At 72.4% G+C, this 112,357-nt stretch carries 105 protein-coding genes (2 of these 105 only partly in view); 52 read left to right on the top strand and 53 right to left on the bottom strand.

The window, feature by feature from the left end; genetic code table 11:
• The 4 genes in view from AB0G11_RS04145 to AB0G11_RS04130 are tightly spaced (each overlapping or abutting the next) and all read right to left on the bottom strand, a layout consistent with a single transcriptional unit that may run on beyond the window.
• Positions 1-913, bottom strand: the 5' portion of a protein-coding gene (locus tag AB0G11_RS04145; protein ID WP_219508396.1) for an oligopeptide/dipeptide ABC transporter ATP-binding protein. Its footprint begins 65 nt before the window's first position; the window shows 913 of its 978 coding nt (coding positions 1-913); the start codon lies at positions 911-913; its stop codon lies off the left edge, out of view.
• A complete protein-coding gene (locus AB0G11_RS04140; RefSeq protein ID WP_357583863.1) occupies positions 903-2,780 on the bottom strand; it encodes a dipeptide/oligopeptide/nickel ABC transporter permease/ATP-binding protein in 1,878 nt (625 codons plus the stop codon). Before AB0G11_RS04140 ends, AB0G11_RS04145 begins: the two co-directional genes overlap by 11 nt.
• On the bottom strand, positions 2,773-3,711 hold the full coding sequence (locus AB0G11_RS04135) for an ABC transporter permease (RefSeq protein ID WP_357583861.1): 939 nt from the start codon (positions 3,709-3,711) through the stop codon (positions 2,773-2,775). Before AB0G11_RS04135 ends, AB0G11_RS04140 begins: the two co-directional genes overlap by 8 nt.
• Entirely contained in the window at positions 3,708-5,336 is a 1,629-nt protein-coding gene (locus AB0G11_RS04130) for an ABC transporter substrate-binding protein (RefSeq protein ID WP_357583860.1), read from the bottom strand. Before AB0G11_RS04130 ends, AB0G11_RS04135 begins: the two co-directional genes overlap by 4 nt.
• 102 nt (positions 5,337-5,438) lie before the next feature.
• Between AB0G11_RS04130 and AB0G11_RS04125 the strand changes: the two genes are divergently transcribed.
• Complete coding sequence (locus tag AB0G11_RS04125; RefSeq protein ID WP_219508399.1) at positions 5,439-6,065, top strand: TetR family transcriptional regulator; 627 nt, start codon at positions 5,439-5,441, stop codon at positions 6,063-6,065.
• On the opposite strand, the gene AB0G11_RS04120 is transcribed toward AB0G11_RS04125, so the two are convergent.
• Genes AB0G11_RS04120 through AB0G11_RS04110 form a run of 3 tightly spaced genes read right to left on the bottom strand, consistent with a single transcriptional unit; the run spans position 6,062 to position 9,841 of the window.
• On the bottom strand, positions 6,062-6,976 hold the full coding sequence (locus tag AB0G11_RS04120; RefSeq protein WP_219508400.1) for a rhamnogalacturonan acetylesterase: 915 nt from the start codon (positions 6,974-6,976) through the stop codon (positions 6,062-6,064). The genes AB0G11_RS04125 and AB0G11_RS04120 overlap by 4 nt on opposite strands.
• Before the next feature lie 10 nt (positions 6,977-6,986).
• Complete coding sequence (locus AB0G11_RS04115; protein WP_219508401.1) at positions 6,987-8,474, bottom strand: long-chain fatty acid--CoA ligase; 1,488 nt, start codon at positions 8,472-8,474, stop codon at positions 6,987-6,989.
• Positions 8,471-9,841 (bottom strand): helix-turn-helix domain-containing protein, encoded by a 1,371-nt coding sequence (locus AB0G11_RS04110; RefSeq protein ID WP_246645652.1) that lies wholly within the window; start codon positions 9,839-9,841, stop codon positions 8,471-8,473. Before AB0G11_RS04110 ends, AB0G11_RS04115 begins: the two co-directional genes overlap by 4 nt.
• 191 nt (positions 9,842-10,032) lie before the next feature.
• Between AB0G11_RS04110 and AB0G11_RS04105 the strand changes: the two genes are divergently transcribed.
• The 5 genes from AB0G11_RS04105 to AB0G11_RS04085 are packed head-to-tail and all read left to right on the top strand — an operon-like array spanning position 10,033 to position 14,689.
• On the top strand, positions 10,033-10,791 hold the full coding sequence (locus AB0G11_RS04105) for an ABC transporter ATP-binding protein (RefSeq protein ID WP_357583859.1): 759 nt from the start codon (positions 10,033-10,035) through the stop codon (positions 10,789-10,791).
• The gene (locus AB0G11_RS04100) at positions 10,788-11,498 is read left to right on the top strand and encodes an ABC transporter ATP-binding protein (RefSeq protein ID WP_357583858.1); all 711 of its coding nucleotides are present in this window, start codon (positions 10,788-10,790) and stop codon (positions 11,496-11,498) included. The genes AB0G11_RS04105 and AB0G11_RS04100 overlap by 4 nt, the downstream gene beginning before the upstream one ends.
• A gap of 2 nt (positions 11,499-11,500) precedes the next feature.
• Complete coding sequence (locus tag AB0G11_RS04095; RefSeq protein ID WP_219508404.1) at positions 11,501-12,382, top strand: branched-chain amino acid ABC transporter permease; 882 nt, start codon at positions 11,501-11,503, stop codon at positions 12,380-12,382.
• Positions 12,379-13,398: a branched-chain amino acid ABC transporter permease gene (locus AB0G11_RS04090; RefSeq protein ID WP_357583856.1), complete on the top strand. Its 1,020-nt coding sequence runs from the start codon at positions 12,379-12,381 to the stop codon at positions 13,396-13,398. The genes AB0G11_RS04095 and AB0G11_RS04090 overlap by 4 nt, the downstream gene beginning before the upstream one ends.
• A 4-nt stretch (positions 13,399-13,402) precedes the next feature.
• Positions 13,403-14,689, top strand: coding sequence for an ABC transporter substrate-binding protein (locus tag AB0G11_RS04085; protein WP_357583854.1), 1,287 nt, complete (start codon positions 13,403-13,405; stop codon positions 14,687-14,689).
• Positions 14,690-14,811: 122 nt separating this feature from the next.
• Here the strand turns inward: AB0G11_RS04085 and AB0G11_RS04080 are convergent, their stop codons facing one another.
• Complete coding sequence (locus AB0G11_RS04080) at positions 14,812-15,081, bottom strand: MerR family transcriptional regulator (protein ID WP_219508417.1); 270 nt, start codon at positions 15,079-15,081, stop codon at positions 14,812-14,814.
• Between the two features lie 694 nt (positions 15,082-15,775).
• Between AB0G11_RS04080 and AB0G11_RS04075 the strand changes: the two genes are divergently transcribed.
• The 3 genes from AB0G11_RS04075 to AB0G11_RS04065 all read left to right on the top strand — a co-directional run bounded on the left by AB0G11_RS04075 (position 15,776) and on the right by AB0G11_RS04065 (position 17,866).
• Positions 15,776-16,114 carry a YciI family protein gene (locus AB0G11_RS04075; RefSeq protein ID WP_219508407.1) on the top strand — a complete coding sequence of 113 codons (339 nt, stop codon included), beginning with the start codon at positions 15,776-15,778 and terminating at the stop codon, positions 16,112-16,114.
• A gap of 37 nt (positions 16,115-16,151) precedes the next feature.
• Positions 16,152-17,318, top strand: coding sequence for a sigma-70 family RNA polymerase sigma factor (locus tag AB0G11_RS04070; protein WP_357583852.1), 1,167 nt, complete (start codon positions 16,152-16,154; stop codon positions 17,316-17,318).
• Positions 17,319-17,434: 116 nt separating this feature from the next.
• Positions 17,435-17,866, top strand: a complete 432-nt coding sequence (locus tag AB0G11_RS04065; RefSeq protein WP_219508408.1) for an ester cyclase — start codon at positions 17,435-17,437, stop codon at positions 17,864-17,866.
• Between the two features lie 73 nt (positions 17,867-17,939).
• Here the strand turns inward: AB0G11_RS04065 and AB0G11_RS04060 are convergent, their stop codons facing one another.
• Positions 17,940-19,439 carry a M28 family metallopeptidase gene (locus tag AB0G11_RS04060; protein ID WP_357583850.1) on the bottom strand — a complete coding sequence of 500 codons (1,500 nt, stop codon included), beginning with the start codon at positions 19,437-19,439 and terminating at the stop codon, positions 17,940-17,942.
• A 162-nt stretch (positions 19,440-19,601) separates the two neighbouring features.
• Positions 19,602-21,071 carry an alkaline phosphatase PhoX gene (locus AB0G11_RS04055; RefSeq protein WP_357583848.1) on the bottom strand — a complete coding sequence of 490 codons (1,470 nt, stop codon included), beginning with the start codon at positions 21,069-21,071 and terminating at the stop codon, positions 19,602-19,604.
• A 90-nt stretch (positions 21,072-21,161) separates the two neighbouring features.
• On the opposite strand from AB0G11_RS04055, the gene AB0G11_RS04050 reads away from it, so the two are divergent.
• Entirely contained in the window at positions 21,162-22,820 is a 1,659-nt protein-coding gene (locus tag AB0G11_RS04050) for a DUF4434 domain-containing protein (RefSeq protein ID WP_357583847.1), read from the top strand.
• A gap of 763 nt (positions 22,821-23,583) precedes the next feature.
• On the opposite strand, the gene AB0G11_RS04045 is transcribed toward AB0G11_RS04050, so the two are convergent.
• The 3 genes from AB0G11_RS04045 to AB0G11_RS04035 are packed head-to-tail and all read right to left on the bottom strand — an operon-like array spanning position 23,584 to position 26,221.
• Complete coding sequence (locus tag AB0G11_RS04045) at positions 23,584-24,855, bottom strand: DUF6493 family protein (protein ID WP_357583845.1); 1,272 nt, start codon at positions 24,853-24,855, stop codon at positions 23,584-23,586.
• 33 nt (positions 24,856-24,888) lie between these two features.
• Positions 24,889-25,683: an SDR family oxidoreductase gene (locus AB0G11_RS04040; RefSeq protein ID WP_219505361.1), complete on the bottom strand. Its 795-nt coding sequence runs from the start codon at positions 25,681-25,683 to the stop codon at positions 24,889-24,891.
• Positions 25,684-25,741: 58 nt separating this feature from the next.
• On the bottom strand, positions 25,742-26,221 hold the full coding sequence (locus AB0G11_RS04035) for a GNAT family N-acetyltransferase (RefSeq protein ID WP_219505363.1): 480 nt from the start codon (positions 26,219-26,221) through the stop codon (positions 25,742-25,744).
• A 109-nt stretch (positions 26,222-26,330) separates the two neighbouring features.
• Here AB0G11_RS04035 and AB0G11_RS04030 point away from each other — a divergent pair, with 109 nt between their 5' ends.
• The 3 genes from AB0G11_RS04030 (at position 26,331) to AB0G11_RS04020 (ending at position 30,671) form a co-directional block, all read left to right on the top strand.
• Positions 26,331-27,884, top strand: coding sequence for a trypsin-like peptidase domain-containing protein (locus AB0G11_RS04030; protein ID WP_357583843.1), 1,554 nt, complete (start codon positions 26,331-26,333; stop codon positions 27,882-27,884).
• Between the two features lie 100 nt (positions 27,885-27,984).
• Entirely contained in the window at positions 27,985-29,619 is a 1,635-nt protein-coding gene (locus AB0G11_RS04025) for a hypothetical protein (protein WP_357583841.1), read from the top strand.
• A complete protein-coding gene (locus AB0G11_RS04020; RefSeq protein WP_357583839.1) occupies positions 29,619-30,671 on the top strand; it encodes a hypothetical protein in 1,053 nt (350 codons plus the stop codon). The genes AB0G11_RS04025 and AB0G11_RS04020 overlap by 1 nt, the downstream gene beginning before the upstream one ends.
• Here the strand turns inward: AB0G11_RS04020 and AB0G11_RS04015 are convergent.
• The 4 genes from AB0G11_RS04015 to AB0G11_RS04000 all read right to left on the bottom strand — a co-directional run bounded on the left by AB0G11_RS04015 (position 30,651) and on the right by AB0G11_RS04000 (position 35,081).
• The gene (locus AB0G11_RS04015) at positions 30,651-32,030 is read right to left on the bottom strand and encodes a cellulase family glycosylhydrolase (protein ID WP_357583837.1); all 1,380 of its coding nucleotides are present in this window, start codon (positions 32,028-32,030) and stop codon (positions 30,651-30,653) included. The genes AB0G11_RS04020 and AB0G11_RS04015 overlap by 21 nt on opposite strands.
• A 2-nt stretch (positions 32,031-32,032) precedes the next feature.
• Positions 32,033-32,851, bottom strand: a complete 819-nt coding sequence (locus AB0G11_RS04010; protein WP_219505373.1) for a carbohydrate ABC transporter permease — start codon at positions 32,849-32,851, stop codon at positions 32,033-32,035.
• Positions 32,848-33,729 carry a sugar ABC transporter permease gene (locus AB0G11_RS04005; RefSeq protein ID WP_357583835.1) on the bottom strand — a complete coding sequence of 294 codons (882 nt, stop codon included), beginning with the start codon at positions 33,727-33,729 and terminating at the stop codon, positions 32,848-32,850. The genes AB0G11_RS04010 and AB0G11_RS04005 overlap by 4 nt, the downstream gene beginning before the upstream one ends.
• Before the next feature lie 77 nt (positions 33,730-33,806).
• The gene (locus AB0G11_RS04000; RefSeq protein WP_357583833.1) at positions 33,807-35,081 is read right to left on the bottom strand and encodes an extracellular solute-binding protein; all 1,275 of its coding nucleotides are present in this window, start codon (positions 35,079-35,081) and stop codon (positions 33,807-33,809) included.
• A gap of 166 nt (positions 35,082-35,247) precedes the next feature.
• On the opposite strand from AB0G11_RS04000, the gene AB0G11_RS03995 reads away from it, so the two are divergent.
• On the top strand, positions 35,248-36,255 hold the full coding sequence (locus tag AB0G11_RS03995) for a LacI family DNA-binding transcriptional regulator (protein WP_219505378.1): 1,008 nt from the start codon (positions 35,248-35,250) through the stop codon (positions 36,253-36,255).
• A 35-nt stretch (positions 36,256-36,290) separates the two neighbouring features.
• Positions 36,291-36,800: a DUF6789 family protein gene (locus AB0G11_RS03990; RefSeq protein WP_246644987.1), complete on the top strand. Its 510-nt coding sequence runs from the start codon at positions 36,291-36,293 to the stop codon at positions 36,798-36,800.
• A 2-nt stretch (positions 36,801-36,802) separates the two neighbouring features.
• Here the strand turns inward: AB0G11_RS03990 and AB0G11_RS03985 are convergent, their stop codons facing one another.
• Positions 36,803-37,441: a TetR/AcrR family transcriptional regulator gene (locus AB0G11_RS03985; RefSeq protein WP_219505380.1), complete on the bottom strand. Its 639-nt coding sequence runs from the start codon at positions 37,439-37,441 to the stop codon at positions 36,803-36,805.
• Positions 37,442-37,507: 66 nt separating this feature from the next.
• On the opposite strand from AB0G11_RS03985, the gene AB0G11_RS03980 reads away from it, so the two are divergent.
• The 6 genes from AB0G11_RS03980 (at position 37,508) to AB0G11_RS03955 (ending at position 43,952) form a co-directional block, all read left to right on the top strand.
• On the top strand, positions 37,508-38,161 hold the full coding sequence (locus AB0G11_RS03980) for a hypothetical protein (protein ID WP_219505382.1): 654 nt from the start codon (positions 37,508-37,510) through the stop codon (positions 38,159-38,161).
• 15 nt (positions 38,162-38,176) lie between these two features.
• The gene (locus AB0G11_RS03975; RefSeq protein ID WP_357583831.1) at positions 38,177-38,464 is read left to right on the top strand and encodes an NmrA family NAD(P)-binding protein; all 288 of its coding nucleotides are present in this window, start codon (positions 38,177-38,179) and stop codon (positions 38,462-38,464) included.
• A gap of 113 nt (positions 38,465-38,577) precedes the next feature.
• Positions 38,578-39,735 carry a histidine kinase gene (locus AB0G11_RS03970; protein ID WP_357583830.1) on the top strand — a complete coding sequence of 386 codons (1,158 nt, stop codon included), beginning with the start codon at positions 38,578-38,580 and terminating at the stop codon, positions 39,733-39,735.
• Entirely contained in the window at positions 39,732-40,376 is a 645-nt protein-coding gene (locus AB0G11_RS03965; RefSeq protein WP_219505389.1) for a response regulator transcription factor, read from the top strand. The genes AB0G11_RS03970 and AB0G11_RS03965 overlap by 4 nt, the downstream gene beginning before the upstream one ends.
• A gap of 19 nt (positions 40,377-40,395) precedes the next feature.
• Positions 40,396-40,749: a nucleotide pyrophosphohydrolase gene (locus AB0G11_RS03960; RefSeq protein WP_219505391.1), complete on the top strand. Its 354-nt coding sequence runs from the start codon at positions 40,396-40,398 to the stop codon at positions 40,747-40,749.
• A 38-nt stretch (positions 40,750-40,787) separates the two neighbouring features.
• A complete protein-coding gene (locus AB0G11_RS03955) occupies positions 40,788-43,952 on the top strand; it encodes a BTAD domain-containing putative transcriptional regulator (protein WP_357583828.1) in 3,165 nt (1,054 codons plus the stop codon).
• A gap of 18 nt (positions 43,953-43,970) precedes the next feature.
• Here AB0G11_RS03955 and AB0G11_RS03950 read toward each other — a convergent pair whose 3' ends face one another.
• On the bottom strand, positions 43,971-44,378 hold the full coding sequence (locus AB0G11_RS03950; RefSeq protein WP_246644988.1) for an SRPBCC domain-containing protein: 408 nt from the start codon (positions 44,376-44,378) through the stop codon (positions 43,971-43,973).
• 145 nt (positions 44,379-44,523) lie between these two features.
• Here AB0G11_RS03950 and AB0G11_RS03945 point away from each other — a divergent pair, with 145 nt between their 5' ends.
• Complete coding sequence (locus AB0G11_RS03945) at positions 44,524-45,222, top strand: helix-turn-helix domain-containing protein (RefSeq protein WP_308125762.1); 699 nt, start codon at positions 44,524-44,526, stop codon at positions 45,220-45,222.
• Here AB0G11_RS03945 and AB0G11_RS03940 read toward each other — a convergent pair.
• Both AB0G11_RS03940 and AB0G11_RS03935 read right to left on the bottom strand, forming a co-directional pair.
• On the bottom strand, positions 45,208-45,657 hold the full coding sequence (locus AB0G11_RS03940) for a hypothetical protein (protein WP_219505397.1): 450 nt from the start codon (positions 45,655-45,657) through the stop codon (positions 45,208-45,210). The two genes, AB0G11_RS03945 and AB0G11_RS03940, sit on opposite strands and share 15 nt — an antisense overlap.
• Positions 45,654-46,322, bottom strand: a complete 669-nt coding sequence (locus AB0G11_RS03935) for a 2OG-Fe(II) oxygenase (protein WP_357583826.1) — start codon at positions 46,320-46,322, stop codon at positions 45,654-45,656. Before AB0G11_RS03935 ends, AB0G11_RS03940 begins: the two co-directional genes overlap by 4 nt.
• Positions 46,323-46,419: 97 nt before the next feature.
• Between AB0G11_RS03935 and AB0G11_RS03930 the strand changes: the two genes are divergently transcribed.
• Positions 46,420-47,238, top strand: a complete 819-nt coding sequence (locus AB0G11_RS03930) for a lysophospholipase (RefSeq protein WP_357583824.1) — start codon at positions 46,420-46,422, stop codon at positions 47,236-47,238.
• Here the strand turns inward: AB0G11_RS03930 and AB0G11_RS03925 are convergent.
• Positions 47,224-47,553: a hypothetical protein gene (locus tag AB0G11_RS03925; RefSeq protein ID WP_219505401.1), complete on the bottom strand. Its 330-nt coding sequence runs from the start codon at positions 47,551-47,553 to the stop codon at positions 47,224-47,226. The two genes, AB0G11_RS03930 and AB0G11_RS03925, sit on opposite strands and share 15 nt — an antisense overlap.
• Positions 47,554-47,874: 321 nt before the next feature.
• On the opposite strand from AB0G11_RS03925, the gene AB0G11_RS03920 reads away from it, so the two are divergent.
• Positions 47,875-48,591, top strand: a complete 717-nt coding sequence (locus AB0G11_RS03920; protein WP_357583822.1) for a maleylpyruvate isomerase N-terminal domain-containing protein — start codon at positions 47,875-47,877, stop codon at positions 48,589-48,591.
• Positions 48,592-48,746: 155 nt separating this feature from the next.
• On the opposite strand, the gene AB0G11_RS03915 is transcribed toward AB0G11_RS03920, so the two are convergent.
• The 4 genes from AB0G11_RS03915 to AB0G11_RS03900 all read right to left on the bottom strand — a co-directional run bounded on the left by AB0G11_RS03915 (position 48,747) and on the right by AB0G11_RS03900 (position 53,361).
• A complete protein-coding gene (locus AB0G11_RS03915) occupies positions 48,747-49,883 on the bottom strand; it encodes a methyltransferase domain-containing protein (protein ID WP_357583820.1) in 1,137 nt (378 codons plus the stop codon).
• Positions 49,880-50,011 carry a hypothetical protein gene (locus tag AB0G11_RS03910; protein WP_281427003.1) on the bottom strand — a complete coding sequence of 44 codons (132 nt, stop codon included), beginning with the start codon at positions 50,009-50,011 and terminating at the stop codon, positions 49,880-49,882. Before AB0G11_RS03910 ends, AB0G11_RS03915 begins: the two co-directional genes overlap by 4 nt.
• A gap of 328 nt (positions 50,012-50,339) precedes the next feature.
• Positions 50,340-52,187: a DNA helicase RecQ gene (gene recQ, locus AB0G11_RS03905; protein WP_219505408.1), complete on the bottom strand. Its 1,848-nt coding sequence runs from the start codon at positions 52,185-52,187 to the stop codon at positions 50,340-50,342.
• Between the two features lie 4 nt (positions 52,188-52,191).
• Positions 52,192-53,361, bottom strand: a complete 1,170-nt coding sequence (locus AB0G11_RS03900; RefSeq protein ID WP_357584320.1) for an MFS transporter — start codon at positions 53,359-53,361, stop codon at positions 52,192-52,194.
• 114 nt (positions 53,362-53,475) lie between these two features.
• Here AB0G11_RS03900 and AB0G11_RS03895 point away from each other — a divergent pair, with 114 nt between their 5' ends.
• The 3 genes from AB0G11_RS03895 (at position 53,476) to AB0G11_RS03885 (ending at position 54,819) form a co-directional block, all read left to right on the top strand.
• On the top strand, positions 53,476-54,210 hold the full coding sequence (locus AB0G11_RS03895; protein ID WP_357583818.1) for an SDR family oxidoreductase: 735 nt from the start codon (positions 53,476-53,478) through the stop codon (positions 54,208-54,210).
• A 28-nt stretch (positions 54,211-54,238) separates the two neighbouring features.
• On the top strand, positions 54,239-54,484 hold the full coding sequence (locus tag AB0G11_RS03890) for a type B 50S ribosomal protein L31 (RefSeq protein WP_357584318.1): 246 nt from the start codon (positions 54,239-54,241) through the stop codon (positions 54,482-54,484).
• 74 nt (positions 54,485-54,558) lie between these two features.
• On the top strand, positions 54,559-54,819 hold the full coding sequence (locus AB0G11_RS03885; protein WP_219505412.1) for a DUF3040 domain-containing protein: 261 nt from the start codon (positions 54,559-54,561) through the stop codon (positions 54,817-54,819).
• On the opposite strand, the gene AB0G11_RS03880 is transcribed toward AB0G11_RS03885, so the two are convergent.
• The 3 genes from AB0G11_RS03880 to AB0G11_RS03870 form a co-directional block, all read right to left on the bottom strand.
• Positions 54,790-55,053, bottom strand: coding sequence for a DUF6343 family protein (locus tag AB0G11_RS03880; protein ID WP_357583816.1), 264 nt, complete (start codon positions 55,051-55,053; stop codon positions 54,790-54,792). The two genes, AB0G11_RS03885 and AB0G11_RS03880, sit on opposite strands and share 30 nt — an antisense overlap.
• Before the next feature lie 13 nt (positions 55,054-55,066).
• Complete coding sequence (locus AB0G11_RS03875; protein ID WP_357583814.1) at positions 55,067-55,771, bottom strand: maleylpyruvate isomerase family mycothiol-dependent enzyme; 705 nt, start codon at positions 55,769-55,771, stop codon at positions 55,067-55,069.
• A gap of 107 nt (positions 55,772-55,878) precedes the next feature.
• On the bottom strand, positions 55,879-56,613 hold the full coding sequence (locus AB0G11_RS03870; RefSeq protein WP_219505418.1) for a hypothetical protein: 735 nt from the start codon (positions 56,611-56,613) through the stop codon (positions 55,879-55,881).
• 187 nt (positions 56,614-56,800) lie between these two features.
• Here AB0G11_RS03870 and AB0G11_RS03865 point away from each other — a divergent pair, with 187 nt between their 5' ends.
• Positions 56,801-57,673: a sugar kinase gene (locus AB0G11_RS03865; RefSeq protein ID WP_219505420.1), complete on the top strand. Its 873-nt coding sequence runs from the start codon at positions 56,801-56,803 to the stop codon at positions 57,671-57,673.
• A gap of 15 nt (positions 57,674-57,688) precedes the next feature.
• On the opposite strand, the gene AB0G11_RS03860 is transcribed toward AB0G11_RS03865, so the two are convergent.
• Positions 57,689-60,958, bottom strand: a complete 3,270-nt coding sequence (locus AB0G11_RS03860; RefSeq protein WP_357583812.1) for a discoidin domain-containing protein — start codon at positions 60,956-60,958, stop codon at positions 57,689-57,691.
• Positions 60,959-61,186: 228 nt separating this feature from the next.
• Between AB0G11_RS03860 and AB0G11_RS03855 the strand changes: the two genes are divergently transcribed.
• From AB0G11_RS03855 to AB0G11_RS03830, 6 genes are all read left to right on the top strand, one after another.
• A complete protein-coding gene (locus AB0G11_RS03855; RefSeq protein WP_219505424.1) occupies positions 61,187-62,176 on the top strand; it encodes a LacI family DNA-binding transcriptional regulator in 990 nt (329 codons plus the stop codon).
• Positions 62,177-62,269: 93 nt separating this feature from the next.
• Complete coding sequence (locus tag AB0G11_RS03850) at positions 62,270-63,619, top strand: extracellular solute-binding protein (protein WP_357583810.1); 1,350 nt, start codon at positions 62,270-62,272, stop codon at positions 63,617-63,619.
• Between the two features lie 3 nt (positions 63,620-63,622).
• Entirely contained in the window at positions 63,623-64,489 is an 867-nt protein-coding gene (locus tag AB0G11_RS03845) for a sugar ABC transporter permease (RefSeq protein WP_219505428.1), read from the top strand.
• The gene (locus AB0G11_RS03840; protein WP_219505436.1) at positions 64,486-65,361 is read left to right on the top strand and encodes a carbohydrate ABC transporter permease; all 876 of its coding nucleotides are present in this window, start codon (positions 64,486-64,488) and stop codon (positions 65,359-65,361) included. Before AB0G11_RS03845 ends, AB0G11_RS03840 begins: the two co-directional genes overlap by 4 nt.
• Before the next feature lie 2 nt (positions 65,362-65,363).
• Positions 65,364-66,869 (top strand): glycoside hydrolase family 13 protein, encoded by a 1,506-nt coding sequence (locus tag AB0G11_RS03835; RefSeq protein WP_357583808.1) that lies wholly within the window; start codon positions 65,364-65,366, stop codon positions 66,867-66,869.
• A 41-nt stretch (positions 66,870-66,910) separates the two neighbouring features.
• Positions 66,911-67,441, top strand: a complete 531-nt coding sequence (locus AB0G11_RS03830; protein WP_357583806.1) for a carboxymuconolactone decarboxylase family protein — start codon at positions 66,911-66,913, stop codon at positions 67,439-67,441.
• On the opposite strand, the gene AB0G11_RS03825 is transcribed toward AB0G11_RS03830, so the two are convergent.
• The 7 genes from AB0G11_RS03825 to AB0G11_RS03795 form a co-directional block, all read right to left on the bottom strand.
• Positions 67,438-68,640, bottom strand: a complete 1,203-nt coding sequence (locus AB0G11_RS03825) for a hypothetical protein (RefSeq protein WP_357583804.1) — start codon at positions 68,638-68,640, stop codon at positions 67,438-67,440. The two genes, AB0G11_RS03830 and AB0G11_RS03825, sit on opposite strands and share 4 nt — an antisense overlap.
• Before the next feature lie 99 nt (positions 68,641-68,739).
• Entirely contained in the window at positions 68,740-69,981 is a 1,242-nt protein-coding gene (locus tag AB0G11_RS03820) for a phospholipase D-like domain-containing protein (protein WP_357583802.1), read from the bottom strand.
• A gap of 43 nt (positions 69,982-70,024) precedes the next feature.
• Positions 70,025-71,020 carry a LacI family DNA-binding transcriptional regulator gene (locus AB0G11_RS03815; RefSeq protein WP_219505440.1) on the bottom strand — a complete coding sequence of 332 codons (996 nt, stop codon included), beginning with the start codon at positions 71,018-71,020 and terminating at the stop codon, positions 70,025-70,027.
• Positions 71,021-71,053: 33 nt separating this feature from the next.
• Positions 71,054-72,424: a GH1 family beta-glucosidase gene (locus AB0G11_RS03810; protein WP_357583800.1), complete on the bottom strand. Its 1,371-nt coding sequence runs from the start codon at positions 72,422-72,424 to the stop codon at positions 71,054-71,056.
• Positions 72,421-73,224: a carbohydrate ABC transporter permease gene (locus AB0G11_RS03805; protein WP_357583798.1), complete on the bottom strand. Its 804-nt coding sequence runs from the start codon at positions 73,222-73,224 to the stop codon at positions 72,421-72,423. The genes AB0G11_RS03810 and AB0G11_RS03805 overlap by 4 nt, the downstream gene beginning before the upstream one ends.
• On the bottom strand, positions 73,221-74,183 hold the full coding sequence (locus AB0G11_RS03800) for a sugar ABC transporter permease (protein WP_219505444.1): 963 nt from the start codon (positions 74,181-74,183) through the stop codon (positions 73,221-73,223). The genes AB0G11_RS03805 and AB0G11_RS03800 overlap by 4 nt, the downstream gene beginning before the upstream one ends.
• Complete coding sequence (locus AB0G11_RS03795; protein ID WP_357583796.1) at positions 74,180-75,463, bottom strand: ABC transporter substrate-binding protein; 1,284 nt, start codon at positions 75,461-75,463, stop codon at positions 74,180-74,182. The genes AB0G11_RS03800 and AB0G11_RS03795 overlap by 4 nt, the downstream gene beginning before the upstream one ends.
• 60 nt (positions 75,464-75,523) lie before the next feature.
• On the opposite strand from AB0G11_RS03795, the gene AB0G11_RS03790 reads away from it, so the two are divergent.
• The 5 genes from AB0G11_RS03790 to AB0G11_RS03770 all read left to right on the top strand — a co-directional run bounded on the left by AB0G11_RS03790 (position 75,524) and on the right by AB0G11_RS03770 (position 80,060).
• Positions 75,524-75,742, top strand: coding sequence for a hypothetical protein (locus tag AB0G11_RS03790; RefSeq protein WP_357583794.1), 219 nt, complete (start codon positions 75,524-75,526; stop codon positions 75,740-75,742).
• Between the two features lie 83 nt (positions 75,743-75,825).
• Positions 75,826-76,905, top strand: coding sequence for a ThiF family adenylyltransferase (locus AB0G11_RS03785; RefSeq protein ID WP_219505450.1), 1,080 nt, complete (start codon positions 75,826-75,828; stop codon positions 76,903-76,905).
• A complete protein-coding gene (locus AB0G11_RS03780) occupies positions 76,902-78,059 on the top strand; it encodes a hypothetical protein (protein ID WP_357583792.1) in 1,158 nt (385 codons plus the stop codon). Before AB0G11_RS03785 ends, AB0G11_RS03780 begins: the two co-directional genes overlap by 4 nt.
• A 64-nt stretch (positions 78,060-78,123) precedes the next feature.
• Positions 78,124-79,110, top strand: a complete 987-nt coding sequence (fepB, locus tag AB0G11_RS03775; protein ID WP_219505453.1) for a Fe2+-enterobactin ABC transporter substrate-binding protein — start codon at positions 78,124-78,126, stop codon at positions 79,108-79,110.
• Positions 79,110-80,060: an alpha/beta hydrolase-fold protein gene (locus tag AB0G11_RS03770; RefSeq protein WP_357583790.1), complete on the top strand. Its 951-nt coding sequence runs from the start codon at positions 79,110-79,112 to the stop codon at positions 80,058-80,060. The genes fepB and AB0G11_RS03770 overlap by 1 nt, the downstream gene beginning before the upstream one ends.
• Before the next feature lie 12 nt (positions 80,061-80,072).
• On the opposite strand, the gene AB0G11_RS03765 is transcribed toward AB0G11_RS03770, so the two are convergent.
• Together AB0G11_RS03765 and AB0G11_RS03760 are read right to left on the bottom strand one after the other, a co-directional pair.
• Positions 80,073-81,089 carry an iron chelate uptake ABC transporter family permease subunit gene (locus AB0G11_RS03765; protein WP_308125764.1) on the bottom strand — a complete coding sequence of 339 codons (1,017 nt, stop codon included), beginning with the start codon at positions 81,087-81,089 and terminating at the stop codon, positions 80,073-80,075.
• Positions 81,086-82,012: an iron chelate uptake ABC transporter family permease subunit gene (locus AB0G11_RS03760; RefSeq protein WP_357583788.1), complete on the bottom strand. Its 927-nt coding sequence runs from the start codon at positions 82,010-82,012 to the stop codon at positions 81,086-81,088. Before AB0G11_RS03760 ends, AB0G11_RS03765 begins: the two co-directional genes overlap by 4 nt.
• Before the next feature lie 133 nt (positions 82,013-82,145).
• Between AB0G11_RS03760 and AB0G11_RS03755 the strand changes: the two genes are divergently transcribed.
• The 7 genes from AB0G11_RS03755 to AB0G11_RS03725 are packed head-to-tail and all read left to right on the top strand — an operon-like array spanning position 82,146 to position 90,471.
• Entirely contained in the window at positions 82,146-82,898 is a 753-nt protein-coding gene (locus AB0G11_RS03755; protein ID WP_219505467.1) for a 2,3-dihydro-2,3-dihydroxybenzoate dehydrogenase, read from the top strand.
• An 11-nt stretch (positions 82,899-82,909) separates the two neighbouring features.
• Positions 82,910-83,995 carry an isochorismate synthase gene (locus AB0G11_RS03750; RefSeq protein WP_219505469.1) on the top strand — a complete coding sequence of 362 codons (1,086 nt, stop codon included), beginning with the start codon at positions 82,910-82,912 and terminating at the stop codon, positions 83,993-83,995.
• The gene (locus AB0G11_RS03745; protein WP_357583786.1) at positions 83,982-85,493 is read left to right on the top strand and encodes an AMP-binding protein; all 1,512 of its coding nucleotides are present in this window, start codon (positions 83,982-83,984) and stop codon (positions 85,491-85,493) included. The genes AB0G11_RS03750 and AB0G11_RS03745 overlap by 14 nt, the downstream gene beginning before the upstream one ends.
• A 2-nt stretch (positions 85,494-85,495) precedes the next feature.
• The gene (locus AB0G11_RS03740; protein WP_219505471.1) at positions 85,496-86,110 is read left to right on the top strand and encodes an isochorismatase family protein; all 615 of its coding nucleotides are present in this window, start codon (positions 85,496-85,498) and stop codon (positions 86,108-86,110) included.
• Positions 86,107-86,298, top strand: coding sequence for a phosphopantetheine-binding protein (locus tag AB0G11_RS03735; protein WP_219505472.1), 192 nt, complete (start codon positions 86,107-86,109; stop codon positions 86,296-86,298). The genes AB0G11_RS03740 and AB0G11_RS03735 overlap by 4 nt, the downstream gene beginning before the upstream one ends.
• Positions 86,291-90,196 (top strand): thioester reductase domain-containing protein, encoded by a 3,906-nt coding sequence (locus AB0G11_RS03730; protein WP_357583785.1) that lies wholly within the window; start codon positions 86,291-86,293, stop codon positions 90,194-90,196. Before AB0G11_RS03735 ends, AB0G11_RS03730 begins: the two co-directional genes overlap by 8 nt.
• Positions 90,190-90,471 (top strand): DUF2218 domain-containing protein, encoded by a 282-nt coding sequence (locus AB0G11_RS03725; protein ID WP_219505474.1) that lies wholly within the window; start codon positions 90,190-90,192, stop codon positions 90,469-90,471. The genes AB0G11_RS03730 and AB0G11_RS03725 overlap by 7 nt, the downstream gene beginning before the upstream one ends.
• Before the next feature lie 77 nt (positions 90,472-90,548).
• Here AB0G11_RS03725 and AB0G11_RS03720 read toward each other — a convergent pair whose 3' ends face one another.
• The 7 genes from AB0G11_RS03720 to AB0G11_RS03690 all read right to left on the bottom strand — a co-directional run bounded on the left by AB0G11_RS03720 (position 90,549) and on the right by AB0G11_RS03690 (position 98,372).
• Positions 90,549-92,810 carry a hypothetical protein gene (locus AB0G11_RS03720; protein WP_357583783.1) on the bottom strand — a complete coding sequence of 754 codons (2,262 nt, stop codon included), beginning with the start codon at positions 92,808-92,810 and terminating at the stop codon, positions 90,549-90,551.
• Positions 92,811-92,950: 140 nt separating this feature from the next.
• On the bottom strand, positions 92,951-93,361 hold the full coding sequence (locus tag AB0G11_RS03715; protein WP_219505476.1) for a type II toxin-antitoxin system VapC family toxin: 411 nt from the start codon (positions 93,359-93,361) through the stop codon (positions 92,951-92,953).
• Positions 93,358-93,582, bottom strand: coding sequence for a hypothetical protein (locus AB0G11_RS03710; protein ID WP_219505477.1), 225 nt, complete (start codon positions 93,580-93,582; stop codon positions 93,358-93,360). Before AB0G11_RS03710 ends, AB0G11_RS03715 begins: the two co-directional genes overlap by 4 nt.
• Before the next feature lie 77 nt (positions 93,583-93,659).
• Positions 93,660-94,799 (bottom strand): FAD-dependent oxidoreductase, encoded by a 1,140-nt coding sequence (locus AB0G11_RS03705; protein WP_357583781.1) that lies wholly within the window; start codon positions 94,797-94,799, stop codon positions 93,660-93,662.
• Between the two features lie 45 nt (positions 94,800-94,844).
• Positions 94,845-95,690 carry an RNA polymerase sigma factor SigJ gene (sigJ, locus tag AB0G11_RS03700; protein WP_357583779.1) on the bottom strand — a complete coding sequence of 282 codons (846 nt, stop codon included), beginning with the start codon at positions 95,688-95,690 and terminating at the stop codon, positions 94,845-94,847.
• Positions 95,690-96,577 carry a serine/threonine-protein kinase gene (locus tag AB0G11_RS03695; RefSeq protein ID WP_219505484.1) on the bottom strand — a complete coding sequence of 296 codons (888 nt, stop codon included), beginning with the start codon at positions 96,575-96,577 and terminating at the stop codon, positions 95,690-95,692. The genes sigJ and AB0G11_RS03695 overlap by 1 nt, the downstream gene beginning before the upstream one ends.
• Before the next feature lie 40 nt (positions 96,578-96,617).
• Positions 96,618-98,372, bottom strand: a complete 1,755-nt coding sequence (locus AB0G11_RS03690) for an N-6 DNA methylase (protein ID WP_357583777.1) — start codon at positions 98,370-98,372, stop codon at positions 96,618-96,620.
• Positions 98,373-98,447: 75 nt separating this feature from the next.
• Between AB0G11_RS03690 and AB0G11_RS03685 the strand changes: the two genes are divergently transcribed.
• Together AB0G11_RS03685 and AB0G11_RS03680 are read left to right on the top strand one after the other, a co-directional pair.
• Positions 98,448-99,218 (top strand): protein phosphatase 2C domain-containing protein, encoded by a 771-nt coding sequence (locus tag AB0G11_RS03685; protein WP_219505488.1) that lies wholly within the window; start codon positions 98,448-98,450, stop codon positions 99,216-99,218.
• Positions 99,219-99,458: 240 nt separating this feature from the next.
• Positions 99,459-100,136 carry a CHAP domain-containing protein gene (locus AB0G11_RS03680; RefSeq protein WP_357583775.1) on the top strand — a complete coding sequence of 226 codons (678 nt, stop codon included), beginning with the start codon at positions 99,459-99,461 and terminating at the stop codon, positions 100,134-100,136.
• A 257-nt stretch (positions 100,137-100,393) separates the two neighbouring features.
• Here the strand turns inward: AB0G11_RS03680 and AB0G11_RS03675 are convergent, their stop codons facing one another.
• A complete protein-coding gene (locus tag AB0G11_RS03675) occupies positions 100,394-101,434 on the bottom strand; it encodes a glucose 1-dehydrogenase (protein ID WP_357583773.1) in 1,041 nt (346 codons plus the stop codon).
• 88 nt (positions 101,435-101,522) lie between these two features.
• Here AB0G11_RS03675 and icmF point away from each other — a divergent pair, with 88 nt between their 5' ends.
• From icmF to tpx, 3 genes are all read left to right on the top strand, one after another.
• On the top strand, positions 101,523-104,720 hold the full coding sequence (icmF, locus tag AB0G11_RS03670) for a fused isobutyryl-CoA mutase/GTPase IcmF (protein ID WP_357583771.1): 3,198 nt from the start codon (positions 101,523-101,525) through the stop codon (positions 104,718-104,720).
• Between the two features lie 116 nt (positions 104,721-104,836).
• A complete protein-coding gene (locus tag AB0G11_RS03665) occupies positions 104,837-105,811 on the top strand; it encodes a helix-turn-helix domain-containing protein (RefSeq protein WP_357583769.1) in 975 nt (324 codons plus the stop codon).
• Between the two features lie 51 nt (positions 105,812-105,862).
• Complete coding sequence (gene tpx, locus AB0G11_RS03660; protein WP_219505497.1) at positions 105,863-106,363, top strand: thiol peroxidase; 501 nt, start codon at positions 105,863-105,865, stop codon at positions 106,361-106,363.
• Here tpx and AB0G11_RS03655 read toward each other — a convergent pair.
• Positions 106,333-107,244 carry a TIGR03619 family F420-dependent LLM class oxidoreductase gene (locus AB0G11_RS03655; protein ID WP_357583767.1) on the bottom strand — a complete coding sequence of 304 codons (912 nt, stop codon included), beginning with the start codon at positions 107,242-107,244 and terminating at the stop codon, positions 106,333-106,335. The two genes, tpx and AB0G11_RS03655, sit on opposite strands and share 31 nt — an antisense overlap.
• A 4-nt stretch (positions 107,245-107,248) precedes the next feature.
• On the bottom strand, positions 107,249-108,067 hold the full coding sequence (locus AB0G11_RS03650) for an SAM-dependent methyltransferase (RefSeq protein WP_357583765.1): 819 nt from the start codon (positions 108,065-108,067) through the stop codon (positions 107,249-107,251).
• Between the two features lie 54 nt (positions 108,068-108,121).
• Between AB0G11_RS03650 and AB0G11_RS03645 the strand changes: the two genes are divergently transcribed.
• The gene (locus tag AB0G11_RS03645) at positions 108,122-108,904 is read left to right on the top strand and encodes a helical backbone metal receptor (RefSeq protein ID WP_357583763.1); all 783 of its coding nucleotides are present in this window, start codon (positions 108,122-108,124) and stop codon (positions 108,902-108,904) included.
• Here AB0G11_RS03645 and AB0G11_RS03640 read toward each other — a convergent pair.
• The 4 genes in view from AB0G11_RS03640 to AB0G11_RS03625 are tightly spaced (at most 3 nt apart) and all read right to left on the bottom strand, a layout consistent with a single transcriptional unit that may run on beyond the window.
• Entirely contained in the window at positions 108,869-110,041 is a 1,173-nt protein-coding gene (locus AB0G11_RS03640; protein ID WP_219505504.1) for an ROK family transcriptional regulator, read from the bottom strand. The two genes, AB0G11_RS03645 and AB0G11_RS03640, sit on opposite strands and share 36 nt — an antisense overlap.
• 3 nt (positions 110,042-110,044) lie before the next feature.
• Complete coding sequence (locus AB0G11_RS03635; RefSeq protein WP_308125767.1) at positions 110,045-110,890, bottom strand: carbohydrate ABC transporter permease; 846 nt, start codon at positions 110,888-110,890, stop codon at positions 110,045-110,047.
• A complete protein-coding gene (locus AB0G11_RS03630; protein ID WP_357583761.1) occupies positions 110,877-111,791 on the bottom strand; it encodes a sugar ABC transporter permease in 915 nt (304 codons plus the stop codon). Before AB0G11_RS03630 ends, AB0G11_RS03635 begins: the two co-directional genes overlap by 14 nt.
• Positions 111,788-112,357, bottom strand: the 3' portion of a protein-coding gene (locus tag AB0G11_RS03625) for an extracellular solute-binding protein (protein ID WP_357583759.1). Its footprint extends 795 nt past the window's final position; the window shows 570 of its 1,365 coding nt (coding positions 796-1,365); the start codon falls outside the window, past its right edge; its stop codon occupies positions 111,788-111,790. The genes AB0G11_RS03630 and AB0G11_RS03625 overlap by 4 nt, the downstream gene beginning before the upstream one ends.

Here is a 112,357-nt window from a genome sequence, read left to right as displayed (position 1 = left end):
CCTCCGCGGCGCACCGGGCGGCGGCGCGGGGGCAGCGGGTACGGAAGCGGCAGCCGGTGGGCGGGCTGACCGGCGACGGCGGCTCGCCGGTGATGAGCCGGTCGGCCGGGGGCAGGCCGAGGCCGCCGCCGGGGATGGAGGCGAGCAGCGCCCGCGTGTACGGGTGGGCGGGGCGGGCGACCAGCTCCTCGCTGGGGGCGAGCTCGCACGTCTTGCCCAGGTACATCACCAGGACGCGGTCGCTGACGTTCTTGACCACGGCCAGATCGTGGGCGATGAACACGAGCGTCAGCCCGAAACGGGCCTTGAGGTCCTCCAGCAGGCCGAGGATCTGGGCCTGCACCGACACGTCGAGCGCCGACACCGGCTCGTCGCAGATCACCACCTCGGGCTCCAGCACGAGGGCGCGGGCGATGGAGACGCGCTGGCACTGCCCGCCGGAGAACTCGTGCGGCCGCCGCTCGGCCGCCGTGGCCGGGTCGAGGCCGACGGCCTCCAGGACCTCGTCGACGGCCAGGCCGTCGTGGCCCCACACGCGCGGCCCCTCGGCGACGATGTCGCGGACGCGGCGGCGCGGGTTGAGCGACGAGATCGGGTCCTGGAAGATCATCTGAAGCCGTCGCCGGGTGCGCCGCAGCGCCTCGCCGCGCAGCGTGGTCAGCTCGACGCCGTCCAGCCGCACCGAGCCGGATCGCGGCGGCGGGAGCTGGATGAGCGCCCGCGCGGTGCTCGACTTGCCGCAGCCGGACTCGCCGACGATGCCCAGCGTCTCGCCCCTGGCCAGGTCGAAGCTCACCCCGGACACGGCTCTGACGGTACGGCCGCGCCCGGCGGGGAACTCGACCACCAGGCCGACGGCCTGGAGCAGCACCTCGTCACGCGGGCGCAGGTGCGCCGTCCCGCTACCGGCCATGGCTGTCCGCCCCTTCGCTCTCCGTCATGGTCCTGCCCACCGGGTGCCAGCAGGCATGCAGGTGGCCGCCCTCCGCCACCAGCGGGGGAGCCTGCTCGGCGCACCGGTCGCGGGCGTAGGCGCACCGGGGCCGGAACGCGCAGCCGTCCGGCACGGCGGCCAGGTCGGGCGGCCGGCCGGGGATGACGCGCAGCCGGTGGTGCGCGGGGTCGGTCAGCCGGGGCGCGGCCTGGAGCAGCGCCTCGGTGTACGGCATGCGGGTGCGCTCGAACACGTCGGCCGCGGGCCCGCGTTCGACGACCTTGCCCGCGTACATGACGATGACCTCGTCGGCCCACTGCCGCACCACGGACAGGTCGTGGCTGACGAGCACCACGGCCATGTCGCGCTCCTCGCGCAGCCGGTGGACGAGGCGCAGCACCTGGTCCTGGACGGTGACGTCGAGCGCGGTCGTGGGCTCGTCGGCGAACAGCACGTCGGGCCCGCATGAGAGCGCCATGGCGATGGTGACGCGCTGCCGCATGCCGCCGGAGAGCTGGTGCGGGTAGCGGCCGAGCGTGCGGGCCGGGTCGGGGATGCCGACGGAGGCGAGCAGCCGGGCCGCCTCCTCGCGCGCCTGCCGGCGACTCATGCCCAGGTGGACCCGGAGCGGCTCGGCGACCTGGGCGCCGATCGTGCGCACGGGGTTGAGCGCGGTCATCGGGTCCTGGAAGACGGCGCCCAGCCGGCGGCCGAGCACCTGGCGCATCCGTTCGGGGGTGAACGCGGTCAGCTCGTCGCCCCCCAGGTGGACGTGCCCGCCGCGCGCCACGCCCGCGCCGGGCAGCAGGCCGAGGACGGAGCGGATCAGCATCGACTTGCCGGAGCCGGACTCGCCGACGACGGCCAGCGTCCTGCCGCGTTCGAGCGTGAACGACACCCCGTCCACGGCCTTGACGGGGCCGCGCGGGGTGAGGAAGTGCGTGCGCAGGTCGTCCACCTGGAGCAGCGCGCCGGTGAGCGGCCGGGGCCCGGCGGACGGCAGGGCCGCCGGGGCCTGCCGCGCCGGTTCCAGGCCGCTTGGCCGCACGTCGCCGGCGGCCCGCAGCCGGTCGCCGACCAGGTTGAACGACAGCACGGTCAGGAACATCACGATCGACGGCGCGAGCACGACGTGCGGCGCGGTCTCCATCAGCGCCCGCCCCTCGTTGATCAGCCCGCCCCACGTGGGCGTCGGCGCCTGCACCGACAGGCCGAGGAAGGCCAGGCTGCCCTCCGCGACGACGACCACGGCCATGCCGACGAAGGCGTACGAGGCCGCGGGCACGGCGACGTTGGGCATGATCTCCCGCCACAGGATGCGCCGGTCGCGCACGCCCAGCACCCGGGCGGCGAGCACGAACTCCCGCTCGGCGAACGACAGCGTCGCCCCGCGGATCAGCCGCGTCCACGCGGGCACCCCGAGGACGCCGAGGACGACGAGCACGTTGCGCAGGCTGGCCCCGGCGAAGGCGACCACGGCCAGCGCGAACACCAGCGCCGGGAAGGCCAGCGCCACGTCGTTGACCGCCATGATCACCGCGTCGGCGGCCCGCCTGCGGTACCCGGCCAGCACGCCGAGCGGGGCGCCGATGGCCAGGCCGAGGACGACCGCGCCGATGCCCACGCCGAGCGAGACGCGCGCCCCGTGCACGACCCTGCTGAGCACGTCGCGGCCGAGGCCGTCGGTGCCGAACGGGTGCGCGGCGCTGGGCCCGGCCTGGGGCGGCCCGGCCAGCGTCTCGTCGTAGCGGGCGATGGGCAGCAGGTCGGCCAGCACGGCGGCGGCCAGCACGAGCGCGATCCACGCGACGGCGATCCAGAACCCGGCCCCGAGCCGCCTACGCACGCCGGATCCTCGGGTCCACGGCGGCGTACACGACGTCGACGGCGAAGTTGACCAGCACGTAGCCGACGGAGATCAGCACGACGCCTCCCTGAACGGTCAGGTGGTCGCGGGAGAAGATGGAGTCGACGATGAGCCGCCCGATGCCCGGCAGCCCGAACAGAGTCTCGATGATCACGGTGCCGCCGATGAGCGCGCCCATGTTGAGCCCGACGGCGGTGATCAGCGAGATCGCCGACGGGCGCAGCGCGTGCCGCCACAGGATGCGGCGCGGCGACAGCCCGCGGGCGCGGGCGAGCGTGATGTAGTCCTCCTGGAGGGTGGCGATCAGGTCGGCGCGCAGCAGCCGCGCGTACACGGCGAGCTGCCCGCAGCCGAGCGTGACGGCGGGCAGCAGCACCGAGGTGATGTTCCACCCCAGATCCACCGAGATCGGCGTCCAGCCGGTGGCGGGCACCACCTGCCAGGTGACCGCGAACAGCAGGATGAGCAGCACCCCGAGCACGAACACCGGCGTGGACAGCAGCGCGAAGCTCAGCGCGGTCAGCGCCTGGTCGAGCGCCCTCCCGGCCCGGCGCGCGGCGGCGATGCCCACGGGGACCGCCAGCCCGAGCGCCACGACCTGGGCGGCCACGAGCAGCTCCAGCGTGACCGGCAGCCGCTCGGCCAGCTCGCCCGCGACCGGCGTCCGGGTGATGGGCGAGGTGCCGAAGTCGCCGGTGAGCAGGTCGCCGAGCCAGCCCGCGTAGCGGACGAGCAGCGGCTCGTCCAGGCCGAGTTCCTGCCGGAGCCGCGCGCGGGCCTCCTCGTCCGCGCCGATGCCGAGGATCTGCGTGACCGGGTCGCCGGGCAGCAGCGCGAGCATCACGTAGGACAGGAACGTCACCACGAGCAGCACGATCACGAGCCGGGCCAGCCGGTGCAGGACGATCACCGCGGGCTGACCCAGAGCTGCGTGAACGGGTGGTACGGCACGGGCGAGCCGGTCAGCGGCAGCCCCTTCTCGCCGTCGGGCAGCACCTGCTCGCCGATGCCGCGCACCTTGGTCCTGGCCACGACCGCGCCGGTGTCGAGGTGGTCGACGAACACGAACGGCACCAGCTCGCGCAGCCGCTCCTGGACGGTGGCGTACGCCTGCTTGCGGGCGCTCTGGTCCGGGTTCGTCCGGCCGAGGTCGAACGCCTTGCTGAGCTTGTCGTCCCGCAGCCGGGTGAAGTTCAGCGAGACCTGGCCGACGGGCTTGGAGTACGCCTGGTGCATCCAGATGTACTCGCCGTCGGGGTCGGGGGAGGAGAACTGCACCCATACGGTGGCGGCGTAGTTGCCGGTGACCGCCCGGTTGATGAGGTCGGCCTGGTCGGCCTGCTTGATCGTCACGTCCACGCCGGCCTTGCGCCACATGTCCTGGGCCAGCTCGATGCCCTGCATGGTGTTCGGGTCGGGGGTGGAGATGATCTCGAACGCGATCGGTCCCTTCTCCGCCTCGACCTCCTTGACCAGCGCGGTCGCCTTGGCCAGGTCGTAGGCGGGGTAGGCGCCGCCACCGGCGTACCACGGGGAGTCGCGCGACCACGGCCCGTCGGCCGGCTGGGTGAGCCCGCCGCGCAGCGTCTTGATGATCGTCGCCCGGTCCAGCGCGTGCGCGAGCGCCCGGCGCACCCGCAGGTCGTCGAGCGGGGCGACGGCGGTGTTGAGCAGGAACATGTACTCCGGCACCGCCATGCCCCGGGCCCGATGAACGGTGTAGGCGTCCTTCTGGCCGCCGTACTTGGTGATGTCCTCGTCGCGGGTGGTGCCCATGGCGTCGATGCCGCCCGCTTCCAGGGTCTGCGCCCGGGTCTGGCTGTCGGGCAGGATGCGGAACTCGATCTCGTCCAGGTACGGCAGCCCGTCCCGCCAGTAGTCCGGGTTGCGGGTCACGACCATGCGGCTGTCGGGCACGTACTCCTTGAAGACGAACGCGCCGGTGCCGACGGGTTTTACGCTGGCCGTCCCGGGGTCGCGCAGCGACGCGGGCGGCACGATCATGCCGAGCTGGGCGGCCAGGTAGTAGGGGAAGGCCACCCACGGCTGGTTGAGCTTGACCGTGACCGTCATCGGGTCGGTGAGCTCGAAGGACTCGACGGGCACGAGGACCGCGTTGTTGAGCGGGGAGGCCTTCTGCGCCTCCAGGTTGGCCTTGACGACGTCGCCGGTCAGGGCCAGGCCGTCGTGGAAGGAGATGCCGGGCCGGACCTTGATCGCCCACTCGTCGTAGGTCTCGTTCGGGGTGAGCGATTCGGCGAGGTAGGGCTTCCAGTCGCCGTTCGCGTCAACGGTGACGAGGGGTTCGATGACGGTGCCGACCATGCTGTAGCTCTGCGAGGCGAACTGGTCGGTGACGGGGTTGAGCCCGTTGGCGTCGGCGCTGAGCCCGTAGACCAGCCGGCCGCCTCTCTGGGGGCCTGACGGCGCCTTCGACGACGGGTTTTCCGGCACGGCGACGGGCCGTTGCCCGCTGCACGCGACGAGCAGCAGCGTCGCCAGCGACAGTGCCGCGGGCCCTCTCCAGCGTTTCATCGACGCCTCCTCCCGGTCAGCCCCCGAGAGCAATTTCACCGATAGTACTATCGGTGAAATTCGACACAAGCCCCTTGGCTAGAGTTGTCGCCGGAGGTGCCCGTGACCCACACACCGCTCACCAGGAGCGAGGCCAAGGACCTGACCAGGCGCAGGCTGATCCGGGCGGCGCTGGCGATCCTCGACAAGGAGGGCGAGGCCGGACTGACCACCCTCAAGGTCGCCAAGGCCGCGGGCATCGCCCAGTCCACCTTCTACGTCCACTTCAAGGACAAGCAGGACCTGCTGCGCTCGCTCGGCGACGAGGGCGGCGAACGGCTGCGCCGGTCCATGCGCGAGGTCCGGCGGCAGGCGCGCGAGACCCACGACGCCGAACGGCACCGCGAGGCCTTCCGCATCCCGATCGAGGCCATCTGCCGCCACCCCGAGCTGCTGCGCATCCTCCAGCGGGCCCGCCACGACCCGGCCTCGCCGCTGCGCGAGTTCGCCATCGAGACGGCGGCCGCCTACCGCGACCACCACGCCGCCGACCTGGCCGCGCTCGGCTACACCGCCGACGACGAGCGCGACCGGCGGCGCCTGGAGATGATCGCCGAAGGCGTCAACGCGGCCACCAACGCGCTGGCGCTCGGCCACCTCGAAGGCCGCTACCCCGACGTCGAGGAGGTGCTCGACGTGCTCGTCGCGCTGTCCAACGGGGCGCTGCGGCTGCTCAGGTCGGGAGCCTAGGCCGCCCAGTGGGTGGCCGGGAGCAGCGCCAGCTTGTTGAGGGCGGTCGCGACCAGGTCGGCGAAGACCGAAGCGCCGTGCTCGGAGGTGTGGGTGTCGTCCTGCTTCTCCCGCGACAGGTAGAGCGACTTCGACTCCTCCGGGCCCAGTGACTCGACCAGCTCACGGCTGTCGCGGGTGAGGTCGATGAGCGCCACGCCCTGCGCCGCCGCCACCGTGCGCATCTCCGCCGGCAGGTCCACGCCCAGCCCGTTGACGATCAGCCCGTCGAGGTCCAGCCGGGAGCCGGTGAAGCGGCGCCGCACGACCGGCGTCACCAGCACCGGCGTCGCGCCCCTGGCCTCGATGCCGTGCACGATCCGCGTCAGGTTGGAGCGGAACTCGACGGCGCTGGTCTGCTTGTCGTTGTGGCCGAACTGCACCAGCGCCACGTCACCGGGGCAGAGCTGGTCGCGCATCTCCGCCCACATCGCCGGATTGGCCAGGAACGACGCCGAGCTCTCACCCGACCCCGAATGGTTGACCACCGACAGGCCGCGCCCGAAATGGCGAGGCAGCCGCTGACCCCACCCGGTGTAGGGGGCGGTCGCCTGGTCGGTGACCGTGGAGTCGCCCGCCAGGAACAGCGCCCGGCCGCGGGTGCGCGCCAGCTCGATCGCGCGCACCTCCGGGGCCGGGCCGGTGAACGTCAGCGTCAGCCCCGGGCAGCCGTCGCCGTCGTAGCCGTTCTGCTGGCTCTCCGGCGTGCGGACGTTGACAGTGAACGCGTGCCGCGCCGGGCCGTCGCCGGGCGAGGCGATCGCCATCAGCCGGCGGGCCTCGGCCAGCACGTGTGTGGTCGCGCCACCGATCACGACAGACACGTCATAGTGTCCCGGGTCGACGTCGAAGATGCGGATGATCGGTGTCACGGGGTCCCTTTTATCGCCCGCCTGTGCTGAGTGGCAGGGCGATGGCGCGCTTGAGGATCTTGCCGGTCGGGGTAACCGGCAGCTCGTCCACGAACGAGACGTGCCGGGGGTATTTGTAGGCCGCCACCCGTTCGCGGACAAACGCGCGCAGCGTCTCGGCGTCGACAGGCATCCGCAAGGCCACCACGGCGGCGATCTCCTCTCCGAGTTCGGGGTGGGGGACCCCGATCACCGCGGCCTGCCTGACGGCCGGGTGCTCGTAGAGGACCTCCTCCACCTCGCGAGAGTACACGGTATAGCCCCCGCGGATGATCACATCGCGTCGTCTGTCCACCAGGAAGAAAAAACCATCCCCGTCGACCCTTCCGAGGTCCCCGGTATGAAACCAGCCACCCCGGATGGCCTCCGCCGTGGCCGCCGGATTGTTCCAGTAGCCCTTCATCACGTTCGGGCCGCGGATGACGATCTCGCCCACCTCGCCGCACGGCACCTCGTGGCCGTCCTCGTCCACGACCCGCATCTCGATGCCGCGCACCGGCCAGCCGACCGAGCCGGGGCGGCGGCCGTCGCCGCTGCGGTTCGTGGCGGCCAGCGCCGAGGTCTCGCTGAGCCCGTACCCCTCGACGATGCGGCAGCCGTAGCGGGTCTCGAAGGCGCGCAGCACGTCCACCGGGAGCGGGGCGCCGCCGGAGACGCAGACCCGCAGCAGCGACAGGTCGGAGACGCCCGGATGGTCGAGCAGCGCGATGTACATGGTCGGCACGCCCTGCAGCACCGTCACCCCGTCGCGGCGGATCACCTCCAGCGCCCGGCCCGCCTCGAAGCGGCGCATCAGCGTCAGCCGCGCGCCCGCGTGCACGGTCGCGTTGAGCGAGCAGGTCTGGCCGAAGGAGTGGTAGAGCGGTAGCGCCCCCAGCACCACGTCGTCGACGCCGAGCGCGTGCATGCGGGCCACGGTGGCGGCGTTGCCGCCCAGGTTGCCGTGGGTGAGCTCGATGCCCTTGGCCCGGCCGGTGGTGCCCGCCGTGTAGTGGATCACCGCGGTCTCGCCGTCGTCGCGCGGGACGACGCCCTCCTGCGGCGGCAGGCCGCGCAGCAGCCGGCGGAACTCGTCGGGGACGACGAAGAACAGGTCGGTGCGGGTGCCGGCGGTGCCCGCCTCGGCGGTCTCGGCGAACGCGTGCCAGGCGATCAGCAGCCGGGCCTGGCAGTCGCCCACGTACGAGGCGATCTCACGTTTTCTCAGCAGCGGGTCGAGCGGGACCACCACGGCCCCGACCCGCAGCACCCCGTAGTAGACGGCGGCGAACTCCGGCACGTTCGGCAGCATGATCGCCACGCGGTCGCCGGGCCCGACGCCGCGCTGCCGCAGCAGCGTCGCGATCCGCGCGGTCATCAGGTCGAGCGCGGCGTAGCTGAGCCGTGTCTCGTCCAGCGTGACGACCGTCCGTTCGCCGAGTCGCTCGGCGGACCTGTGGAGCCGGTCGGCGAGGTTCATGGCAACGACCGTACGCCGGGTGCCCCTCGGTCCTCATTGGTCGCGGTGGCCAGTCTTTTCCCGTCGGGATTGGTGGGGGGCAGCGCGTCCTGGAGCGCGATGGCCACCAGCAGCTCCACGAGGTCGTCGATGCGGCGCAGGCTGAGCCCGGTGCGCTCCTGGATGCGGCGCAGCCTGTACTGCGCGGTGTTGGGGTGGATCTGCAGCCGTTCGGCGGCGGTGCGCAGGTTGAGGTCGGCGGCGGCGAAGGCGCGGATCGTCGCGGTGAGCACGCCGCCGCGCGCCCGGTCCTCGTCCAGCAGCGCGGTGATGCGCGGATCGACCAGGTGGCGCGCGGTGTCGTCGGCGCGCAGCGCCAGATACTGGAACGCGGTGATCCGGGGCAGCGCGGCCACGCCGCCGCCCTCGGGCAGGAAGTCGAGCACCGCGCGGGCCTCCTGGTAGGCCTGCGGGATCTGGGCGGTGCCCGCGCCGACGGTGCTGATGCCCATCGCCAGCACGATGCCCTCGGCCAGCAGCGTCTCGCGCACGGCCTGGAGCCGGTCGCACAGCTCGCCGGCGTCGCCACCTGGGCCGAGCACCGGGATGGCCACGATCTCCGACTGCCGCACCACCGACAGCGTCCGCCCGCCGGGGCCGCCGGACCTGGCGATGGCCGCGCAGGCCGCGTGGCGGGCGTCGGCGCCCCGGTCGGGCCCTCTCGGCACGGCCGTGCGCAGCCCGAGCACGACGGCCACGACCACGAGCAGCGGCGTGCGCGACTCGGGCGCCAGGCCGTGCGCCTGGGCGGCGGCGAGCTGCGGTCCGCGCGTCGGCATCGCCCCGGCCAGCAGCGTCTCCAGCAGGTCGCGGCTCTCGCGCACCGCCTCAGCGGCGGCGTACTGCTGGAACTCCATGTAGGCGTTGGCGGCGTGCGTGCTGGCGAAGTCGCAGTAGCGCATGACCATCGCGGCCAGCGACAGCGCGGCCTCGTGGCCGGCGAACGAGCGTCCTGCCCTGGCCAGCACCGACTCCCAGAAGACCTGCTGGCCGACGCGGAAGGCGTTGATGTAGTCGGCCAGCGGGAGCCCGGCCCTGGCCCGGCGCATGGCGGCCTGCCGGGTGTGGGCGACGTCGTCCGGCGTCACCGTCCGCTCCTCCAGGAGGACGGCGAGCTTGCTGCCGTAGTGGCGCATCACCTGGTCGCGCACGTCGGCCAGGAACTCGGGGGTCTGGGCCGCGTAGGCGGGGATCTCGGCCCGCATGGCGGCCACCGCCGTGTCGGCCAGGTCGTCGAGGTCGGCGAGCAGCTCGGCGAGGATGCGCGCGCGCTCGGCGCGGACAGGCCCGGCGCCGGTGAACGTCTCCATGCCGGAAGCACTGGACATGCCCGGGATGATCCATGCCGGTCGCGGCGCGGTCAACGGGTTGTGACCGGTCCGAGACAGAGCCTGTGCTCCGACGACAACCTTCGCGGCGCAGGTTGGGTCACCGTGCCCAATGCGGTCATAGACGGCCGGATCCTACGCTGACCCCAATTGCAGAACAATCTTCCGCTCGCTGCGCCCCAGGAGGCCGGATGCTGGAAGTACACGATCTCACGGTCCGCTTCGGAGGCATCACCGCGCTGGACGGCGTCGGCTTCTCCGTCGCCGCCGGCGAGATGGTGGGGCTGATCGGACCGAACGGCGCCGGCAAGACCACCCTGTTCAACTGCCTCACCCGGCGCTGCGACGCCGACGGGGGAACGGTCCGCCACGAGGGGAAGGGCCTCCTGGCGGTGCCGCCGCACGCCATCGCGGCACTCGGCATCGCCAGGACCTTCCAGAACCTCGGCCTGTTCCCCCGCATCTCCGTACGCGACAACGTCATGGTCGGCGCGCACCACCGGGGCCGCGCCGGCTTCCTGACGGCGGCGCTGCGGCTGCCCGGCGTGCGCGGCGAGGAACGCGGGCTGCGCGCCGAGGCCGACGCTGTGCTGCAACGCCTCTCCCTGTCCCACGTCGCCGACCACCCGGCGGCCGGGCTGCCGTTCGGCACGCTCAAACGGGTCGAGCTGGCCAGGGCGCTCATCGGCCGGCCCCGGCTGCTGCTGCTCGACGAGCCGGTCAACGGGCTCAACTCGGCCGAGGTCGAGGAGTTCGCCGGCACGCTGAGCGCGCTGCGCGACGAGCACGACCTGACCGTGGTCGTCGTCGAGCACCACATGGGCTTCGTCATGGGCACCTGCGAGCGGATCGTCTGCCTCGACTTCGGCAGGAAGATCGCCGAAGGGCCGCCCGAGCAGGTGCAGCGCGACCCCGGCGTCATCGAGGCCTACCTGGGGACGGCGGTATGAGCGAGCTGACGGTCCACGACCTGCACGCCGGGTACGGCGGCGCGCAGGTGCTGCACGGCGTGAGCCTCACCGTGGGCGAAGGCGAGATCTGCGCGATCCTCGGCCCCAACGGCGCCGGCAAGACGACCCTGCTGCGCGCCCTGTCGGGCATGGTCAAGGGACGCGGCAGCGTCCGGCTCGACGGCGCCGAACTGCTCGGCCGCCCGCCCGACGCGCTCGCCCGCCTGGGCGTCGCCCACGTCCCGGAGGGGCGCGGCACGTTCACCCAGCTCACCGTCGAGGAGAACCTCCGGCTCGGCGCGTACGTCCGGCGCTCCGGCGTGGAGGCCGACCTGGAGCGCGTCTACACCTACTTCCCCGCGCTGAAACCCCGGCTCAGGCAGGCGGCGGGCAGCCTCAGCGGCGGCGAGCAGCAGATGCTCGCGCTCGGCCGGGCGCTCATGCTGCGCCCCCGGCTGCTCCTGCTGGACGAGCCCTCCCTGGGCCTGGCCCCGCTGGTCACCAGGGAGCTGTTCCACATCGTGCGGGCCGTCAACGAACAGGAGCGGACCACCGTGGTCGTCGTCGAGCAGAACGCCCATCTCGCCCTCGGCGTCGCCCAGCAGGCGCACGTCCTGGAGACCGGCAGGATCGTGCTGTCGGGCAACGCGGCCGACATCCGGGCCGACGAGCAGGTCGCCCAGTCCTACCTCGGATACCGGGTCTAGTCATGGCCGGATTCCTGCAACAGGTCATCGTGGGGCTCGGCACCGGCGCCATCTACGCCAGCCTCGCCCTCGCGCTCGTGCTCATCTACCGGTTCACCGGGATCGTCAACTTCGCCCAGGGCGAGCTGGCCATGTTCTCGGCCTACATCGCCTGGCAGTTCACCGCCGCGGGCGTGCCGTTCTGGCTGTCGCTGGTGCTCGCGCTGGCCGTGTCGTTCGCGGGCGGCATGCTCGTCGAACGGGTGATCATCCGGCCGGTCGAGGGCGCGCCCGAGCTGACCGTGGTCATCGTCACCGTGGGGCTGTTCATCTTCGTCAACGCCGCCGCCGGCTGGATCTGGACGTTCCTCATCAAGGACTTCCCCAACCCGTTCCCGGGCGGCGCGCTGCACGTGGGCGGGCTCAGCGTGGCCTTCTCCACGCTCGGCGTCCTGGCCGTCGTGGGGGTCGTCATGGGGCTGCTCTACCTGCTGTTCCAGCACACCAAGATCGGGCTGGGCATGCGGGCGGTGTCGGCCAACCCCGACTCGGCGCGGCTCGTCGGCATCCGCGTCGGCTGGACGCTCGCGCTCGGCTGGGGGCTGGCCGCCACCGTCGGCGCCGTGTCCGGCGTGCTCGTCGCGCCGCTGCTGTTCCTGGAGCCGAACATGATGGGCGGCGTCCTCATTTACGCCTTCGCCGCCGCCACGCTCGGCGGCTTCGACAGCCCGCTCGGCGCCGTCGTCGGCGGGCTCGTCGTGGGCGTGGCCGAGACCCTGGCCGGCGCGTACGTCACCGCCATCGGGCCCGACCTCAAGGTCGGCGTGCCGCTGGCGATCATCCTCGGCGTCCTGCTGCTGCGGCCCCAGGGCCTGTTCGGGCGAGCGGTGGTGGAGCGGGCATGAGCGAGTCGACGCAGGTGAGCGACCGTACGACCGCCCGCGAGCAGGCCCCGGCCCGTCGCGCGGCGACCCGATGGCGGTGGGCCGCGGCGGCGGCGCTGCTGGCGGCGGCCGTCTACGCGCCCTTCCAGCTCGTGCCGTTCCACGTCTTCCAGCTCACCATGGTGCTGATCTACGCTGTGGCGCTGCTCGGGCTGAACCTGCTCGTCGGGCACGCCGGGCAGATCTCCCTGGGGCACGGGGCGTTCTTCGCCGTCGGCGCCTACACCGCGGCGATCCTGCTCGACCGGTGGGACGCGCCCTACCCGCTGACCCTGCCCGCCGCCGCCCTGGTCGCGTTCGTGCTCGGGCTGGCGTTCGGGGTGCCCGCGATGCGGCTGCGCGGGCTCTATCTGGCCCTGGTCACGCTGGCCATCGCGATCTTCCTGGTGCCGCTGCTCAAGCGGTTCGAGGAGGTCACCGGCGGCTCGATGGGGCTGTCGCTGGCCAAGCCCGCCCCGCCCGCGTGGAGCGGGCTCGCCGAGGACCAGTGGCTGTACTTCCTCGCCCTGGCCGTCACCGTCGCCGCGTTCCTGCTGGCCGCGAGCCTGCTGCGGTCCCGGGTCGGGCGGGCCCTGCACGCCGTCCGCGACGACGAGGCCGCGGCCGAGGTCATGGGCGTGCGGCCGGCGTACTACAAGACGCTGGCCTTCGCGTGGAGCGCGATGTTCGCCGGGATCGCCGGGTGCCTCTACACGTGGGTGATCGGGTTCGTCTCGCCCGACTCGTTCGTGGTCAACCTGTCGATCACCCTGCTGGCCGGGCTCGTCGTCGGCGGGCTCGGGTCGCTGTCCGGCCCGGTGCTCGGCGCACTGTTCGTGATGTTCGTGCCGAGCATCTCCCAGGACGTCAACGAGGCCGCGCCCGGCGTCATCTTCGGCCTCCTCATCATCGCGGTCATGTACGTCGCGCCGACCGGGCTGGCCGGGCTGGCCGGACGCGCCGCGAACTCGATCAAGAAGACCCTCCGGAAGGGGTAACGGCATGCGTTTATCTGCGATCGGCCGCACGGCGGTGACGGCCACCCTGCTGATCGCCGCGGCGGCCTGCGGAGGGCGGGACACCGGCGGCGGAGACGCCCAGGCCACGGGCGCCACGGGCGGCCAGTGCGCCGGCCAGCAGACCACCGGCATCACCGACACCACGCTCAAGCTCGGCGGCATCTACCCGCTGTCGGGTCCCGCGTCCGCGTACGGCGCCATCCCCAAGGGCATCAAGGCCTACTTCGACTATGTCAACGCCGAGAAGGGCGGCATCGGCGGGCGCAAGGTCGAGTTCGTCGTGCGCGACGACGGCTACCAGCCGCCCAAGGCCGTCGAGGAGGCGCGCCGGCTGGTCGAGCAGGAGCAGGTGTTCGCCCTCTTCCAGACGCTCGGCACCCCGTCCACCACCGCGACCTGGGACTACACCAACCAGCAGAAGGTCCCGCAGGTCTTCGTCGCCACCGGCGCGTCCGTGTGGGGGACCGACACCGCGCACCCGTGGACCATCGGCTGGCAGCCCAACTACGTCTCCGAGGCCCGCGTCTACGCCCAGTTCCTCAAGCAGGAGCACCCGGACGCCAAGGTCGCCGTCCTCTACCAGAACGACGACTTCGGCAAGGACCTGCTCGGCGGCTTCAAGAACGCCATCGCCGGCACCGGCGTCACGATCGCGGCCGAGCAGAGCTACGAGGTCTCCGACCCGACCGTGGACCCGCAGATGCGCAACCTGGCCGAATCCAAGGCCGACGTGTTCCTCAACGTCACCACGCCCAAGTTCGGCTCCCAGGCGCTCGCCGCCGACGCCAAGAACACCGCCTGGAACCCGCTGCACATCGTCAACAACGTCGCCGCCTCCATCACCGTGCTCAAGCCCGTCGGCTTCGAGAACGTGCAGGGCGTTGTCTCCGCCACTTACTACAAGGACCCCGTCGACCCCACCTGGGCCGACGACGCCGAGATGAAGCTCTACAAGGCCAAGATGCAGCAGTACGCGCCCGACGCCGACCCGCAGGTGCCCTACCACGCCTTCGGCTGGGCCGTGGCCAGCAGCTTCCACAAGGCGATGGAGGCCGCCAAGTGCCCCACGCGGGAGGGGCTGCGCGACTCGGTCCGCAACCTGCAGGGGATTCAGGTGGACATGCTGCTGCCCGGCGTGAAGCTGGAGACCGGGCAGGGTGACGGCTTCCCGATCGAGTCGCTGCAGCTCATGCGGTTCAAGGGCGAGCGGTGGGAGCTGTTCGGCGAGGTGATCGACACCCGCAAGGAGTTCGGCCCGCTCACCGGCTGACGCTGCGAGCCAGGGCCGCCGTCTTCCCTCCGGGGCGGCGGCCCCGGGCGGGTGACGGCGTCGAGCCGGTCGGCCTGGTCAGCGCAGTCAGGACCAGGCCACGGGATGACGGCCGCGAGGCGCTAGCGGTTCCGGGCCGCGCGCTCGCGCTCGTACGCGGCGTTGATGCGCAGCGCCTCGGCGAGCTGGTCCTCCAGGATGATGATCCGGCAGGCGGCCTCGACCGGAGTGCCCTGGTCGACGAGCTCGCGGGCCCGGGCGGCCAGGCGAAGCTGGTAGCGGGAGTAGCGCCGGTGGCCGCCACCGGAGCGTTTCGGCTCGATCAGCTTGGCGGCGCCCAGAGCCCGGAGGAACGTCGGGGTGACGCCCAGCATCTCGGCTGCCGCGCCCATGCTGTAGGCGGGGTAGTCCTCGTCGTCGAACCGGTCCTCGGCCGTGTGTTCGGCCGGCTCGGCCGGTTCGGCAATCCTGCCGCGGGCGAGCGTGTCACCCTCGGCGTTCGAACGGCGTTGATCCATACATTCCTTTCCGAAACGCGAACAGGGGGCCCCGGCGCAGGTCGCGCCGGGGCCCCGAAGAGTTCAACACCATCTACCGGCCATCAGGCCGGCTCATCTTTTCCGCATCCACCGCGCTGGGCGGCGGTGATGCGCGGATCGCGGATGCGTGACCGTAGACCACCTTCCTAACTGTGGAACTGCGGTACCCGAGCGGCGAGACTCAGCCGGCAACGGGCGATCCCGATGGCGTCAACACTCCCTTCATCTTTCTCTTCCGGACCTTTGTCCTACTTCACTTGCGGCAGCGCGTCCACGGTCGGGGCCCCTAACCACTGCGCTGGCCCGTCACGTCCGACCTTCTGCCATCCAATACTCCGGGCGGTTCGTCGTGGTGCTTACTGCTGCCGCCCGGCGAATCAGTTCCTTGCGATGTCAGAAAGACTAGCTCGCTCGCCACCAAATGTCTACTACGGCCGTGACAGATTTTCGGTAGCGGCGGAATCGGGAAGTCGGTGGGGCGGTGGGCGTCCCTTCCGGCGCCGCCCGTTCGTCGTGAAGATGGGGAACCCATGCCGCGGAGGATGCGATGCAGTACGCCTTGATGATCTACAGCGAGTCCAGCTACCTGGAGGGGCTGCCGGACGACGAGCGCGAGGCCGCCCACGCCGACTACCGCGCGCTGGCCGAGGACGACCGGTTCGTCTCGGCGGCGCAGTTGGAGCCGGCGGAGACGGCGACCTGCGTGCGCCTGGCGGGCGGCCGGACGCTGATGACCGACGGGCCGTTCGCCGACACCAAGGAGGTGCTCGGCGGGTTCTGCCTGATCGAGGCGGCCGACCTGGACGAGGCGGCGGAGCTGGCGGCGCGCATCCCGGCGGTGCGGCTCGGCGGCACCGTGGAGATCAGGCCGCTGGCCCAGCCCTGACCTGATCGGATCGGATGGATCGGATCGGAGGAGAACGGTGCTGGAGGAGGCGTTCCGCGACGAGTGGGGCCGGGTCGTGGCCTCGCTGGTCGGGTTCCTCGGCGACTTCGACCGGGCCGAGGACGCCGCCCAGGAGGCGTTCGCCGTGGCGGCGCGGACCTGGCCGAGGACCGGGCCCCCCGACTCGCCGGGCGCGTGGCTGGTGACGACGGCCCGCAACCGGGCGATCGACCGGCTCCGCAGGGAGCGCGCCCTGGCCGGGAAGATGCACCTGCTGGCGGAGCCGGAGGCCACCGTGGACGAGGCCGACGACACGTTGATCAAGGACGAGCGACTTGAGCTGATCTTCACCTGCTGCCATCCGGCGCTGCCCCTGGAGGGCCAGGTGGCGCTCACGCTGCGCGCGCTCGGCGGCCTGAACACCGCCGAGATCGCCCGCGCGTTCCTGGTGTCCGAGGAGACCATGAAACGGCGCCTGACCCGCGCCAAGACCAAGATCAGGGCGGCGGGCATCCCGTTCACGGTGCCGGGCGCGCACCTGCTGCCCGAACGGCTCGACGCCGTGCTGGCCGTCCTCTACCTGATCTACAACGAGGGCTACAGTGGCCGCGTCGACCTCGGCGCCGAAGCCATCCGCCTGGGACGGGTGCTGGCCGCGCTCCTGCCGGACGAGCCCGAGACGTACGGGCTGCTGGCGCTGATGCTCATCCACCACGCCCGGCGGAGGGCCAGGTTCGCCGGCGAGCGGGGCGAGGATTTGGTGCTGCTCGACGACCAGGACCGGTCGCTGTGGGACCTGGACCGGATCGCCGAGGGCCGGGCGGTGCTCGACCGGGCGATCGCGCTGGGCGGGCGCGGCGCGTACGTCGTCCAGGCCGCCATCGCCTCACTCCAGGCGCACGAGCGGGTCGACTGGCCGCAGGTCGCCGAGCTGTACCGGCGGCTGGCGGCGCTGACCGGCTCGGCGGTGGTCGAGCTCAACCGGGCCGTGGCGCTCGCTCAGGCCGGCGACCCGGCCGGGGCGCTGTGCGCCGTCGACCGGCTCGACCTGGACGGCTACCTCTACTTCCACTCCACGCGCGGCGAGCTGCTGCGGCGGCTCGGCCGCGACGGCGAGGCCAGGGCCGCCTACCGGCGGGCGCTCGACCTGGCCGTGTCGACCCCGGAGCGGCGGTTCCTCACCCGGCGGCTCGAACAGCTCTGACCCTGTCCCGGCGGCCGTCGCCCGTTCGTCCCCTGGGTAGGAACGCGCTCCCGCGGATCGTGCTCGCCGCGCTCGTCGTCCGGGGGCGGTTCGGCCCTACCGACAAGGAGAACCGCATGTCCGCCATCGCCGAGGCCAACAAGGCCACCCTCCGGCGCTTCCACGACGCCGTCAGCTCCGGGGACGCCGAGTTCATCGCCAGGACGATCGACGAGATCGTCGACCCGGGCGTGCTGATCCGCACGCCGCTGCCGATCCGGACGGAGGGCGTCGAAGCGCTGAAGGAGGTGCTGCTGACCCTGCACAGCGCCTTCCCCGACCTGCGCGTCGAGGTCGAGGACGTGATCGCCGAAGGGGACAAGGTCGTCACCAGGAACACCTGCACCGGCACGCACCTGGGCGAGTACCTGGGCCTGGCGCCCACCGGCCGGTCCGTCACGTACAAGGAGATCCTCATCGCCCGGTTCGCCGGTGGGCGGCTCGCCGAGACCTGGGCGGTCGTCGACGTGGCCGCGCAGATGCGGCAGCTCGGCGTGCTCCCGGGCTGACCGTGCTCCCGGGCTGACCGTGCTCCCGGGCTGACCGTGCCCCCGCCGGTCCCGGGACCGGCGGGGCGGGAGATCACTCGCGGGCGTCCGGCGCCGACAGCACCGCCGTGGTGGCGGCCGGGCGGCGCGGGATGTCCCGCAGGCTGAAGGCGTACCTGGCCGTGGAGTCCGCGATCGCGTCGGAGTTCACGTCCAGGGCCGTCGCGTTGACGTTCGACAGCGTGTCGCACGCCTGGTGGTAGCAGGGGTCGAACGCGACGCCCGCCGTGCCGCCGAACAGCGCGGCCTGCTCGGGCGTCTTGATCTGCTCGGCGCCGGTGAAGATGCCGCCCGACGGGATGCCGACCGCGATGAACGGCCCGTAGTCGGAGCGGCCGTCGAAGTCGGTGCCGATCGTGGGCAGGCGGCGGGCCTCGTAGAAGTCCTCGAACCCGGCCTCGATCTCGGCGGACCCGGCAGGCCCCGCGGGCGCGCCGGTGGCGTCGGAGTCGTCACCGTCATAGAGGAACGTCGCGTGGTTGGGCGAGGCGATCATGTCGAAGTTCAGGTAGAGCCTGATCCGGTCCCGCTCGGCCTGGCTCAGGCTCTCGACGTACTGGTCCGAGCCCAGCAGGCCGATCTCCTCGGCGGCCCAGAACGCGAAGCGCACCTTGTTCCTGACCGGGAAGTGCCGCATCTGCAGCGCGGTCTCCAGGATGGCGGCGCTGCCGGAGGCGTTGTCGTTGATGCCCGGTCCCTCATGGACGCTGTCGAGGTGGCCGCCGACCATGACGACGTTGCGCGGGTCGCCGCCCCGCGTCTCGGCGATCACGTTCTCGTCGGTGCCGAGCGTCAGCGTCGCGTCCACCTTGAGCCTGACCTGCGTGGCCGGCGTCGCCGCCAGCGCCTGGCCGACGGCGAAGTCGGCGTAGACCATCGGCACCCCGGCCCGCCACTCGCCGATGTCCAACGGGTTCGCCTCGGTGCGGCCCGGCTGGCCCTCGTTGAACACGATGATCCCGGACGCCCCGGCGAACCCGGCGAGCCGGATCTTCGTCGCGAACGGGCAGGTGCCGCGCTGGATGAGCGCGATGTTGCCCGCCTGGAAGCCGGCGAAGTCCGACGCCTCGCAGCCGCTGGTCGACGACGGCGCCGGCGACGGCGGCAGTGTCAGGTCCACGCCCTGCACGAGCGCCGTCACGTCCCCGGCGGGCGACGGCTGGAAGGTGTAGAAGTCCTCGTTCGGCGTGTACGAGCCGAGCAGCGGCGGGGAGTTCTCCGTCCAGCCCTCGACGAAGTTGATCGGCTGGAGCGAGACCTTGTAGCCGGCCTGGCGCAGCTTGCCGGCCACGTAGTCGCGGGAGGCGTCGTAACCGGGCGTGCCGGCCGCCCGGTTGCCGCCGTTGGCCGTGGCCAGCGCCTGGAAGGTTTTCAGATGTTTGTTGACGTTGACGCCCTTGACCTTCTTCACCAGCAGCCTGGCGAAGGCGTCGTCCGCGTGCCCCCCGGCGTGGGCCGGTGGCGCGAGGGCGAGGGGCACGGCGATGGCCGTGGCCACGGCCAGGGCACGGATGACGCCTTGACGAAGACGCATGATCATTTCGCACTTCCCATGGGACAGCCTGAAGCACCCGTTTCCCCCGAGGCGTGCTGAAGGGAACGTATTACCGCGGTTCCCTGCTGAGAAGCCCCGGCCGGCCCAGGGAATGTGCGAGATTCCGGACAATCCTGCGGTTGACGGCGTGGCCGCCGCTGTCTATAGGGGCCCTCTCCACCAGGGGCCGCGGATGGCGTACGTCCGGCCCGGCGGGTCCAGCGACCGGGTGCCGCCGAGCTGGTTGACGAACAGCACCGACCCGTCCGGGCTGAAGCACGCCCCCGCGAACTCGCTGTCGTCGGCGATGTTCACCGCGAACTCGAACGGCTCACCGCCGCGCGGGTCCAGCCCGATCAGCCGGTTGACGTTGGTCAGGCCCGGAGCCAGCGGGTGCGGGTCGTCGTCCTCCGACGCGTCGTCCTCGCACAGCACGATGCCGCCGCGCGGGGTGAACGTCAGGTTGTCCGGCGAGTCCAGCTCCTTGCGCCCGCGCGACTCGTACACCAGCACCAGCGTGCCGCCGGTGCGGCCGGGCACGTACTGCCAGACCTGGCCGTAGCCCTTCAGGTAGCCCTCCTCGTCAGGGCCGTCGCCGGTCTTGGCGTCGCCGCCGCTGGTGGAGTTGAAGAACACCGCCCCGTCACCCCACCAGCAGCCCTCCAGCCGGTTGAACTTGGCCGCGCCCTTGGCCAGCCCCTGCTGCGCGCAGGTCGCCGCGCCGTTCTCCAGGTCGGGGTCCGGGTCGTCGATCCGCACCCACTCGACCGGCAGCCGGGCGCCCATCCGCTGGGCCTCGCGGCAGTCGTAGCCGTCCACGCCGACGATCTTGAGCATCTCCAGCACGCCGCCGGCCGACAGATCGCGCGGGTTGCGGGGGCGGAACCGGTAGAACCCGTCGGGCTTGCCCGGATCGTCCTCGGTCTCGTACACGTACCCGGTGTACGGGTCGACGGCGACGGCCTCGTGCGAGAAGCGGCCCATCGCGGTGAGCGGCATGGACGCGGCCGGGCTGCCCGGCTCCGGGCCGTGCAGCGGCACCTCGAAGACGTAGCCGTGCTTGCGCTGCCAGCCCTGCTGCGGACCGGCCCACGTCTCCTCGCACGACAGCCAGCCCCGGTTGTGCAGCATGCGGCCGCCCGCGCAGTTGGCGATCGTGCCGTTGAGGCTGACGAAGTGGCGTAACAGCTCGCCGGTGCGCAGGTCCACCTCCAGCGTGGTGGTGCCGGCGACGCCCAGCTCGTCGTAGCGCTGCGAGCCCGGCACGTGCACGCGGCCGTCCGGGTAGCCGGGCGGCGTGCGCACCTCGTGGTTGCGGATCAGCCGGACCGTGTGGGAGCGGGTGCCGGGGAAGGCGGCCATGCCGTCGTGCGCCATCGGCGTCGGCACGCCGTCGGACATCGGCGTGCCCGTCTTGCCGAAGACGACGTAGGAGAATCCGGCGGGCAGGGCGAGCAGTTCCTCCCCGGTGTTGGTGGTGGGGGTGCGCTGCAGCTCGCCGTATCCCGCGTAGCCGGAACGGGGTGAGCGCCGTCCCGCGTCTGCCCAGGCGGCGTGCGCGCCCAGGGTGTTGATGGCGATGCCGCTCGCGAGCACGCCTCCGGTGGTGGCCAGGAAGGACCTACGCCTCATGCATGAACTCCTTGTGAACAAGAGATTTCCACACACTAAACGGATCTTGTGTCCCGGAGGCAGGCCCAAATGATCGCGTAGCCTGGACGGGTGCTCCAGCGGGTCCTGCGGATTGCGGTCGCGCTCACCGTCGTGGTTCTGGCCGTCCTCCCCGACGGCGGAGCCGGTCCCGGCCATGACCCCTGCCCGCCCCGCGACACCCGCGTCGCCGTCTCCTACCCGATCACCGGCTACTGGGTGATCCCGCGCGCCGACCGCTGCGCCACCCGGCGTACGGTCGAGGCCGTGCACGCCGTCGGCGGCGACACGCTCATCACGTTCGGCGCGCGCATCCTGCCCGCCCGGCCCGACGCCCGAGGCCGCATCCCCGCCGTCGCCGGCTGCGTCGAGGACGGCCGCACCTGCTACGAGGCCGCGCGGGCGACCGGCAGGCCCATCCGCCGCGTCTACACGTACGTGACGAGCGAACGGTTCGGCGACGCCGTGCTGCGCTGCCCCGGCCTCGACCGGCGCGTCGAGCACGACGGACGCACCTACTACCGGCTCATGCTCGCCCCCGCCTGCGACGCCGCCGCCTTCGACCTGCTCCTGATCGCCACCGACGGCGACGGCGTCGGCGACCTGCTCACCGAGGCCGCCGCGTACGGCATGGCCGTCATCCCCGGCCTGCCCGTGCCGCCCAAGGACCCCGCCAAGCCCTGGCTGCCCGACCTCGCCCACCTGCCGGCGCTCAACGAGCTCACCGCGCGCGTCATGGCCGACTACCGGCGCCGCCACGCCGCCTCACCCGCGCTCGGCGGCGTCTACCAGTCGTTCGAACTCGCCATGCGCGACCGCGCCGACGACGACCCCATCATCGCCCTGTACGCCGCCCAGCACGCCGTCGTCGCCGCCGGACTGCCCGGCGAGACGATCATGGTCAGCCCGTTCTGGGACGCCCGGCGCGGGCGTGGCTTCCCGCCCGCCCAGGTCGGCAAGGGCCTGGCCGACATCGCCGCCACCCGCGCCGGCGCGCCCATGGCCATCGCCGTCCAGGACGGGCGCGGCGTCGGCAAGGTCCCCGTCCACGGCCCCGACCAGGCCGCCGCCCCCGTCGACGCGCGCCTCCAACCCGTCGTCGGCCGCGTCGCCAACCAGGCCGCCTACTACGGCTCCACCCGCGACTACGTGGCCGCCGCCGCCCGCCACCTGACCCCCGGCGTCGAGCTCTGGGTGAACGTCGAGGTCTTCGAACCCACCCAGGTCGCCGGCGAGTGCGGCCGGGCCAACCCGTTCCCGCTGCGCGGCCGCGCCACCAAGAGCCGCGTCGACGCCCAGGTCGCCGCCGTCGGCCGGCACGCCAGCAAGATCATCTCGTACGGGTGGGACCCGTTCCTGACCTGCCGCCACTCCCACGCCACGCCGTCGCTGGCCGACGACCTCACCGCCCACGGGCAGCGGCCCATCATCGCCCACGCCCGCCCCGCCGCGTACGGCGGCCGCACCGGCGTCCTCGTCGAGGGCTACCACCTCGCGGGCGGCACCCTCACCTTCACCTACCGCCAGTCCGGCGGCGCCACCGCCCGGGTCACCGTCCCCCAGACCTGGCACGACCCGCGCACCGGCGCCGACCCCCGCCTCCCGGACGGCCTCCAGTCCGCCTGGGCCCCCTTCACCCCCCACCGCCCCGACCCCGCCCACCCCTGGATCACCATCACCGCCACCACCCCCACCGGCCCCACCACCACCCCGTACCCCTGGCATCCCTGACCTCCACTGGCCCCGAGGAACCCCCCACAGAGGCCCCCCGAGGCCCCCCGAGGTCCCCCGAGGCCAGGCCCCCCGAGGAACCCCCCGAGGAACCGCCCCCACCCGGGGCGGCCCCTCCACCCACCGCCGGCGGGAGGCCAAAGGCCGGCACAGCCGCCCATCCGCAGCCGTGCGGCGGGGTGCCCACCCACACGCCGGCCTCGCCACCGGCCCGCCTACCGTCCACCCCAATCCGGTCGCACCAGATCACCAAGTGAGGGGGCCCACGTGGGCCACCTTGCCGCCGCAAACGGCGGGGTCCGGCGCGGGCGGCCGGTCCGGGACCGGCTCCCCGCCGCAGCGGACGGCGGAGGCCCAATGAGGGCCTGGCCCTCCGTGGGATGGTCCCCGTGAGATGGCCCGCCCATGTGCGGCCTCCCCGTGTGCGGCCTCCCCGTGTGCGGCCTCCCCGTGTGCGGCGTCCCCGTGTGCGGCGGGGCCCGTGGGACGGCACCCCTGGGCGGCCCCCGTGGGACGGTCCGCCCGTGGGACGGTCCGCCTGTGGGACGGTCCGCCCGTGAGATGGCCCGCCTGTGGGACGGTCCCTGTGGGACGGTCCGCCTGTGGGGCGGCCCGCCTGTGAGATGGCCCGCTGTGGGACGGGTCGCCGCTGCAAACGGTGGGGTGAGGGGCGGGCGGTCCTCGATGGGCCTGCTGGCACGGCCGATGGGCGGGTGGCCAGGGGGCGGCGCCCGTCGAAGTGGCTTGCCGGGGCGAGGGGCGGTCAGGCTCGGGTGAGGGTGGTGGTGAGGTGGGCGTGGAGGTCGTCGTCCAGGGGGGTGGCGGCTTGGCGCAGGGTGGCGGCGGTGGCCGGGGTGAGGCGGGCGGCGTGGCGGAGCAGCAGCCGGACGGCTCGTTCCTGGACGGAGCGCGTGGGGTGGCCGAAGGTGGGCGTCAGGGCCGGGGTGAGGGTGTCGGCCAGGGCGGGGGAGGCGCGCAGGACGGCGGCGAGCCAGGAGAGCCCGGCGCGGACGAGGCCGGTCTCGCGGCGGAACAGCAGCGCCTCCAGGGCTTCCGCCAGGTCGGCCGGGTCGAGGGCGGGCAGCCGCCGCAGGTGGGTCAGCGCCAGCTCGGCGACGGGGCCGGGCGCGGTCGGGAGGAGGCGCAGGTACGTGGTCGCGTGGGCGGCGATCTCGGCCTCGGTGGGCGCCAGGGATTCGTGGAGCCGGGTGAAGAAGCGCAGCTCGATCGCGTCGCCGCCGAGCAGGAAGCGGCGGCGGCAGCCGTCGAGCAGCAGGTCGCGGCTGATCACGCCCTCCCGGGCGAGGGTGTGCAGGGCGGTGAGCCAGGACAGCGGCCCGTGCTGCTGGTGGCGCAGCGCCAGGCCGACGCCCTGGGCGGTGAACAGGCGCGGCAGCAGGCCGGGCAGCAGCGGGTCGCCGCGCAGGCTGCTCAGCAGGGCGTCGCGTGACACGTACGCCACCACCAGCGGGTCGTGGTCGGGCGGAGTGACGCCGGTGGCGCGCAGCAGCGCCAGGACGAGGGGGAGGGTGCGGTCGGAGCCGCGCTCGCGCGGGCGGGGCGGCCGGATGCGGAGGGCGAGCCGCACGGCCACGTCGGCCTGCCACTCGGGCGGGCGGGCGGCGATCACGTCCAGGAGGGGGCCGTGGTCGGCGAACAGCGGGTAGCCGTCGAGGTCCCACAGGTCGAAGTCGCGCCGGGTGATCCAGGCGGCCGCGGCGGCGGGGCTGAGCACGCCGGCGCCCGCGATCCGCATCGGCTCGGCCCATTCCGGATGGTCGTCGATCTCGTGCTCATGGTCCCAGGGGCGCGGGAAGGTTGAGGCGAGGCGGCGTTCCTGCTCGCGGTGGGCGCGGCGGGCGGCGGCGACCTCGGCCGCGTGGGCGCGGGCGACCAGGACGTGGCCGGGCAGCTCGCGGGCGACGAGGCGGCGGCCGGCGGCGTCGAGGGCGGTCACCGCGGCGACGGTGCCGGGGACGTCACCGGCGTCGATGAGGCGGCGCAGCTCGTCCCAGGGGGATTCCTGGCGTGTCATGACGCCGGAGCCTGGCAGAGCGCACCGACATTCCTACGGCAGGATCGAGTCCACGTACCCGCCGTCCACGCGGACGGCCGCGCCCGTGGTGGCGGAGGCGTACGGGGAGCTGAGGTAGACGACCAGGTTGGCGATCTCCTCGGGCTCGATGAGGCGTTGCAGCAGCGACTGGGGCCGGTGTTCGCGCATGAACGCCCGCTGCGCCTCCTCCCACGGCAGGTCGCGGTCGACGAGCTGGTAGACGAAGTCCTCGACGCCGCCCGTGTGGGTGGGCCCGGCGATCACCGAGTTGACGGTGACGCCGCTGCCCGCCGCCTCCTTGGCGAAGCCGCGCGACACCGCGAGCAGCGCGGTCTTGGTCATGCCGTAGTGGATCATCTCGGCGGGGATGACGACGGCGGAGTCGCTGGCGATGTACTGGATGCGGCCCCAGGACCGTTCCCGCATGCCGGGCAGGTACGCGCGCGTCAGGCGGACCGCGGCGAGCACGTTCACCTCGAAGTAGCGGCGCCATTCGGCGTCGGTGATGTCGAGCGCCGGCTGGGCGCCGAAGATGCCCAGGTTGTTGACCAGGATGTCCACGGCGGGCAGGTCCTCCAGCACCCGGGCTGCGCCCTCGTCGGTGGCCAGGTCGCCGGGGGCGGCCAGCAGGACGGCGCCGGGGTGCGCGGCGCGGATGCGGTCGAGCGCGGACGCGACGGACGCCTCACCGCGGCCGTTGACCGCGACCGTGGCCCCGGCGGTGGCCAGGCCGGTGGCGATGGCGGCGCCGATGCCCTGGGTGGAGCCGGTGACCAGCGCGGTCTTGCCGGTGAGGTCGATGCGCATGTGTTCCCCCCTGATCGCGTTGCCCTGCCATTGTCGGTGACGGGCGGGCGGTTGCCGGTCAGGCGGGGCCGCGCCGCCAGAGGCGTTCGCCGTCGTCGAAGCGGCCGGTGGGGGTCAGGCCGGCGCGGCGGGCCACGGCGGCGGAGGCGGCGTGGTCGGGGTGGATGTGCGCTTCGACGGTGGTGACGCCGTGCTCGTCGAGCCAGGCGACCAGGGCGCGGGCGGCCTCGGTGGCGTAGCCGTGGCCCTGCTGTCGTTCGCCGACGACCCAGGCGATCTCGGCCCGCCGTCCCTCGTGGGTGATCGTCGCCTGGACGTAGCCGACGGCCTCGCCGGCGACCCTGATGATCCAGTTGTGCCACTGCTGGCCGGGCGGGCCGCCGGTGACCTGGCGGGCGTAGCGGGTGCGGAGCTCGTCCAGGGTGGGGGCGGTGCCGCCGGTGAAGGCGTAGAGGTCGCCGGCGAGCACGCCGACCATCTCGTCGGCGTCGGCGACCGTCAGGGGGACGAGCGTGACTCGGCCCGTAATTTCCGTCATATCCAGCCATTTTGCCGGTACGGCAGTGGCAGCGCGCGGCTCACTGATTGTGCGGCAACGGTGACTTAGTGTGCTGAGGGGGATTTGATCTCGATGCTCAGGGGGACCGATGTCACGCCGAAGGACCCTGCTCGCGCTCGCCGTCGCCGGCACGGCCTGGACAGTGCCGCTGGGGCCGGCCGCGCCGCCCGCGCACGCGGCGCCGGAGCCCGTGCCGCCGGCCGACGCGTCGCCGGTGATGGACCCGGCACGCGCGGTGGACTACTGGACGGCCAGGAAGCAGTCCAAGGCCGACGCCGCCGAGCTGCCGGAGGCCATGGTGCTGCCGGCCGGGAAACGACGCGGGCGCACGGGCGAACGCCCGGCGGCAAGGCCGGGCGAACGGCCAGGCGAACGCTCGGGGGAGCGCTCGGCAGAGCGAGGGGAGCGGCCAGGGGAGCGGCCAGGAGGGCGGCCGGGGGAGCGGCCGGTGGAAGGGCCCGGGGAGCAGCCGGGGCCCAGGCCGGCCGTGCTGGGGAGCGAGGGCCGGCCGGTGAGCGTGCCGGTGGCCGAGCGGCTCACCCCGGGCGCCGACGCCAACGGCTACGGCCGCATGCGCAGGCCCTACACCAGGGCCGCCAACAGCCGCGCCACCGGTCGCCTGTTCTTCCTGGACGCCGACGGCACCCGCCGCTCGTGCAGCGGCGCCGTGGTCAACTCGGGGAGCAGGCTCCTGCTGGCCACCGCCGCGCACTGCGTGTACGGGGTGTCCAAGCGCGACAACCGCGGCCGGTGGTCGTCGAACCTGGCGTTCGTGCCCGCGTACGACGGCCATGCCAAGGCGTCGGCCGATCGCGCGCCCTACGGGGTGTGGGGCGCGCGGCGGGTGTGGAAGCCGCGCGCCTTCACCGGCGAGGGCCACTGGGACTGGGACTCGATCTACGACCTGGCGCTGGTCGAGGTCGGGCGGCGGGGTGACCGGACGCTGCAGGGCACGGTCGGCGCGTACACGCCGCTGCGCAACGAGGGCGGCCGGTTCACCGTCACCACGCTCGGCTACCCGAGCGACGAGCCGTACGACGGCACCCGGCAGCTGTGGTGCCTGGGCCGGACGCAGCCCTGGTCCGGGTACGCGCGCCCGGACCGCAGGGTGACGGGCCGCCTCTACACGGACAACTGCCACCTGTTCGGCGGCAACAGCGGCGGCCCGTGGCTCGACCGGGACACCGGCCTGCTGCTGGGCGTGCTGTCGTCGGGCGCGGCGGACGAGTCCACGGCCGGTTACGCGGTCGCCAACCCGTTCGGCCGGGCCAGCTACGGCGCGCTGGTGCGTGACGCGGACCCGCACGGCGTCTACGACGCGCTGTCGGTCAAGGGGTCGGTCTCGGGCGCCAGGGTGAGCGCGGTCGTGACGATGCGCGGGCTGGTGGCGGCGAGCGTGCCGGTGACCTTCGAGCTGCCGCACGGCGTGAGCCTGGCGCCGGGGTCGCGCTGCCGGGCGAGCGGGCGGCAGGTGACGTGCCCGGCGGGCGTGGTGCGGCCCGGCGACCCGGTCACGGTGTCGTTCCCGGTTCGCGGCGTCGCCGGGGAGCGGGCCTCGTACCGGGTGCGGGTGCCGGTCTCCCACCTGGACCCGGAGCGGGGCGACAACACGCACGTGTTCGGGCCGAGCGCGCGCAGGTAAAGGCGCACGGCGGCGATGGCAAAGGATGGCGTGTCGGCCGGGCGGGCGCTCCGCCCGTGCTGGCAGGGTCGACGGCGCCGCGACGAGCTGGGAGGGCCAGATGCGACGTGCCGGGGATGGGGAGCAGTTCGACCGGCTGCTCTCCGCTGCGAGGGCCTACTGGGGCAGGCGCCCCGCCGGGCCGGGAACGTGCGTGGTCGCGGAGGCCATGCACCAGGACATCCGCGTGATCGTCCGCAACCTGCTGTTGGCGAACGCGCTGTGCGATCTGACCGCCGCCCGGCTGGTCGTGCTGGTGGGCACCGACCGTGACTGGACCCGGGCGCTGTGGGACGACTACGACGTCGAGCGGGTGCGGCGGCTGGCCGAGGCGTTCGGCGCGGCCGAGGTCGTCGACGTGCACGAGCTGGCCGACCGGCGGCTCGCCGACGAGGGTGACGCGCCCGCCGAGGGCGTCGACGCGGCGGCGCTGGACGTCGTGGAGAAGGCGACGCTGATCCGGCTGAACCTGGTGCCCCGGCTGCCGCACGCGGAGGACGAGCAGCACCGCGCTCGCCGGGCCCGCGCCCGCGCCTTCTCCGCCGTGTACGACCGGCTGTTCGCCGAGCTCGCGCCCGCCGCGCTGGTCACCAGCCACGTGGACTATGACCAGTGGGGGCTCGCGGTCGAGACCGCGATGCGCCGCGACGTCCCGGTGGTGCACGCTCAGAGCACCGGGTCGCTGAAGGCGTACGCGCTCTTCCCGGGTGAGGCGCGCGGCCCGGGCGGCTTCCGTGAGGAGCTGACCCGCAGGATCGCCGCCTACTTCGACGAGCACGTGTGGGCGAACCGGGAGCTGATCAGGCCGGGCGCGGAGCTGGTGGCCTGGCGGGCGAAGGGCAACCTGGGCAGGCCGAGCTGGTGGCGGGCGGGCAACGTGAGCTCGTTCGAGGTCCGTACGGAGACCGAGCGCCGCCAGCTCCGGCGGCACGCCTGCGACCGGCTCGGCATCGAGCCGGACCGGCCGATCTTCACCGTGTTCAACCACGCCGTGTCCGACGCGGTGGGGGCGAACCGGGAGGTGTTCGGCGACCTGGCCGAGTGGTTCGAGGAGACCGCCGAGTTCGCGGCGGCGGAGGAGTCGGTGAGCTGGCTGTTCCTGGACCATCCGAGCCAGGAGCGCTACGACGTCACGGGGCACTTCGGGTCCGTCGCGGCCCGTTACGCGGGGCGGTCGCATCTGGCGTTCGCGCCCAGCCTCGACCTGTCGAAGAACATGCTGTGGAGCCTGACGGACGCCGGGGTCACCGTGCGCGGCAGCGTCTCCAGCGAGCTGCCCGCGTTCGGCATCCCCGTCATCCAGGCCGGCTGGTCGGAGTGGAGCGGCTGCGGCCTGTCGAACGTGGCCGAGACGCGGGCCGACTACTGGCGGCTGCTGGCCGACGCCGTCGCCCGGCACGCCAAGGGCGAGTCGACGCTCGGCCCGGAGCAGCGTGAGCGGGCCCGGCTGTGGCTGTGGCTCTACCGGTGCGGCGCCGACGTGTCCTCGCCGCTGCTGCCGCACTGGGAGCTGGGCGACGGCGAGGAGTATCTGCGGGCGCTGTCCGTCAGCATGCGGCACGTGGAGCGCGACGGCGATCCGCTGCACTGCGCGGTGCGCCGCATGTGGGAGCGGCGCGAGCCGCTGCTGAGCCGGTTCGACTTCCGGGACCAAGCGGGGCTGGCCGCGGCCCTGACCGCATCGAGGAGCGCATGATGAGCACGACAACGCTGACCGGGGCCGCCACGACGCTCGACGAGGAGATCGTCCCGCTGTCGCCGCCGGTCGAGGTGTTCAGCGGGCGGGCGGCGGCGTTGCAGGTGACCGACCAGTTGCATCGCGGCGAGCAGATCGTGGGCCGGTTCGAGCGGTCCGGGCTGGCCGGGTTCAAGGTGGCGGCGCGGGGCAGGCGGCTGCGGGTCAAGGTGTCGCTGGCGGTGGACGCCACGTCGATGCCGGGCTGGCATCTGCCGGACGCGCAGGGCAGGGCGGCGACGCGGCCCCGGCTCATCCAGGTGCGCTCGCAGGGGCGGCTGCGCCAGTGCGTGCTGCTCAAGGGCGGCAACGGCATCCGCAGCGCGCAGGCGGCCTTCGACCTGCTGCCCGAGGAGGTGCCCGACGACGGGCTGGTGTGCGTGGAGGCACTCGACATCGCCGAGGGCGGCGGCGTGGACGCCGGGGTGCGCGCGGCCGTGGCGGACGCGATCATGGAGTGCGGCACCGCCGGGCTGCGCATCGACGGCGTCGCGTTCGAGGAGGGCCGCGACGACGGCGAGCCCGGCGGCGGCGAGACGCTCGACGGAGCCCGCTGCGAGATCCTGTCGCTGATCAGCTCGGGCGGGCTGGCCAACCCGAACCGGCGCGGCCCCCGTACGGTGCGTACCGGGATGTTCGTCGTGAACCCGGTCCCGCCCGGCATGTTCGGCTCGGGCGGGCGGCTGACGATCCGGCTCGGCAGCCGGGCCGACACCACCCTGCGCCCCGCCACCGCCCGCGACCGCGCGCTGATGCGCCGGGCGGTGCGGCGGGCGGGCGGCGAGGCCAGGCGGCTGCGTCACGCCGCCCGCGAGGTGCTGTGCTCGGCGGCGCCTTCCGTGACCGGCGTCATGAGCGTCCAGGACGGCGCCCTGCCGATGCCGACCAGGACCACGACCGGCAACACGCTGGAGCTCGACCTGCCGGCCCCGGTCACCTCGCCCGTGCTCGTCTTCGTCGACCCGGGTGAGTGCGCGCTGCCGACCCTGGTCTCAGCGACCTGGACTCCCTGACAGGCTCTGGGCCAGCAGGTCGAGCAGCGGCTGCCGGCGCACGCAGCGCTCCAGCGCGAACGAGTCGGCCAGCGCCGCCAGCTCGTCGTCGCCGAGGCCCCTGAACAGCTCGGCGTACTCGGGCAGCATGGCCTGGGCGATGAGGATGTGCCTGACGAGGTCGTCGGTCTGGTAGCGGGCGCCCCACGGGTAGGGCGCCCAGCCGGGGAACTCGGCGTCCACCAGGGCGTGCAGCGGCCCGACGACGTCCGCCGACTCCTCCATGGTCGAGCCCCACCGGTCCGCGCCCAGCCGCGCCTTCTTGGCGATGAACGGCCCGAACCTCTCCAGGTACGGCCCGGACGCGCTGACCAGCCCCTGCAACCCCACGTCCTTGTACGTCCACAGCGCCCAGCCGGCCTCGTGCCGATCGTAGATCTCCAGCTGGTCGCGCAGGATCTGGTAGCGCTCGTGGTCACGCTCCGGATCGCCCGTGTAGACGGGCCCGAACTCGCCCACCCACAGCGGCGTCCCCGTCTCCCGCTGGAAGCGCGAGCGCCGCTCGAACGTCCGCTCCAGCTCGCGCCGGTCACACCACTCCCCGCGCGTGTAGCCCGGGTAGCCGCCGCCGTGCGCGAACCCGGCCAGCGCGTAGTCGTGGCAGACGAACACCGTGTTCTCGTACACCTCCCGGAAGATCGAGAAGTCCGTCGAGTACGTGTTGCCGTCCAGGAAGAGCACGTGCCCGGGGTCGGCCGCGCGCACGGCCTTGACCAGCCGGTCGTAGAACGGGCCGACGACCTTACCGGTCGGGTCGCCGGGCTCGTTGACCGGGTTGTACCCGGCCACCCAGGGATGGTCGCGGTAGTGGTCGGCGATGGCCTCCCACAGGTTGACCGCCCGGTCCTGGAAGTGCCGGTGCCGCCAGAACGCGGCGACGTGGGTGGCGTTGTCGGAGTGCCAGTGCTGGTTCTGCGAGCCCGGCAGCGCGTGCAGGTCGATCACGCTGTAGACGCCGCGCTCGCCGAGCAGGTCGATGACCCGGTCGAGGTGGCGGAACCCGTCCTCGATGATCTCGAACGGCCGCTCGTCCGACTCGAAGTGGTGATAGTTGACCGGGATGCGCACGCAGTTCATGCCCAGCCCGGCCAGCAGGTCGGCGTCCCGTTCGGTGAAGAACGAGGTGAGCAGCCGGTCGAAGAAGAACGCGGCCCGGTCCTCGCCCAGCACCTGCCTGACCGAGGCGCGCATCGACGACTCGTCGGCCGGGTAGCCGGTGATGAAGTTCTCCATGTTCATCCAGCCGCCCAGCCCGACGCCGCGCAGCCGTACGGGCTGGTTCTCGGCCGTGAGGAGCCGCGTTCCGGAGACGTGCAGCATGGTCAGCCTTTCGTAGCTCCTGCGGTGAGACCGCCGATGAGGTGGCGCTCGGCGACGGCGTAGAAGCCGAGCGCGGGCACCATGGCGAGCACCAGGTAGGCGAGGATGCGTGAGGTGTCGGAGCTGTACTGGCCCTGGAACTGCTGGATGCCGAGGGGCAGCGTCCAGCTCGCCTCGTCGCTGAAGACGACCAGCGGCAGCATGAAGTTGTTCCAGCTCCCGACGATGGCCAGCACCGACACGGTGGCGAGCGCGGGCCGGGCCATCGGCAGCAGGATGCGCCAGAAGAAGGCGAACGGGCCGCAGCCGTCGAGCGTGGCCGCCTCCTCGATCTCGCCCGGGATGCTCCGGAAGAAGCCGCGAAGGATGATGATCGTCAGCGGCAGCCCGAACGCCGCCTGCACGAGGATCACGCCCCACGCGTTGTCGACCAGGCCGAGCGTGCGCAGCATGACGAAGATCGGCAGGATGGCGACCGCGAACGGGAACATCAGCCCGGCCGTGAAGACCGTGAACAGCAGCTCCCTGCCCCGGAAGGCGAAGCGGGCGAACACGTACGCGGCCATGGCCGACAGCGACACCGTGACGATCGTGGTGAGCACCGCGATGAACGTGCTGTTCCACATCTGGCGCCAGAACGAGCCCGCGGCCAGCACCTCGGTGTAGTTGCCGGTCTCCCACGGGCTGGGCAGGCCGAACGGGTTGGTCGAGAGCTGGCTGGTGTCCTTGAAGCCGCCGAGGACCGCGTACACGATCGGGATGAGGATGAACGCGCCGACGATCCAGGCGATCGCGTGCAGGGGCAGGGTGGGTCGCTTCAACGGGTGTCTCCCATGGCGGTGGTCGCGCCCTCCAGGTCGCGGCGCATCACGAACCGCTGATAACCCAGGGCGAAGACGAGGCTGAGCACGAACATCACCACGCTGATCGCGCTGGCGTAACCCACCTGGGAGCGGCCGAAGCCGATGTCGAACATGGTGACGGCGAGCGTCTCGGTCGAGTGCGCCGGGCCGCCCTCGGTGAGGATCCAGACCAGGTCGAACAGTTGGATGGTGTAGATGACCGACAGGAACACGCTGATCCGGATCGTCGGCCCGAGCAGCGGCAGCGTGACGTGCCGGAAGACCTCCCAGCCGGTCGCGCCGTCGATCCTGGCGGCCTCCAGCAGCTCGTTCGGGATGTTCTGCCGGCCCGCCAGGTAGATCATCATGTGGAAGCCGAAGTACTTCCAGGTCATCACGACGAACAGCGACATGAGCGCGGTGTCCTGGTCCGCCAGGAACTCCGACTCCAGCCCGACCAGCCCGAGAATCCCGTTGGCCAGCCCGGAGGTGGGCGACAGGATCAGCGAGAACAGCACGCCGGTGATGACCTCGGACAGCACGTACGGCGAGAAGAACACCAGCCGGTAGATCGCCCGGCCGCGGATGCGCTGGTTGAGCAGCATGGCGATGCCCAGCGCCATCGGGAGCTGGACCACCAGGCAGAGCAGCACCAGGACCAGCAGGTGCCACATGTCGGTGAAGAAGATCTCGGACTCGAGCAGCCGGGTGAAGTTGTCGAAGCCGATGAAGTCGGTGGGAAGCCCGCCGAACCCGTTCCACTTGAAGCCGCTGGCGTAGACGGCCACCACGATCGGGGCCACGACCAGCAGCAGGAAGAGGGCGAGAGCCGGCAGGACGAACAGGGTGATCGCCACCCAGCTCCGCCGTCTGCCCCGGTTCGGGCGGGCGTGGGCCGGAAGCCGCCTGGCCTCCGGCCTACGGGTGATCGTCGTCATTCGCTCTTGGCCACTTCGGTGATGTCCTGGGCCACCTGCTCCGGGGTCTTGGCGCCGGCCAGCAGCTCGGCGACGCTGTCGTTGACCTCGGCGCCGACGGCGGGCGGGTAGGCCTGGTCGAGGTAGAGCTGGAAGCCCGTCGCGGTCGCCAGGGAGTCGGCCACGATCTTGAGGTTGGCGTCCTTGACCGCGCTCTCCTCGCCCTTGAGCACGGGGAGCACCGCGTTCTCCGCGACGGCCTTGGTGTGGTTCTCCTCGCTGGTGAGGAACTTCAGCAGCTCGATCGCCTCCGGCGGCGCGTCGGCGCCCACGGCCATGCCGCCACCGCCGCCGAACGCCTCGGTGATGGCGCCCTGGCCGCCCTCGACCGCCGGGAACGGGAAGAAGCCCAGGTCCTCGCCGAGGCCCTTGCCGGCGTCGATCTGCACGTTCGGGGCCCACTGGCCCATCAGCTCCATCGCGGCCTTGCCGTTGGAGACGGTGGCCGCCTGGCCGTCGGGGGTGGAATAGGCGGCGCCGAGGAAGCCCTTCTGGAACGGCTGCAGGTCGGCCAGCGCCTTGAGCTGCTGCCCGGCCTGGACGAACGCGGGCTTGGTGAAGTCGTGGTCCACCGCCGCCTGCTGGAGCGCGGGCAGGCCGCCGATGCGCATGGCCAGGTAGGCCCAGTAGTAGTGGCCCGGCCACTTCTCCTTGCCGGCCAGGGCGATCGGCGTGATGCCGGCGGCCTTGAGCTTGCTGACCGCGTCGAGGTAGCCGGACCAGGTGGTCGGCGGCTCGGCGATGCCGGCCTTCTCGAAGAGCTTCTTGTTGTACCAGAAGCCGACCATGCCGATGTCGGTCGGCAGCGCGTACGTCTTGCCGTCGAACTGGTAGGCGGCCAGGGCGGCGGTGGTAAAGGTGTCGATGACCGGGGCCACGTCGGCGGAGATGTCCTTGACCAGGCCGGCGTCGACCTGCTGCTTGAGCACGCCGCCGCCCCAGGTGGCGAACAGGTCGGGCGCCTTGCCCGACTGGGTGAGCGTGGTGACCTTTGACTTGTACGCCTCGTTCTCCAGCACCGTCATCTTGATGGTGACGTTGGGATTGGCGGCCTGGAACTCCTTGGCGCGCTTCTCGTACACGGTTTTGAGCGGGTCGGACGTGGACAGGTGCCACCATTCCAGCGTGACCTTCTGCGGCGCGCCGGATTCGGACCCGGGCTGCGGCGCCTCGCCGCCTCCGCAACCCGCGACGAGCACGGCTGCCGCGATCAAGGTGACCGTTCGTTTCATTTCAGGGGCGCCCTTCATTTGCCAACGAAAATTTCGTGAACCCCCCGATAATTTCGATGTCCGGAGCATAGGTAAACGCTGCGTTACGCGTCAATAGGTGTCATGGGAGCGATCCCACTACCCTCGTCACCCCGGATTCCGAAAGTTTCGGCTAAACTTCTGATCTATGTCTGCGAAGAGGCGGGTGACGATCGCCCTGATAGCCGAGGAGGCCGGGGTGTCGATCCCCACGGTGTCCAAGGTCATCAACGGTCGTCCCGAGGTCGCGCCGGCGACCCGGCACCGCGTCGAACGGCTTCTCCACAAGCACGGCTACCAGCGGCGCATCAGCCAGGACGACACCCCGGCCGGGCTCGTCGACCTGGTCTTCGCCGAGGTGGAGTCGCCCTGGGCGATGGAGATCGTGCGCGGCGCCGAGTCCGCCGCCCACGAGGCCGGGGCCAGCGTCGTCATCTCGGTCCTGCACACCCACGCCGGTCCCGGCCGCGACTGGCTCGACCGGCTCGCCGGACGGCGCACCGACGGCGTGGTGATCGTCGCCTCCCGCCTGTCGGCCGGCGTCCAGGACCAGCTCGCCGCCCGCTCGCTGCCGTTCGTCGTGGTCGACCCCGACGGCGAGCCCGCGCCCGGCGTCGTGTCCGTCGGCGCCACCAACTGGAACGGCGGCCTGGCCGCCACCCGCCACCTGCTGGAGCTCGGCCACCGCCGCATCGGCATGATCAGCGGGCCCGCCGACATGCTCTGCAGCCAGGCCAGGATCGACGGCTACCGCGCCGCCCTGGAGACCGCCGGGGTGCCGCTCGCGCCCGAGCTCATCCGCCGCGGCACCTTCCTCGTCGACTCCGGCCACGACCAGGGCCACGCGCTGCTCGCGCTCGACGAGCCGCCCACGGCCATCTTCGCCGGCTCCGACCTGATGGCGTTCGGCGTCTTCGAGGCCGCCCGCCAGCGCGGCCTGCGCGTCCCGCAGGACCTCAGCGTCGTCGGCTTCGACGACCTGCCGCTGTCGGAGTCCGCCTGGCCGCCGCTGACCACCGTGCGCCAGCCGCTGCAGGAGATGGCCGCGCTGGCCACCCGCACCGTCCTGGCCATGCGGCGCGGCGAGTCGCCCGAGGCCCGGCGCGTCGAGCTCGCCACCGAGTTGATCGTCCGCGAGAGCACTGCCGCCGTCTAGCGTTTCGGCGCCGGGGCGCGGGGCAGCCGCAGGGCATGATGCGTGACCTCGTCAACGGCGCCGTGAGCGGCACGCTGGCCACCGTCGCCATGAGTGGCGTCATGGTGGCCGGCGAGAAGGCCGGGCTGATGCGCGGCCAGCCGCCCAAGCACATCGCCCGCGGCCTGCTGCCCGGCAGCAAGCACCGCCGCAAGCCCGGCGAGGGAGTTCTCGGCGCGCTGGCCCACCTCGGCTTCGGCGCGGGCGCGGGCGCCGCCTTCGCGCTGCTGACCCGCGGCCGGACCCGCCGCGCCCCGCTCGCCGTCGGCTACGCGCTGACGATCTGGGTCGTCAGCTACTCCGGCTGGGCGCCGCGCCTGAGCCAGCTCCCGCCCATCGGGCGCGACGCCCCCGGGCGTCCCGCCGTGATGGCCGCCGGGCACGTCGTGTACGGGACCACGCTCGCCTTCCTGCTGAACCGCCTGGCCGTCCGCGACGCCGACCCGGCCAGCGTCCCCCAGGCTGCGGCCCCGCCCGTGCCCGTCGCCGGGCTGCTGGGCCTCTGATCTCAGCGGGCGGTGGCCGGGCTCAGCAGTTCGCGGGCCAGCGCCTCGCCCCACCACTGCTCGATCCGGCCGGGTGACCAGGAACGCTCGACGTGGAGCGTCGTGTAGACGTCGATGTTGCACAGGGCGGCGTAGATGTCGACGGCGGTGGCGACGTCCAGGCCGGGCCGGAGCGTGCCGTCCGGCCACGAGGCGAACACCTGCGTGCGCAGCTCGCCGACCTGCCGCCGGCCCTGGAGGTAGAAGTCCGCGATCTCGGGCTCGGTGCGGCCCGCCTCACGTATCAGCGTGATGAGGTCGCCCGCCCGCTCGAACAGCCGCCGGTCGTAGCCGGCCATCGCCGCCAGGTGCCGCCGGGGGTCGCCGGTGGCCTCCAGCTCTTCGATCGCCTGGGGCAGGTCCGCGGCCAGGTCCGCGGCGTCGGCCAGCGCCCGGACCAGCCCCGCCTTGTTCTGGTACGCCGCGTAGACGGTCGGGACGGAGACCCCCGCCTCCCGGGCGACGTCGCGCACGGTGGTCGCGGCCCATCCCTGTGACAGGAACAGCCTCCGTGCGGCCTCGGCGATCTCCGCCCGCGTCTGATGGGCCTGCGCCACGCGGCGCAGCGAGGTGTAGCGGCGCCGCCCGGTCTCGTTCTCCATGATTGCGTCCAGACTTTCCGTGACTTACATTCAATATATGTACCGTAAAACCAATTGGTGGTCACCGTGACCGTCACCAGTCTGGCGGGTGCGGCAGGCATGGGATTCGTCCTGCTCGCCATCGTCGTCAACGTCCTGTACGTCCGCGCCGGGCTCCCGCTGCCCACCTCCGGCCTGTCCCTGGAGGCCACCACCGACGCGCTGGCCGGGATCGGCAAGCGCATCAACGCGCCCTCCGTGGTCGTGCCGGCCACCTGGCTGTTCACCACGCTGTTCGCCGCCGGGCTGCTCGCCGTGCTCTGGCGCGACGGGCAGACCGGCAGCAACATCTGGGCCCTGACCGGGTTCGCCGGGGTCCTCATGCAGAACGCCACCTTCATGGTGGTCGAGTCGCTCCGGTTCGGGACGGCCGCGGCCGCCCGGCACCACCGCGGCTCGGTCGCCGGGCTGTGGGCGTTCGGCAACGTGCTGTTCGGGTTCAACCAGGTCTTCCTGGCCATCGCGGTGCTCGGCTTCACCGCCGCCGGGGCGGGTCTCGCGTTCATCCCCGCCTGGCACGCCTGGCTGGGCTGGATCAGCGCCGCCCTGCTCTTCGTCTCCTCCGCGGCCGCCCCGTACAACGCCGGGGGCGCCGGCCGCGCCGGGGTGATCGGCCTGCTCGGCTGGGTCGGCTGGGCTGCCTGGATCGTCGTCTACAGCATCGCCCTGCTGGGCGTCTGAGCAAGGAGTACGCACGTGATACTCGTGACCGGAGCCACCGGCCGCATCGGCGGCCGGGTCGTCCACGAACTCACCGAGGCGGGCGCGCCCGTGCGGGCCCGCTTCGCCGAGCTGTCCCCGCAGGAGCTCCGCGCGGAACTCCTCGCCGGCCACCCGCCCGCGGTCGCGGACGCCATGATCGACGTCCTGGCCGCCGCCACCGGCACGACCGCCCCCATCCTCCCCGGGGTGCGCCAGGCCACCGGCCGCCCGCCGCACGCCTACGCCGAGTGGGCCGCCAGGAACGCCGGCCGCTTCCGCTGAACGCCGGGACGCAAGTGCGGCCGCCTGCCCCCGGTGGTGCAGCCGTTCGTCGGTCACGTATGTAGACGAACGTCGGATCCGCCCACCCGGGCGGCCACCGTACGCTGGCGAACGTGCAGGTAAGCAAACGGATCGAGGCCGCCGTGCCGGCGCTGGTCGGCGCGCTGGTGCTCGTCGCCTCGGCGGTGGCCGTCACCGGCGGCGCCGCGTCCGCCTCGCCCGCGCTGCGGGGCGCCGCCGCCCTCGTGGCGGGCGGCGCGGCGGTGGTCGCCGTCCGCCGGTCCTGGTGGCCGCTCGCGATCATCGGCGCCGTGCTCTACCCCTGGCTGGTCATGTGGCCGCCCGTCGTCGTCGCGTCCTACTACGCGGGCACCACCTGGCGCACCCGGCGCGAGCTCGGCGCCTACCTGGGCCTGGCCGTCGTCATGATGGCCGCCTCGGTGCTGGCCGGCCGGGCGAGCGGCGGCACCCGCGAGATGGTCACCGCCACCCCCGCCAACGCCGCCCTCATGGCCGCCGCCATGATCGGGCTGCCGCTGCTGCTCGGCCTGTGGGTGCGCGCCAAGCGCGAGGTGCTAGCCGCCGCCCGCGAGCGCGCCGACCGGCTCGAACGCGAGCAGGTCATGCGCGCCGAGCAGGCCCGCGCCCAGGAGCGCGCCCGCATCGCCCGCGAGATGCACGACGTCGTCGCGCACCGCGTCTCGCTCATGGTCCTCCACGCCGGCGCGCTCGAAGTGGGCGCCGCCGACGAGCGCACCACCGGCGCCGCCGCCATGATCGGCGACATCGGGCGGGAGGCGCTGACCAACCTGCGCGAGATCCTCGGCGTCCTGCGCGGCCCCGCCCAGCCCCCCGCCCTCGCCCCGCAGCCCACGCTTGACGACCTCGACCGCCTGCTCGACCAGTCGAGGGCCCTCGGCATCACGATCGGCAGGCACGCCCACGGCGAGGCCCGGCAGCTCGCCGCCACCGTGGAGCGCACCGCCTACCGCGTCGTCCAGGAGGCCCTGACCAACGTGCACAAACACGCCGCCGACGCCCGCACCGACGTCCACATCCGCTACCTGCCGGCCGAGCTCCGGGTCGAGGTGCGCAACGAGCCGCCCCCCGGCCCCGGCCGGACCCTCCCGGGCGCCGGCTGGGGGCTCGTCGGCCTGCGCGAACGGGTCGAGCTGCTCGGCGGCACGCTCCACGCCGGCCGGCGCGACGACGGCGGCTTCGACGTGATCGCCGCCATCCCGGCGGAAGCGGCAGGCGGGGTGAGCGCGTGATCCGGGTGCTCGTGACCGACGACGAGGCCCTGGTCAGGTCCGGCCTCCGGATGATCCTGGAGGCAGCCGGCGACATCGTGGTCGTCGGCGAGGCCCGCGACGGGGACGAGGCCGTCACGGCCGTGACCCGCCTCAGACCGCACGTCGTCCTCATGGACGTACGCATGCCGGGCGCCGACGGGCTGACCGCCGCCGCGCGGCTCCTGGCCGCCCCCGAGCCGCCCAAGCTGATCATGCTGACCACGTTCGACCTCGACGAGTACGTGCACGAGGCGCTGCGGCTCGGCGCGGTCGGGTTCCTGCTGAAGGACACCCCGCCCCGCGACCTCATCGCCGCCGTGCGCGCCGTCGCCGCCGGGCAGGCCATGCTGTCGCCGTCGGTCACCAAGCGGATCATCCACGCCTTCGTCGACAAGGCCCCCACCCGCGCCGAGGCGGCCCGCAGGCAGCTCGCCTCGCTGACCGGCCGCGAGGAGGAGGTGGTCAGGGCGCTGGCCCGCGGCCTGTCCAACGCCGAGATCGGCCGCGAGCTGCACCTGTCGGAGGCCACCGTCAAGGCCCACGTGAGCCGGGTGCTGGCCAAGCTCGACCTGACCAACCGCGTCCAGGCCGCCATCCTCGTCCACGACGCCGACCTCTGACGCCGTAAGGTCGTGTCCTGTGACGGAGTTGGAGCGGCATGCCGCACGATTGCGCGCGTTCGCCGCGGCACGCGACTGGGAGCAGTTCCACACGCCCAAGAACCTCGCCATGGCCCTGGCCGGTGAGGTCGGCGAGCTGGTCGCCGAGCTCCAGTGGCTCACGCCCGACGAGTCCCGCGCCCCCGACCCGGAGACGCTCGCCCGCGTCACCGCCGAGCTGGGCGACGTGACCAACTACCTGGTCCGGCTCGCCGACGTGCTCGGCGTCGACCTCGTCGCCGCGGCCTCGGCCAAGCTCGACACGGTCGAGCGCCGCTACCCGAGTGACGCCTACCGGGGCTCCGCCCGCAAGGCCCCGCCCGCCTCCCCGTGACAACCACGGGGGAAGCGGCACCGCATAAGGTGACGGGCATGCGTTTTGGGGTGCTTGGCCCGCTGGCCGTGTGGACCGACGAGGGGGAGCCGGTCACGATTCCCGGGCTGAAGGTGCGCGCCCTGCTGGCCGACCTGCTCGCGCACGAGGGCCGTACGGTGTCGGCCGACCGGCTCGTGGACGACCTGTGGGGCGACGAGCCGCCCGGCAACCCGTCGGCTGCCCTCCAGGTCCGCGTCTCCCAGCTCCGCAAGGCGCTGGAGGACGCCGAGCCCGGCGGCCGGGAGCTGATCGTCTCCAAGGCCCCCGGCTACCTGCTGCGCGCCGCCGACGTGGACGCCGTGCGGTTCGCGGAGCTGCTGGCCCGGGCCGAGGCCGCGGGCAGCCCGGGAGCCAGGGCGGCGCTGCTCGGCGACGCGCTCGCGCTGTGGCGCGGGGCGGCGTACGCGGACTTCGCCGACGAGGAGCACCTGCGCACGGCGGTCACGCGGCTGGAGGAGCAGCGGCTGACGGCGCTGGAGCTGCACGCGGAGGCCCGCCTGGAGCTGGGCGAGCACGGCCTGCTGGTGGGCGAGCTGGGCGACCTGGTGGCCCGCCACCCGCTGCGCGAGCGGCTGCGCGCGGCGCAGATGCGGGCGCTGTACCGGGCCGGCAGGCAGAGCGACGCGCTGGCCGCCTACGCCGAACTGCGCGAGCGGCTGGCCGACGAGCTCGGCCTCGACCCCGGGCCCGACCTGGTGGCGCTGCACCAGGCGATCCTCGACCAGGACCCCGCGCTCAACGCGCCGGCCGAACGCCCCGCGACGAACCTGCCCGCCGCGCTGAGCAAGCTGATCGGCCGCGAGGACGCGCTGGCGGAGGTGCGCTCGCTGCTCGGCACCGAACGGCTGGTGACGCTCACCGGCAGCGGCGGCGTCGGCAAGACGCGGCTGGCGCTGGAGACGGCCTCCCGGATGGTGGGGGAGTTCTCCGGCGGGGCGTGGCTGGTGGAGCTGGCGCCGCTCGACCGGCGCACGCCGTCGCTGGCGGAGCCGGTGCTGGCGGCGCTCGACATCCGGCAGGACGCCGGCTCGGGCACCCCGGCCGAGAGGCTGGCGGACGCGCTGCGCGACCGCCCCCTGCTGCTCGTGCTGGACAACTGCGAGCACGTCGTCGATCAGGTCGCCGAGCTGGCCGAGCTGCTGCTGCGGGCCGCGCCCGAGCTGCGCATCCTGGCCACGAGCAGGGAGCCGCTGGCCGTCGACGGCGAGGTGCTGTGGGCGGTGCCGCCGCTCGGCGTGCCCGACAGCACCGACCTGACGGTCATGGCGGGCTCGGACGCGGTGCGGCTGTTCGTGACGAGGGCCGCCGCATCGGCGCGCGGGTTCGCGCTCGACGCGGGCAACGCGCAGGCGGTCGCGCAGCTCTGCCGCCGCCTCGACGGCATCCCGCTGGCGCTGGAGCTGGCCGCGACCCGGGTGCGGCTGCTCGGCGTGCACGGCGTGGTGGCGCGGCTGGACGACCGGTTCCGGCTGCTGGCCTCCGGGCAGCGGGGCGCGCCGCCGCGCCAGCAGACGCTCATGGCCGTGATCGACTGGAGCTGGGACCTGCTGTCCGACCCGGAGCGGGCGGTGCTGCGCCGCCTGGCGGTGCACGCCGACGGCTGCACGCTGGAGGCCGCCGAGGCCGTGTGCGCCTCCGCCGAGGCGGCGCCTTCGGACGTGCTCGACCTGCTGGGCCGGCTGGTGGACCGCTCGCTCGTGGTCGTGGCCGACGGCCCGTCGGGCGTCCGCTACCGCATGCTGGAGTCGGTGACCGAATACTGCCTGGCCAGGCTCGCCGACGCGGGCGAGCTCGACGCCGTACGCCGTGCGCACGCCGGCTACTACGCGGAGCTCGCCGAGGCGGCCGAGCCGCACCTGTACGGGCACGAGCAGCACGCCTGGCTGCAACGGCTCGACGCCGAGTCCGCCAACCTGCGCGCCGCCCTGGCCACCGCCGCCGACCAGGGCACGCCCGCGACCGCGCTGCGCCTGGTGAACGCGCTCGGCTGGTACTGGTACCTGCGGGGCAGGCCCGCCGAGGCCCGCCGCGCGTTCGACGTGGCGCTGGCCGGAGCCCCGGCGGGCGACCAGGCGGCGGCGCGGGCCGCCGCCTGGCGGGCCGGGTTCGCGCTGGTGCTGGGCGAGGAGACCGACAGGGAGGGGCCGCTGCGCGACATCGCCGACCCCGGGGTACGGGCGCGGGCGGAGCTGTTCCTCGGCATGAACGCGCCCGACCTGCCGACGTGCGACGAGCTGATCGGCCGGGCGCTGACCGTGTTCCGCCGCAACGGCGACACCTGGGGCGTGGCGGCGGCGCTGAGCAAGCAGGCCATGTCCGCGTTCACCCGCCGCGACCACGACGCGCTGGCGCGTGACGGCGAGGAGGGCGCCCGGCTGTTCCGGGAGCTGGGCGACCGGTGGGGCCTGTTGCAGGCCACCGAGTGGCTGGCCGGGCACGCCGAGATGACGGGCGACGTCGAGCGGGCCGTCGAGCTGTTCACCGAGGGCCTGCGCATGGCCGAGGAGCTGGAGCTGTGGTCGGAGGCGGCCCGCCACACCGCCTGGCTCGGCTGGATCGCCCTGCAGAGCGCCGAGTACGGCAGGGCGCTGGAGCTGTGCGGCAAGGCGCTGCGCCAGGCCGCCTCCCAGGGCCACCGGGACATCGGGCTGATGGCCGAGATGGGCCTGGCGCTCGCCGCACGCCGCACGGGCGAGCTGGACCTGGCCGACCGGCACCTGCACCGGCTGCTCGACGGCGTGCCGCGCGGGCCGGGCGTCGAGCCCGCGCTGCACCTGCCGGTCACGCTCACGGAGCTGGGCTTCCTCACCGAGCTGCGCGGCGACCCGGCGGGCGCGGCGCGCCTGCACCTGGAGGCGCTGGAGGCCGCGCAGCGGATCGGCGACCCGCGCTCGTCGTCCGGGGCGGCGGAGGGCCTGGCCGCGGCGCTCGCGGCGGCGGGCTCGCACCGCGCCGCCGCCCGCCTGCTCGGGCTGGCCGCCGCCGTCCGCGACCACCACAACACCCCGGCCGGGCCGTCCGAGCAGGAGGAGATCGCCCGCGTCACCGCCGCCGCCCGCGCCGGCCTCGGCGAGCCGGGGTTCGCGGAGGCGTACGAGGACGGGGCCCGCCTCAAGCTGGAGGACGCCGCCGACCTGGCCGCGACGCCGTCCGGCGGCTGACCGGGCGCCGTCCGGCGGCTATGCGAGGGTCTCCCCGAGCCGGTCGAGGAAGCCCGCCCAGCCCGAGCCGCCGCCGGTGTTGACGCCGCGCTGGCGGAAGCGCATGAGCGTGCCGCCGGCCGCCTCGGTCAGCTCGACCGTCACCACCGACGCCGGCCCGTCGCCCGGATCGTCCGGATCGCCGGTGGTGAACACCAGCCGTCCCGGCGCCGCCACCTCCCGGTAGACGCCGTCCAGCAGCACCTCGAACCCGTCGCCGTCACGGAACCTCGCCCGCCACGCCCCGCCGGGACGCACGTCCAGCACCGCCTCCGTGCTCATGTCCGGCGGCCCGAACCACCGGGCGAACCGCCCCTCCTCGGTCCACGCCCGGAAGACCCGCTCCCGGGGCGCGTCGAAGACGCGGATGATCTCGTACTGGCTCAACGTGCCGCCTTTCCCAGGGGTTGACGCTCCCACGCTCCTACGGTGCCGGGCTGCGCTTACGATCGCCTTCAGCCGCCCTTACGGCCCCCCGAACCGCGGCACGGCGGTCGCACGCGGTCCACGGCCGGGCCGCTAGGCTGCGCGAGTGGACAGCGCAGAACTGAAGGACCGCGTACGCGAGCTGCGAGCCGAGGGCCGCTCGCCCAAGGAGATCGCCCGCGCCCTGGGCGTGTCGCCGTCGGTCGTCGCGCCGCTGGTGCGCGAGATCGCGGCCGAGGGCGCAGGCTCCGGCGGCGAGGCCGAGCTCATCGGCTGCTGGACCAACGCCGGCTGGAGTGACGGCCTCGGCGTCGACCCGGCGCGCGGCTGGACCGACGACGAGCCCGGCACGGGCGGCGGCATGGTGTCGGTGCTCGTCGCCCGCCGCCACGGCTGGGACAAGATGACGGTCGGCGGCTTCCTCGCCGACGTCTACTGCCTGGGCATCAAGTACGTGGCCGGTCCCGATGTGCTCAGCGAGCGCGACCTGCGCCGCTTCCGCGACTACTTCTTCAGCGACTACAAGAGCTGGCAGGAGGTGCCGCTGGAGCTGGCGCAGACGCTGGTGTTCGGCTCGGAGCAGTACGCGCGCACGCTCGGCTTCGAGCCGCACGAGGACTTCGCGTCCGTGTCGCCGCTGCTCGGCACGTGGGAGGGGCCGTCGGCGATCACGTTCGGGCGTGACGGCAGGCCGTTCTACCAGCCGGGTCCCGTCGACGACCCGGGCAAGGTCGTCCGCGTGCTGCGGCGCACCCTGTCCGACGACGAGTTCGACTACGTGACCGACAAGTCACCCGCGCTCTGACTCCCGCTCCGGCCCGCGGATGATCAGGTTGCGGCCCAGCCGCCAGGTGCCGCCGCCCCGGCAGGCTCCGCGCATGCCCTCCAGCGTGCCGGGCGGCGCCAGCGCCACGGCCCCGGCCGTCGAGGCGAAGCCGATCGTGCGCGCCGGGTCCCAGCCGGTGCTCTGCCGCAGCCGGGCGGCCATCCGCGCCCAGCCGAGCGGCGGCCCGGCCACCACCCAGGCGTCCGGCGGCCCGGCGGCGAACCGCCTGGCCTGACGCAGCCACGACGCCGCCTCCTCCGGCCAGTCGACCACCGCGAGCACGGTGCCCGGCCAGACCGCGAGGAAGGCGTCCACCGAGGCGCCCCGGCCGTGCCCCACGACGACCGTCTCCGCCCGGGCCTGCGCCAGCAGCCGTAGCACGGCGTCCAGCTCCGCCGCCGTCGGCGTGCTCACGCGGCGTCGTGGAAGACGAGGCCCAGCGTGTGCCGCAGCCCGGACCGTACGACGCTGACGCCGTGCCGCACCGGCGCGGCCGACCAGCCGCGCGAGGAGCGCACCGGCCGGTCGCGGGTGGTGAACACCAGCCCGCGACCCTGCGGCAGCAGCGTCGCCGTGCCGCGCGACTGCGCCCGGGGCCGCTGCTCGACCAGCATGAACTCGCCGCCCGTGTAGTCCTCGCCGGGCCGGTCCAGGCCGATCACCACCTGGAGCGGGAACACCAGGTCCCCGTACAGGTCGCGGTGCAGCGCGTTCCAGTCGCCTTCGCGGTAGCGCAGCAGGATGGGCGTCGGCCGGGTCTGCCCGGCCTCGTGGCACAGCTCCAGCCAGGCGCCGAGGTTGTCGGGCCAGGGCGCTGGGCGGCCCAGGCGCGCCGCCCAGTCGCGGGCGATCGGCAGCAGCCGCGGGTAGAGGGCTTCGCGCAGCTCGGCGACCGCGGGCGGGAACGGGTGCCGGAAATATCGGTACTGTCCGCGGCCGAACCGGTGACGTTCCATGTCCACCGTAGACCGGAACCGCCCGGCCTCGTCGTACAGTCCGGCGATCTCCGCGCACTGCGCGGGCGTGAGCAGCGGCTCCGTCAGCGTGAAGCCGTAGGCGTCGAGTTCGTCCAGGTTCATAACCAGATAAACACCGCCGCCGCCCGGGAAGTCGGCAGTTTTCGGACCTCTGAACACCTGCGTACGATCGGCGTACGGCCGAACGAGGAGTGTAGTCATGGCGGAATCCCGGGAGCACCAGTTCAACGGCACGCGCGGCGTCAACGTCGTCCGCGAGTGGCCACACCCCGACCCCCGCTACGTCGCGCTCCTCGTCCACGGCTACGGCGAGCACATCGGCCGCTACGAGCACGTCGCCGACACCCTCGTCCGCCACGGCGCCGCCGTCTACGGCCCCGACCACATGGGCCACGGCAGGTCCGCCGGCGAACGGGTGCTCATCGAGGACTTCGAGGACGTCGTCACCGACGTGCACACCGTGGAGCAGCAGGCCCGCGCCGACCACCCCGGCGTGCCCGTCGTGCTCATCGGCCACTCGATGGGCGGCCTCATCGCCGCCCGCTACGCCCAGCGCCACGGCGCCGGCCTGGCCGCGCTCGTCCTGTCGGGGCCGGTGATCGGCGTCTGGGAGGTCGTCGACACGCTCCTCCCGCTCGACGAACTCCCCGACACGCCGCTCGACCCGGCCACGCTCTCCCGCGACCCGGCCGTCGGCGCCGCCTACGCCGCCGACCCGCTCGTCTGGCACGGCCCGTTCAAACGCCCCACGCTCCGGGCCCTCGCGACCACCCTGGAGACGATCACCAAGGCCGGCAGCCTCGGCCCGCTCCCCACCCTGTGGATCCACGGCGCCGACGACCAGCTCGTCCCCCTCGCCGGCAGCCGCACCGGCATCGACGCCGTCCGGGGCGACGACCTCACCGAGCGCATCTACCCGGAAGCCCGGCACGAGGTGTTCAACGAGACGAACCACGACGAAGTGCTCGCCGACGTCACCGCCTTCATCGACCGCACCCTCACTTCACCGGACGTCTAACCACACGTACCCGGAGCCCCGGGTCCTGGACAGCTCCACCTTCCAGCACCCCGGCTCCGGGAACACCCAACCCGTGCCCCACTCACGACCGGGCCGCCGCCAGCTCGACCCGCTGTGCTCCTCCAGCCACACCAGCCTGGCCCGCCGCCCATCCAGCGACGCCGCCGCCCGCAACGGACCCTCCCCGGTCATCCGCCACACGATCTTCACCTCCGCCCCCGCCTCGAACGGCACCTCGGCGAACAGCAACCCCCACAGCTCCGCGCCCCGCCCCGCGCCCTTCACCTCGGGAAACCCCGCCTCCGACGCGCTCATGACCGTCCCCCCGCAGGTCCTGCGCGCATCCCCGGGAGACGCCACGGGAGAGGTGGCGGGCGTGGCCACAGGAGAGGCCGCGGGCGTGGCCACGGGCGTGGACGCCCCCGCCTCCTCGGCCCTGCCCGCCCCCGCGGACTCCGCCGCACACCCAGCCACCAGTACGACGAACACCGCACCCACCACCATCAGCCGCATACCACCCCTACAGCCCGAACCCCCGGCAGGTTCCCGGACAACCGCCTCAACGACCGATGACTTTCACCCGCCCCCGGCGTCAACCCTTCCGAGTACGCGTTCCGTACAGGAGGAGGCGCAACCATGGCCCAACCGCAGACGCCCACGGTCCCGACGCCGTCCACCGCGGCCCTCCTGGACCGGGCCATCGCCTACACCACCGGCTCCCTGCACCTCGTCACCCCCGCCGCCCTCCACCGCCCCACCCCGTGCGCCGCCTGGACCCTGGCCGACCTCCTCGCCCACATGAACGACTCCTTCCAGACCCTGTACGAAGCCGCCACCCACGGCCACATCCCACCCCCGGCCCGCGACGCCCCCACCCCGGAAACCGTCGCACCCCGCCCCGCCGTCCCCCTCGCACGTGACGCCCCCACAGCCGTCCCGTACGGCATCCCGGCCCCGGTGCCTCCCCCCAGCGCCCCGGAGTGCCCCTTCCCTCAGAACGTGCAGACGGAGGCCGGCGAGTTGCGCGGAGCGGCCTGCGCGACGCTCGGCGCGTGGTCCGGGGCGGTCAGAAGCGCCGTGGTCTCCGTCGGCGGGCTCCCGCTGGCGGCGGAGCTGGTCGCCGGGGTCGGCGCCGTCGAGATCACCGTGCACGGCTGGGACGTCGCCCAGGCTTGCGGGCACCCCCGGCCGATCCCGGCCACGCTGGCCGGTGAACTGCTGGAACTGGCCGCCCTCTTCGTCACCCCCGCCGACCGCCCCGCCCGCTTCGCCCCACCCCGCGACGTCCCCTCGAACGCCACGGCCGAAGCCCGCCTCCTCGCCTGCCTCGGCCGCGACCCGAATGCCTCATGACCACCCACTCCGGCCCGTTCGACTGGACTTACCGGACCTGAAGAATGATCAGCCCGTTGTAACAGGGCACATGGAGGAGGCGGCGTTCCTCGGTGACGCGGTGGGACCATGCCCCTTGAGTCGATGAGTCGGCGCATGTCGGTCGGGGGCGCACCTCAACTGATCACCTGGCTCGGCGTGTCGAGCCAGTAGCACTGCCCCTGCGGGCCGACCGTCATGCCGAACCGGTCGCGGCGGGGCTCGCCCCACCGCACCCACTGGAAGTAGGCGGCCACGACCTCGTCCCACACCGGCCGGTCGCTCAGCTCGTACAGCTTGTACTCAGCCTTCCCTTCCTCCCAGATGACCAAGGCCTTCTCCCGCGCCTCGGTGGTGCTCGACACCCAGACCAGGAAGCGCCCGGGTTCGGTGCGTGTGTCCAGCCGCAGCCCCGTCAGCGCGGCGATGGCCAGCCTCGCGCCGGGCGGCGCCCGGACGACCATGCGAGGGTCGACGCGTGTGGTGCTCTCCCGCGGCTGAACCCCTGCCGGGTCCGGCAAATAGACGGGGCGCTGCGACCGCATGGCCATGTAGTCGGCGTACTCGCGAAAGCGGCCCTGCGCGGTGCCATCATCCAGCACGACCAGGCGCAGCACATGCCCGTCCCCGACCCCCGTGTGGATGGGGGTGACGATCACCGCCCCGGGCCGGCACTGATCGATCCAGACGTACGGCACCGTCCGCACCGCACAGGTGGCGTGCACGCGGTCGAACGGCCCGCGATCGGGGGCCCCTTCCGCGCCGTCACCGACGACCAGGTGCGGTCGCAGGCCCGCCTCGGCGAGGTTCTTCGCCGCTGCCTCCGCGAGAACCGGGTCGACCTCCAACGAGGTGATGTTCTGCTCTCCGGCCAGGTGGCAGAGCAGCGCGGCCGTCCAGCCCGTGCCGGTGCCGATCTCCAGGACACGATCGCCGGGCTGAGGATCGAGGAGTTCGAGCAGGTCGGCGACCGTCGCCGGCGCGGATGACGACGAGCTGTAGTTGCCGTCCAAGGTGGCGAGGTCGGTCGCGCCGTCATCGAGCTGGGTGACGATCGCCGTCTCGGTGTAGACGCTGGTCATCCACAGCTCGGGGTCCTTGTCCCGGTCGATCAGGAACGGCGGCCGGTCGCCGTCGGCGATGAGCGCTATGGGTGGGACGTACCTGTGGCGGGGCACCGACCGCAGCGCGCGTTCGATCCGGCTGTCGACCGGTGCCCGCACCTCTTCGATGCGGGCGATCATGGCGTCCAGCAGGAGGCCGAGTTCGGTCACTTCTTGCCGCCGTCGGCTGGCTTCTCCCGGGATCCGCCTCCCTGTCCCGCCCCGTCTTTCGATTGGTCCTTACCGGGCTTGAACTCCTCGTAGCCGTGCTTCTTGTCGCCCTCGTGCTTACCACCCATAGCGACCTCCATGTGTTGCCTAACGTGACTGTAAAGTCGCTCAGCGATACGGGACAAGTGAATTCGCCGGGCCGCACGCACCCGGACCACGCGCACCGAGCGACCGGGCTCATCGAGGGCCGCTCGTGATCGTCCCGCAGAGGCGCCGGTGGAGGCCGTGACAGGTCCCCTGCCATCGCTGGTCAGCCGTACGGGGGAGCGCGAACCAGGTCGCCTTGCCTGCCAGCCCCGGGGCACGCGGCGAACGCCTGCGAGATGTACCCGTACAGCCCGACTGCGGCGGCCCGGCCCGCGGTGTGACGGGCCGCGGGTCCGGCGTGCCGACCCGTCAGGGGAGGAGGGTGCCCTGGGGGTCGTCGGTGGGGTCGGTGCCGAGGGTTTCCAGGACCTGTTGCCCGTATTTGGCCAGTTTGTTCTCGCCGACTCCCGTGACCGTGCCGAGCTGGGACAGGGAGGTCGGGCAGAGGGTGGCGATCTCGCGCAGGGTGGCGTCGTGGAAGATGACGTACGCCGGGACGCCCTGCTCCTTGGCCGTGGCGGCGCGCCAGGCGCGCAGGAGCTCGAAGCGGGCGGCGGCGTCGGGGTCGAGGTCGGCGGCGGGGCGGGCGGAGCCGCCGGACGAGGAGGAGCGGGCCGGGCGCGGCGGGCGTTTGGCGTCGCGGCGCAGCGGGACCTCGCGCTGCCCGCGCAGGACGTCGGCGCTGGCGTCGGTGAGGACGAGGGTGCCGTGGGCGGGCTCGACGGCGAGCAGGCCGTGGGCGAGGAGCTGGCGGACGACGCCGTGCCACTCGGCGTTGCCCAGCTCGGAGCCGACGCCGAAGACGGTGAGCGAGTCATGGCCGTGTTGCAGGACCTTGGCGGTGGTCTTGCCGAGGAGGATGTCGACGATCTGGCCGACGCCGAACTTCTGGCCGCGCTCGCGCTTGAGGCGCAGGACGGTGGAGAGCACCTTCTGGGCGGCGACCGTGCCGTCCCAGGACTCGGGCGGGGCCTGACAGGTGTCGCAGTTGCCGCACGGGGGGCTGCCGGGCTGGCCGAAGTAGTCGAGCAGCATCGCGCGGCGGCAGCTCACGGTCTCGCAGAGGGCGAGCATGGCGTCGAGGTGGAGCGCCTGGCGGCGGCGGTGCTGCTCGTCGCCCTCCAGCGCGAGGCGCCGGTGCTGGACGACGTCCTGCAGCCCGTAGGCCATCCAGGCGGTCGCGGGCAGGCCGTCGCGGCCGGCCCGGCCGGTCTCCTGGTAGTAGCCCTCGACGGACTTGGGCAGGTCGAGGTGGGCGACGAAGCGCACGTCGGGCTTGTCGATGCCCATGCCGAACGCGATGGTCGCGACCACGACGAGGCCGTCCTCGCGCAGGAAGCGGGCCTGGTGGGCGGCGCGGGTGCGGGCGTCGAGCCCGGCGTGGTAGGGGACGGCGGCGATGCCGTGCTCCACCAGGAACGCGGCGATCTTCTCCACGGACGAGCGGGACAGGCAGTAGACGATGCCGGCGTCGCCGGGGTGCTCCTCGCGCAGGAAGTCGAGGAGCTGCCGCTTGGGCTCGCTCTTGGCGGTGATCCGGTAGTGGATGTTGGGGCGGTCGAAGCCGGCCACGAAGTGGCGGGCCTGCTGCAGGCCGAGCCGTTCGGCGATCTCGGCGTGGGTGGCGGGCGTGGCGGTCGCGGTGAGCGCGACGCGCGGCACGTCCGGCCAGAGCGCGGGCAGCTCCGACAGCGCGAGGTAGTCGGGCCGGAAGTCGTGGCCCCACTGGGAGACGCAGTGCGCCTCGTCGATGGCGAACAGTGAGATCCGCCCCTTGGACAGCAGCCGCACCGTGGACTCGACCCGCAGCCGCTCGGGCGCGAGATAGAGGAGGTCGAGCTCGCCGGCCAGGAACTCCGCCTCGACGAGCTGTCTCTCGTCGTGATCCTGGGTCGAGTTGAGGAACCCCGCCCGCACGCCGAGCGCTCTCAGCGCGTCGACCTGGTCCTGCATGAGCGCGATCAGCGGCGAGACGACCACGCCGGTGCCGGGCCGCACCAGCGCGGGGATCTGGTAGCACAGCGACTTGCCGCCGCCGGTCGGCATGAGCACGAGCGCGTCGCCGCCGCCCACCACCTGATCGATGATCTCCTGCTGGCCCGCCCGGAACGAGTCGTAGCCGAACACGCGGTGCAGAACCTCGATGGGGGTATCCATGCGGCTACCTTACGTGTTCGGGGTCGGTCGCAGGCCCAGTTCGCCCACGGCGATCGTAGGCCATCAGGGCGAGCGCCCCGAGCACGCAGCAGGCCGCGACGGCCGCCATCACGGCCGGGTAGCCGGCGACCTGGGCCACCCCGGCGGCGAGCAGCGGGGCGAGCGCCTTGGCCACGGTGATGGGCAGCGCCAGGGCCCCGCTGATGCTCCCGTACGAGTCCGTGCCGTAGCGGTCGGCCAGCAGGGCGGGCCGGGCGATGGTGCCGACGCCGAACCCCAGCCCGAACAGGACGACCGCGGCCACCGCCCCCGCCGGGTCGCGCCCGATCGCGGGCAGCAGCATCGCGGCCGCCCCCTGGAGGGCGAACATCGCCGCCGTGATCAGCGACACGCGCCAGCGCGCCTGGAGCCCGGTGGTCACGATCCGCCCGGTCACCGACAGCACCCCGAGCAGCCCGGCCGCCGTCGCGGCGAACAGCGGCGAGTGCCCCAGCGTGATCAGGTACGTGACCAGCAGCACGCCCATGACGGCCACCGCCCCGGTCTGCGTCAGGAACGCGGCCGCCAGCAGCCAGAACGCCCGGTCGCGCAGCGCCGCCCCCACCGGCCGGCCGGGCGCCCGGGCCCGTGGGCGGCTCCGTACGGCGAGCGCGTGCAGCGGGACGGCGGCCAGCCCGTACCCGGCGGCCAGCACGACCAGGGCCTGCCGCCAGCCGTAGCGGTCGACGAGGAACCCGGTCAGCGGCAGGAAGACGCTGGAGGCGAACCCGGCGACCACCGTGACGGCCAGCAGCGCCCGCGCCCGCCGGGCGGCGTCGAACCAGGCCACGAGCACCGCGAACGCGGCCTCGTACAGGACCATCGCGGAGGCGACGCCGAGCGCCGCGCACGCGAGGTAGAGCTGCGCGACGGTGCGGACCTGCGACCAGGCCAGCACGGCGGCGGCGCCCAGCGCCGAGCCGGCCGTCATGATGCCTCGCCCGCCGTAGCGGTCCAGGCCGCGCCCGACGACGGGCGCGACGAGCGCCGACACGAGCACCGAGACCGTGATCGCCCCGGTGAGCTCCGCCACCCCGGCACCCAGTTCGCGGGACATCGGCGTGATAAAAACCGAAAAAGCGTAATAAAGGACGCCGTACCCGGCGGTTTGCGTGATGGCCAGCGCCCCCACCATCCGTGCCGCCCGCATGGTCACGCCCGGAGCCCTTCCCGGTTCCCCGGCCCGGCATACGGCTCCCAGGCCAGGCATACAGTGATAATCCTCACGCGCCGGGCATGAGCCCCCGTTATGAATCACAGCTATGTCGTCACCGGAGCCGGACGTGGGATCGGCAGGGCCGTCGTGGAGCGGCTCGGCCCCGCCACCGTGGTGGCCGTGGAGCGCGATCCCGACGCCCTCGCCTGGGCGGGCCCCGGCGTCATCCCGGTGATCGGTGACGCGGCCGACGAGGCCGTCCTCGTGCGTGCCGCCGGGCTCGCCGAGGAGGCCGGCGCGCTGACCGGATGGGTGAACAACGCGGCGGTCTTCCGCGACGCCGCGCTCCACACGTCCCCGGCCGGCGAGATCCGCGCGCTGATCGCCGCCAACCTGGACCTGGCGGTCACGGGCTGCGCCGTCGCCGTGCGCCGCTTCCTGGCCGCCGGGGCCGGGGGCGCGATCGTCAACGTCACCTCCCACCAGGCCCGCCGCCCGGTCCCCGGCAGCCTCCCGTACGCGACGGCCAAGGCCGCCGTCGAGGGCCTGACGAGGGCGGTCGCGGTCGAGTACGGCAGGCACGGCATCCGGGCGAACGCGGTGGCGCCCGGTTCGGTGGCGACCGAGCGGTACGAGCGGCTGCTGGCCGAGCGGCCGGGAACGGAGGAGGAGATGGCGGTGTTGCACCCGCTGGGCCGGGTCGCCACCCCGGCCGAGGTGGCCGACGCGGTGGCGTACCTGCTGTCGGCCTCCTTCGTCACCGGCGTCACGCTGCCCGTGGACGGCGGCCGGACGGTGCTCGGGCTCGACCCGGAGGCGCGGGAATGAAAACCATTGCCACATGGTTGCACGGGCCATGAAGAAGAACCTGCACCCCGAATACCGCCCCGTCGTCTTCCGCGACCCCAGCGCCGGGTTCGCCTTCCTCACCCGCTCCACGGTGACCAGCCGCGAGCGCGTCGAGTGGGGGGACGGCCGCACCTACCCGGTCGTCGACGTCGACGTGTCGTCCGCGAGCCACCCCTTCTACACCGGACGCGGCCGCATCGTCGACAGCGCGGGCCGGGTCGAGCGCTTCCGCCAGCGCTACGGGAAGGCGTGACCCATCGTCAAGCATGCCCCGGTCAACGACGGGTAAATGCTTCTCACCGGCGTGAGAACGATGGTGAGCGCACGATGGGTCTGTCTGGAAGGGAGCGCCGCATCCTCGCGGACATCGAGCTGGCTCTGGAGAGGGACGATCCGGAGCTGGCCAGGCGGGTGGCGGCCATCAACAGGATCGAGTCCGGCGGCGACGCGGCGATGACGCGCGCCGCCGATCCGCCCGCGCTGCGGGTCACCCGGGCGCGCGGCAGGCCGGTGGTGCGCCGCTGGATGGTCGTCCTGGCCGTGACGCTGATGGTGTTCCTACTGGCGGTGGCGGTCGCGACCGCCTGATCGCGCCCGCCGGTGCCTGAGCACCAGCAGGTCGAGGGCGGCGATGAGCGCCACGGCGGCCGCGATCGCCGCCTCCCACGCCCACACCGCCTCGCCGGTGCTCATGGCCCGCACGACGAAGAACACGGCCGCCGCCGCGCCGAGCACCAGCGCGACCACCGACAGCACCCGGCGCGCGCCCAGCGGGCTGCGCGCGGTCAGCGGCTCGGTGCCTTCGCGGTTCCGCAGCCACATGACGGGTCTCCTCTCAGGCCAGGCAGCGCAGCGCCGAGACGAGCCGCTGGTCGAGCGGGTGCGTCTCGGGCAGCCGCCCCACGGTGGCCGCGACGAACTCCGGATAGGACAGGCTGGCGCTCGCCCCGCCGGCGTGCGCCCAGATCTGCTCGGCAGTCGGCTCGACCTGGACGTCAGCGCCCCGCTCGGCCAGCGCGAAGCGGCCGACGGCGGCCCGCCAGAGCGTCCGGCCCTCCGCCTCCTCGTCGGAGACGGGCACGCCGACGTCGTCGGCGTGGGTGGCGTACTCGGAGTCGTAGTGGAAGGTCTGCTTGCCCACCGGGTACGGCCCGGCCATGGTCTCCAGCGTCGCGTACGGGCCGAGCTCGCGCATGCGGGCCCGGGTGTCGCCGTTCTTGGTACGCCACTCCTCCAGCACCTCGGCGACCGGCACGCCGCGCCGCTCCCGCACGCACCACTCGTTGAACTCGTCATAGCCGGAGATGCCCTGCGACTCCATCAGCTCGCGCAGCTCGGGCAGGGTGCCGTCGAGGCACGCCTGGTTGTAGAGCTCCTCGCCTGCCAGATGGCCGAGCACGTCGCGGACCGTCCACCCGGCCGCCCGTGAGGGACGCCGCCAGCCTTCCTCGTCCAGCCCCGAGAAGAACCGGTCCAGCCGGGCCGCCTCGGTGTCGAAGATGTCGAACGGGTCGAAGTCGCGGAGCAGATCTTCAGCCATACCTGCGTCGCTACCCCCAGGACCGCACCTCTCACCGGGGCCGCCAAACGGCGAAGGCCCGGCCCTCCACGTGGGGGGCCGGGCCGTCAGTCGTCAGTCGTCAGGGCTTAGCGGTGCCAGCCCCAGGAGGAGACGCGCACGTAGTCGTGACGGCTCTCGGCGCCGTCACGCTTCCAGTCGCCCTTGTAGACGGCCTTGAACGTGCCGCTCTTGTAGGCCTTGGTGCTCGCGTGGAAGTCGCCGCGCCAGTTGGTGCGGTCGGAGTCGACCCACTTCCAGCCGCTGTGGCCGTTGGCGCGGTAGTAGATGTGCACCTTCTGGTTGCGCAGGGGCTCCCAGCCACGGTCGTCGGCCTGGAGGCGGCCGGAGAAGTGGATGGTGCGGCCCTTGCGGACCTTGTACGGGTCGGCGGAGAACCGGGTGATCCGGGTGTCGGCCTTGCCCGCGCGGATGTCCACGTAGAAGCGGATGGTGTCGGTGGCGACCTTGTCACCGTCGTCGTCGAAGGCGACCGCGGTGGCCTTCCACTTGCCCTCGACGTCGTTCTTGTTGAAGGGCACCGAGAAGAGCCACTTCTCCAGCTCGCGCACGTCGCGGGCGACGAGGGTGCGGGCCGCGCGGCCGTCGGGCTCGACGCTGAGCTCGACGCGCTCGACGTCGGAGCTGGCGCCGACCTTGAACTTGGCGGTGGTCTCGCCGTCGCCCCGCACGACCACCGGGTTGGGCGAGATGTCGAGGATCTCGACCTCGGACGCCTTGGCGGTCGCGCTCGCGGCGCCACCGGACACCAACATGGTGCCGCCCACCAGGGCGGAGATGATTCCTACAGCGATTTTCTGCATGAGGGTGCTGATTCCTCTCCCCGTATCGCTGGAGCCGGTCCGGGATGACCAGCTCCGTCTACTCCTTTGAGTCACAGTAGGAGGAAAAGGTTCGCAAAAGTTACGAGAAAAATATGATCACGGTGTTTACCTGGGGCATTGATAGAAAATCCGTTTTGGGACAGATGACCGACTACAGTCGGTCTTCATGATTGACGTCTACACCCTCGGCGAGGCGCTGGGGGTCGTGTCCAGCGGCCGGGTCCGGCACGAGAGCGAAGCCAGGCTGGACGTCTGCGGGCCGGAGTTCACGCTGGCCGTGGGCCTGGCGCGGCTCGGTCACCGGTGCGCGTTCGCCGGCAAGGTGGGCGCCGACGAGCTGGGCGCGCGGGTGCTGACCGCGCTGCGCGGCGAGGGCGTCGACGTGGCCGACGTGCGCGTCACGGAGGGCGCCGCCACCGGGCTGCTGCTGCGCGAGACCCGGGTGGGCCGCGCGCCCCACGTGAGCCACTACCGCACGGGCTCCGCCGGGTCGCGGCTGACCCCGGGCAACGTGCCCATCGACCGCGTCGGCGCGGCCAAGATGCTGCACGTCTCCGGCGTCACCGCCGCGCTCGGCAGGGACGCGCTGGAGGCGGTACGCGCCGCCGTGGCCGCCGCGAAACGCGCCGAAGTGGTCGTCTCGTTCGCCGTCGAGTACCGGCCCGAGCTGTGGCCGTCGGTGCGCGAGGCCGAGGACGTGCTGAGCGAGCTCGCCTGCGACGCGCACCTGCTCTTCGTCCACCAGGACGAGCTGGACCTGGTCAAGCCCGCGCTCACGCCCGAGCGCGAGGTCGTCGTCGACCGGGGCGCGAAGGGCGCGAGCGTGCGGGCCGACCGGATGCGCTACGACGCGCCCGGCCCGCAGGTGCCGATCGTCGACACCTCGGGCGCGGCCGACGCGTTCGTGGCCGGGTACGTCAGCGCCGCCCTGGACGGGCTGACCCCGCCCGAACGGCTGCACCGCGGGACGCTGCTGAGCGCCGCCGCGGTGTCCAGCGCGAGCGACTGGCAGGGCCTGCCGCACCGGGGCGAACTCTGACCGCCCGGGCTCCGGTTACTGGATGTTCAGGGTGAACGTCGAGGTGGTGTTCCTGACGTCCTGATGGTTGCCGCCGAAGCGCAGCCCCCGGAACGTCGCCGAGCCGACCGCCGGGCCCTGCCCCGGCTCGGGCATCTCGTTCACCCAGATGCCGAACCCGGACTTGGCGTCGAAGGCGTCGCCGCTCTTGCGCGCCCCGGTGATGGAGACGTTCTCGAACACGGTGTCCGTGACCGGGTTCAGCGGCTGGTTGCCCGCGTACCCGGTCTGGAACATGATCCCCGAGTACGTGGGATCCACGATCTCCAGGTTGCTGACCCGGATGCCCTGGAACACCTTCGAGGCCGAGAACAGCCACATCGCCGGGAACGTCTGCTGCCCCCAGAAGTGCCCGCCGGCCCGGACCAGCGAGATGTTCTCGAACCGCGTGGGCGGGCTGGCCCCGAAGCCGTGCATCGGGATGCCGAAGTCGAGCGAGCTGATCGTGACGCCCGAGTAGACGAGCGTGTCGGCCACGTAGATGTTGCGGAACACGTTGTCGTAGCCGCCGTAGACCGCGACCCCGGCCGCCCGCCAGGTGAGCAGCGACGTCAGGTTCTCGTACACGTTGCCGTGCTGCTGGCCGCTGTTGTTGTCGATGGCCGAGAACAGCGCGAAGCTGTCGTCGCCCGTGGAGCGGGTCTCGATGTTCGTCACGTGGTTGCCGGTGCTGCCGTTGGTCATGTTGAGCCCGTCGGCGAACACGTTGCGGATGCGCGAGTTCTTCAGCGTCATGTCGTCGGTGTTGGAGCCCCAGTACATGCAGATCTGGTGCTCGACCCACAGGTTGTCGATCGTCATGCCGGCGACGTTGCTGAGGTCGAACACCTTGCCGGGGCCGTCGATGCGGCTGGTGTAGTTGCCGAAGTAGGCGAATCCGGCGAACGTGGAGCCGTTGGCGGTGGCGTCGGCGCGGAAGCCGATGTCGGTGTTCTCCTGCCCGGCGGGGGCGTGGAAGCGGGTGTACCAGGGCCCGGCGCCGACGATCTTGACGGGCTTGCCGTACACCTGGAACTTGCCGGAGGTCCGGTAGTCGCCCGGGGGCAGGTAGACGCCCTCCAGGCCGGGCTCCTGGCGGGCGCGGTCGAGCGCGTTCTGCACGTCCTGGTGCCCGAGACCGGCGGGCACGGCGTAGCGCGCCGGGTCGGGGTTGGCGGCGGGGGAGACGTGCTCCAGGTCGACGAAGTCGATCGTGTAGGTAGAGGTGTTGGCCGCGTCCTTCTGCAGCCTGATCTTGCTGCCGGCCTCGACTGTGGTGCCGAGCATCAGGTTGGCCTCGTCGTAGATGTGCCGGGGCGGCCCGGATCCGGGGGAGTTGTTCGGGCTCGCCTCCGGCCCGTACAGCCAGGCGTAGCGCGAGGTCAGCGGGATGGCCTTGAGGAACGTGCCGTCGACGTAGACGTTCAGCGTGGAGTCGATGCCGCCGCCGCCCGGCGCGTCGGGGATGGAGAACCGGGTCACGAGCGTGTTGGTGCGGGCCCGGGCGGTGAACTCGACGTAGGAGCCGGTGCTGCCGAGCGTGACCGCGCGGCGGCCGGACGCCTCGCCGGCCAGGTGGCCAACCTCCCTGCTGGGGCCCAGCCGGGTGGCGCCGCCGCCGACGGCCGCGTCCTCGGCCTCGTAGGTGTCGTACGGCATGCTCGCGCCGCGGCCGACGGCGAGCTGGTGGGTGCTGGTGTTGTTGGCGCGCTTGACCGGGAGCTCGGCGGCGTCGGCCGCGAGCACCACCTTGACCGTGTGGCGGCCGTCGGCGGCGGTCCAGGCGCCGAGGTTGACCGGGGCGGTGGTGGCGCCGGGCGCGATCACGCCGGAGGCGGAGCCGGTCAGCGTGCGGACGACGGCGCCGGAGGCGTCGGCGACGGTGAGCGTGATGCCGTGCGAGCCGCCGCTGGACGCGATCGTGCCCTGGTTCCTGATCGCGACGGAGAACGTCACGGTGTCGCCCTGCGCGGGGTTGCCCGGGGTCCAGGCGACGGGGGCGGCGACCAGGTCGGCGGTGTCGACCGGTTTGACGGTCAGGTTCGCGGTGGCGGTGTTGTTGGTCTCGTCCCGCTCGATGATCTCGCCGCCGGGGTCGACCTCGGCGGTGACGGCGTACGTCCCGGCGTCGCGGGCGCCGATCGCGGCGGTCACGGTGGCGGTGGCGCCGGGGGCCAGCGGGCCGACGTCCGCGCTGCCGGCCTCGGCGTCTCCCAGGGAGAACGTGACCGACGTGGCGGCGGACGGGGCCGTGCCCGCGTTCCTGACCTGGGCGGACAGCGTGATCGTGTCGGTCTCGACCGGTGCGGCGGGGGAGGCCGCGGGCGCGGTGACGGTCAGGTCGGGGTTGGCCGAGGCGGTGCCGAACACCTGGAACTCGGCGACCTGCCCGCCCGGCGCGCCGGAGTTGGCGGTGAAGCGGAGCTGCACGTCGGCGGCCTTGCCGGTGACCGGGATCGTCACCGTGTTGCCGGTGGCCGGGCTGAAGCCGTAGGTGGCCTGGGCGGCCAGGCTGGTGAAGGAGGTGGCGTTCTGGCCGCGGCCGAGCACCTGGATGGCCTGGGTGCGCGGGCCCCACGCGCCGTCGGGGTTCAGCTTGACCGCGACCGAGGTGAGGTCGTGGTCGGCGCCGAGCTTGACGGTCAGCGTGCTGGGGTGGCCGGCGCCCTCGTAGTAGGTGGTCAGGTCGCCGTCGTTGGCGTTGGCCGGCACGTATGTGTGCGTGTGGGCGGAGCCGGTGACCGGCTTGCCCGCCGCCAGGTTCGCGCCCGGGTCGGGGCCGGGTCCGCCGCCGGCGCCCCACACCTCGAACTCGGCGAGCTGCCCGGCGGGCCAGCCGGTGTTGGCGCTGAACTGCAGCCGCACGTAGCGGGTGCTCGCGCTGACCGGGACGGTGGCGGTGGGGGCGAAGGCGTAGGCGGCCTGGGCCTTGATCGTGGTGAAGGCGGACCCGTCGGCGCTGCCCTGGACGGTCAGCGTCTGGGTGCGGCTCGGCCAGCCGGAGGGCAGCTTGAGCGTGAGGCTGTTGACGGTGGCGGTGGCGCCCAGGTCGACCTGGACCCACTGGGGGAAGGCGTTGTTGGCGGACTCCCAGTAGGTGGCCTGGTTGCCGTCGGTGACGTGCGCCGCCGCGTACGTCTGGGTGTGGCTGCTGGCGGTGGCCGGGCGGCCGGCCGCGAGGTTGACGTCGGCCGCCGCATGGGCGGGGGAGGCGGGTGCGGCGAGGATTCCGATGACCAGGGCGAGGGCGGCTAACAGTGCTCTCATGGGGGGTGGCCCTTCGAAGAAGTCGGTTGGCCGAACCATAGGTTGTTCAGCAGATGTCAGCAATATTCCGACGAGATTTCGCAAACAATTGACTGACTGGTGCCGGGTCGTCGACGGCCAAGGCGCTGGTCAAGCCGCGAAAGGGCCCTGGAGGCAAGGCGTGAGCGCCCCGCAAGGCCGAGCGTAAGCGGTTGCAAGGGCTTGCGTGGATAGCCGTATAGTTTGCGCATGACGCGACGACTGGCAGAGGTGGCCAAGAAGGTCGGGGTGAGCGAGGCGACCGTGAGCCGCGTGCTCAACGGCAAGCCTGGGGTGTCCGACGCCACGCGCGAGGCCGTGCTGACGGCGCTCGACGTGCTCGGCTACGAGCGCCCCACCCAGCTGCGCGGCGACCGGGCCCGCCTGGTCGGCCTCGTCCTCCCCGAGCTGCAGAACCCGATCTTCCCCGCCTTCGCCGAGGTGGTCGGCGGCGCGCTGGCCCAGCAGGGGTTCACCTCCGTGCTGTGCACCAGGACCGTCGGCGGGGTGTCCGAGGCCGACTACGTGGATCTGCTGCTCCAGCAGCAGGTCAGCGGCGTGGTGTTCGCCGGCGGGCTCTACGCCCAGGCCGACGCCTCGCACGGGCACTACGAGCTGTTGCACGAGCGCAAGCTGCCCACGGTGCTGGTCAACGCCGCCGTGGAGCGGCTGGACTTCCCGCAGGTGTCGTGCGACGACGTGGTGGCCGCCGAGATGGCGCTGGGTCATGTGCGGGCGCTCGGCCACGAGCGGATCGGCCTGGTGCTGGGCCCCAAGGACCACGTGCCGTCGCGGCGCAAGCTGGAGACGTTCCAGGCGGAGGGCGGCGACCCGGAGCTGGTCGAGCACACGATGTTCTCGCTGGAAGGCGGGCACGCGGCCGCCGCGAGGCTGGTCAGGCGCGGTGTGACGGCGGTGATCTGCGCCAGCGACCTGCTCGCGCTCGGCACCGTGCGGGCGGCCAGGCGGGCCGGGCTGAGCGTGCCGGGTGACGTGTCGGTGGTCGGCTTCGACGACTCGGCGCTGATGAACTGCACCGAGCCGCCGCTCACCACGGTGCGCCAGCCGATCGACGCGATGGGCCGGGCTGTGGTCGACCTGCTGGTGGCCCAGATCGACAAGGCCGTCGTCCCGGCCGACGAGCTGCTGTTCGAGCCGGAGCTGGTGGTCCGGGCGTCGACCGCGCGCCCGAGGGCGTAACACAGTCGTTATCTTGCAATAGTCCGTCGAAATCTTGCGGACTTTCGTTGGCGATCCTATGGTGTGGGCACCTCGCATCAGAAGGGTCAGCCCATGAAGAGATCCACGGGACTCTTAGTTGCAACCGCGCTCGGCCTCGCCGCCACCGCCTGTGGTTCCGGCGAGCCGGCCGAGCCCGCGGCCGGCGGAGCGGCCAAGGTGACGATCACCGTGGCCTGCCAGCCGGCCAAGTCCGCCCCCAAGGAGCGCCAGGCCTGGGACGACGACGTGGCCGCCTTCATGAAGGCGCACCCGAACGTGACGGTCAAGAGCACCGACCAGCAGCCGTGCTTCGACCCCAAGACGTTCGGCCCCAAGCTCGCCGGCGGCCAGATGGAGACCGTCTTCGTCGTCCCCGTGACCAACTACGACGACGTGATCGCCCAGGGCCAGGCCAAGGACATCACCCAGCTCACCGGCGAGATCAAGAACTGGAACGACCTGCGCCAGGACGTGCGCGACCTGGTGACCAAGGACGGCAAGGTCTACGGCGTCCCCAACGTCCACTACGGCGTCGGCCTCGTCTACAACCGCAAGCTCTTCACCGAGGCCGGGCTCGACCCCGACACGCCGCCGGCGACCTGGGCGGAGATCCGCGAGGCAGCCAAGAAGATCGCCGCGCTCGGCCCCGGCCACGTCGGCTACGGCGAGTACTCCGGCGGCAACACCGGCGGCTGGCACTTCACCCAGGCCATCTACGGCCGCGGCGGCAGCATCCTCACCGAGGACGGCAAGAAGGCCGCCTTCAACTCGCCCGAGGGCAAGGCCGTGCTCCAGACGCTGCACGACATGCGCTGGATCGACAACAGCATGGGCAGCAAGCTCCTGGTCGGCTGGGAGTCGCTCATGGTGGCGATGGGCAGCGGCAAGGTCGGCATGATGCTCGGCGCCCCCGACGTGGTCACCGACGTGGTCGGCAAGTTCAAGGGCAACGTCGCCGACTACGGCATCACCGGCTTCCCCGAGGCCAAGGCGTCGCTGAGCGGCGGCGAAGCCTTCATGATCAACCCGAAGGCCACGCCCGAGGAGGCGAAGGCGGGCATGCAGTGGCTCGACTTCCGCTTCAACACCCCCGGCAAGGGCCGCTTCGACTACGCCCGCGGCAAGGCCAACGGCAACCCGGTCGGCGTCCCCGACAACGCCGTCTACGGCGACTCGCCCACCGGCCAGGCCATCCAGGCCGACCGGGTGAAGAACGCCTCCCTGCCGGTCGAGAACTACGACCCGTACGTCAAGGCCTCCGCCACGATCCCGCCCAAGGCCGAGCCGGTCCACGCCCAGGAGATCTACGCGATCCTCGACGTGGCCATGTCCGGCGTGCTATCCGACAAGGACGCCGACATCGACCGGCTGCTCGCCGACGCCGAGACCAAGGTCAACGCCGTGCTGGCGGCCAAGGGCTGACGCATGGGTGTTCTCAGGCGCAATCTGACGGCCTACGGGTTCCTGTGCGCGGCGCTGTTCTGCTTCGCGGTGTTCGCCTGGTATCCGATGATCAGAGAGTTCATCCTGAGCTTCCAGGAGACGAACCTGATCGATCCGCCCACCTGGGTCGGGCTGGACAACTTCGAGTACGCCGTGAAGTACCCGGGCTTCACCGAAGCCTGGATCGCCACCCTGCAGTTCACGTTCCTCGCGCTGGTGTGCGGCTTCGTCGTCCCGTTCGTCGTCGCGCTCGTGCTCAACGAGCTGCGCCACGCCCGGGCCTATCTCAGGTTCGTGGTCTACCTGCCGGTCATGCTGCCGCCGATCGTCGCGGTGCTGCTGTTCAGGTGGTTCTTCGACCCGGGGCCCGGGCTGTTCAACCAGATCCTCGGACTCGTCAACCTGCCCGGCCTGGCCTGGCTGGACTCCCCGCACACCGCGCTGATCTCCCTGGTCATCGTCTCGACCTGGATGAACATGGGCAGCGCGACCCTGATCTACCTGGCGGCGCTGCAGAACATCCCGCCGGAGCTGTACGAGGCGGCCGAGCTGGACGGCGCCGGCATCCTCAAGCGGATCCGGCACGTCACGATCCCGCAGACGAAGCTGATCCTGCTGCTCATGCTGATGCTGCAGATCGTGGCCACCATGCAGGTGTTCATCGAGCCGTACATGCTGACCGGCGGCGGGCCCGCGGGCTCCACCGTCACCGTCGCCTACATGATGTTCCAGTTCGCCTTCACGAACCAGAACTACGGCGTGGCGGGCGCGCTCGGCATGATGCTCATGATCGTGTTGCTGGTCTTCGCCGCGTTCCAGCTCCGGCTCACCCGGGAGGACAAGGCATGACCATCCATTCCGGCCAGTTCCGTACGATCATCTCCCCGCTCCAGCTCAACAGCCCGTGGGGACGGCGCATCTACTGGACCGTGCTCGTCACGGTCGTGATCACCTTCACGCTCGCCTTCGTCTTCCCGCTCTACTGGATGATCACCGGGGCGATGAAGACGGGCGAGGAGATCGCCCAGATGCCGCCCACGCTCTTCCCCGCCGACCCCACGCTCGACGCCTACGCCGAGGCGTGGAGCCTGTTCGACCTCGGCACGCTGCTCGGCAACACCGCCTACTACTCGCTGGGCGGCTGGATCTTCTGCATGCTCGTGGACGTGTCGGCCGCCTACGCGCTGTCGAAGCTGCGGCCGATGTTCGGCACCGTGATCCTCGGCGCCATGCTGGCCACGCTGATGATCCCGGCCATGGTCGTGCTGATCCCGCTCTACGTCACGGTCGTCGACCTGGGGCTGCTCAACAACCCGTGGGGCCTGTGGTTCCCGGCGGCGGCCAACGGGTTCAACGTCTTCCTGCTCAAGCGCTTCTTCGACTCGATCCCGAAGGAGCTCGTCGAGGCGGCGCAGATCGACGGCGCCGGCCCGGTGCGGGTGCTGTGGTCGGTCATCCTGCCGATCTCCAGGCCGATCCTCGGCGTCGTGTCGATCTTCACGATCGTCACCTCGTTCAAGGACTTCACCTGGCCGCTGCTGGTCATGACCGACAGCGACAAGATGACGCTCAGCGTGGGCCTGTCGCAGACCGCCGGCATGGTCAGCCAGAACGCCATCATGGGCGGCCTGGTCGTGGCGAGCATTCCGACGATCATCGTCTTCTTCATCTTCCAACGTCACATCATGGCGGGTCTCACCGCCGGATCTATCAAGGGATGAGCATGTCGCACACGTGGTGGCGGGGGGCCGCGATCTACCAGGTCTACCTGCGCAGTTTCGCCGACGGCAACGGCGACGGCGTCGGCGACCTGGCCGGGCTCCGATCCCGCCTGCCCTACCTCAAGGACCTGGGCGTCGACGCCGTCTGGCTGAACCCGTGGTATCCGTCGCCGATGGCCGACGGCGGCTACGACGTGGCCGACTACCGCGGCATCGAGCCGGTGTTCGGCACGCTGGGCGAGGCCGAGCGGTTCATCGCCGAGGCGCACGAGCTGGACATCAAGGTCATCATCGACGTCGTGCCCAACCACAGCTCCACGGAGAGCGACTGGTTCAAGGAGGCGCTGGCGAACCCGGCGGCCCGCGACCGGTTCTGGTTCCGCGACGAGCCCAACGACTGGCAGTCGATCTTCGGCGGCCCCGCCTGGACCCAGGTCCCCGACGGCCAGTGGTACCTGCACCTGTTCGCCCCCGAGCAGCCCGACTTCAACTGGGACAACCCGGAGGTGCACCGCGAGTTCGAGGACGTGCTGCGCTTCTGGCTGGACCGGGGCGTCGACGGCGTCCGCATCGACTCGGCCGCGCTCCTCGTCAAGTCCGACACCGCGTACGAGGACCTCGACCCCGTGCACGACGTCTACCGGCGCTGGCGGCAGGTGGCCGAGGAGTACGACGACCGCGTGCTGATCGGTGAGCTGTGGCTGGCCGACCAGGAGCGGTTCGCCCGCTACCTGCGGCCCGACGAGCTGCACACGGCGTTCAACTTCGACTTCCTGGCGTGCCCGTGGGACCCGGACGAGCTGCGCCGGGTCATCGACCTCACGCTCGCCACGCACGCCCCCGTCGGCGCGCCGCCGACGTGGGTGCTGTCCAACCACGACGTCACCCGCCCGGTGACCAGGTACGGCCGGTCCGACACGTCGTTCGCGCACGGCGGCGCGCTGCACGGCGTCCCGTCGGACCCCGAGCTGGGCTACCGCCGTGCCAGGGCGGCCGCGCTGCTGGCGATGGCGCTGCCCGGCGGGCTGTACGTCTACCAGGGGGAGGAGCTGGGCCTGCCCGAGGTCGAGGACCTGCCGGACGAGCTGCGCCAGGATCCCATGTACGCCCGCTCCGGCGGCGCGAACCCGGGCCGCGACGGCTGCCGCGTGCCGCTGCCCTGGTCCGGCGACGAGCCGCCGTTCGGCTTCGGCGGCTCGCGCCCGTGGCTGCCGCAGCCGGAGAGCTGGCGCAAGCTCACCGCCGAGTCGCAGCTCGCCGACCTGGACTCGATGCTGAACCTGTACCGCCACGGGCTGCGGCTGCGCCGCGAGCACCTCGGCGACGGCACGCTGACCTGGCTCCCGGCGGCGGACCGGGTGCTGGCCTTCACCCGCGACACCGGCGTCACCTGCGTCACCAACCTCGGGACCGAGACGGTGCCGCTCCCCGACGGCGTCGTCCTGCTGGCCAGCGGGGGCCTGGAGGACGGCGCGCTGCCCCCGGACACCACGGCCTGGGTGCGCTGACCAGAGGGCCGGGCCGATCGGGGCGGGCTAGCATCGGTGCGGTGACGCGCCTTCGCCCGATGCCGCCCGCCGGGCTCGACCCCGACGCCCGCACCCTCTACGACCGCATCGTCGCCGGCCCGCGCGGCCTGTCGATGGTCGGCGACGGGGGCGCGCTCGCCGGGCCGTTCAACGCCATGCTGCTCAGCCCGGCCCTGGGCGATCCGCTCCAGGAGCTGGGCGCGGCCGTCCGCTACCGCTCGGCGTTGCCGGGCCGGTGCCGGGAGCTGGCGATCCTGGTGGTGGCCGCGCACTGGGACAGCGCCTTCGAGCGGCGGGTGCACGAGGGGCTCGCCGCCGGGCTCGGCTTCACCGCCGCCGAGCTCGCCGCGATCCGCGTGGGCGAGCCCCTGGACCTGGCCGACCCGCAGGAGGCGGCCGTCCTGCGGGTCACCCGCGCGCTCGTGGCCAGGGGCGACGTGGACGACGACGAGTACGCCCTGCTGCCGGAGCCGATGCTGTTCGAGCTGACGACGCTGACCGGCTACTACGCCACCCTGGCGCTCCAGCTCCGCGTCTTCCGCGCAAGCTAGGGCCGTGCGGTGCGGCGGCGCAGGAGCAGCCCGCCGACGCCGGCCGCGAGCACCAGGGCCGACCCGGTCAGCACGAACAGCCGCCCGTCCGGCCCCGCCGTGCCGCCGGCGCCCGTCGCCACGCCGTCCTTGGGCGTCCTGGACTCATCCGCCGAGGGCTCGTCGGCCGGGTCGTCGTCCGTGGGCGTCGGGGTGGGGGTCGGGGTGGGCGTGGTGGTGGTCGTCGGGGTCGGGGTGGAGGTCGAGCCGCCCGCGCCGATGGTCAGCGTGTACGTCTTCAGCAGGTCGGAGTTGTCCGGCTCGCACTCGATGAGCGGGCTCGTCGGCTGCAGGCCGAAGTTGATGGAGGCCGGCTTGACGGTCGCGGTGCCCGCCTGCTGCGAGGTCGTCTTCATGTCCACCGACGCGGGCAGCGGGATCGGCTGGCCGACGGTGACGCCGCTCAGCTCGCCCACGCCCGTCGCCGAGGTGAGCCCGGTCAGGCCGGAGATCGACGCGTAGGCGTACATCTTGAGCCCGGTCGTGGGCAGGCCGTTGGGGGCCTCCAGCTCGGCGCCGCTCTCGTAGACGCCCTTCCAGCCGATCGTGAACTGCTGGCCGGGCGCTGGGTTCGTCGTCGGCAGGGTGAGCGTGACCTTGACGTCGACCTCCTGCTCGGCGCCCGAGGTGGGCTTGCAGGTGTAGAGGACGATGTCGCCGCCGGTGGTGTCGCCGCCGCCGGGGCCGACGGTGACGGTCACCCCCTGGGTGCTGCTGGTCGTGCAGGAGGTGACGTCGTTGGGGGCGCTCGCCAGCGACAGCTTGAGGCTGCCGGTCTCCGTCGACGGCTTGACCGTCACCTCGGTCGTGGAGGTCACCGTGACCTGGCTGGTCACGGTGCTCGCGGTGGCGGACGTGGCTCCGGCGGCCACGCTCGCGCCCGTCGCCACCAGGTCCGCGTGGGTGCCGCCGTTGACGACGAGCTTGCCGTTCACCTGGACCTGCGTGGCGGCCGTCGCGGCGGTGCGGAGCGTCAGCGGGGGGATCGCCCACTCCGCGTCGAACGTCCCGGTCGCCGAGTCGGGCACGACGACCGGCACGCTCAGCGAGGCGTTGCTGAACGGCCCGCCCGAGCAGGTGTAGGACACGGTCAGGGTCTTGTCCGCGGCCAGCGCGGGCGGGGCCAGGCCCGCCAGCGCCGCGGTCAGGACGAGCAGCACGCCTAAGGCGGAACGCGAGGACGGCACCGTCCATCCCCCTCATCGGAGCGGTTTGTCGTAGCCGACCCACAATCGCAGTATTTGGTCACAACGGTGTCTCTAGGCGCGGCACGTATCACGGATCTTGTAGAACCACGACAGGTACGGCGTGTGCACGTCCCGGCCGGAGATTCGCAGCAGGCTGTCGTCGGCGTTCTCCAGCGTGGTGAAGTTGGCGCTGCCCGTGTAGACGCGCGGCGTGATGTCGTCGTCGTAGAAGCCGTCGATCATCATCAGCTTGGCGTGCGGCACTACGGAACGGCCGCCCACGGTGAAGCGGCAGGGCGTGAGCTGGATGCGCCTGCCGTTGACGGTCTTGGCCAGCTCCTCGCGGATCGCCGTGGTGACCGCGCTGCCGTCGTTGTAGACGACGTCCACCCAGCAGTTCTCGCCGCGCAGCCGCAGCAGCTCCCTGGCGATCTCCACCCGCGACCAGTTGAACGCCGTGAGCACCAGGCGGACGTCCGTCTGCCGGGTGACGCCGTCGGTGTCGCGGTAGGAGCACTCGACGAGCTTGAGCACGTTCGCGATGTGGTCGCCGGTCGCCGAGTCGCGCGGCAGGAAGTGACCCCGGTGCTTGGTCCCGGTCGGCGTCGTCCAGAAATAGCCCGGGTTCACCGGCCGGTGCCGGCCCGCCCGCAGGTCGTCGAAGTAGCGCACGTACGCGTCGTGCACGACCGCGTCCTGGAAGGTGTAGGCGTCGTTGTAGGAGTTGTACAGATACCAGTCCGACAGGTTCGACGACGTCTGGAACACCACGTCGGCGCGCGTGACCCCGCCCACCTGGAGCTCGGAGAACGTGGCGAACTTGCTGTGCAGGTAGTTGCGCGCGATGCAGCCCCGGTCCACCGCCGCCGGGTCCGGGTACTCGCACTGCACGACGAAGGAGGCGGCGCCCTCCGCGCTCCCGAGGGCCGCGCCGAGCCGCGCCAGGACGGAGTCGTTCTTGCCGTCGTCGGTGCTGTCGAGGATCACCTTGACCCGTACGCCCCGGGCGTGCGCGTCGATCAGCGCGTCGGCCACCTCGCTCGACCGCTGGCCCTCGCCGAACTCGAACATGACGAACCGGATGTCGCTGCCGGGCCGCGCCGCCCGGATCAGCCTGATGAGCTGGTCCATCACCGCCGACTGGGCGGCGCTGGGGGTGCCGGGGACGCCCGAGCCGGCCACCGGGTCGTTGAACACCGGCCCGCCGATCACGGGCGGACCCGTGACGTCGGCCGAGGCGGGGGAGGGGAGCGACAGGGTGAGGGGCAGGGCCAGGCACAGCGCCGCCAGGACGGCGGCCCGTTTCGACATCATGGACGGACGATCCGCCGACGTAGATCGGCTGTCAAGAAGCCTGTCAGGCCGACTCGCGCACCACCAGCTCGGTGGGCAGGATGACCGGATCGCCCGGCCCGCCCTCGAACAGGTCGAGCAGCAGCCGCACCATCGCCGCCGTCTGCTCGGCGATCGGGTGGCGGATCGTGGTCAGCGGCGGCTCGGTGTACTTGGCCGCCTCGATGTCGTCGAAGCCCACCACGGCCACGTCGTCCGGCACCCGGCGCCCCGCCTGCCGCAGCGACTGCAGCGCGCCCACCGCCATCAGGTCGTTGGCCACGAACACCGCGTCCAGCCCGGGATCGTCGCCCAGGAGCTGGCGCATCGCCACCGCGCCCGACTCGCGGGTGAAGTCGCCCACCGCCACGATCGAGCGCCGGTCGGAGTCGCGCAGCACGTTGCGGTAGCCGGTGAGCCGGTCCTGGCCGCCGATCATGTCCTGCGGCCCGGCGATCGTGGCGATCCGCCGCCGCCCCGACTCCACCAGGTGCCGGACCGCCGCCTCGGCCCCGCCCACGTTGTCGTTGTCCACGTACGGGATGTCGACGGGCACGGCCGGGCGGCCGTAGGAGACGACCGGCACGCGCAGGCGGGCGATCGCCGGCGGGAGCGGGTCGGCGCCGTGCATCGAGATGAGCATCGCGCCGTCGACGTGCCCTCCCGCGATGTAGCGCTCCACCCTGGCGTGGCTCTTGGCGGAGGAGGCCAGCATCAGCACGACCTGCTTGTTGACCGCCTCCAGCTCCACGCTGGCCATCCGGATCACCGTCGAGAACAGCGGGTCCTCGGAGAACACCCTGGTCGGCGGCTCGGAGACGACCAGGGCGATCGAGTCGGTGCGCTGGGTGACCAGACTGCGCGCCGCCGAGTTGGGCACGTAGCCCAGCTCGTCGATGGCCTGCTGCACCGCGTCGCGGATGTGCGGGGCCACCGTCGTCTGCCCGTTGACCACGCGCGACGCCGTGGCCCGGGAGACTCCGGCGCGGGCGGCGACCGCCTCCAGAGTGGGACGTCTCATGACTTCACCATGTGGGAGAGCACGCAACGAAATCTACAACCGGTTGGCGGCGATCACGTCCCGGTACCAGAGCGCGCTGTCCTTGAGCACCCGGGTCTGCGTCGCGTAGTCGACGTGCACGATGCCGAACCTGCGCCGGTAGCCCTCGGCCCACTCGAAGTTGTCCAGCAGCGACCAGACGAGGTAGCCGCGCAGGTCGGCGCCCGCCTCGATGGCCCTGCCGACCTCGCGCAGGTGGCCGTCCAGGTAGGAGACGCGGTCGGCGTCGTGCACCCGGCCGTTCTCCACGACGTCGTCGAAGGCCGCGCCGTTCTCCGTCACCATGAGCCCGACCTGCGGGTAGTCCTGCGACAGCCGGACGAGGAGCCGGGACAGGCCGTCGGGGACGATCGGCCAGCCCATGGCCGTGGTGGGCGCGTCGGCGGGGGCGAACCGGACGTCCTCCGAGCCCGGCCAGGCCGCGTCGGCGGGCAGGCCGGGACCGGCCTCCACCACGCACGGGTTGTAGTAGTTGACGCCGACGACGTCGACGGGGGCGTTGATGAGCGTCAGGTCGCCGTCCAGGATGTGGCCGGTGCCGCCGTTGCGGGCGGCGGCGGCCAGCACCTCCTCCGGGTAGCGGCCGTGGATCGCCGGGTCGAGGAACTGCCGGGTCAGCAGCGCGTGGATGCGGTCCACGGCCGCCTGGTCCGCCTCGGAGGGCACCGCCTGCGGGTCGTTGACCTGGGCCGGGGTGAGCACCGGGGAGGAGTTGACGACCAGCATGAGCCGCTGCGCGCCGAGCTCGCGCAGCCGGGCCGCCGCCAGGCCGTGGCCGAGCAGCAGGTGGTGGGCCGAGCGCAGGGCGTCGCCCGGGTCGCGGCGGCCGGGGGCGTGCACGCCGTTGCCGTAGCCGAGGAAGGCCGACACCCACGGCTCGTTCAGCGTCGCCCAGTCGCCGACCCGGTCGCCGAGCCGGTCGTGGACGAGCTCGGCGTACTCGGCGAACCGGTAGGCGGTGTCGCGGTCGGCCCAGCCGCCCCGGTCCTCCAGCGCCTGGGGCAGGTCCCAGTGGTAGAGCGTGACGTAGGGGGTGATCCCGGCCTCCAGCAGCCCGTCCACGAGCCTGTCGTAGAAGGCCAGCCCGCGCGGGTTGGCCGCGCCCGCGCCGTCGGGCTGGATGCGCGGCCAGGCCACCGAGAACCGGTAGGCGCCCAGGCCCAGCTCGCGCATCAGCGCGATGTCGTCGGGATAGCGGTGGTAGTGGTCGCACGCCACGTCGCCGGTGTCGCCGTCGGCCACCTTGCCGGGGGTGTGGGAGAAGGTGTCCCAGATCGACTGGCCCCGCCCGTCCTCCTTGACCGCCCCCTCGATCTGATAGGAAGCCGTTGCGGCACCCCAGACGAAATTTTCCGGGAAGATCATCCCTTGACCGCTCCTTGCATGATTCCACCGATGATTTGCTTGCCGAACAGGGCGAAGACGAGGACGAGCGGCAGCGTGCCCACCGCCGTGCCCGCCAGGCCCAGCACGTAGTCGTTGACGTAACCGCTCGCCAGCGTCGAGAGCGCCACCTGGACCGTGGGGTTGTCCGGGCTGAGCACGACGAGCGGCCAGAAGTAGTCGTTCCAGGCCGACATGAACGTCAGCATGCCGAGCACCGCCGCCGCCGGGCGGGCCGTGGGCAGCACGACGTGCCAGAACAGCCCCCACGTGGTGCACCCGTCGACCCGCCCCGCCTCCAGCAGCTCGGTCGGCAGCGCCCGGGACAGATACTGCGTCATGAAGAACACGCCGAACGCGTTGACCAGCGCCGGGACGATCAGGGCGTAGTTGGTGCCGGTCCACTCCAGCTTCACCATGAGCATGTAGAGCGGGATGATGCCGAGCTGGGCCGGCACCATCATCGTCGCCACCGTGATGACGAGCATGGCGTTCTTGCCCCGGAAGCGCAGCTTGGCGAAGGCGAACCCGGCCAGCGTCGAGAAGAACATCACCGCGACCGAGATCGACCCGGCCACGATGAGCGAGTTCAGCAGGGCCAGCCCGAACGGCACCGTGTCGAAGACCCGCGCCACGTTCGCGAAGAAGTTGCCGCCCGGCAGCAGCGGCGGCGGCACCTGGGCCAGCGCCGAGTTGTGCCGGGAGGCGACCACGACGCTGTAGTAGAGCGGGAACGCCGAGAAGAAGGCGACCCCGGTCAGCGTCAGGTAACGCAGTCTCATACCAGCCCGCCCTTCACCTTGCGGGTCAGCAGGAAGTTGATCCCCGCCACGATCACCACCGCCAGGAACATCAGCCAGGACGCGGCCGAGGCGTAGCCGAAGTCGAAGGTCGAGTTCGCGAAGCCCTGCTCGTAGACGAACAGCGCCAGGGTCTGGAACTGCCGGTCCGGCCCGCCGGTCGCCAGCCCGCCCCCGCCGCCGGTGCTCTGCCCGAACAGCATGGGCTCGGCGATGATCTGCATCGCGCCGATCGTCGAGACGATCACCACGAAGATGATCGTCGGCCGGATCATCGGGATGGTGATGCTGCGGAGCTGCTTGAGGTTGCTCGCCCCGTCCAGCGTGGCGGCCTCGTACAGCTCGCGCGGCACCGCCTGCATGGCGGCCAGGAAGATGAGCGCGTTGTAGCCCGTCCACCGCCACATGATCATCACCGAGAGCGCCAGGTGCGAGGTCGCGGTGCCGGCCGCCCAGTCGATGTGACCGGCGCCCAGCCCGCCCAGCACCCAGTTGATCAGCCCGAAGTCCCGGCCGAAGAGCTGGCTGAAGATCACCACCACCGCCACCACGCTCGTCACGTTCGGCAGCAGCAGCGAGATCCGGAACAGCGTGGCGAAACGCAGCCGCTTGTTCAGCAGGTGCGCCAGCCAGATCGCCAGCACGAGCTGCGGGACCGTCGACAGCACGCCGATCGACAGCGTGTTGAACGTGGCGTTCCAGAAGTAGCCGTCGGCCAGCAGCGTCCCGTAGTTGCCCAGCCCGATGAACGTCTGCGTCTCCGACAGCAGCGTCCACTCGTGCAGGCTGACCCAGGCCGTGTAGATCAGCGGGAACAGCCCGAACGCGCAGAACAGCAGGAAGAACGGGGCGACGTAGGCGTACGGCGACACCCTCGTGTCGAGGGTGTGCCGCACACCGCGCCTACGCCGTCGCGTGACCGCGAGGGGGAGCGTGCTCATTTGATCTTCTTGACGTCCTCGAGCACCTGCGCCCACGCCTCGTCCGGGGTCTGCTTGCCCTGCTCGACCCGGCCCAGGCCGTTGCCGATGGCGACGCGGACGTCGGCCTCCTTCGGGCCGAGGTGCTGCGGCTTGAGCGCCTTGGCGGCGTTGGAGTAGATCTTGCCGATGGGGGCGTCACCGAAGAACGGCTTGGTGAAGTTCTGGATCGACGGGTCGTCGTAGAGCGAGGGGATCGACGGGAACGTGCCCTCCTCCTTGAAGACCTTGGCCTGGTTCTCCTTGGAGGTCAGGAAGTCGATCAGCTCGGCGGCCTCCTTCGGGTGCTTGCTCTGCTTGGGCACCATCAGGTGGGAGCCGCCGCTGTTGCCCGAACCGCCCGGCACGGTGGCGATGTCCCACTTGCCGGCCGAGTCCTTGGCCTGCTCCTGGATGAAGCCGGTCATCCAGGCCGGGCAGATGATCGTGGCGAACGAGCCCTTGGCGAAGCCGGTGTTCCACGGCGGCGAGAAGGCGGCCAGCTTTGCCGTCAGGCCCTCGGCCGTGAGCTGGTTGGACAGGTCCCAGGCCTTCTTCACGTCCGGGTTGGAGTCCACGATGATCGTGTCCTGGGCGTCGTAGAGGCCGACCGGCGCCTGGTTGACCATGGCGCGGAAGATCTCACCGGGGGAGTCGACGAACTTGGCGCCGGCCACGTCCGCCGCGGCGAACTTCTTGCCGGTCGCGATGTAGTCCTCCCAGGTGGGCCAGAGCGCCGACACCTCGTCGCGGTCCTCGGGCAGCCCGGCCTTCTTGAACAGGTCCTTGCGGTAGCACATGGCCAGCCCGCCCACGTCGGTGCCGAGGCCCAGCACCTGGCCGCCGTCCTTGCTCAGGCCCTGCTGCCACTTCCAGTCCAGGTAGTCGCCCTGCCGCTGGTCGAGGCCGTACTGCTTGAGGTCGGTGAACTTCTGCGGCTGGGCGGTGAAGGTGCTGACGTAGCCCACCTCGACCGCCACCACGTCCTCCGCGCCGGCGTTCGTGGCCAGGCGCTTGACCAGGTTGTTGTGGTGGTCGTTGAACTGGGTGACGTTCTCGGCGATCTCGATGTTCGGGTGGGTCTTCTTGTATTCCTCGTAGAGGGGCTTGAAGCCGAAGTCGCCGAAGAGGCCGATGGTCAGCTTGATCTTCTCGGTCGGCGCGGCCGCCGGCGTGGCGGTGTCGCCGCCGCTCCCGCAGGCCGCGAGGGCGAGCAGCGACGCGGTGACCAACGGAACGATCCGCCGGGCGCGAGGGGTCATGGAACCCTCCTCGGGTTCGTACTAGGGGGGTGGACGAGAGAGCGCTCTCTCGTCAGATTCGTGGGCATCATGCGGCCCTGTCAACGGCTCGTCGGTAACGATCGCTGTTATCAAGAGAGCGATCTCTCGGGTCTGGCCCCGGGCGTGTGGCCCGGCTGTGGCGATTGTGTGGCGGCGGCGGCGATGATCGGTCGCGAACGAGCGCAACGGAAGGAGGTCCCCATGAAGATCGAGGTCCGCAAGGTCGAGGCGGTCAAGGCCACCGGCTTCGCCGTCTGAGCCGAGTGCTCTGCCGGGTGGGAACGGGGTCCCGTTCCCACCCGCTTTTTTGTCTGTCTTCGAGGGGGATGCGAGGAGGAGCTGTGCGGATTGCGCTGAAGGAATGCGTCTGGGAGTCGCTCGGCGGTGATCTGTTCGTCATCACCGATCCGCGCGAGGTGGTGACGCTGGCCGACGAGGAGGGCCAGGTGGCCGCGCTCTTCGCCGCGCTGGACCGGGGCCCGTGCACGGTGCCCGAGCTGCGCGAGCGGCTCGCGGAGGGCGGCGTCGCGCTGGGCGAGGACGACGTGCACGGCGCCGTGGCGGCGCTGGACTCGCTCGGCCTGGTCGAGTACGAGGCCGACCGCACGCTCGGCGACCCGGCCCTGGACGCACGCCACTTCTCCAACCTGGCCTTCTTCGGCACGCACTCCCGGCTCGACAGGCCGCGCGCCGAGTTCGTCTCGCGGTTGCGCCGCTCGCACGTGCTCGTGCTGGGCGTCGGCGGCGGCGGCTCCTCGGTCGTGCAGGCCCTGGCCGGGCTCGGCGTGGGCCGGCTGACGCTGGTCGACAGGGACGAGGTCGAGCCGCGCAACTTCGCCAGGCAGTTCCTCTACCATCACGCCGACATCGGCCGGTCCAAGGTCGAGTGCGCGGCCGAGTGGGTGCGCGCGTTCGACCCGGAGATCGAGGTGCGCCCGGTGGAGCGCTGGATCTCCGGCCCCGACGACCTGAAGGACCTGCTGGACGGTGTGGACCTGGTCGCGGGCGGCCTCGACGGGCACCCGGACGCCAACCTGTGGATCAGCGACGCCGCCGTGGGCGCGGGGGTGCCGCTGGTGGTGGGCGGGATCACCCGCTCGGAGGTCGTCTACTACTCGGTGTCGCCGGGCCGCAGTGCGTGCGTCCGGTGCGACTGGAGCGACCGGCCGCCGGCGGACGAGGCGAGCAGCGGCGGTTTCGTCGAGCGCAACCGGGACCGGCTGGCGCTGAGCAACACCCTGATCGGGCCGCTGGCGATGCAGATCGGCTCGCTGGTCGCCTACGAGGCGCTGCGCTACCTGACCGGGTTCGAGGAGCCGCGGGCGGCGGGCGCGTACATCCGCCTGGACCTGCGTGAGGGCCTGGCGCCGTCGCGGCACCCGTTCACCCGTGACGACGCCTGCCCGGTGTGCCCGCGATGAGCGGCGGGACTGTCGCGCTGCGCCCGCTCAGCCTGGTCGAGGAGGGTGACGAGGTCCTCGTCGGCGATCCGGAGACCGGCACGTTCGTGGCGATCCCGGCGGTCGGCGGCGTGGTGATCACCGCGCTGCGTGACGGCGCGAGCGTCGAGGAGGCCGCCCGGCGCGCCGAGGAGTTCGCAGGCGAGCCGGTGGACGTGCCGTCGTTCGTGGAGACGCTGCGTGAGCTGGGCTTCCTCGACGAGGGCGAGCGGGCGCCGGTCGCGACCGCGCCCGTGCAGGGCCGCCGGTGGCTGCGCGGGGTGCCCGCGTGGGTGGCCAGGCCGCTGTTCGGCCGCGTGGCGTGGACGGTGTACGCGCTGGCGGCGGTGTTCGACCTGGCCGTCCTGGTCCTGGTGCCGTCGTTGCGCCCGGCGCCCGCGCAGGACGCGTTCGTCCTGGACGACGTGGGGCTGAGCGCGGTGCTGCTGTACGCCTTCCAGCTCGGCCTGGTCGCCGTGCACGAGTGCTGGCACTGGCTGGCGGCCCGGTCGCTGGACATCCCGGCGCGGTTCGGGCTGGACCGGCGGATGGCGTTCCTGGTGTTCGAGACCGATCTGTCGCAGCTGTGGTCGGTGCCGAGGCGGCAGCGTTACGGCCCGCTGCTGGCCGGGCTGGCGATCGACGCGGTGATGCTGGCCGTGCTGCTGGCGGGGCAGCTCGTGGTGACCTCGCCGCTGCTCGCGGCGTGGGCGTTCGTGCTGCTGTTCCAGATCGCCTGGCAGTGCATGGTGTTCCTGCGCACCGACCTGTACGCGGTGCTGGCCACCCGGCTGGGCTGCAAGGACCTGTGGCGGGTCAAGTCGCTGATGCTGCGCCGGGCGTTCGGCCGGCTGAGCGCCGAGCAGGAGGCGGAGCTGGCGGCCGCCGACCCGAACGACGTGCGGGCCGGGCGCTGGTTCCGCTGGGTGTGGCTGGGCGGCCTGCTGGTGGTGGCGGTGTGGCTGGCCTACTTCGTGCTGCCGGTGGTCACCGGGCTGCTGGCGTGGACGGTCGGCGAGGTCGCCGCCGGGCCGGGCGCCTGGGGGTTCTGGTGGGCGATCGGCTGCGCCGCCGTGGCGCTGGGCCCGTGGCTGGTGGCCGCCGCGCTGGCCGTGAAGGAGAGGACCGCCCGGTAGTGCCTATTAGGTAAGGCTGCCCTAATATTGCTTAGGCTTTGCTTACCTAACATGGGAGTCGACTGTGGCATCCTCCATCCGCGCGAGCCTGATCGCGCTCCTGGCCGCCGCCGGCCTGGCGGCCTGCGGGTCGGGCGGGACGACCGCCGAGGGCGGTCAGGCGGCGGCGAAGGCGCAGACACGCACCGTCCAGCACGACGCGGGCACCGCCGAGGTGCCCGTCGCGCCCAAGCGCGTCGTCTCGGTCAGCGTGACCATCACCGGTCACCTGCTCGCCCTGGAGGCGCCGGTCGTCGCGTCGCAGGCCACCGCGCCCGGCCCCATCACCGACGGCAACGGCTTCTTCAAGCAGTGGGCCGACGTGGCCGCCCAGCGCGGCGTCCAGGTCCTCTACCAGGGCTTCGAGCCCGACCTGGAGAAGGTCATCGCGGCCAAGCCCGACCTGATCGTCGGCGCGGCCACCGGCGCCGACAGCGCCGCCAAGGTCTACGACAAGCTCCAGGCCATCGCGCCCACCGTGCTGTTCCGCCACGACAACCTGACCTGGCAGGACCTCAGCGCCAAGCTCGGCAAGGCCCTCGGCCTGGAGGCCAACGCCACCAAGCTGGTCGAGACGTACGACGCCAGGATCGCCGAGGTCAAGGCCAAGATCAAGGTGCCGGAGCAGGAGGCGGTGCTGCTGCGCGACAACAACACCGACATCCCCGTCTTCACCGACAAGTCCGCGCAGGGCGGGCTGCTCGCCTCCCTCGGCTTCGCCATCCACCCCATCGACGCCTCCATGGCGGCCGAGTCCAGCAAGGAGGGCGGCGGCCGCACCGACATCGTCAACGTCGCCCAGGAGAACGTGGTCAAGGCGTTCGGCGACAGCTCGCTCTTCTTCGTCTCGCACAGCCCCGAGCAGATCGCCGCGACCAGCGCCAAGCCGCTGTGGAAGGACCTGCCCGCCGTCGCCGGCAAGCGCGTGCACGACCTCGGCCTCGACTCCTTCCGTATCGACTACTACAGCGCCTCCAACATCGTGGACCGGATCGAGCAGCAGTTCTCCTGATGCGCGATCTGCCTCCCCAGGTGCCCAGACCCGCGCCGCCGCAGGTCGTGCCCACCCCGCCGGTGGACGGCACGACCTCGCCGGTGATCTCCGCGCCCGCCCCGGACCGCCGCGCCGTCACGTTCCTGTGGCGCGGCCGGGCCGGGGAGGTGCGGGTACGGGCCAACAAACTCACCCACCAGAGCGACGCCGCCCTCATGGAACGCGACGGCGACCTGTGGCACCGCACCTACCTGGTGCGGCCCGGCTGGCGCTCGTCCTACCTGCTGACGGTCGACGGCCAGGACGTGCCCGACCCGCTCAACCCGCGCCGCTGGCGGGGCTTCTCGATCGCCGAGACGGCCCCGCCGTCCCCCTGGCTCACCTCCGGCGAGCCGCGCCACCGCCTGTCCCGCCTGCCCCTCGGCTGGCGCTACGACCCGGTACGGCCCGCCGAGGGCAGCCTGGTCATGCTCGACGGCGAGCACTGGGTGGACGACCTGCCCGTCATCCTCGACAACCTGATCGGCGCGGGCGCGATCCCGCCGGTCACCGCCTGGCTCGTCGAGTCGGGGCCGGACCGGGCCGCCCGCCTCACCTGCGACGCCGCCTTCGCCGACGCCCTGCCGTACGAGGGCCGTACCGTGATCGCCGGGCAGAGCTTCGGCGGCCTGGCCGCCGTGCACGCCGCGCACCGGCACCCTGACCGGTTCGCGGCGGCGCTGTCGCAGTCCGGGTCGTTCTGGTGGCCCAACGGCCCGGAGCCCGAACGGCTCACCGGGCAGATCGCTGCCCGGCCGCCCCGGGTGCACCTGCAGACCGGCACGCTGGAGTGGGCGCTGCACGGCCCCACCGAGCGGCTGCGGCAGGCGCTCGGCGACGCGGGCACCCACGCCGCGTTCGAGGGCGGCCACGACCGCTACTGCTGGCGCAACGAGCTGGCGGACGGCCTGATCGCCCTCTACGGCTGATCGGGGCCGCCGCTATTTGCGCCATTCGCGGTAGATGAGCCAGGCCAGGTAGATCCCGCCGAGGCCGCCCGTCAGGACGCCGACCGGGAGCTGTCCGGGGGTGGGCAGCCGTTGGACGAGCAGGTCCGCGGCGGCCAGGAGCAGCGCGCCCATCGCGGCCGACGAGCCCACCCCCGGCCCGGGGGCCCGCGTGACGCGCCGGGCGAGCTGCGGCGCGGCCAGCGCGACGAACCCGATCGGCCCGGCGCTCGACACCGCCACCCCGGACAGCCCGACCGCGACCAGCAGCAGCACCAGGCGCAGCCGCTCGACCCGGACCCCGAGCGCCCCGGCCGCCGCGTCGCCCATCTCGATCAGCGCCAGCGCCCGGCTGAGCCCCAGCGTGACCGGCAGCCCGATCGCCACGGCCAGCGCGACCGGCCACACCTTCTCCCAGCCGGTCCCGGACAGGCTGCCGATCAGCCACACCTTGGCCCCCTGCGACTCGTACAGGTCGGCCCTGGTCAGCAGGTAGGCGATGAGCGACTGGAGCATCGCGGTGACGCCGATGCCGACGAGCACGAGCCGCGTCCCCTTGACGCCGCGCTGGAACGACAGCACGTACACCAGCAGCCCGGCCCCGAGCCCGCACGCCAGCGCTCCCAGCGAGATCGCCTGCGCGCTCGCCGCGCCGAACACCAGGAGCATGAGCACGGCCCCGGCGGCGGCTCCGGCGTTGACGCCGATGATGTCGGGACTGCCGAGCGGGTTGCGCGACAGGCTCTGCACGACCGCGCCGCCCACGCCGAGCGCCGCGCCGACCAGCAGGGCGAGCAGCACCCGGGGCGCACGCAGCGAGTAGACGACCATCTCGCTGGTGGCGTCGCCCTGGCCGAACAGCGTGCGCAGCGCCTCGCCGACGCCCACGGCCGAGCCGGTGCTCAGCCCGAACAGCCCCACCGCCATCCCGGCCGCGGCCAGGCAGAGAACCACCGCGGACGCGCGCGGGTGGACCCGCACCGCGATTCCGGGCATCCGTACCGTCTTCACGCCGGGATCGCCTTCCGCCTGCGCAGGAGATAGATGAAGATCGGCGCTCCGAGGAACGCCGTCACGATGCCGCTCTCCAGCTCGGCCGGCCGGACGACCACCCGGCCGAGCACGTCGGCGGCCAGCAGCAGCGCGGGCGCGAACACCGCCGAGTAGCCGATCACCCACCGGTGGTCGGGCCCGGTGAAGGCGCGCACCGCGTGCGGCGCCATCAGCCCGATGAAGCCGATCGGCCCCGCCGCCGCCGTGGCCGCGCCGCACAGCAGCGTGATCGCGATGCCGGTCAGCAGCCGGATGCGGCCCAGCCGTACGCCGAGCGCCTGGCCGGTCTGCTCGCCGAGGGCGAGCGCGTTGAGCCCGCGCCCGAGGCCCAGCGCCAGCAGCGTGCCGGCCAGGACGAACGGCGCGACCTGCTGCACCACGTCGAGCGAGCGCCCGGCCAGCGCCCCGACGTCCCAGAAGCGCCACTGGTCGAACACCCCGGCGTCCAGCGACAGCACGCCGTTGATGGCGGCGATCAGCGACGCGCTGACGGCTGCCCCGGCCAGCACCAGCCGGGTCGGATGGTGGGCGCCCAGCGCGTAGACGACGACGGAGGCGATCAGCGCCCCGGCCATCGAGAACCACACCCACGTCGACATGTCGGAGGCGCCGAAGAAGAGGATCGAGCACACGACGGCCAGCGACGCCCCGGAGTTGACGCCGAGCAGCCCGGGGTCGGCCAGCGGGTTGCGGGTCAGCGCCTGCATGAGGGCGCCGGCCAGGCCGAGGGCGGCGCCGACGCAGATGCCGAGCAGCGTGCGCGGGACCCGCAGGTCGTGGACGACGGCGGCGATCTCGCCTCCGTCGGGCTGCCAGAACTGCTGCCACACCTCGCCGAGCGGGATGTCCTGCGCGCCGACCGCGAGGCTCAAAACGCTCATACACAGGAAAACCGCACTCAAGACCACAAGTCCCGTCAAGCGCATGAAATCCCTCTCTTTAGGCAAGGCTTACCTTATCTTGAACGCCGGGCCGTCTCGCTCTAGATTAGGCAAGCCTTACCTAAGGAGTGAGATGGAGTTTCGGGGGAGTCATGCTCTCGTGACCGGCGCGGGCCGGGGCATCGGTGAAGCGGTCGCGTCCCAGCTCGCCGGGCTCGGCGCCGCCGTCACCGTCGTCGACGTGGACGCCGGCCTGGCCGGACGCGTCGCCGCCCGGCTGCGCGAGGCCGGCCACCTGGCCACCGCCCGGCCCGCCGACGTCAGCGACGCGGCCGCCGTCGAGCGGGCGGTCGCCGAGGCCGAGGCCGAGTTCGGGCCGCCGGGCATCCTCGTCAACGTCGCCGGGGTGCTCGCGCTCGGCCCGGTGCTGGAGTTCGGCGACGCCGACTGGCAGCGCCTGTTCGCCGTCAACGCCGACGGCGTCTTCCACACCAGCCGTGCCGTCGCCCGCCGGATGGTCGCCCGCGGCGACGGCGTCATCATCACCGTCGGCTCCAACGCGGCAGGCGTGCCCCGCGCCCACATGGCCGGCTACGCCGCCTCCAAGGCCGCCGCCACCATGTTCACCAAGTGCCTGGGGCTGGAGCTGGCCCCGCACGGCATCCGCTGCAACGTCGTCGCGCCCGGCTCCACCGACACCGCCATGCAGCGCGCCATGACCGCCGACCCGGTCAAGGGCGCGCCCGAGATGTACCGGCTCGGCATCCCGCTCGGCCGCATCGCCGACCCCGCCGACGTGGCCGACGCGGTCGTCTTCCTCGCCTCCGACAGGGCGCGCCACATCACCCTGCACGACCTGTACGTGGACGGCGGGGCCTCACTGTGAAGGACACACCGATGGACGAGTTCTTCCTCGCCTCGCCGCGCGGCACCCTGCTGGCCGGCGGGCCGTACTTCGCGGTGCCGCCGTCGGCGCGCAAGAACGCGCTGGCCGACCTGCCCGCGCGGGCGGCCGGCGCGCTCGGGGTGGCGCTGGCGGCCGGGCACACCGCCCCGGTCGTCGTGGGCGCGATCCCGTTCGCGCCCGACGCCGACGCCTGCCTGTACGTCCCCCGCTGGGTACGCCACGGGCCGCCGCCGGGGCCGGGCGCCCCGGCCGCGCCGCTCGCCGCAGACCCGGGCGACTCCGAGCAGGTCCCGCCGCCCCTGGAGTACGCCGAGGCGGTGCGCCGGGCCGTGAAACGGCTGCGCGCCGGCGACCTGGACAAGGTGGTGCTGGCCCGCTCCCTCACGATCCCGTACGAGGGCGACCTGACGCCGCTGGTCGAGGCGCTGGCCGAACGCGACCCCACCGGCTACACGTTCGCCGCCGCGCTGCCCGGCGGCCGGACCCTGCTGGGCGCCAGCCCCGAGCTGCTCGTCTCCCGCTCCGGCCGGACCGTCGTGGCCAACCCGCTGGCCGGGTCCGCGCCGCGCGGCGCCGACCCGGGCCACCTGATGACCTCGGCCAAGGACCGGCGCGAGCACGCCCTCGTGGTCGAGGCCGTCGCCGCCGCGCTGCGGCCCCACTGCAGCACGCTGTCGGTGCCCGAGCAGCCGTCGCTGGTGCCGACCGCCTCGATGTGGCACCTGTCCACCCGCATCTCCGGCGAGCTGGCCGACCCCGCCACCACGTCGCTGGAGCTGGCCGCCGCCCTGCACCCCACCCCCGCCGTCTGCGGCACCCCCACCGACGCCGCCCGGCAGCTCATCGCCGAGCTGGAGCCGTTCGACCGGGGCTTCTACACCGGCCTCGTCGGCTGGCAGGACGCCGCCGGCGACGGCGAATGGGTGGTCGCCATCCGCTGCGCGGTCGCCGACGGCACCGCCCTGACCCTGTACGCCGGCGCCGGCATCGTGGCCGACTCCGACCCCGACGCCGAACTCGCCGAGACCTCCGCCAAATTCCGCACGACGCTGGGAGCGCTGCATGTGGCCCGATGACTACGCCGCCCGCTACCGGGCCGCCGGCTACTGGACCGGCCAGACCTTCGGGGACTGGCTGAGGGAGCTGGCCAAGGAGCACGGGGACCGGGAGGCGGTCGACAGGCTGACGTACGCCGCGCTGGACGCCCGCGCGGACCGGCTGGCCGCCGGGTTACATGGACTGGGGCTGCGGCGCGGCGACCGCGTGGTGGTGCAGCTCCCCAACGAGCCGGTGTACTTCGAGGTGATCTTCGCGCTGTTCCGGCTCGGCGCGCTGCCCGTCTTCGCGCTCCCGGCCCACCGGCTCAACGAGATCACCCACCTGGTCACCCACAGCGGCGCCGCCGCCTACGTGACGACCCGCGCGCTGGAGGTGCCGGCCCCGGTGCCGCGCGTCCTGCACGCCGACGCGCTGCCGTACGAGGACCCGATCGACCTCGACGGGCCGCGCCCGGAGGACGTGGCGTTCCTGCAGCTCTCCGGCGGGAGCACCGGGCTGCCGAAGCTGATCCCGCGCACCCACGACGACTACCTCTACAGCGTGCGGGCCAGCGCGGAGATCTGCGAGCTGTCGCCGTCCACCGTGTACCTGTGCGCGCTGCCCGTGGCGCACAACTTCCCGATGTCCTCGCCCGGCGTCCTCGGCGTGATGCACGCCGGCGGGCGCGTCGTGCTGGCGCCGCAGCCGTCGGCCGAGGTCGCGTTCGGGCTGATCGAGCGGGAGCGGGTGACGATGACCGCTGTGGTGCCGCCGCTGGCGCTGCTCTGGCTGGACGCCGCCCGGCGCACCGGCCGCGACCTGTCCAGCCTGGAGGTGCTGCAGGTGGGCGGCGCCAAGCTGGCCGCCGAGACCGCCCGCCGGGTACGCCCCGAGCTCGGCTGCCGGCTCCAGCAGGTCTTCGGGATGGCCGAGGGGCTGGTCAACTACACGCGCTCCGACGACCCCGACGAGATCGTGGAGACCACCCAGGGCCGACCCATCTCACCGGACGACGAGATCCTCGTGGTGAACGACGACGACCGGCCCGTGCCGCCCGGCGAGGTCGGCCACCTGCTCACGCGCGGCCCGTACACGATCCGCCGCTACTACGGCGACTCCGACCCCGGCGCGTTCACCGCCGACGGCTTCTACCGCACCGGCGACCTGGTCCGGGTGACGCCCACCGGGCACCTCGTGGTCGAGGGGCGGGCCAAGGAGGTCATCAACCGGGGCGGCGAGAAGGTCTCGCCCGAGGAGGTGGAGAGCCACCTGCTGGCCCACCCCCGCATCCGCGACGCCGCCGTGGTCGCCGTGGCCGACCCGTACCTGGGGGAGCGCAGCCACGCCTTCGTGCTCAACCGCGAGCCCGTCACCGTGGCGGAGGTCAGGGCGTTCCTGCGCGAACGCGGGCTGGCCGCGTACAAGATCCCCGACCGGATCGAGTTCGCCGGCGAGTTCCCCGTCACCGGGGTCGGCAAGACCAGCAAGAAGGACCTGCGAGCCGCGCTGCGCGCGCGTGCGGAAGGAGACTCCTGACCATGGGACTGCCCGTCATCGAGCCGTACCCGCTGCCGTCGTCGCCGCCCGAGGGCCGGGTGGGCTGGGAGCTCGACCCCGGCCGGGCCGCGCTGCTCGTCCACGACATGCAGAACCACTTCCTCGCCCCGTTCCAGGCCGCGCCCATCCCCGAGGTGATCGGCAACATCCAGCGGCTGCGCGAGCACTGCGCCGACGCCGGCATCCCGGTGCTGTACTCGGCCCAGCCGGGCGCCCAGCCGCCCCGGCAGCGCGGGCTGCTGACCGACTTCTGGGGGCCGGGACTCGGCGCCGAGCCGTTCGCGGCGGCGATCGTGGACGAGCTGAAGCCGGAGGACCCCGGCGCGGTGCTCACCAAGTGGCGCTACAGCGCCTTCGTCCGCACCGACCTGGCCGACCGGCTGGAGGGACGCGACCAGCTCATCCTGGTCGGCGTCTACGCCCACATCGGGGTGCTGGCCACCGCCCTGGACGCGTTCATGCGCGACATCCAGGCGTTCGTCGTGGCCGACGCCGTGGCCGACTTCTCCCTCGGCCACCACGAGTCGGCGCTGGACTACGCCGCCTCGCGCTGCGCGCGCGTGGTGACCACCGGACAGATCGTGGAGGGCGCGTGAGCGACGAGGAGTTGCGGTCGTACGTGGGCGAGCTGCTCGGCGAGCAGCCCGGCGCGGACGACGACCTGCTGGAGCTGGGCATGGACTCGATCAGGCTGATGGCCGTCGCCGACCGGCTCGGCGCCGACTTCGCCGACCTGGCCGAGCGGCCCACCCTGCGCGCCTGGGGAGAGCTGATCCGTGGCTGAGCCGCTGACGGCCGCGCAGCTCGGCATCTGGACGGGGCAGGCGCTGTCGCCGGGCAGCCCCGTCTACAACGCGGGGGAGTACGTGGACATCCGGGGCGCCCTGGACGAGCGGCGCTTCGAGGCGGCGCTGCGGGAGGTGATCGGCGCGGCCCCGGCCCTGCACGCGGTGTTCTCGGACGCCGGGCAGGTCGTCCGCGAGACGGACGGGTGGCCGCTGCACCGGCTTTCGGCGTCCTCCGTGGAGGAGGCCGAGGCGTGGATGCGCGAGGACCTGCGGGTCTACGCCGACCTGGCCGCCGGGCCGCTGTTCGCGCAGGCGCTGATCCGGATCGACGAGGACCGGCACCTCTGGTACCAGCGCATCCACCACATCGCGGCCGACGGATACGCGTTCTCGCTGCTGGCCAGGCGGGTGGCCGACGCATACTCGGGGCGGCCGGGCTCCTTCGGGTCGTACGCGGCCGTGCTGGAGGAGGCGGCCCGTTACGAAGGCGGCGATGGCACCAGGGCTCGCGACCGGGCCTACTGGGTCGGCCGGTGCGCCGGGATGCCCGCGCCGCCGCTGCTCGCCCCCGCCGCGCCCGTCAGCGGCGAGGTCCACCGGCGCACCGCGAAACTGCCCGATCGGGTGCCGCCGGAGGTCGCCGTCGCCGCCACCGCCGCCTACCTGCACGCCCGGACCGGCGCGGCCGAGGTGGTGCTCGGGCTGCCGGTCATGAACCGGCTCGGGTCCGCCTCGCTCAAGGTGCCGTGCATGGCCATGAACATCGTGCCGCTCCGGGTGCCCGTCTCCCCGTCGGACACGCTGTCGTCGCTGGCCGGGCACGTGGCCGCCGAGATCCGGCACGGGCGCCCCCACCACCGCTACCGCTACGAATGGCTGCGGCGTGACCTGGGGCTCGTGGGCGGTGACCGGAGGCTGTTCGGGCCGGTGGTGAACGTGCTGCCGTTCGGCTACGACCTGCGGTTCGGGGAGGCGCGCGGCACCGTGCACAACGTGTCGGCCGGGCCGGTGGAGGACCTGTCGATCGCCGTGTCGGACCGGGGCGGGCCGTGCGCGGACTTCGACGCCAACGCCGCCGCCTACTCCCGGGACGAGCTGGACGCCCACGCCGACGGCTGGCTGTCCCTGCTCCAGGAGCTGACCGCCGACCCTGACCAGCCGCTGTCGCGCGTCTGGAAGCCTTTGACCGGGGGAGTCGTGCTCGACGGGGGGCCGCTGTCCGTGCCCGCCGTGCCGGTCGCCCACCTGATCGCCGCCCAGGCCGCCGCCGGCCCCCACGCCGTCGCCGTCGAGCAGGAAGGGCGGCGGCTCACGTACCGGGAGCTGCTGACGTCGGCGCGGGCCTTCGCCGACCGGGTCGCCGGCGCGTCCCTCGTGGCGATCATGCTGCCGAGGGGCTTCGACGCCGTCACCGCGATCGTCGGGACGGTCCTGGCCGGCGCCGCCTACCTGCCGCTCGACCCCGCCTGGCCGAGGGCGCGCGTCGACGGCATCCTCGCCGCCGCCCGCCCCGACGTCCTCGTCACCGCCGGCGGGGTGGAGCGCCGCCCCGGCGCCCCGCGCGACCCCGGGCTCGCGTACGTCATGTACACCTCCGGCTCCACCGGCCGCCCCAAGGGCGTGGCGGTCGGCCAGGAGGCGCTGGCCCACTTCGTCGCCGGAGCCACCGGCGTGTACGGGCTCCGCGCCGACGACCGGGTGCTGCAGTTCGCGCCGCTGCACTTCGACGCCTCGGTGGAGGAGATCTTCCTGACCCTGTGCGCCGGGGCGACGCTGGTGCTGCGCACCGACGAGATGCTGCAGTCCGTCGGCCGGCTCCTCCAGGCGTGCGCCGACCTCGGCGTCACCGTGCTCGACCTGCCGACCGCGTTCTGGCACGAGGTCGTCTACGCGCTGTCCACCGGGACCGCCGCGCTGCCGCCCCGCGTCCGCACGGTGATCATCGGCGGAGAGGCGGCGCTGCCCGAACGGGTCGCCCGCTGGCACGCCGCCGTGCGCGGCTCCGCCCGCCTGCTCAACACGTACGGGCCCACCGAGGCCACGGTCGTGGCGACGGTCGCCGAGCTGGTGCCGGGGGACCCCGACGTGCCCATCGGAAGACCGCTGCCCGGGGTGCGGGCCGCGGTCGTGGACGGCGAGCTGGTGCTGATGGGCGGCGGGCTGGCCCGCGGCTACCTGGACGCGCCGTTCGGCAGCCACGCGGGCGAGCCCGCGTACCGCACCGGCGACCGGGTCCGGGTGCGGGCCGACGGTGCACTGCTGCACCTGGGGCGCATCGACGACGAGTTCAAGATCAGCGGGCACCGGGTGGACCCCGCAGAGGTCGAGTCCGCGCTGCTGCTGCACCCCGGCGTGCGGGAGGCCGCGGTGGTCGGACAGGTGCTCGACAGCGGAGCCAGGCGCCTGGTCGCCCACGTCGTCCCCGCCGGCGAGGAACCGTCCGGCCTCAGGGAGCACCTGGCCGGGCTGCTGCCCGCCGCCGTGATCCCCTCCGCCTACGTCTTCACCGCCACCCTCCCCAGGACCACCTCGGGCAAGATCGACCGCTCCGCCCTCAAGGAGGCCGCCGTCGAGACCGCGCCCCGGGGCGACGACGGGCTGGTGGGCGTGGTCCTGCGCGTGTGGGAGGAGGTCCTGGGCGCCACCGGGATCACCCCGGCCGACGACTTCTTCCAGCTCGGCGGGCAGTCGCTGCAGACCATCCAGGTCGTCAACAGGCTCGCCGCCGAACTGGGCCGCGACGTCCCGGCGACCCTCCTGTTCCGCCACCCGACGGCGGCGGCCCTCGCCGCCGCCCTCCCCCCGGGCGCGCGGGCCACGGCCGAGGCGCCCTCCCACGTCGCCGACGCCGTGCTACCCCCGGACGTCCTGCCCCGGGCCGTCCCCGCCACCCGGCCGCCCACGTACCTGCTCACGGGCGCGACCGGCTTCGTCGGCGCCCACCTGCTGTCGGAGCTGCTCACGTCCACCGACGCCCGCATCGCCTGCCCCGTCCGCGCCGCCGACGAGCCCGCCGCACTCCAACGCCTGGCCGACGCCCTGGCCGCCCAAGGACTGCCGGAGCTCCCCCGGGGCCGGGTCCTCCCCATCCCCGCCGACCTCACGAAAGCCGAGCTGACCGGCGACTACCAGGCCGTGTACCACAACGCCGCCGTCGTCAGCGTGACGCGCCCGTACAGCAGCATGCGCGCCGCCAACGTCACCGCCACCCTCGACCTGCTCCGCCTCGGAGCCCCCTTCCACTACATCTCCACCCTGGCCGTCGCCGCCCCCGGCCCGTCCGTGCCCGAGGAGTACGTCCCCCCGCACCCCGGCCTGCGCGACGGCTACACCCAGTCCAAATGGGCGTCGGAAGAGCTCGTCCGCCAGGCGGGGGAACGCGGCCTGCACACCGCCGTCTACCGCCTCGGCCGCGTCGCCGGAGCCGACGGCCACGTCAACCCGGGCGACCTGTTCTGGCGCATCGTCCGCGCCGGCGTCCTCGCGGGCGCCCGCCCCGACCTGGACCTCGCCGAACCTTGGACCCCCGTCGACTACGCCGCCCGCGCCGTCGTCACCCTCTCCCACGCGGGCGCCACCGGTGTCCACAACCTCGCCCCCCTCCCGCCCGTCCACCTCGCCGAAGCCCTGGAATGGGTCGCCGACGACGGCTACGACCTGCCGGTCGTCCCCCTGGACGCATGGGTGCGACGGCTCAGGAACGGCGACGCCGAATCCGCGGCCACCGCCGCCTTCTTCGACCTGGCCACCGGACCGCCGCCGCCGATGGGCCACGTCCACGCCGGCCGATCCGCCGGCATCCCGTGCCCGCCCATCGACCGCGGCACCATGCGCCGCTACCTCGCCCACTGCCGGGCGACCGGCCTCCTGCCCGCGAAAGGAACCCCATGCTGACCAGCACGTCCCGGGTGGAGACCGACCGCGCCACCCGCTACCTCGTCCAGCTCTGCAAGCACTTCGCCCGCAAGGTGCCCGCCGAATGGACGGACGAGAAGGGCACGGCCACCTTCGACTGGGGCACCTGCGCCTTGCTGGCCGAGCCCGACGCCCTCCATCTGACCATCGAGGCCCCGGACGAGGAGAGCCTGGGCCGAGTCCGCTACGTCGTCACCGACCACCTCGAACGCTTCGGCACCCGAGACAACCTGACAGTCACCTGGTCGGAGTGAGTTCCATGTCGACCGGCCTCGCCGAACCCGTAGGAGGGGCGCGGTCCGCACGCCACGCGAAGGCCCCGCCGGGCGGCTCAGCCGGGCCCGGCGGTCCAACGCCCGACCTGTACGGACTTCACGTGTGCCTTCGCCTGACTGTGTACGGCCTTCGCGATCCCGTGTCGGATCGTCGACGCGTTGACCTCGATCCCGTCGGACGTGGCGCGGCGGATCTCCTCGACGACGGCGGAGGATGAGGCGTGGTCGTCGAGGAGATGCGTGATGCCCGCAAGGTGGTCGGGGCCGTACAGCGGACCAAGGGGATCGATGAGTTCCTCCGGCGGTCCGACGTCGAAGATCTGCTTGACCGGGCGATACTTCCTGTTGGTCTCCTGCATCTTCGCGTAGAACATCTCCCGCTCCGCCTCGTACTGCTCGAAGTACTGCGTGGGGAACACGGCGACCTGGGCGTCCACGGAGACGGAGTCCTCCGCGGTGTAAGTCACGAGTTCGTCGTCGCTGGGGGTTCCGTCCCCTGAAACCCTGATCGTCTCGGTCACGGCGAATGACACGCTGAACGACGGGTTGGCCGCGTTCTCGCTGGTCACCTCCAGCCAGAGCACGCCGCGAGGCGGCCACTCCTTCTCCAATCCCGGGATGGGGTCGTGCGCCGGGTCGCTGACCTGGACCCGGCAGCTGAAGAGCACCCGCCCTTCGCCTTCCTCCTCGGTCCAGTAGGTCGCGCCGGACGAATCGACGAAACGCAGGTAGGTCGCCGTCTCCAGCTCGACGTCATGGTCCGGGCCGAAGCGGGGCACCGGCTTGAGACCGGCCGGTCCCGGGTCGCCGGTGTGCCACAGCCCCTCCTCGCCTTCCAGACGGCGGACCTGGGACTCGAACACGGAGATCCGGGTGCCGTCGTTGCCGACCAACTCGACCTTGTAGCCGAACGTGACGTCGCTGGAGGCGAGCCGGCGAAGATTCGGTACGCCGTCCAGGCCGGGGTTCGCCTGGATCGCGATCGGCACCCGTACCTTCACCGCGCGGGCTTCACGTACGCCGTCGAACGTGGTGGGCGGGACCAGGATGTTGAACGTCTCCGCGCTGGTCTGTGCGGTGGAGAGGGCGCTCAAGGTCTCCGTCTGGGCGCGGTCCGCGTAGATGCCCAGCGTTTCCGACTGAGGGGGAGGGAAGAGAAGCTGCCCCAAGCTGTTGATCACTGACCAGAGGTCGCTGAGCCCGTTGTTCCGGCACACCCATTTGAGCGATGCCTGACGGTCACGGAAGAACCCGCCCATCTGATCCTGGCCCATCAGCCCCGTCGAGAACCCCGCCGGATCGGGCACCCACCACCCCGGCTGGTACGCACTGGTGCCGAAAGCCGGGTCGGCCGCCCCGCACGGCCAGCTGGAGAACGTGAAGCGGGGCAGATACCGCTCCTCGCTGAACGGGGTCGCCGGAACATGGTCGAAATGCGGAGCGGGCATCGGCGCGCTGACCAGAATCTGCGCGTACCAGTCGGCGGCGAACTGGGAAAGCGCCTCGATCAAGCCCAGCAGACGCTCCCGCTCATGTCCCGTCGAACGGAAATAGGGCTCGACGAAGCGAATTCCATTGAGATAGCAGAGCGCTCCCGCCATCAGAACCGGTGCATGGAATCGCCCGTCCCAGCGGAGATGGCTGGCATTGAGGCTGTCCGGTGTCTGCCAATCATGGTAGGAGGCGGAGAGCGGACGCATGACCTGGACCGGCCACACGGTCGCCGGAACCACTCTTGTCTCGTTCGGCCACGACCTCTCCGAGGGAGGTAGGGAACTCGCGAACACACTTTCCGGTTGGCCCATCAAATGGGCCCCGGCGTAGACCTGGTCGCCGCCCATCATCCAGTGCGGCGCCGGGTTCCCGGACAGCATCGTGTAGGTCTCGGGATGGAACGGCAGCAGATTGGCCTCGGGCATGGCATGCCCCAGAAGCTTGGGACGCATCACGTTCAGGGCGTTCACCAGCTCGCGCCGGTGCTGGGCGGAATGGTCCGCCGCGAAGGACCGAATTCCGTCGGCGACATCCTTGATGAGCCCCTGCGTTCCGGTAGCCCGTTCCAGGCGATCGGAAATGAGTGTGCGGTGATTCTGGTCGCCGATCTTCTTGATTTCTTCGCGGATCTGGTCGAGTGCCTCCTGGATCGGGTCTTTGCCGCCGATGATCGCCTTGATGATGTCGGCGGCCACGGCAACGACACCCACGACGGTCGACGCCGCCGCGACCCAAGTGGCGATGCTCTTGAATGTGGCCACGGCGCCGGCGGAAATGCCCACGGTACGGGCGAACGCCTCGGGGTTCCTGAAGCTGATCGACACCGGACCACCGTTCCTTCACAACATCGGTTGACGCCCCAAGATTCGCACCCCGCGAAGAGCTGATCCAGAACTGCGGGCCGTCACCCGGTTACACAGAAGGCATGAGGATGGAAAGCATTTCTTTCCTGAAGAGAAGGCGGTTATGCCGGTGGCGGGTAGCGGTGGATCTCGGCCCGGTGGCCTGTCGAGCCGGCGAATTTGGCGTCGTCGGTGAGCAGCGGCACCCCGAGCAGTTCGGCGAGCGCCACGTACATGCCGTCATAGGCGGTCAGGTTGTTGCGCAGCTCCAGCACGCGCGGCTGCAGGGGCAGCATCGGATGGCGGACGATCTTCAGCTGGGCGTAGCGCTCCAGCATGATCTCGGCCCTCGCCTCGGAGATGCGCACCTCGGGCTTGCTGGTGATGACATGCCCGCGCACGACGGAGGCGATCTCGACGTCGATCAGGGCCGGTGCGTGCAGTTTCCGCGCCAGCCGCTGCCGGAGAAGGTCGTCGCCTTTGACGTTGGCCAGCAGGCGGAAGACGATCGAGGCGTCGACGACCAGGCTCACCGGCCGCCCTCGCGCATGGTCTCCCGGACGAAGTCGGGGTCGTACGCCACCGGCTCGTCGGCGGCGATCCTGGCCATCACCTCGTCCAGTGTCGGCGTGGCCGCCTCCTCGTTCAGGAGGTCGCGTACGAACGCGGTGAGGGACTTGCCTTCGCGCTCCGCCCGCGCCTTCAGTGTCCGCTCGGTCGTGTCAGGAACATCCCTGATCTGTATGGTCCCCATGCAAGCATTTTAGCATGCAACCTGCATGCACTCGGCCGTCGACCGCAACCAGGTCGACGGCCGAGTGATGGGGCGAACTACGCGCGCGCCCCCGCCAACCTTTCCGCAGGTGCTGGCTTCGGGCCCTTCACCCACATGTACGTCCCGGGCCGACGACGTTCGAGGCGCAGGAATGCCACCGTGGACCGGCAAATCAGCTCCTTCACGAACGCCGCACCCCGCCCGCGCAGCACCGTCTCCACGGGCGAGTCGTCGTGCCGGACGAACTGGATGAGCCCGTCGCGGCGGCCGAGGCTGACGCACTGGATGAGGTACCGGAACCGGAACGGCCTGGCCTGGCGTCCGGCGGCGCGGGCGTTGACGGAGTCGGCGGCGTGGGCGGCGATGGGCATGCCGGCCGCGCAGGACATGCGGGACTCGCCGGCGCCGGGGATCCGGACGGCCGCCGCGTCGCCGACGACGTAGACGTCCGGGTGCGACACGGACCGCATGGTGGCGTCCACGACGGCCCGGCCGCGGGCGTCGACGGTCAGCCCGGCCTCGGCGGCGAGCGTCGGGACGGTGAACGAACCCGCCCAGACCACGACATCTGCGGAAATGTCGCCGTCGGTGGTGTGGACGGTCCCCGCCGACACGCCCGACGCGCGGACCCCGTACCGGGTGATGACGCCGAGCCGAGACAGCGCCCCCGCGACGTGCCGGCGGCCGCGCGCCGACAGCACCGGCTCGTTCCCCGACACCAGCGTGACCCGCCACGCCGGGTACGTCTCGGCCAGCTCGGCCGCCATCTCGACGCCGGTCAGCCCGCCGCCGACCACCGCCACGTCACCGCCGCCGGAGGCCAGCCGGGTCCGCAGGGCGGCGGCCGACTCGGCGGTGTAGGCGTGCTCGGCCACCCCGGGCACGCGCACGTCGGTCCGGCTGCCGAGCGCGTACACCAGCGTGTCGTAGCCGAACTCCCGCCCGTCCTCCGTGCGCACCACGCGTGCCGAGGGGTCGAGCGCGGCGACCCGGGCGACGACGGTCTCGATGCCGGTGCCGCGCGTCAGCTCCGCCAGCGGGACCCGTACGGTCGGCCGGCCCGCGGCCAGCTCGTGCAGCCGGATCCGCTGCGTGAAGTGCGCCTCGGCGCTGATCAGGGTGATGTGATGGGTCCGGTCCAGCCGCAGCGCCGCTGTCAGACCCGCGTATCCCGCTCCGATGACCACGATGTTCATGCAAGGGAGACGGCGCCGGCGGACCCGATGTCTGAGTGAGGTGCGTCACACGTTGCGCAGCTTGGCGGGATTGCGTACGACGTCGACCTGGACGACGCGGCCACCGGAGACCACGAAGGCCATCACGCTGTCGGGGACTCCGTCGCCGTCGCGGATGACCACGCCCGGAGCCCCGTTGACGTCGAGGAACTCGGCCGTCATGCCGTCGAACCAGCGCTCGACCATGCCCAGGACCATCCTGGCGACCCGATCGGAGCCCACCACCGGCACCGCCGCGGCCGTGACCACGCCGCCGCCGTCGGCCCGCCACACCACGCCTGGGTCGAGCACCGCGACCAGCCCCGGCAGGTCGCCCGAGGTCGCCGCCGCCGCGAACGCCTCCACGACCTTCAGGTGCGCGGCGCGGTCGGCGGTGCCGCGCGGCGCGTACTCCTGCACGCGCGCGCGGGCCTGCGACGCGAGCTGCCGCACGGCCCCGGGGCTGCGCCCGAGGATCTCGCCGATCTCCTCGAACGGCACCTCGAACGCGTCGTGCAGCACGAACGCCGTCCGCTCCGCCGGGGAGAGCCGTTCCAGCACGGCGAGCAGGGCGAGACTGACCGAATCGTCCAGGGTCACCCGGTCCTCGGGGCCGAGCTCGGCGACGACCGGCTCGGGCAGCCACTCGCCGACGTAGGACTCCCGGCGGGCGCGGGCGGAGGTCAGCAGGTCGTAGCAGACCCGGCTCACGGCCGTGGTCAAGTACGCGCGCGCGTCGCTCACCGCCTGACGGTCGGCCTGCCGCCAGCGCAGCCACGTCTCCTGCACGGCGTCGTCGGCGTCGGCCACGGTGCCGAGAATCCGGTACGCAACGGCCCACAGGTGGTCACGGTGCTCCTCGAACGCCTCCATCAGCTCAGCACCCGCCCCACCATCCGGGCGTACATGCGCCCCGGGCTCGGGGACCGGGCGAGGAAGCCCGGCAGCATCGGGAGCGACACCGCGAACGGCTCCAGCAGCCGGTAGAGCTCGTGGGCGTCGCGGGGCCGGTCGCCCGGGTTCTTCTCCAGGAGCTGCCCGAGCAGCGCGCCCAGCCCGGCGGGCACCCCGGGCACGGCGGGCGGACGCTCCTTGACCTGCTTCTCGAACACCACGTAGTCGGTGGGCCCGGTGAACAGCTGCCTGCCGGTCAGCATCTCGTGCAGCACGCAGCCCAGCGCGTAGAGGTCGCTGCGGGGCTCGGCGATGCCGTGCTGGATCTGCTCGGGGGCCATGTAGGCGGGCGTGCCGAGGATCTGGCCGATGCGGGTGAACGTCGTCACGTCGGCGTCGCGGAGCATGGCCAGGCCGAAGTCCAGCACCTTGACGCTGCCGTCGGGGCAGAGCATCAGGTTCGTCGGCTTCAGGTCGCGGTGGCAGATCGCCAGCGCGTGCGCCGCCGACAGCACCGCGCACGCCTGGGCGGCGATCGCGACGGCCCACGGCACCGGCAGCGGCCCGTGCTCGCTCACCACGTCGGCCACCGTGACGCCCTCGATGAACTGCATCACCTGGAAGAGCCGCTGCTCGTGGGTGCCGAAGTCGTACAGGACGGGCGCGCCGGGGTGCTCCAGCCTGGCCAGGATGCGGGCCTCGCGGATGAACCGGCGCTCCAGCTCCTGGTCGGGGCCGCTGGGCAGGCGGAGGAGCTTGACGGCCACGCGCCGGTCGAGGTGACGGTCGTGGCCCGCGTAGACGGCGCCCATGCCGCCCTGGCCGAGGGGGAGGTCGTCGAGCTCATAGCGGTCGCCGATGACCACAAGTCCCCCCTCCCGCATCCTTCCGGGAAAAACTACACCGTCAGGACTGCGGGTGCAGGTGGCCGCCCGTGAGCCCGTCCAGGCCCAGCCGGATCAGCGTCTGGCCCAGCGCGGACGTCTCCCGCAGCGCGTCCTCCAGCACGGCGAGCTGCCGGAACGCCTCGCCGTAGGCCCGCTGGTCCTTGAGCGGGAGCCTCGGCAGGCGGGTGCGCCGCACGTCGAACCTGCTGGAACCGGTCGTCGCCCGGCTGCCCGCCGCCCGCAGGAACCCGGCCAGGAAGTCGGCGTCGAGCCGCCGCGCGTCGACCCGGTAGAGCGTCAGGTGGGGGCCCAGCACCATCCCACCGCCCGCCACGACGCGCACGCTGGAGTAGGAGGCCACGACGTCGCCCGGCTCGACGGCCACCAGCCCCTTCTGGGCCGTGGTCAGGCCCGACGGCGGCGCGTCGCCGGCCACGTCGTCGGCCGTGAGCACGGGCACGTCGCCGCCCTCAGCGGCCATCCGAGGCGGCGCCTGGAACACGCTCACCAGGCCCTCCTTGATCAGGTCGCCGATCGTGGTGGCGGGCTGGTCGAGCGGCTCGTCGAGCACCTTGAGGTCGGGCGGCGCGGCGGCGGCGGCCAGGAACCGGTCGCGCGCCTCGGCGAAGGCCCGGCCCACGTCGTCGCGGCGCTGGTGGCGGGCCGGGGTCATGTCGACCTCGTCGGCCAGCAGGTCGATGATCCGCACCGCCTGGCCCGAGCCGTCGGCCAGGTAGGCGCGCCAGGCGGGCTCGACGACGGACATGTCGGCGGACGCGTCGAGGATCAGCACGTCGGACGGCGGGCGCTCACCGGCCGCCGGGCGGCGCAGCAGCCACAGGTCGGCGCCCGGCAGCGCGATGACCGCGCGCAGCGCGCCCGCCCTGAGCAGGTTGGCGCGGATGCGGCGGCCGGCCTTGCGGCTGGCGGCGGCCGGAGGCATGAGGATCGCGACCAGGCCGCCCGGCCTGACGTGGGTGAGGCAGTGCTGGACCCAGGCCAGCTCCGGCTCGCCGCGTGGCGGCAGCCCGTACTCCCAGCGGGGGTCGCCGACCAGCTCCTCGTAGCCCCAGGCCCGCTCGTTGAACGGCGGGTCGCACAGCACGGCGTCGGCCCGGTCGCCGGGGAAGCCGTCGTGACGCATCGCGTCGCCCGCCACGATCGTCGTCTCGGCCCCGCGCAGGCGCAGCCGCGCGGTGGCGATGGCGGCGGACGTCTCGCTCAGCTCCTGCCCGAGCACCCGCGCGTCGCCGGCCGCCAGCAGCAGCGTGCCGACCCCGCAGGCGGGGTCGAGCACGCGCGGCACGTCCTCGCCCGGCGGCACCAGGCGGACCATCAGCTCCGCGACGTCGTCGCGGGTGACCGACAGTTGCCGGGAGTGGGCCTCCAGATAGCGCTCCACCAGGAACTCGTACGCCGTCAGCGCCCCATGTCGCTCGGCCAGCTCCGACACGAGCGAGGCCGACTCGGGCTCCAGCTCGCTCTCACCGGTGGTCAGCAGCGCCCCGGCCTGGGCGACGACCTCGCCGAGCCGCAAATCGCCCGCGGCTTTCAGGCGTTGCCATGCCCGATCCGCCAGGGAGACCTGGTAGGACTTCCCATAGCGGCGCAGCCAGTCCTCGACCTGAGGCAGTGAAAAGAGGGGCTGGTTGGCGGTTCCGCCGATGGGGGCGGGGAAGTCGTCGTGGCGGCGGCGCCAGTTGCTCACCGCGGCACGCCCGACACCGGCGAGCCGGGCGATGTCCCCGGCGTTCAGGGTCGGGTCGTGGCTCATGAGGGTCAGACTAGTTCAACCGAGTCTTCAGCGCATCTGCTTGTGAAGTCTTTCAACCAGTGATTTACTGCAGGTATGAAGCACAACATCCGCTATGCCGCCGGATCAGACGTGGGCCGCCGCAGGGAGCAGAACGAGGATTCTGGCTATGCGAGCGGCCGGTTGCTCGTGGTGGCGGACGGGATGGGCGGGCACGCCGCGGGCGAGCTGGCGAGCTCGGCGGCGATCGCGGTGATGCGCGAGCTGGACGCCACGCTTCCCGAGACGGGCACCGACCTGGAGGCCGCGCTCGAAGGGGCCGTGCACGAGGCCGCGCGCAGGCTGGTCGAGCTGGCCGACATCGACCCGGCGCGCAGGGGGATGGGCACCACGGTCACCGCCATGCTGTGGGACGGCTACCGGTTCGCTCTGGCTCATCTGGGCGACTCCCGCGGATACCTGCTTCGCGATGGTGCTCTTTACCAGATGACCAAGGATCACACACTTGTGCAGTCGATGGTGGACGAAGGGCGCATCACGGAGGACCAGGCCGCCGTGCACCCCCGCCGCTCGATGGTGCTGCGCGTCCTCGGCAGCGAGGGCAGGGCGGAGCCCGACATGGCACTGCGCGAGGCCGACCCGGACGATCGCTATCTCCTCTGCTCCGACGGGCTCACCACCGTGCTCGGGCCCGAGGTCCTGCACGAGGTGCTGACCACGGTGGCAGACCCGGCGGCGGCCGTCCAGAGGCTCATCGATCTTGCCAACGAGGGCGGTTCGCCCGACAACGTGACGGTCATCGTGGCCGACGTCGTCGCGGCGGGCGCGGGCGACACGCAGGTCTTCCGGGTAGGCGCCGGGGCGTAATCCGGACTCCTGTCCCACCAGCCACAAGACCGTTATTTCCCCTCATGGCTAGACACTTTCGGAATGCTCTGCGCGTGGTCGTGATGTCGCTATTACAGTCCATCATGATCTGCCACATTTCTGGGGGGAGTCGAGCTGGACCCGATCGCGGAAGAGTTACTCGCCACCGTCCGTAAGGAACTCGGCTACCGGGAGAAGTCCGGCCAGCACACCAAGTTCGGCCACTGGTATGCCGACCGGGTGCAGGATCCGCAGTACAAGAACGCCGCCTGGTGCGACATGTTCATCGCCTGGGCCGCCGACAAGGCAGGCATCGGCGAATACGTCGGCCAGTTCGCCTGGACACCCTCCCATGCGGTCTGGTTCATCAAGCAGGGCGCCTGGACGCGCAAACCCGAACCGGGGGCCCTGGTCTTCTTCGACTGGCGCGGCGGTGACAGCTACAAGGGCGTCGACCACGTCGGCATCGTCGAACGCGTCGCCGGCAAGAAGATCCACACCATCGAGGCCAACGTGGACCGCGTCTGGCTCAAGCGCAAGGTCCGCGAAACCGACAAGGTCGTCGGGTACGGGCTGCCGCGCGTCGTCAAGGCCAACGCCGAGCTGAGCGAGATCCGCTCCAGCCAGCAGCCGTTCCCCCTCCGCGAACGCGCCGACCCGCCCGCCGCCTCGCCCTTCGACGCCCTCGGCGGGCCGCTGGCGCTGCTCGCCGTCATCATCGTCACCACCGTCGTGGTCTCCTTCCGCGTCGCCGGCCGCCGCGCGGGCCACCACCGCCGCCTCACCGGCCCCTGGAACGCGCCAACGCCCCCCGCACCTCCGGAGCCCACCCAGCCGCCGTCCGCGGACCCCGCGGCCCCCCGCGTCCCCGTAGGCGCCACCCCCACCCGCCGCCACCCCTACAACCCCAACCCCTGACCCACTTCCCGGTAGAACCCTCCCGGGGCAGGAGTGCCCGGGTACGGCACCGGTGGGTGGCGCGGCATCCTGAGATGGGGCCCCTTCGGGGGCGTGCCCGGGTGCGGGTGCCCGCTGGGGCGGTGGCCGCTGGGCGGTGCGGCGTCTTCGGGGCGGCCCTTCCGGGGGGAGGGCGCGCCCGGGTGCGTACCCGGTTGCCTCGGCTTCGGGCGGGTGGACCCTTCTGGGGGGAGGGATCGGCCGTACGGCGGGGTGGGTCAGGTGATCAGGTCGATGACCACCTTGACGTCCTGGCCGCGTTCGAGGGCTTCCGGGGCGCGGTCCAGGGGGAGGCGGCGGGTGATGAGGCGTTCGAGCCAGGCGGGGTCCGCCTGGGAGAGCGCGTCGGCGGCGGCGCGGTAGTGGCGCAGGTTGGCGTTGACGGTGCCGAAGACGACGTCGTTCTCCAGGACGATGTCGCGGTTGATCTGCCCGGCGTCGGCGCTGATGGGCCGGCCGCCGGCGGAGACGCCGGCGAGGCAGACGATGCCGGCTTCGGCGGTGTTGAGCATGGCGTCGAAGACGAGCGGCCCGGCGCCGGTGCATTCGAGGATGATGTCCGGTTTGAAGCCGACGGCTTTGAGGTCGCTGGCGGCGTGGTAGGTGGCGTCGAGGTCGGCGACAAGGGCGGGTTTGACGCCGTCGGCGGCGCGGTCGAGGACGTGGACCTCCAGGCCGCGCTGGCGGGAGAGCAGGGCGCCGAGCAGTCCGATGGGCCCGGCGCCGGTGACGAGGACGGTGCGGGGCTCGAACCAGGCGCGGGAGCCGATGGCCTCGATGTGCTCCCAGGCCTTGGCGACGACGGAGGCGGGCTCGACGAGGACGCCGAGGGTGCCGAGCGCGGGGTCGATCTTGACGGCGTAGGCGGCTTCGACGGTCCAGCGTTCGCTGCCGTAGCCGTCGCGTTCCTTGATGCCGCGTTCGGTGTATTCGCCGTTGCGGCACATGTCGAACTCGCCGCGGGCGCAGGCGCCGCAGGGTACGGGGTCGGGGCGGCGGACGACGCCGACGACGAGGTCGCCGGGGGAGTAGGCGGAGCCGTCGGGAACCTGGAGCACCTGGCCGAGTGATTCGTGGCCGAGGATCATGGGCTCCTGGCGCGGCCAGCCGTACTCGCCGGAGATGAGCTCGCGGTCGGTGCCGCATATGCCGAGTGCGAGGCCCTGGACGAGCAGTTCGCCTGCCCCCGGCTCCGGCTCGGGAACCTCTGTGACGCCGAGCGTGCCTTGCTTGCCCGGCACGAATGTGATCGCACGCATGCTTCACCCCTACCCACCAGGGCACCTTGGGAATTAGTAGGACGTCCTAGTATCTTCGAATCAGGGCCCCACGAAGGAGTGATCAGGCGTGCACGTTCCGGTCAACCCGGTCCGATTCGTGACAGCGGCAGCGCTGTTCGACGGCCATGACGCGGCCATCAACATCATGCGGCGCATCCTGCAGACCCAGGGCGCCGAGGTGATCCACCTTGGGCACAACCGATCGGTGGACGAGATCGTCACAGCCGCCATCCAGGAGGACGTCCAGGGGGTGGCGATCAGCTCGTACCAGGGCGGGCATGTGGAGTTCTTCTCCTACCTGGTGGACCTGCTGCGCGAGCGCGGCGCCGGGCACGTCAAGGTGTACGGCGGCGGTGGCGGGGTGATCGTGCAGGACGAGATCGACCTGCTGCACGAGCGGGGTGTCACGCGCATCTTCTCGCCGGAGGACGGGCAGCGGCTCGGGCTGCCCGGGATGATCAACAAGCTGATCGAGGAGTGCGACGTCGAGCTGGACGAGGCCCCGTCGGTCGAGGCGGTGGTGTCGGGCGACCAGGCGGCGCTGGCCAGGGCGATCACGCTGATCGAGGCGGGCCGGGCGCCGGCCGGGCTGGTCGAGGGGGTGCGGGCGGCGGGCCGTTCGGCTCCGGTGCTGGGCATCACGGGCACCGGCGGGTCGGGCAAGTCGTCGCTCACCGACGAGCTGGTGCGCCGGCTCCGCGTGGACAACGACGACAAGCTGCGCATCGCGGTCATCGCCATCGACCCGACGCGGCGGCGGGGCGGCGGCGCGCTGCTCGGCGACCGCATCAGGATGAACAGCCTGAGCCCGCAGACGTACTTCCGCTCCCTGGCCACCCGGGGGGCCGCCAACGAGGTGCCGGCCTGCCTGGACGACGTGATCGCCGCCTGCCGGGCCGCCGGTTACGACCTGGTGGTGGTGGAGACGCCGGGCATCGGCCAGGGCGACGCGGGCATCGTGCCGCACGTGGACGTGCCGATCTACGTGATGACGCCGGAGTTCGGCGCGGCCTCGCAGCTGGAGAAGATCGACATGCTCGACTTCGCCGAGGCCGTGGTGATCAACAAGTACGAGCGGCGCGGGGCCGAGGACGCGCTGCGTGACGTACGGCGGCAGCTCGTGCGCAACCGGGAGGCGTTCGGTGTCTCGCCGGAGGAGATGCCGGTCTTCGGCACGATCGCGGCCCGCTACAACGACGCGGGCGTGACCGCGCTCTACCAGCACCTGAAGGAGCTGCTGGTGGACAAGGGCATGCCGGCCGGTCCCGGGCTGCTCGCGCCGGTGCGCGGGCGCACGTCGCAGGCGTCGGCGGCGATCGTGCCGCCGGCCAGGGTCCGCTACCTGGCGGAGATCGCCGAGACCGTGCGCGGCTACCACGAGGAGACGCGGGCCCAGATGGAGGTGGCCCGCCGCCGCCAGCAGCTCGCCGCCGTGAGCGCGCTGCTGGAGGACGACCGCCTCGACGAGCTGTCGGCGCGGGCCGAGGCGGAGCTGAGCGACGAGAGCCGCGCCCTGCTGGAGAGCTGGCCCGCCACGAAGGAGCAGTACACGGCCGACGAGCTCGTGGTGAAGGTGCGTGACCGGGAGATCCACACGCCGCTGTGGCGCGAGACCCTGTCGGGCAACCGCATCCCGCGCGTGGCGCTGCCGCGTTACGAGGACCACGGGGAGCTGCTCAGGTTCCTGCGGAGCGAGAACCTGCCGGGCCGGTTCCCGTTCACGGCCGGGGTGTTCGCGTTCAAGCGGGACGATGAGGACCCGACGCGGATGTTCGCCGGCGAGGGCGACCCGTTCCGCACGAACCGGCGCTTCAAGCTGCTGTCGGAGGGCCAGCCGGCCACCCGGCTGTCGACGGCGTTCGACTCGGTGACGCTGTACGGGAACGACCCCAACCTCCGGCCCGACATTTACGGAAAAGTGGGCACTTCGGGGGTGTCGATCGCCACCCTCGACGACATGAAGGTGCTCTACGACGGCTTCGACCTGTCGGCGCCCAACACCTCGGTCTCGATGACGATCAACGGCCCGGCCCCGACGATCCTCGCCTTCTTCCTCAACGCCGCCGTCGACCAGGCGCTCCAGCGCTTCCGCGACGAGCACGGCCGCGAGCCCGACGAGGCCGAGTCCGCCGAGCTCAAGGCCCGGACCCTGGCCACGGTCAGGGGCACGGTCCAGGCAGACATCCTCAAGGAGGACCAGGGCCAGAACACCTGCATCTTCTCCACCGAGTTCTCGCTGCGGATGATGGCCGACATCCAGGAGTGGTTCATCCGCAACGGGGTGCGCAACTTCTACTCGGTGTCGATCTCCGGCTACCACATCGCCGAGGCCGGGGCCAATCCCATCAGCCAGCTCGCCTTCACCCTGGCCAACGGCTTCACCTACGTGGAGGCGTACCTGGCCAGGGGCATGAACGTGGACGACTTCGCGCCGAACCTGTCGTTCTTCTTCTCCAACGGCATGGACCCCGAGTACAGCGTGCTCGGCCGGGTGGCCCGGCGCATCTGGGCGGTGGCCATGCGCGAGCGCTACGGCGCGGGCGAGCGGTCGCAGAAGCTCAAGTACCACGTCCAGACCTCGGGCCGCTCGCTGCACGCCCAGGAGATGAACTTCAACGACATCCGCACCACCCTCCAGGCGCTGATCGCCGTCTACGACAACTGCAACAGCCTGCACACCAACGCCTTCGACGAGGCGGTCACCACCCCGTCGGCCGACTCGGTGCGCCGGGCCATGGCCATCCAGCTGATCATCAACCGGGAGTGGGGCCTGGCGCGCAACGAGAACCCGCTGCAGGGCTCGTACATCATCGACGAGCTCACCGACCTGGTGGAGGAGGCGGTGCTGCGCGAGTTCGAGCGGCTGTCGGACCGGGGCGGCGTGCTGGGCGCGATGGAGACCGGCTACCAGCGCGGCCGGATCCAGGACGAGTCCATGCTGTACGAGACCCGCAAGCACGACGGGTCGCTGCCGATCATCGGGGTCAACACGTTCCGCAACCCGGGCGGTGACGAGCCGGGCCCGCACAAGCTGGAGCTGGCCCGGGGCACCGAGGAGGAGAAGCGCTCGCAGCTCGACCGGCTGCACGCCTTCCACGAGCGCAACCGGGCCGAGGCCCCGGCGGCGCTGGCCCGCCTGCGGGAGGCGGCGATGTCGGAGGAGAACGCGTTCGAGGTGCTGATGGAGGCGGCCCGGGTGTGCTCGCTGGGTCAGATCACCGAGGCGCTGTTCGAGGCGGGAGGCCAGTACAGGCGCAACGTCTAGGGGCGCTCGCCGGCTGGATAACCGTGCTGTCACGATTCGGGGCCGAAGGTGGCTTTGTCGCCTTCGGCCCTGTCTTCTCTCCCATACTGATCGGCGATCAGAAGGAGGGGGACGCCGTGCTGGAGGCGCTGGGGCTCACCGCCGGTGAGGAGCTCGCCTACCGCCGCCTGATCGACGGCCCCCGCACCGCCGCCGAGCTGGCCGCCGCCCTCGGCAGGCCGGTCACCGCCGTCGCCGAGGACCTGGCCGCCCTGGTCCGGCGCGGCCTGGTCTCGCGCCTGCCCGGCGTCCCCGCCCGCCACGTCGCCGCGCCGCCCTCCGTCGCGCTCGGCGGCCTGCTCACCGCCCGCCGCGAGGAGCTGCGCACCGCCGAACTGGCCCTGGTCGCGCTCGCCGAGCAGCACCGCATGGCCGCCGTCGACCGCGCCGTGGGCGACCTCATCGAGGTCGTGACCGGCGTCGAAGCGGTACGCCAGCGCTTCCTGCAGATCCAGTGGGCCGCGGACAAGCGGGTGCGCTCGTTCTCCACGGCGCCGTTCGTGGCCGTGACGCCGGACGACAACACGGCCGAGGAGGAGGTCGTCGACCGCGGCGTGGAGTATCTGGTGATGGTCGAGCGCGAGGTGCTGGCCACGCCCCGCGTGGCGGCCGGGATCATCGCCTCCATCCGCAAGGGCGTCCAGGTCAGGGTGTCCGACAAGCTGCCGATCAAGCTCATGATGGCCGACGGCGAGCTGGCCCTGGTGCCGCTCACCACCGATCCCGGCGGCGAGCCGGCCGCCGTGCTGCTGCACCGCAGCGGCCTGCTCACGGCGGTCGAGGCGCTGTTCGAGGCGATCTGGCAGCGCGCCTACCCGCTGCGCGTGGACGCCTCCGGCGAGCTGGCCGAGGAGCGCGAGGCCGCGATCGGCGAGCTCGACAGGAACATCCTCGGCCTGCTGCTGGCCGGGCTGACCGACGAGGCGGTCGCGGGCCAGCTCGACCTGTCGCTGCGCACCCTCCAGCGCCGGGTCCGCGCCCTGATGGACCTCGCGGGCGCCCGCACCCGGGTGCAGCTCGGCTGGCACGCCGCCCGCAACGGCTGGGCCTGACGGCGGACGATAAGATCCGGACGCGGGATTCCACTGCCATCAGGAGGCTTCATGTCCGACGTCACGTTCAAGGGAAACCCCATCATCGTGGGCGGTTCCTTCCCCAAGCAGGGCGACCCGGCGCCCGGGTTCAGCCTGGTCGGCGCCGACCTCTCCGACCGCACGCTGGCTGACTTCGGCGACGCGGTGAAGGTGCTCAACATCTTCCCGAGCGTCGACACCGGCGTGTGCGCGGCCTCCGTGCGCCGCTTCAACCAGATCGCCGCCGAGCACCCCGGCGTGGCCGTGCTCTGCGTGTCGGCCGACCTGCCGTTCGCCCAGAAGCGGTTCTGCGGCGCCGAGGGCCTCGACAACGTCACCACGCTGTCGCTCATGCGCGGCCGCTCGTTCCTCAAGGACTACGGGGTGGCCCAGGAGAGCGGCCCGCTGGCCGGGCTCGCCGCCCGCGCGGTGGTCGTGCTCGACGGCGCCAACAACGTGATCTACTCCGAGCTCGTCCCGGAGATCACCCAGGAGCCCGACTACGACGCCGCGCTGGCCGCGCTCACGTAGGACCTGAACTCCCCGGCCAGCTCCAGCAGGTGCGGGGCGTTCTCGGCGGTGTGCTGGAGGTCCAGGACGCACTCGTGGACCCCGGCCGCCGCCGCCTCGTCCAGATAGGCGGCGATCTGCGCCACGGTGCCGCTCCTGGGCGGCGCGCCGCCCGCCTCGACGACCGGGTTGGCGCGCAGCACCATGCGCAGCGCCGCCGGGTCGCGGCCGGCCTCCTCGGCGGCCCGCAGCACCGTGCCCCACATCGAGGTCAGCATCCGGATCGGCAGCGAGGCGGTCAGCCAGCCGTCGGCCCGGCGGCCGATGCGCCGCAGCGCGTCGGGGGCGAACCCGCCCAGCAGCAGCGGCGGGCGGCCGACCGGCTTGGGGTGGATGCGGCTGGGCGCCACCGTCCACAGCTCGCCGCTGTAGGCGACCGGGTCGGTGTGCCAGATGGCCTCCAGCGCGTCGAGCGTGGCCTCGTACCTGGAGGCCCTCGACTTCCAGGGCACGCCGACGGCGGCGTACTCGTCCGACGACCAGCCGAGCCCCAGCCCCACGTCCAGCCGGCCGCCGCTGAGCTGGTCGATCGTCGTCAGCGAGCGGGCGAGCAGCGGGGGAGCGTACCAGCAGGCGTTGAGCGCGCTGGTGCCGAGCCGGATGCGCGAGGTCGTCGCGGCGGCCACCGACAGCACCGCGAACGGGTCGAGGAACACGCCGTGCGCCTCGGGGATCGAGCCGTCGCCGCCGGGATAGCGGTCCTTGGGCTCCAGCGGCGTCAGCAGCCGGTCGCCCACCCACAGGCTCGCGAAGCCCATCTCCTCGGCCTCGTGCGCCACCAGGCGCAGGCTCTCCAGCGAGGCGAACCTGCCGTACTGCGGCGCGGCCAGGCCGATCCGCATCGCCTCAGGCCCTTCTGCCCACGCCGCACAGGATGAGCGACGAGGCGGGATCGTCGGTGAAGTCGATCGCGTCGGTCTCGCCGGGACGCCATTCGGGCAGCCACACCAGTCCCGGGTCCACCAGGTCGAACCCGTCGAACATGGCGGCGATGCCGGCCCGGTCGCGCAGGGTCAGCGGTGCGGTGGCGTTGCGGTAGACCTCGGTGCCCTTGCGGACGGCGGCGCGGCGGGCGTCGCTGGTGCCGTGGGACAGGACCAGGTAGCTGCCGGGCGCCATGGCCTCGCGCAGCGTGCGCAGGATGCCGGCCGGGTCGTCGGACTCGGCGATGAAGTGCATGACGGCCACGAGCAGCACGCCGACGGGCCGGTTGAAGTCGATGGTGTCCAGCACCACCGGGTCGTCGAGGATCTGCCGGGGCTTGCGCAGGTCGCCCTCGACGGCGACCGTGTCGGTGTCGGAGGCGAGCATGGCCCGCGCGTGCACCATGACGACCGGGTCGCGGTCCACGTAGACGACGCGGTTGCCGGGCGAGACGGAGTTGGCCACCTCGTGCACGGCGCCCTGCGACGGCAGCCCGGTGCCGATGTCGAGGAACTGGCTGATGCCCTCGCCGGCCAGGAACCGCACGGCCCGGCCGAGGAAGGCGCGGTTGGCCCGGGCGGCGGCCCGCACTTCGGGCGCCACCTTCAGGATGCGCTCGGCCGCCTCGCGATCGGCCGGGAAATGATCCTTGCCGCCCAGGTAATAGTCGTACAGCCGGGCGACGTTGGGCTTGGTCGGATCGAAGCCCCGAGGTTCGTGCTGGTGATCCCCCAGATTCACATTTCAAGATTGTATGGATATGTATCCCTTCGTGGGGGGATTTAGGGTGTTGTTGTGAGCGATTCCGTCGAATTTGTCGATGACACCGGGGTACGCGTCCCCGTGCCCGCCGCCGTGGGCCGGATCGTGTCACTGGTGCCGTCGCTCACCGAATCGGTCGCCGCGACCGTCCCCGAAGCGCTGGTCGGGGCCACCGACTGGTGCTCGCACCCGCCCGGCCTGGATGTGACCAGGATCAGGGGCACCAAGAACCCCGACCTCGCCGCGATCACCGCGCTGCGCCCCGACGTGGTCCTGGCCAACGCCGAGGAGAACCGGCCCCCCGACCTCGAGGCCATGCGCGCCGCCGGGCTGGCCGTGTGGGTGACCAGGATCGAGACCGTGGACCAGGCGTTCGCCTCGCTGGCCAGGATGTTCGAGCTGGCCTGCCGGGTGCCCCGCCCGGACTGGCTCGTCCGGGCCGAGCGGGCCTGGCGCGAGCCGCACCGGGGGCCGCGCCGGACCGCGATCGTGCCCGTCTGGCGGCGGCCGTGGATGGTGGCGGGGCGCGACACGTTCACCGGCGACGTGCTCGCCCGCCTGGGCGTCGACAACCTGTACGCCGGCCACCCCGAGCGTTACCCCAAGATCCCGCTCGCCGAGCTCGTCGAGGCCCGGCCCGACCTGGTCGTGCTCCCCGACGAGCCGTACGCCTTCAGCGCGGACGACGGCCCCGAGTGCTTCCCCGGCCTGCCGTGCGCGCTGGTCAGCGGGCGGCTGCTCACCTGGTACGGGCCGTCGCTGCTCACCGCCAGGGCCGAGCTAGCCGGCCAGATCGGGGCGGGCCGGCCCGCCTGAGGCGGCCAGCGCCGCGTCGACCGCCTCCGGCGACAGCACGTGCTCCATGACGATCACCGCCGTGCCCACGATGCCCGCCCGGTCGCCCAGCGAGCTCGTGACGATCTCCAGGTTGCGGGTCGTGTACGGCAGGCTGCGCCGGTAGACGCTCTCCCGGATGCCCGTCAGGTAGTGCTCGCCGGTCTCGGCCATGTCGCCGGCCAGCACCAGGACGCCCGGGTTGAGCAGGCTGACCGCGGTCGCCAGCACGATGCCCAGCGTCCGCCCGGCCTCCTGGGTGCGCGCGATGGCCGCCGGGTCACCCGCCTGCACCAGGCGGACCACGTCGCGGCTGGTCTCCATGCCCAAATCGGCGGCCACCGCGTGACCGCTGGCCAGGGACGCCACGCAGCCGCGCGAGCCGCACGTGCACACCCGGTCGTCGGCCTCGTGCAGCCGGACGTGGCCGATGTTGCCCGCGGCCTCCTCCACGCCCCGGTAGATGCCGCCGTTGAGCACGATGCCGGTGCCGATGCCGGTGGACACCTTGACCAGGACGAGCGCGTCGGTGTGCCGCCACGACGACCACCACTCGCCCAGCGCCATCGCGTTGGCGTCGTTCTCCACCAGGATCGGCACGTCGAAGTCCGCCCCGACGGCCGGGCCGATCGGGTGGTCGTCCCAGCCGGGCATGAGGAACGACCGGATGGCCCGGCCCGAGGTGTGGTCGACCGAGCCCGGCAGGTCCACGCCGATCCCGCAGACCTGGGCGGCCGGGCGGCCGGTGCGGTCGAGCAGCCGCCGGAACGCCTCCCGCACCCAGGACAGCACCGCGTCGGGGCCGCGCTCGATGCGCATCTCGGTGTGCTCCTCGGCCAGCGGCCGGGCCGCCAGGTCGGTCAGCGCCACCCGGGCGTGGCTGGCCCCGAGATCGGCCACCAGCACGAGCCGGCTGCCGGCGTCGATGTCGAGCACCGAGGGCGGCCGCCCGCCCCCGGAGGACGCCACACCCGACTCGTGGATGTAGCCCGCCTCGATGAGCCGGTCCACCCGGTCGGTGATCGTCGACCGGGACAGCCCGGTGAACTCGATGAGCTGCTTGCGGGTGCGGCAGGAGCCGTCGCGGATGAGCTGGAGGACCTGCCCTGCCGTCAGCATGGTCTATCCCTTCTCCGCTCCTGCCGTGAGCCCCTCCGTCAGCAATCGCTCGCTGGCGAAGAAGACGATCACGATGGGCAGCGTCAGCACCACCGATCCCGCCATGAGCACCGTGGTCGGGATCTCGATGCTGCCCGCGAGCTGCGAGAGCCCCAGCGAGACCGTCCAGCTCTCCCGCCTCTCCACCAGGAAGAGAAGGGCGAACAGGAACTCGTTCCAAGCGATCATGAACGCGTAGAGACCGGTGGCCATGAGCGCCGGCTTGGACAGCGGCAGCACCACCCGCCAGATGGTCGACAGGCGCGTGCAGCCGTCGATCGCCGCCGCCTCCTCGACGCTCTGCGGCACGGTCTCGAAGTAGTTGCGGAGCATGTATACCGTGACTGGCACGGTTTGCGCGATATAGACGAGAATCAGGCCGACCAGCGACCCCCGCAGCCCGAGCATCGTGAACAGCACGAACAGCGGGATGGCCAGCACGATCGCCGGGAACAGGTAGACGGCCAGGAACAGGAAGTGCACCTGCCGCCGCCCGAAGAAGCGCAGCCGCGCCACCGCGTACGCCCCCGGGATCGAGATCAGCAGCGTGACCGCCACCGAGGCGACGGCCACGATCGCGCTGTTGCGCATGAAGATCAGGAACCCCTGCCGGTCCAGCACGTTCGCGTACGTGTCGAGCGTGAACGTCGCCGGCCACAGCGAGCCCGGGTCCAGGATGAGCTCCTGGATGTCCCGGAACGACAGCATCACCATGTAGTAGAACGGGAACGCGGTGATCACGAAGAGGAAGAGGATCACCAGCGGCCTGAGCACCTTGAGCAGCGCCCGCTCGAACCTATCCCTGCTCACGTTCGCCACCTCCGAAGAAGCGCAGGTAGAGCACCAGGAACACGACCAGCACGACCGCGAGCGCGATCGCCTGCGCCGCCGAGGCCCCGATGTCGTCGCGCGCGGTCAGGAAGTTGTAGACCCGCACGCTGACCACCTCCGTGCCCGCCCCGCCGCCGGTCAGCAGGTAGACGTCGTCGAACTTGGTGAAGGTGAAGACGAACCGCAGCACCGACAGCAGCGCGATGATCCGCCAGAGCTGCGGCATGATCACGTAGCGGAACCGCTGCGTCGGCGTGGCCCCGTCGACCACCGCCGCCTCGTCCAGCTCCGCCGGCAGCGCCTGGAGCCTGGCCAGCAGGAACAGGAACGCGAACGGGAAGTAGCGCCACGCCTCGAACGCGATCACCGTCAGCAGCGCCACCGGCACCTCCAGGCCCAGGAACGTGCCCCGGGCCTGGGTGAGGAAGGCGATCGGCTCGTCCAGCCAGGAGTTGACGATGCCGTACTGGGGATTGAGCATCGTCTCCCACAGGAACGCGACGGCCACCACCGGAGCCACGTACGGGATCAGGATCGAGGCCCTGACCAGCGTCCGCAGCCGGAACCTGTCGCGCAGCGCCAGCGCCGCGACCAGCCCGATCACGATCGACAGCGCGGTGCCCGCGACCGTGTAGACGAGCGTGTTGACCAGCGCGGACCAGAACCCCGGCTCGGAGATCACGTACGTGAAGTTCTCCAGCGTGTAGTTGCCGAACAGCCCCGCCTGGCGGATGTTGATCAGCCGGACGTCCTGGAACGCCAGCATGATCGCCCACAGGAGCGGCAGCACCACCACGACCAGCGTGATCACGAGCGTCGGCGAGATCAGCGCCAGCCCGGCCCGCCCCTCCTGCTCGCGCAGCGTGCGTCCGCGGCTCATTCGCGGATCCCGCGCTTGATGGTCTCGACCTCGGTCCTGGCCTGCGCGGCGGCGGCCTGCGGGGTGAGCGAGCCGTCGGCCACGCCGGCCAGCGCCTTGGGCACCGGCAGCTCGCCCATCGTGGCGCCGACCAGCTTGCCCTGCCCCTGCGGGATGCCCCAGCGGGCGAACGTGCCGGGGCTGGTGCGCAGCGCCTCCAGCACCTCGGCCGGGTAGACGTCGGCCAGCGGCTTCTTGGTGTCGACCCCGGCGGGCAGCGCCTGCCACTTGTCGGCGAACCCCTCGCGGGTGGGGAACTTGCCCTCGGGGGCCATCCCGATCCATCGCTCGTAGCCCTCGTTCATCATGTACGCGACGAACTTCGCGGCCTGGTCCGTGGCGGCGTCACGCATGACAACCCAGGACACGACCTCGCCGAACTGGGCGGGGGCGCTCCCGTCCGGGCCCTTGAGCGCGGTGACGACGCCGGTGTTCGCGGCCAGCCACTCCGGGTCCTCGCGGCACTGCGGGCAGCTCGGCAGCGCGTCCTTCCGCAGCCCGGCCAGCTCGTCCAGGATGAACGACGA

Origin of the sequence: Nonomuraea sp. NPDC023979 (assembly GCF_040639085.1) — a bacterium.
Classification (GTDB): domain Bacteria; phylum Actinomycetota; class Actinomycetes; order Streptosporangiales; family Streptosporangiaceae; genus Nonomuraea; species Nonomuraea ceibae.
This window is presented reverse-complemented; position numbering and strand designations above follow the sequence as displayed.

Excerpts from the sequence above, each read along its gene's own strand:
- AB0G11_RS04100 (WP_357583858.1), top strand. The coding sequence starts at position 10,788 with ATGAGCGAGCTGACGGTCCACGACCTGCACGCCGGGTACGGCGGCGCG.
- AB0G11_RS03900 (WP_357584320.1), bottom strand. The coding sequence starts at position 53,361 with ATGGTGGGGGCGCTGGCCATCACGCAAACCGCCGGGTACGGCGTCCTT.
- AB0G11_RS04110 (WP_246645652.1), bottom strand. The coding sequence starts at position 9,841 with ATGTCCAGTGCTTCCGGCATGGAGACGTTCACCGGCGCCGGGCCTGTC.
- AB0G11_RS03955 (WP_357583828.1), top strand. The coding sequence starts at position 40,788 with ATGCGTTTTGGGGTGCTTGGCCCGCTGGCCGTGTGGACCGACGAGGGG.
- AB0G11_RS03985 (WP_219505380.1), bottom strand. The coding sequence starts at position 37,441 with ATGGAGAACGAGACCGGGCGGCGCCGCTACACCTCGCTGCGCCGCGTG.
- AB0G11_RS03870 (WP_219505418.1), bottom strand. The coding sequence starts at position 56,613 with ATGCAGAAAATCGCTGTAGGAATCATCTCCGCCCTGGTGGGCGGCACC.
- AB0G11_RS03630 (WP_357583761.1), bottom strand. The coding sequence starts at position 111,791 with ATGAGCCGCGGACGCACGCTGCGCGAGCAGGAGGGGCGGGCCGGGCTG.
- AB0G11_RS04080 (WP_219508417.1), bottom strand. The coding sequence starts at position 15,081 with ATGGGCGCGGCAGCCGAGATGCTGGGCGTCACCCCGACGTTCCTCCGG.
- AB0G11_RS04065 (WP_219508408.1), top strand. The coding sequence starts at position 17,435 with ATGTCCGCCATCGCCGAGGCCAACAAGGCCACCCTCCGGCGCTTCCAC.
- AB0G11_RS04015 (WP_357583837.1), bottom strand. The coding sequence starts at position 32,030 with ATGCTGCACGTCTCCGGAACGCGGCTCCTCACGGCCGAGAACCAGCCC.
- AB0G11_RS03685 (WP_219505488.1), top strand. The coding sequence starts at position 98,448 with ATGAAGCACAACATCCGCTATGCCGCCGGATCAGACGTGGGCCGCCGC.
- AB0G11_RS03865 (WP_219505420.1), top strand. The coding sequence starts at position 56,801 with ATGATTGACGTCTACACCCTCGGCGAGGCGCTGGGGGTCGTGTCCAGC.
- AB0G11_RS03855 (WP_219505424.1), top strand. The coding sequence starts at position 61,187 with ATGACGCGACGACTGGCAGAGGTGGCCAAGAAGGTCGGGGTGAGCGAG.
- AB0G11_RS03815 (WP_219505440.1), bottom strand. The coding sequence starts at position 71,020 with ATGAGACGTCCCACTCTGGAGGCGGTCGCCGCCCGCGCCGGAGTCTCC.
- AB0G11_RS03745 (WP_357583786.1), top strand. The coding sequence starts at position 83,982 with ATGTGGCCCGATGACTACGCCGCCCGCTACCGGGCCGCCGGCTACTGG.
- AB0G11_RS04045 (WP_357583845.1), bottom strand. The coding sequence starts at position 24,855 with ATGACACGCCAGGAATCCCCCTGGGACGAGCTGCGCCGCCTCATCGAC.
- tpx (WP_219505497.1), top strand. The coding sequence starts at position 105,863 with ATGTCCGACGTCACGTTCAAGGGAAACCCCATCATCGTGGGCGGTTCC.
- AB0G11_RS03925 (WP_219505401.1), bottom strand. The coding sequence starts at position 47,553 with ATGAGCGCGTCGGAGGCGGGGTTTCCCGAGGTGAAGGGCGCGGGGCGG.
- AB0G11_RS03690 (WP_357583777.1), bottom strand. The coding sequence starts at position 98,372 with ATGAGCCACGACCCGACCCTGAACGCCGGGGACATCGCCCGGCTCGCC.
- AB0G11_RS03750 (WP_219505469.1), top strand. The coding sequence starts at position 82,910 with ATGGACGAGTTCTTCCTCGCCTCGCCGCGCGGCACCCTGCTGGCCGGC.
- AB0G11_RS03705 (WP_357583781.1), bottom strand. The coding sequence starts at position 94,799 with ATGAACATCGTGGTCATCGGAGCGGGATACGCGGGTCTGACAGCGGCG.
- AB0G11_RS04020 (WP_357583839.1), top strand. The coding sequence starts at position 29,619 with ATGAGCACGACAACGCTGACCGGGGCCGCCACGACGCTCGACGAGGAG.
- AB0G11_RS04130 (WP_357583860.1), bottom strand. The coding sequence starts at position 5,336 with ATGAAACGCTGGAGAGGGCCCGCGGCACTGTCGCTGGCGACGCTGCTG.
- AB0G11_RS04000 (WP_357583833.1), bottom strand. The coding sequence starts at position 35,081 with ATGAAACGAACGGTCACCTTGATCGCGGCAGCCGTGCTCGTCGCGGGT.
- AB0G11_RS03795 (WP_357583796.1), bottom strand. The coding sequence starts at position 75,463 with ATGACCCCTCGCGCCCGGCGGATCGTTCCGTTGGTCACCGCGTCGCTG.
- AB0G11_RS03875 (WP_357583814.1), bottom strand. The coding sequence starts at position 55,771 with ATGGCTGAAGATCTGCTCCGCGACTTCGACCCGTTCGACATCTTCGAC.
- AB0G11_RS03740 (WP_219505471.1), top strand. The coding sequence starts at position 85,496 with ATGGGACTGCCCGTCATCGAGCCGTACCCGCTGCCGTCGTCGCCGCCC.
- AB0G11_RS03780 (WP_357583792.1), top strand. The coding sequence starts at position 76,902 with ATGAGCGGCGGGACTGTCGCGCTGCGCCCGCTCAGCCTGGTCGAGGAG.
- AB0G11_RS03990 (WP_246644987.1), top strand. The coding sequence starts at position 36,291 with ATGATGCGTGACCTCGTCAACGGCGCCGTGAGCGGCACGCTGGCCACC.
- AB0G11_RS04115 (WP_219508401.1), bottom strand. The coding sequence starts at position 8,474 with ATGAACCTCGCCGACCGGCTCCACAGGTCCGCCGAGCGACTCGGCGAA.
- AB0G11_RS03655 (WP_357583767.1), bottom strand. The coding sequence starts at position 107,244 with ATGCGGATCGGCCTGGCCGCGCCGCAGTACGGCAGGTTCGCCTCGCTG.
- recQ (WP_219505408.1), bottom strand. The coding sequence starts at position 52,187 with ATGGATACCCCCATCGAGGTTCTGCACCGCGTGTTCGGCTACGACTCG.
- AB0G11_RS04095 (WP_219508404.1), top strand. The coding sequence starts at position 11,501 with ATGGCCGGATTCCTGCAACAGGTCATCGTGGGGCTCGGCACCGGCGCC.
- AB0G11_RS04090 (WP_357583856.1), top strand. The coding sequence starts at position 12,379 with ATGAGCGAGTCGACGCAGGTGAGCGACCGTACGACCGCCCGCGAGCAG.
- AB0G11_RS03935 (WP_357583826.1), bottom strand. The coding sequence starts at position 46,322 with ATGAACCTGGACGAACTCGACGCCTACGGCTTCACGCTGACGGAGCCG.
- AB0G11_RS03755 (WP_219505467.1), top strand. The coding sequence starts at position 82,146 with ATGGAGTTTCGGGGGAGTCATGCTCTCGTGACCGGCGCGGGCCGGGGC.
- AB0G11_RS03820 (WP_357583802.1), bottom strand. The coding sequence starts at position 69,981 with ATGATGTCGAAACGGGCCGCCGTCCTGGCGGCGCTGTGCCTGGCCCTG.
- AB0G11_RS04040 (WP_219505361.1), bottom strand. The coding sequence starts at position 25,683 with ATGCGCATCGACCTCACCGGCAAGACCGCGCTGGTCACCGGCTCCACC.
- AB0G11_RS03800 (WP_219505444.1), bottom strand. The coding sequence starts at position 74,183 with ATGAGCACGCTCCCCCTCGCGGTCACGCGACGGCGTAGGCGCGGTGTG.
- AB0G11_RS03760 (WP_357583788.1), bottom strand. The coding sequence starts at position 82,012 with ATGAGCGTTTTGAGCCTCGCGGTCGGCGCGCAGGACATCCCGCTCGGC.
- AB0G11_RS03770 (WP_357583790.1), top strand. The coding sequence starts at position 79,110 with ATGCGCGATCTGCCTCCCCAGGTGCCCAGACCCGCGCCGCCGCAGGTC.
- AB0G11_RS03810 (WP_357583800.1), bottom strand. The coding sequence starts at position 72,424 with ATGATCTTCCCGGAAAATTTCGTCTGGGGTGCCGCAACGGCTTCCTAT.
- AB0G11_RS04075 (WP_219508407.1), top strand. The coding sequence starts at position 15,776 with ATGCAGTACGCCTTGATGATCTACAGCGAGTCCAGCTACCTGGAGGGG.
- AB0G11_RS03895 (WP_357583818.1), top strand. The coding sequence starts at position 53,476 with ATGAATCACAGCTATGTCGTCACCGGAGCCGGACGTGGGATCGGCAGG.
- AB0G11_RS03640 (WP_219505504.1), bottom strand. The coding sequence starts at position 110,041 with ATGCTGACGGCAGGGCAGGTCCTCCAGCTCATCCGCGACGGCTCCTGC.
- AB0G11_RS03930 (WP_357583824.1), top strand. The coding sequence starts at position 46,420 with ATGGCGGAATCCCGGGAGCACCAGTTCAACGGCACGCGCGGCGTCAAC.
- AB0G11_RS03725 (WP_219505474.1), top strand. The coding sequence starts at position 90,190 with ATGCTGACCAGCACGTCCCGGGTGGAGACCGACCGCGCCACCCGCTAC.
- AB0G11_RS04035 (WP_219505363.1), bottom strand. The coding sequence starts at position 26,221 with ATGACGGAAATTACGGGCCGAGTCACGCTCGTCCCCCTGACGGTCGCC.
- AB0G11_RS03860 (WP_357583812.1), bottom strand. The coding sequence starts at position 60,958 with ATGAGAGCACTGTTAGCCGCCCTCGCCCTGGTCATCGGAATCCTCGCC.
- AB0G11_RS03840 (WP_219505436.1), top strand. The coding sequence starts at position 64,486 with ATGACCATCCATTCCGGCCAGTTCCGTACGATCATCTCCCCGCTCCAG.
- AB0G11_RS04055 (WP_357583848.1), bottom strand. The coding sequence starts at position 21,071 with ATGAGGCGTAGGTCCTTCCTGGCCACCACCGGAGGCGTGCTCGCGAGC.
- AB0G11_RS04105 (WP_357583859.1), top strand. The coding sequence starts at position 10,033 with ATGCTGGAAGTACACGATCTCACGGTCCGCTTCGGAGGCATCACCGCG.
- AB0G11_RS03850 (WP_357583810.1), top strand. The coding sequence starts at position 62,270 with ATGAAGAGATCCACGGGACTCTTAGTTGCAACCGCGCTCGGCCTCGCC.
- AB0G11_RS04060 (WP_357583850.1), bottom strand. The coding sequence starts at position 19,439 with ATGCGTCTTCGTCAAGGCGTCATCCGTGCCCTGGCCGTGGCCACGGCC.
- AB0G11_RS03845 (WP_219505428.1), top strand. The coding sequence starts at position 63,623 with ATGGGTGTTCTCAGGCGCAATCTGACGGCCTACGGGTTCCTGTGCGCG.
- AB0G11_RS04085 (WP_357583854.1), top strand. The coding sequence starts at position 13,403 with ATGCGTTTATCTGCGATCGGCCGCACGGCGGTGACGGCCACCCTGCTG.
- AB0G11_RS03835 (WP_357583808.1), top strand. The coding sequence starts at position 65,364 with ATGTCGCACACGTGGTGGCGGGGGGCCGCGATCTACCAGGTCTACCTG.
- AB0G11_RS03920 (WP_357583822.1), top strand. The coding sequence starts at position 47,875 with ATGGCCCAACCGCAGACGCCCACGGTCCCGACGCCGTCCACCGCGGCC.
- AB0G11_RS03710 (WP_219505477.1), bottom strand. The coding sequence starts at position 93,582 with ATGGGGACCATACAGATCAGGGATGTTCCTGACACGACCGAGCGGACA.
- sigJ (WP_357583779.1), bottom strand. The coding sequence starts at position 95,690 with ATGGAGGCGTTCGAGGAGCACCGTGACCACCTGTGGGCCGTTGCGTAC.
- AB0G11_RS03880 (WP_357583816.1), bottom strand. The coding sequence starts at position 55,053 with ATGTGGCTGCGGAACCGCGAAGGCACCGAGCCGCTGACCGCGCGCAGC.
- AB0G11_RS04025 (WP_357583841.1), top strand. The coding sequence starts at position 27,985 with ATGCGACGTGCCGGGGATGGGGAGCAGTTCGACCGGCTGCTCTCCGCT.
- AB0G11_RS04030 (WP_357583843.1), top strand. The coding sequence starts at position 26,331 with ATGTCACGCCGAAGGACCCTGCTCGCGCTCGCCGTCGCCGGCACGGCC.
- AB0G11_RS03890 (WP_357584318.1), top strand. The coding sequence starts at position 54,239 with ATGAAGAAGAACCTGCACCCCGAATACCGCCCCGTCGTCTTCCGCGAC.
- AB0G11_RS03910 (WP_281427003.1), bottom strand. The coding sequence starts at position 50,011 with ATGGGTGGTAAGCACGAGGGCGACAAGAAGCACGGCTACGAGGAGTTC.
- AB0G11_RS03995 (WP_219505378.1), top strand. The coding sequence starts at position 35,248 with ATGTCTGCGAAGAGGCGGGTGACGATCGCCCTGATAGCCGAGGAGGCC.
- AB0G11_RS03885 (WP_219505412.1), top strand. The coding sequence starts at position 54,559 with ATGGGTCTGTCTGGAAGGGAGCGCCGCATCCTCGCGGACATCGAGCTG.
- AB0G11_RS03675 (WP_357583773.1), bottom strand. The coding sequence starts at position 101,434 with ATGCGTGCGATCACATTCGTGCCGGGCAAGCAAGGCACGCTCGGCGTC.
- AB0G11_RS03805 (WP_357583798.1), bottom strand. The coding sequence starts at position 73,224 with ATGAGACTGCGTTACCTGACGCTGACCGGGGTCGCCTTCTTCTCGGCG.